Annotated in this window: 77 protein-coding genes and 1 tRNA gene (1 of these 78 cut by a window edge); 28 read left to right on the forward strand and 50 right to left on the reverse strand. The window is 68.5% G+C overall.

Going from position 1 to position 82,493, the window contains the following annotated elements:
* The 4 genes from AC1DK9_RS11935 to AC1DK9_RS11950 form a co-directional block, all read right to left on the reverse strand.
* Positions 1–760, reverse strand: the 5' portion of a protein-coding gene (locus AC1DK9_RS11935) for a serine/threonine-protein kinase (protein WP_476861274.1). Its footprint begins 164 nt before the window's first position; 760 of the gene's 924 nt are visible here — the first part of the coding sequence; it begins with the start codon at positions 758–760; the stop codon falls past the left edge of the window.
* Positions 757–1,059 (reverse strand): hypothetical protein, encoded by a 303-nt coding sequence (locus tag AC1DK9_RS11940; protein WP_476861275.1) that lies wholly within the window; start codon positions 1,057–1,059, stop codon positions 757–759. Before AC1DK9_RS11940 ends, AC1DK9_RS11935 begins: the two co-directional genes overlap by 4 nt.
* Before the next feature lie 108 nt (positions 1,060–1,167).
* Positions 1,168–1,671, reverse strand: coding sequence for a MarR family winged helix-turn-helix transcriptional regulator (locus AC1DK9_RS11945; RefSeq protein ID WP_476861276.1), 504 nt, complete (start codon positions 1,669–1,671; stop codon positions 1,168–1,170).
* Between the two features lie 138 nt (positions 1,672–1,809).
* Positions 1,810–1,882 (reverse strand) — tRNA-Lys (locus AC1DK9_RS11950).
* A 204-nt stretch (positions 1,883–2,086) separates the two neighbouring features.
* On the opposite strand from AC1DK9_RS11950, the gene AC1DK9_RS11955 reads away from it, so the two are divergent.
* The 3 genes from AC1DK9_RS11955 to AC1DK9_RS11965 all read left to right on the forward strand — a co-directional run bounded on the left by AC1DK9_RS11955 (position 2,087) and on the right by AC1DK9_RS11965 (position 4,766).
* On the forward strand, positions 2,087–2,758 hold the full coding sequence (locus AC1DK9_RS11955) for a hypothetical protein (protein WP_476861277.1): 672 nt from the start codon (positions 2,087–2,089) through the stop codon (positions 2,756–2,758).
* Between the two features lie 372 nt (positions 2,759–3,130).
* Entirely contained in the window at positions 3,131–3,748 is a 618-nt protein-coding gene (locus AC1DK9_RS11960; RefSeq protein ID WP_476916049.1) for a DUF47 domain-containing protein, read from the forward strand.
* A 1-nt stretch (position 3,749) separates the two neighbouring features.
* Positions 3,750–4,766 carry an inorganic phosphate transporter gene (locus tag AC1DK9_RS11965; protein WP_476916050.1) on the forward strand — a complete coding sequence of 339 codons (1,017 nt, stop codon included), beginning with the start codon at positions 3,750–3,752 and terminating at the stop codon, positions 4,764–4,766.
* Positions 4,767–4,845: 79 nt separating this feature from the next.
* Here AC1DK9_RS11965 and pstB read toward each other — a convergent pair whose 3' ends face one another.
* From pstB to pstS, 4 genes are all read right to left on the reverse strand, one after another.
* Positions 4,846–5,625: a phosphate ABC transporter ATP-binding protein PstB gene (pstB, locus tag AC1DK9_RS11970; RefSeq protein WP_056736498.1), complete on the reverse strand. Its 780-nt coding sequence runs from the start codon at positions 5,623–5,625 to the stop codon at positions 4,846–4,848.
* A gap of 46 nt (positions 5,626–5,671) precedes the next feature.
* Positions 5,672–6,781: a phosphate ABC transporter permease PstA gene (pstA, locus tag AC1DK9_RS11975; RefSeq protein WP_476916051.1), complete on the reverse strand. Its 1,110-nt coding sequence runs from the start codon at positions 6,779–6,781 to the stop codon at positions 5,672–5,674.
* Entirely contained in the window at positions 6,782–7,714 is a 933-nt protein-coding gene (gene pstC / locus AC1DK9_RS11980; RefSeq protein ID WP_476916052.1) for a phosphate ABC transporter permease subunit PstC, read from the reverse strand. It abuts the gene before it with no gap.
* Positions 7,715–7,860: 146 nt separating this feature from the next.
* Complete coding sequence (gene pstS / locus AC1DK9_RS11985) at positions 7,861–8,979, reverse strand: phosphate ABC transporter substrate-binding protein PstS (protein ID WP_476916053.1); 1,119 nt, start codon at positions 8,977–8,979, stop codon at positions 7,861–7,863.
* A 258-nt stretch (positions 8,980–9,237) separates the two neighbouring features.
* On the opposite strand from pstS, the gene AC1DK9_RS11990 reads away from it, so the two are divergent.
* The 6 genes from AC1DK9_RS11990 (at position 9,238) to AC1DK9_RS12015 (ending at position 16,622) form a co-directional block, all read left to right on the forward strand.
* Entirely contained in the window at positions 9,238–10,365 is a 1,128-nt protein-coding gene (locus tag AC1DK9_RS11990) for an FUSC family protein (RefSeq protein WP_476861284.1), read from the forward strand.
* A 92-nt stretch (positions 10,366–10,457) separates the two neighbouring features.
* The gene (radA, locus tag AC1DK9_RS11995) at positions 10,458–11,831 is read left to right on the forward strand and encodes a DNA repair protein RadA (protein WP_476916054.1); all 1,374 of its coding nucleotides are present in this window, start codon (positions 10,458–10,460) and stop codon (positions 11,829–11,831) included.
* Between the two features lie 96 nt (positions 11,832–11,927).
* The gene (locus AC1DK9_RS12000; protein ID WP_476916055.1) at positions 11,928–12,263 is read left to right on the forward strand and encodes an SHOCT domain-containing protein; all 336 of its coding nucleotides are present in this window, start codon (positions 11,928–11,930) and stop codon (positions 12,261–12,263) included.
* Positions 12,263–13,747: a multicopper oxidase family protein gene (locus tag AC1DK9_RS12005; RefSeq protein ID WP_476916056.1), complete on the forward strand. Its 1,485-nt coding sequence runs from the start codon at positions 12,263–12,265 to the stop codon at positions 13,745–13,747. The genes AC1DK9_RS12000 and AC1DK9_RS12005 overlap by 1 nt, the downstream gene beginning before the upstream one ends.
* 111 nt (positions 13,748–13,858) lie before the next feature.
* On the forward strand, positions 13,859–15,964 hold the full coding sequence (locus tag AC1DK9_RS12010; protein WP_476916057.1) for a copper-translocating P-type ATPase: 2,106 nt from the start codon (positions 13,859–13,861) through the stop codon (positions 15,962–15,964).
* 28 nt (positions 15,965–15,992) lie between these two features.
* The gene (locus AC1DK9_RS12015) at positions 15,993–16,622 is read left to right on the forward strand and encodes a class I SAM-dependent methyltransferase (RefSeq protein ID WP_476861288.1); all 630 of its coding nucleotides are present in this window, start codon (positions 15,993–15,995) and stop codon (positions 16,620–16,622) included.
* Between the two features lie 17 nt (positions 16,623–16,639).
* Here the strand turns inward: AC1DK9_RS12015 and AC1DK9_RS12020 are convergent, their stop codons facing one another.
* The 3 genes from AC1DK9_RS12020 to AC1DK9_RS12030 form a co-directional block, all read right to left on the reverse strand.
* Complete coding sequence (locus tag AC1DK9_RS12020; protein ID WP_476861289.1) at positions 16,640–17,356, reverse strand: EAL domain-containing protein; 717 nt, start codon at positions 17,354–17,356, stop codon at positions 16,640–16,642.
* A gap of 172 nt (positions 17,357–17,528) precedes the next feature.
* Complete coding sequence (locus AC1DK9_RS12025; RefSeq protein WP_476916058.1) at positions 17,529–18,719, reverse strand: fatty acid desaturase family protein; 1,191 nt, start codon at positions 18,717–18,719, stop codon at positions 17,529–17,531.
* Positions 18,720–18,733: 14 nt separating this feature from the next.
* A complete protein-coding gene (locus AC1DK9_RS12030; protein ID WP_476916059.1) occupies positions 18,734–19,831 on the reverse strand; it encodes a ferredoxin reductase in 1,098 nt (365 codons plus the stop codon).
* A gap of 99 nt (positions 19,832–19,930) precedes the next feature.
* Between AC1DK9_RS12030 and AC1DK9_RS12035 the strand changes: the two genes are divergently transcribed.
* Positions 19,931–21,133 (forward strand): PucR family transcriptional regulator, encoded by a 1,203-nt coding sequence (locus tag AC1DK9_RS12035; protein WP_476861292.1) that lies wholly within the window; start codon positions 19,931–19,933, stop codon positions 21,131–21,133.
* Here AC1DK9_RS12035 and AC1DK9_RS12040 read toward each other — a convergent pair.
* Positions 21,130–22,500, reverse strand: coding sequence for a protein kinase domain-containing protein (locus AC1DK9_RS12040; protein ID WP_476916060.1), 1,371 nt, complete (start codon positions 22,498–22,500; stop codon positions 21,130–21,132). The genes AC1DK9_RS12035 and AC1DK9_RS12040 overlap by 4 nt on opposite strands.
* Positions 22,501–22,714: 214 nt before the next feature.
* Positions 22,715–24,328, reverse strand: a complete 1,614-nt coding sequence (locus tag AC1DK9_RS12045) for a peptide chain release factor 3 (protein ID WP_476916061.1) — start codon at positions 24,326–24,328, stop codon at positions 22,715–22,717.
* 332 nt (positions 24,329–24,660) lie between these two features.
* Between AC1DK9_RS12045 and disA the strand changes: the two genes are divergently transcribed.
* The gene (disA, locus tag AC1DK9_RS12050) at positions 24,661–25,737 is read left to right on the forward strand and encodes a DNA integrity scanning diadenylate cyclase DisA (RefSeq protein ID WP_476861295.1); all 1,077 of its coding nucleotides are present in this window, start codon (positions 24,661–24,663) and stop codon (positions 25,735–25,737) included.
* An 83-nt stretch (positions 25,738–25,820) separates the two neighbouring features.
* Here the strand turns inward: disA and AC1DK9_RS12055 are convergent, their stop codons facing one another.
* Positions 25,821–26,507, reverse strand: coding sequence for a hypothetical protein (locus AC1DK9_RS12055; protein WP_476916062.1), 687 nt, complete (start codon positions 26,505–26,507; stop codon positions 25,821–25,823).
* A 264-nt stretch (positions 26,508–26,771) separates the two neighbouring features.
* Between AC1DK9_RS12055 and AC1DK9_RS12060 the strand changes: the two genes are divergently transcribed.
* Entirely contained in the window at positions 26,772–27,608 is an 837-nt protein-coding gene (locus AC1DK9_RS12060) for an HhH-GPD family protein (protein ID WP_476916105.1), read from the forward strand.
* Positions 27,609–27,615: 7 nt separating this feature from the next.
* On the opposite strand, the gene dhaM is transcribed toward AC1DK9_RS12060, so the two are convergent.
* The 5 genes from dhaM to AC1DK9_RS12085 form a co-directional block, all read right to left on the reverse strand.
* Positions 27,616–28,290, reverse strand: coding sequence for a dihydroxyacetone kinase phosphoryl donor subunit DhaM (gene dhaM / locus AC1DK9_RS12065; protein ID WP_476861298.1), 675 nt, complete (start codon positions 28,288–28,290; stop codon positions 27,616–27,618).
* Positions 28,287–28,913, reverse strand: a complete 627-nt coding sequence (gene dhaL, locus AC1DK9_RS12070) for a dihydroxyacetone kinase subunit DhaL (protein WP_476916106.1) — start codon at positions 28,911–28,913, stop codon at positions 28,287–28,289. Before dhaL ends, dhaM begins: the two co-directional genes overlap by 4 nt.
* A 2-nt stretch (positions 28,914–28,915) precedes the next feature.
* Entirely contained in the window at positions 28,916–29,917 is a 1,002-nt protein-coding gene (gene dhaK, locus AC1DK9_RS12075; protein WP_476916063.1) for a dihydroxyacetone kinase subunit DhaK, read from the reverse strand.
* 398 nt (positions 29,918–30,315) lie between these two features.
* Entirely contained in the window at positions 30,316–30,825 is a 510-nt protein-coding gene (locus AC1DK9_RS12080) for an amino-acid N-acetyltransferase (RefSeq protein WP_476916064.1), read from the reverse strand.
* A 137-nt stretch (positions 30,826–30,962) separates the two neighbouring features.
* Complete coding sequence (locus tag AC1DK9_RS12085) at positions 30,963–33,098, reverse strand: S9 family peptidase (RefSeq protein WP_476916065.1); 2,136 nt, start codon at positions 33,096–33,098, stop codon at positions 30,963–30,965.
* A 126-nt stretch (positions 33,099–33,224) separates the two neighbouring features.
* On the opposite strand from AC1DK9_RS12085, the gene AC1DK9_RS12090 reads away from it, so the two are divergent.
* Positions 33,225–33,668: a Rieske (2Fe-2S) protein gene (locus tag AC1DK9_RS12090; protein ID WP_476916066.1), complete on the forward strand. Its 444-nt coding sequence runs from the start codon at positions 33,225–33,227 to the stop codon at positions 33,666–33,668.
* 110 nt (positions 33,669–33,778) lie between these two features.
* On the opposite strand, the gene AC1DK9_RS12095 is transcribed toward AC1DK9_RS12090, so the two are convergent.
* The 4 genes from AC1DK9_RS12095 to lysS all read right to left on the reverse strand — a co-directional run bounded on the left by AC1DK9_RS12095 (position 33,779) and on the right by lysS (position 38,781).
* The gene (locus AC1DK9_RS12095; protein ID WP_476861304.1) at positions 33,779–36,271 is read right to left on the reverse strand and encodes an ATP-dependent Clp protease ATP-binding subunit; all 2,493 of its coding nucleotides are present in this window, start codon (positions 36,269–36,271) and stop codon (positions 33,779–33,781) included.
* 326 nt (positions 36,272–36,597) lie between these two features.
* Positions 36,598–36,924: a histone-like nucleoid-structuring protein Lsr2 gene (locus AC1DK9_RS12100; RefSeq protein WP_476916067.1), complete on the reverse strand. Its 327-nt coding sequence runs from the start codon at positions 36,922–36,924 to the stop codon at positions 36,598–36,600.
* Between the two features lie 136 nt (positions 36,925–37,060).
* Entirely contained in the window at positions 37,061–37,249 is a 189-nt protein-coding gene (locus AC1DK9_RS12105) for a hypothetical protein (RefSeq protein WP_476916068.1), read from the reverse strand.
* A 2-nt stretch (positions 37,250–37,251) separates the two neighbouring features.
* Positions 37,252–38,781 carry a lysine--tRNA ligase gene (gene lysS, locus AC1DK9_RS12110; RefSeq protein WP_476861307.1) on the reverse strand — a complete coding sequence of 510 codons (1,530 nt, stop codon included), beginning with the start codon at positions 38,779–38,781 and terminating at the stop codon, positions 37,252–37,254.
* A 77-nt stretch (positions 38,782–38,858) separates the two neighbouring features.
* On the opposite strand from lysS, the gene AC1DK9_RS12115 reads away from it, so the two are divergent.
* From AC1DK9_RS12115 to AC1DK9_RS12125, 3 genes are read left to right on the forward strand one after another with little or no spacing between them, the layout of a single operon-like run.
* On the forward strand, positions 38,859–39,845 hold the full coding sequence (locus AC1DK9_RS12115) for an alpha/beta fold hydrolase (protein ID WP_476861308.1): 987 nt from the start codon (positions 38,859–38,861) through the stop codon (positions 39,843–39,845).
* A gap of 45 nt (positions 39,846–39,890) precedes the next feature.
* On the forward strand, positions 39,891–40,517 hold the full coding sequence (locus AC1DK9_RS12120) for a thymidine kinase (protein ID WP_476861309.1): 627 nt from the start codon (positions 39,891–39,893) through the stop codon (positions 40,515–40,517).
* 47 nt (positions 40,518–40,564) lie between these two features.
* Positions 40,565–41,398, forward strand: a complete 834-nt coding sequence (locus tag AC1DK9_RS12125; RefSeq protein ID WP_476861310.1) for an alpha/beta fold hydrolase — start codon at positions 40,565–40,567, stop codon at positions 41,396–41,398.
* Positions 41,399–41,419: 21 nt separating this feature from the next.
* On the opposite strand, the gene AC1DK9_RS12130 is transcribed toward AC1DK9_RS12125, so the two are convergent.
* The 15 genes from AC1DK9_RS12130 to dacB all read right to left on the reverse strand — a co-directional run bounded on the left by AC1DK9_RS12130 (position 41,420) and on the right by dacB (position 56,818).
* On the reverse strand, positions 41,420–42,955 hold the full coding sequence (locus AC1DK9_RS12130) for an MDR family MFS transporter (protein ID WP_476916069.1): 1,536 nt from the start codon (positions 42,953–42,955) through the stop codon (positions 41,420–41,422).
* 169 nt (positions 42,956–43,124) lie between these two features.
* A complete protein-coding gene (panC, locus tag AC1DK9_RS12135; protein WP_476916070.1) occupies positions 43,125–44,012 on the reverse strand; it encodes a pantoate--beta-alanine ligase in 888 nt (295 codons plus the stop codon).
* Between the two features lies 1 nt (position 44,013).
* Positions 44,014–44,934, reverse strand: coding sequence for a Rossmann-like and DUF2520 domain-containing protein (locus AC1DK9_RS12140; protein WP_476916071.1), 921 nt, complete (start codon positions 44,932–44,934; stop codon positions 44,014–44,016).
* Complete coding sequence (locus AC1DK9_RS12145; RefSeq protein WP_476916072.1) at positions 44,927–46,465, reverse strand: PH domain-containing protein; 1,539 nt, start codon at positions 46,463–46,465, stop codon at positions 44,927–44,929. Before AC1DK9_RS12145 ends, AC1DK9_RS12140 begins: the two co-directional genes overlap by 8 nt.
* Before the next feature lie 10 nt (positions 46,466–46,475).
* Positions 46,476–46,988 (reverse strand): PH domain-containing protein, encoded by a 513-nt coding sequence (locus tag AC1DK9_RS12150; RefSeq protein WP_476861316.1) that lies wholly within the window; start codon positions 46,986–46,988, stop codon positions 46,476–46,478.
* Positions 46,969–47,493 (reverse strand): DUF3180 domain-containing protein, encoded by a 525-nt coding sequence (locus AC1DK9_RS12155; protein ID WP_476916073.1) that lies wholly within the window; start codon positions 47,491–47,493, stop codon positions 46,969–46,971. The genes AC1DK9_RS12150 and AC1DK9_RS12155 overlap by 20 nt, the downstream gene beginning before the upstream one ends.
* Positions 47,490–48,044 (reverse strand): 2-amino-4-hydroxy-6-hydroxymethyldihydropteridine diphosphokinase, encoded by a 555-nt coding sequence (folK, locus tag AC1DK9_RS12160; RefSeq protein ID WP_476916074.1) that lies wholly within the window; start codon positions 48,042–48,044, stop codon positions 47,490–47,492. The genes AC1DK9_RS12155 and folK overlap by 4 nt, the downstream gene beginning before the upstream one ends.
* Positions 48,041–48,400, reverse strand: coding sequence for a dihydroneopterin aldolase (gene folB, locus AC1DK9_RS12165; RefSeq protein WP_476916075.1), 360 nt, complete (start codon positions 48,398–48,400; stop codon positions 48,041–48,043). The genes folK and folB overlap by 4 nt, the downstream gene beginning before the upstream one ends.
* Positions 48,401–48,412: 12 nt before the next feature.
* Positions 48,413–49,360, reverse strand: a complete 948-nt coding sequence (gene folP / locus AC1DK9_RS12170; RefSeq protein WP_476916076.1) for a dihydropteroate synthase — start codon at positions 49,358–49,360, stop codon at positions 48,413–48,415.
* Between the two features lie 12 nt (positions 49,361–49,372).
* The gene (gene folE / locus AC1DK9_RS12175) at positions 49,373–50,029 is read right to left on the reverse strand and encodes a GTP cyclohydrolase I FolE (protein WP_476861321.1); all 657 of its coding nucleotides are present in this window, start codon (positions 50,027–50,029) and stop codon (positions 49,373–49,375) included.
* 9 nt (positions 50,030–50,038) lie between these two features.
* Positions 50,039–52,105 (reverse strand): ATP-dependent zinc metalloprotease FtsH, encoded by a 2,067-nt coding sequence (gene ftsH, locus AC1DK9_RS12180; protein ID WP_476916077.1) that lies wholly within the window; start codon positions 52,103–52,105, stop codon positions 50,039–50,041.
* A 200-nt stretch (positions 52,106–52,305) separates the two neighbouring features.
* Positions 52,306–52,857, reverse strand: a complete 552-nt coding sequence (hpt, locus tag AC1DK9_RS12185; protein ID WP_146336115.1) for a hypoxanthine phosphoribosyltransferase — start codon at positions 52,855–52,857, stop codon at positions 52,306–52,308.
* Positions 52,858–52,886: 29 nt separating this feature from the next.
* Positions 52,887–53,924, reverse strand: a complete 1,038-nt coding sequence (gene tilS / locus AC1DK9_RS12190) for a tRNA lysidine(34) synthetase TilS (RefSeq protein WP_476916078.1) — start codon at positions 53,922–53,924, stop codon at positions 52,887–52,889.
* 98 nt (positions 53,925–54,022) lie between these two features.
* Positions 54,023–55,153, reverse strand: a complete 1,131-nt coding sequence (locus AC1DK9_RS12195; RefSeq protein WP_476916079.1) for a zinc-dependent metalloprotease — start codon at positions 55,151–55,153, stop codon at positions 54,023–54,025.
* A gap of 150 nt (positions 55,154–55,303) precedes the next feature.
* Complete coding sequence (dacB, locus tag AC1DK9_RS12200) at positions 55,304–56,818, reverse strand: D-alanyl-D-alanine carboxypeptidase/D-alanyl-D-alanine endopeptidase (RefSeq protein WP_476916080.1); 1,515 nt, start codon at positions 56,816–56,818, stop codon at positions 55,304–55,306.
* A gap of 151 nt (positions 56,819–56,969) precedes the next feature.
* On the opposite strand from dacB, the gene AC1DK9_RS12205 reads away from it, so the two are divergent.
* The 3 genes from AC1DK9_RS12205 to AC1DK9_RS12215 all read left to right on the forward strand — a co-directional run bounded on the left by AC1DK9_RS12205 (position 56,970) and on the right by AC1DK9_RS12215 (position 59,722).
* Positions 56,970–57,461, forward strand: coding sequence for an inorganic diphosphatase (locus AC1DK9_RS12205; protein WP_056736593.1), 492 nt, complete (start codon positions 56,970–56,972; stop codon positions 57,459–57,461).
* A gap of 119 nt (positions 57,462–57,580) precedes the next feature.
* Positions 57,581–58,906, forward strand: coding sequence for a carboxylesterase family protein (locus AC1DK9_RS12210; protein WP_476916081.1), 1,326 nt, complete (start codon positions 57,581–57,583; stop codon positions 58,904–58,906).
* A gap of 3 nt (positions 58,907–58,909) precedes the next feature.
* On the forward strand, positions 58,910–59,722 hold the full coding sequence (locus AC1DK9_RS12215; RefSeq protein WP_476916082.1) for a DUF429 domain-containing protein: 813 nt from the start codon (positions 58,910–58,912) through the stop codon (positions 59,720–59,722).
* On the opposite strand, the gene AC1DK9_RS12220 is transcribed toward AC1DK9_RS12215, so the two are convergent.
* The gene (locus AC1DK9_RS12220) at positions 59,694–62,084 is read right to left on the reverse strand and encodes a phosphoketolase family protein (RefSeq protein ID WP_476916083.1); all 2,391 of its coding nucleotides are present in this window, start codon (positions 62,082–62,084) and stop codon (positions 59,694–59,696) included. The genes AC1DK9_RS12215 and AC1DK9_RS12220 overlap by 29 nt on opposite strands.
* A 211-nt stretch (positions 62,085–62,295) precedes the next feature.
* Between AC1DK9_RS12220 and AC1DK9_RS12225 the strand changes: the two genes are divergently transcribed.
* Entirely contained in the window at positions 62,296–62,895 is a 600-nt protein-coding gene (locus AC1DK9_RS12225) for a hypothetical protein (protein WP_476861591.1), read from the forward strand.
* Positions 62,896–62,968: 73 nt separating this feature from the next.
* On the opposite strand, the gene AC1DK9_RS12230 is transcribed toward AC1DK9_RS12225, so the two are convergent.
* Together AC1DK9_RS12230 and serS are read right to left on the reverse strand one after the other, a co-directional pair.
* Positions 62,969–63,817 (reverse strand): HAD family hydrolase, encoded by an 849-nt coding sequence (locus tag AC1DK9_RS12230; protein ID WP_476916084.1) that lies wholly within the window; start codon positions 63,815–63,817, stop codon positions 62,969–62,971.
* A gap of 93 nt (positions 63,818–63,910) precedes the next feature.
* A complete protein-coding gene (gene serS, locus AC1DK9_RS12235; protein WP_476916085.1) occupies positions 63,911–65,191 on the reverse strand; it encodes a serine--tRNA ligase in 1,281 nt (426 codons plus the stop codon).
* A gap of 78 nt (positions 65,192–65,269) precedes the next feature.
* Here serS and AC1DK9_RS12240 point away from each other — a divergent pair, with 78 nt between their 5' ends.
* Complete coding sequence (locus tag AC1DK9_RS12240; protein WP_476916086.1) at positions 65,270–66,388, forward strand: diacylglycerol/lipid kinase family protein; 1,119 nt, start codon at positions 65,270–65,272, stop codon at positions 66,386–66,388.
* A 10-nt stretch (positions 66,389–66,398) separates the two neighbouring features.
* Here the strand turns inward: AC1DK9_RS12240 and AC1DK9_RS12245 are convergent, their stop codons facing one another.
* The 3 genes from AC1DK9_RS12245 to AC1DK9_RS12255 form a co-directional block, all read right to left on the reverse strand.
* Positions 66,399–66,617, reverse strand: a complete 219-nt coding sequence (locus AC1DK9_RS12245) for a hypothetical protein (protein ID WP_175323934.1) — start codon at positions 66,615–66,617, stop codon at positions 66,399–66,401.
* Between the two features lie 92 nt (positions 66,618–66,709).
* A complete protein-coding gene (pheA, locus tag AC1DK9_RS12250) occupies positions 66,710–67,690 on the reverse strand; it encodes a prephenate dehydratase (protein ID WP_476916087.1) in 981 nt (326 codons plus the stop codon).
* Between the two features lie 15 nt (positions 67,691–67,705).
* Complete coding sequence (locus tag AC1DK9_RS12255; protein WP_476916088.1) at positions 67,706–68,032, reverse strand: rhodanese-like domain-containing protein; 327 nt, start codon at positions 68,030–68,032, stop codon at positions 67,706–67,708.
* 181 nt (positions 68,033–68,213) lie between these two features.
* Between AC1DK9_RS12255 and AC1DK9_RS12260 the strand changes: the two genes are divergently transcribed.
* The 4 genes from AC1DK9_RS12260 (at position 68,214) to AC1DK9_RS12275 (ending at position 73,404) form a co-directional block, all read left to right on the forward strand.
* Positions 68,214–69,695, forward strand: coding sequence for an amidase (locus AC1DK9_RS12260; protein ID WP_476916089.1), 1,482 nt, complete (start codon positions 68,214–68,216; stop codon positions 69,693–69,695).
* An 82-nt stretch (positions 69,696–69,777) separates the two neighbouring features.
* The gene (locus tag AC1DK9_RS12265; protein WP_476916090.1) at positions 69,778–70,890 is read left to right on the forward strand and encodes an alcohol dehydrogenase catalytic domain-containing protein; all 1,113 of its coding nucleotides are present in this window, start codon (positions 69,778–69,780) and stop codon (positions 70,888–70,890) included.
* Between the two features lie 178 nt (positions 70,891–71,068).
* Positions 71,069–72,538, forward strand: a complete 1,470-nt coding sequence (locus tag AC1DK9_RS12270) for a peptide MFS transporter (RefSeq protein ID WP_476861336.1) — start codon at positions 71,069–71,071, stop codon at positions 72,536–72,538.
* Positions 72,539–72,543: 5 nt separating this feature from the next.
* Positions 72,544–73,404 (forward strand): phosphotransferase, encoded by an 861-nt coding sequence (locus AC1DK9_RS12275; protein WP_476916091.1) that lies wholly within the window; start codon positions 72,544–72,546, stop codon positions 73,402–73,404.
* Here AC1DK9_RS12275 and AC1DK9_RS12280 read toward each other — a convergent pair.
* Positions 73,394–73,873 (reverse strand): DUF4190 domain-containing protein, encoded by a 480-nt coding sequence (locus AC1DK9_RS12280; RefSeq protein WP_476861338.1) that lies wholly within the window; start codon positions 73,871–73,873, stop codon positions 73,394–73,396. The genes AC1DK9_RS12275 and AC1DK9_RS12280 overlap by 11 nt on opposite strands.
* A 130-nt stretch (positions 73,874–74,003) precedes the next feature.
* Between AC1DK9_RS12280 and pgm the strand changes: the two genes are divergently transcribed.
* Positions 74,004–75,665 carry a phosphoglucomutase (alpha-D-glucose-1,6-bisphosphate-dependent) gene (gene pgm, locus AC1DK9_RS12285; RefSeq protein ID WP_476916092.1) on the forward strand — a complete coding sequence of 554 codons (1,662 nt, stop codon included), beginning with the start codon at positions 74,004–74,006 and terminating at the stop codon, positions 75,663–75,665.
* 87 nt (positions 75,666–75,752) lie between these two features.
* On the opposite strand, the gene AC1DK9_RS12290 is transcribed toward pgm, so the two are convergent.
* The 5 genes from AC1DK9_RS12290 to AC1DK9_RS12310 all read right to left on the reverse strand — a co-directional run bounded on the left by AC1DK9_RS12290 (position 75,753) and on the right by AC1DK9_RS12310 (position 80,462).
* On the reverse strand, positions 75,753–76,919 hold the full coding sequence (locus AC1DK9_RS12290) for a GGDEF domain-containing protein (RefSeq protein ID WP_476861340.1): 1,167 nt from the start codon (positions 76,917–76,919) through the stop codon (positions 75,753–75,755).
* A gap of 104 nt (positions 76,920–77,023) precedes the next feature.
* Positions 77,024–77,581 carry a 2'-5' RNA ligase family protein gene (locus tag AC1DK9_RS12295; RefSeq protein WP_476861341.1) on the reverse strand — a complete coding sequence of 186 codons (558 nt, stop codon included), beginning with the start codon at positions 77,579–77,581 and terminating at the stop codon, positions 77,024–77,026.
* A 47-nt stretch (positions 77,582–77,628) separates the two neighbouring features.
* Positions 77,629–78,234: a malonic semialdehyde reductase gene (locus tag AC1DK9_RS12300; RefSeq protein ID WP_476861342.1), complete on the reverse strand. Its 606-nt coding sequence runs from the start codon at positions 78,232–78,234 to the stop codon at positions 77,629–77,631.
* A gap of 124 nt (positions 78,235–78,358) precedes the next feature.
* On the reverse strand, positions 78,359–79,099 hold the full coding sequence (locus AC1DK9_RS12305; protein WP_476861343.1) for a phosphotransferase enzyme family protein: 741 nt from the start codon (positions 79,097–79,099) through the stop codon (positions 78,359–78,361).
* 10 nt (positions 79,100–79,109) lie between these two features.
* On the reverse strand, positions 79,110–80,462 hold the full coding sequence (locus AC1DK9_RS12310; protein WP_476916093.1) for an MFS transporter: 1,353 nt from the start codon (positions 80,460–80,462) through the stop codon (positions 79,110–79,112).
* A gap of 54 nt (positions 80,463–80,516) precedes the next feature.
* On the opposite strand from AC1DK9_RS12310, the gene AC1DK9_RS12315 reads away from it, so the two are divergent.
* Positions 80,517–80,894 carry a ClpX C4-type zinc finger protein gene (locus AC1DK9_RS12315; protein WP_476861345.1) on the forward strand — a complete coding sequence of 126 codons (378 nt, stop codon included), beginning with the start codon at positions 80,517–80,519 and terminating at the stop codon, positions 80,892–80,894.
* An 81-nt stretch (positions 80,895–80,975) separates the two neighbouring features.
* Positions 80,976–82,493 (forward strand): DUF222 domain-containing protein (locus AC1DK9_RS12320; RefSeq protein ID WP_476916094.1); only part of this gene is annotated, 1,518 nt, incomplete at its 3' end.

Genomic DNA, 82,493 nt, shown 5'->3' on the forward strand with positions numbered 1-82,493 from the left:
TGCGGGCCACGAGCGACTCGACCGGCGTCCCGGGATAGGCCTTCACCCCGGTCAGGCACTCGAGCAGCACCAGCCCCAGCGCATAGACGTCGGTGGCAGCAGTGACCGGCTGGCCGGCTGCCTGCTCCGGGCTCATGTAATGCACGGTGCCCGACGAATCCCCCGGTTCCGGGGCTGTCCCTGCCGGCGTGGCGATCCCGAAGTCGGCGATTCGTACCGAGCACCTCCGGAGCGCGCTGAGCAGGATGTTGGCGGGTTTGATGTCGCGGTGGACCAGCCCGCGGGAGTGCACGTGGGCCAGGCCGGAGAGCGCGTCGGCGGCCCAGCCGGCCACTTCCTCCGGCGCGGCAGCTCCGGCGCGGATCCGCTCGGCCAGGCTGCCGCCGTAGGCGAATTCTTCGACCAGGAAGGGCCGGCCCGCCCACTGGTCACCGTGCGGTACCGTGCCCGCGGCCATGAAGCTGACCACCGCGGGGTGGTCCAGGGAGGCCAGCACCCGCGCCTCCGCGTGGATCCGGTTGGCATCCTTCTCGGCGGGACCCTCGGCCACCTTGATGGCGACCGGACGGTCGTTGAGCAGGTCAGTGCCGCGGAATACGGTGGCGGTTGCCCCGCGGCCGAGGAGTTCGTGGACCAGGAAGCGTCCTCCCGGAGCGTCCGGGAGGCACAGGATCTTGGCGTTTAACCCCGCGGAGTTCGTTGCCGCCGGGCAGGGGACGGGCTGGCTCTCGGCCGCCGCAAGCACGGGTACGGCGCTCACGACAGCGCTGCCAGCGCGTTGGACGTATGGACGATGCCGTCAAGCTGGAAGCCACAGGAGCAGCGCCACACGGGCGGGAGCTCGGCGGCGCCGGTTCCGGCGTCGAACGAATAGGCGGACATGGTGGCCAGCGCCGGTGCAGTCCACTCCATCGGGGCTCCGCAGTGACTGGGCGCCTTGCTCGCCGTGGTCAGGGGCATGGCGGAGGCCGCGCTGCCCGGTTCAGTTGGGGAGTCCGGCGCACCCAGCGGGGCCGCACCGGCTCCCGGGGTTCCGGCGATCGTCAACAACTCAGTCACGACTCCTCCACGAAAACGATTATCTGACACAAGTAGTAAGCATACATATCACTAGTCCAACTAGCTAGTTGCTGGGCGCAGGTATTCGTAGCCGGCAGGCCGGACGGCTCAGTGGCGGTCGGTGTGTTCCTGGAGGGCCTCGGCCATGCGCCGAAGGAACGACACGATGACACGGCTTTCGTCGGCGCTGAGCTCTTCCGCCACGGCCAACATCCTGCGGTGCATCTCGCCGAGCGTCTCGCGCACTTCCGAATCAGTCGCGGCGGTCGGGACGATTACCAGGGAACGGCGGTCGGTGGGATGCGGCTCGCGCCGCACGTGGCCGCTGCCGACCAGCCGGTCAATCAACGAAGTAGTGGACGCCGTGGTGATGCCGAGCATGCGACTCAGGTCCTTGGGTCCCACCCGCTCGCCGGCGGCCTGGGCGCGCAACAGATAACGCAAGGCCAGCAGGTCGGTTTCCCCCATGCCCATGGAGTCGCGCGTCGAACGCCGGGTGGCAACCTCGGCGGCGCGGTAGCCGCGCAGGGCCTGCAGCACCGCGGTGGGCGGGTCAAGCCGCTCATCGGGGCCGTACCAGTACCCTGAGCCTGCTGAGCTGTCCGAGTTCATCCGATAATCCTAGCCGATCTAACTACTAGGCAGGCTTGCTTGTGACGCCCGGGCCGCCGCGTCCGGGAGAGGACGCAAAAAACCCCCGGCTTCCTGTCGCCAGGATGCCGGGGGTTTATCCACTCTTCGCTAAAAGAGTGGGCCCTGTGGGGATCGAACCCACGACCCACGGATTAAAAGTCCGATGCTCTACCAACTGAGCTAAAGGCCCCAGCCGACAGCCCCAACCCGCGGAAAAAATCCCCGGTTGACAGGCGCGTCGGCCCAGTCCATTTCTGGACGTTAACACTGTACCCCAGACCCGGGCGGCCTTTTCGCACCTGGCCCGACGCGCCGCCGTCGCCCGTCTTCCCGCCGCTGTCCCCACGGCAGGCGCATGCTCGATTCCCGGTATGCACAGGAGTAGCGTGGTGGCATGAGCGAGCAAGCAGGAGCCAGCAGCCCAGGACCGCACCGCGCAGCACCGCACCGCCACCACAAGCCGAAGCCCTTTGCGCCGATCGACTTCGAGCCGTTCGCCGGGGGCGCGGATCCGGCACGGGTTTCCGAGGCAGCCCACCTTGCGGCCCAGGCCCTGGTGCGCCGCGGCCGGGACAGCGACGATCCCAAGATCACCCGCCGGCTGGTCAAACTTGCCGACGAACAGGGCCTCGATGCCATCGCCGAAATGTGGGCGGAGAGCCCGGCCCGCTCCCTGCCGGGCGCACTCTGGCGGCTCTATGCACTCCGGGCAGCCACCATCCGCGACCCGGAGCGGATCTCGGTCTACTTCAAGGCAGGCAAGGACACCGCCCAGGTCTCCCACGTCGTCGCGGGCGCGGCCGAGCCGCCGGGCGCCGAGGAAATGAAGTCGATGGCGGATGCCATCCTCTCCGGCGCCTTCGACGGCGAGTTCGACGTCGCGCTGGAGCGTTCGGCGGCATTCTGCCGGGTGGTGGCACTGGGCCAGGCCACCCTCGCCGACGGCGCGGAGCACAGCAACGCGAACCATGCGAGCAAGCTGACGCGGAATTCGCACCTGCTCGTCAAGACCGCCGAGGACCTTGAACACGCCGCCAACGCCTGGCGGCTGGGCGAGCTGGACTGACACATCCGACGGCGGCGGGCAGCCGGAATCCGGCAGCCACGCCCCGTATTGCGGCACTACGAACACGCACGCCGGAGCCCCGCTGTCAATGTTGACTTGGTCCTCGCGAAGTAGAAAACTAAAGGCGGTGCCGAGCCGCGAAACCCCCGGGCTTCAACAATTAGCCGCCTAGAGCGGCCTACCGCCGAGAGGCGTATCCGGTTCGGCACCATTTTCATGCCCGCCGCCGGCCGGCCCGTCGCCTGCTCCGGCCAGCGTTCCCGGCGCCCTGAGTCCGGGCGGTAAAGTAATCCTCATGCGCGGGTCATCGTCACGTTCCAGGGCCGGCAGAAAACGCCCGTGTAAGCCTCGTCCGGAGACCGGTAACCCCACGTGAAGCTGCGCCTTTTCCCCCAGGAGCCCGCCGGGCTGGACCTGCTGTCCCAGATGGCCCGCCAGATAGCCGTGGCCACGGGAACCCTTTCGGAGATCCTTGGCGCCCCCGCCAGCGAACATTCGCGCCTGGTGGAGGACATGCATAACCACGAGGCGAAGTCTGCGGAACTGCATTTTGCCCTCCTGACCCATATGCGGACCAGCTTCCTGAACCCGCTCCCGCGCGAGGACATGTACGCGCTCTCCCGCTATCTCAACGAGGCGATGGAGAAGCTGGACGCCGCCGCGGACCTCGTCTTCCTCTACAAGCTGGAGCGGCTGCCCAAGCGCGCGGCGGACCAGCTGGAAATCATCAGCCGGCAGGCCGAACTCACCGTCGATGCCATGCGCGAGCTAAACAACCTCGATGACCTGGAGGACTACTGGATCGAAGTCCTCCGGCTCACCAAGCGCGCCGAGCGCACCCACCGGGTCTGGGTGGCGGACATGATCAAGGACATGAAATCGGCCCAGTACGCGCGCAACCGCGACATCGCGGACCAGCTCGTGGAAGTCACCAAGGACATGCGGCGGATCGCCACCCAGGTGGGCAGCATCATCGTCAAGGAATCCTGAGGTGTCCCTCGTATTCTTTGCCCTGGTGGTTCTCTTCGCCGGGGCGTTCGCCTTCCTCAACGGCTTCCGCGATGCCTCATCCTCGGTGGCCCTCGCCGTCCGGACCCGGGCACTGACGCCCACTGTCGCCGTGCTCCTGGCCGGGCTGTTCAACTTCGTCGGCGCCGGGCTCAGCGCGGCCATGGCGCTGGAGGTAAGCCGCACGTGGGTGGTTCTGCCGTCCGGCGGCAACGGCCTGACCATCCTCATCGCCGGCCTGCTGAGCGCCGTCCTCTGGGGTATCTACACCTGGTGGCGGGGCATCCCGGCGTCCTCGACCCACGCCCTCGTGGGAGGTTTGGCCGGGGCCGGCGTGGCCAGCGTCGCCGTAGGCGGGAACTCGGTCCTGGGCGTGGACCAGTCGCTGCTCATCCAGGTGGTGCTGCCCCTGCTGCTCTCCCCCGTCATCGCCTTCGCGGGCGCCTACCTGCTGGTCTGGCCCGCCACGTGGGCGGCCCGCTACACGCCGCCGAGCGTTGTGAATACCAGGTCCAGGCGGGCCCAGGCCATCGCCGCCGGGGCCGTTGCTTTCGGACATGGCCTGCAGGACGGCCAGCGCACCAGTGCCGTGCTGATCCTGGCGATGCTGGCTGCGGGACTGCCCGACGGCGGCACCACGCCCGTCTGGGTGGCACTCCTGACCGCGGCCATGCTGACGGCCGGAACGCTGGCGGGCGGCTGGCGGATCTCCTACACGATCGGCTACCGGATGATCCGGGTCGATCCGCTGCGCGGCTTCGTGGCGCAGCTCTACAGCAGCGCCATGCTGCTGGTGGGCGCGATCGGCCTGCACTGGCCGATCTCCACCACCCATACGGTCACCGCAGCCGTGTTGGGCGCGGGCACGAACCAGAAGTACACGGCGACCAACCGCCGGCTGGTGCTCCGGGTCCTCGCCTTCTGGACGCTCACCCCGCTGGTTACCGCCGCGGCGGCCTTCGTGCTGGAGCTGGCCCTGTCGCCCCTCGCGGGGCTCTGAGAAACCCGTCGACTGCTCCGTAGCCGCCCTTTTGAGGGGTCAAAACGGCGGCTACGGAGCAATCGATGGGCTGGAGGCTTTATCCGAAGCGGCCGGAGACGTAATCCTCGGTGGCCTTCACGGTCGGGTTGCTGAAGATGGTGTGCGTGTCACCGTACTCGATCAGCTTGCCGGGCTTGCCGGTACCGGCAATGTTGAAGAACGCCGTCTTGTCCGAAACGCGCGCCGCCTGCTGCATGTTGTGGGTCACGATCACCACGGTGTATTCGTCCTTGAGCTCGTTGATGAGGTCCTCAATGGCGAGCGTGGAGATCGGGTCCAGGGCCGAGCAGGGCTCGTCCATCAGGATCACCTGGGGCTCGACGGCGATGGCGCGGGCGATGCAGAGGCGCTGCTGCTGGCCGCCGGACAGACCGGAACCGGGCTTGGCCAGGCGGTCCTTGACCTCGTTCCAGAGGTTGGCGCCGCGCAGGGAGCGCTCGACGAGAGAGTCCGCCTCACCCTTGGAAATCTTCTTATTGTTCAGCTTCACGCCGGCCAGCACGTTGTCCCGGATGGACATGGTGGGGAACGGGTTGGGGCGCTGGAAGACCATGCCGATCTGCGAGCGAACGGTTACGGGGTCCACTCCGGGACCGTAGAGGTTGTCGCCGTCGAGCAGTACTTCGCCTTCCACCCGGGCGCCGGGGATGACTTCGTGCATCCGGTTAAGCGTGCGCAGGAAGGTGGACTTGCCGCAGCCGGAGGGGCCGATGAAGGCGGTGACGGACTTGGCGTCGATGTTGATGTTGACGTCCTCGACGGCCAGGAATTTGCCGTAGTAGACGTTCAGGTCTTTGACGTCGATGCGCTTAGACATGCTGTTCCTTCACTTGTGGTGGTAGGGGCCGGGAGCCTGCGGTGGCCTAGCGGCCGGCCTTCGGGGCGAAGATGCGGGCCACCAGGCGGGCGGCCAGGTTGAGCAGCATCACGAGGATGATGAGGACCAGGGCAGCGCCCCAGGCGCGCTGGTCCGACGGTCCCGGGTTGGACGGGGAGGTCGGGTTCAGGATCTGCGTATAAATGAAGGTTGGCAGCGAGGCCATCCAACCGCCGAACACGTTGTTATTGATGGACGTCGCGAAGCCGGCGGTGACCAGGATCGGCGCGGTCTCGCCGATCACGCGCGCGATCGCCAGGGTGACGCCGGAGGCGATGCCGGAGATCGCCGTCGGGATGACCACCTTCAGGATGGTCCGCCACTTGCGGACGCCGAGGGCGTAGGCGGCCTCACGGAGCTCGTTCGGGACGATCTTGAGCATTTCCTCGCTGGAGCGGACCACCACCGGGATCATCAGCACGGAGAGTGCGACGGCGGCAACGGCACCGGTTTTGGTGCCCGGGCCGACCACGACGAAGAAGAACGCCGCGGCGAACAGGCCGGCCACGATCGAGGGGATCCCGGTCATCACGTCGACGAAGAAGGTGATGGCGCGGGCCAGGGCGCGGTCTTGTCCGTATTCGACGAGGTAGATCGAGGTCAGCAGGCCGACCGGCACGGAGATGACGGTGGCGAGCAGGGTGATCTGCACGGTCCCGACCAGGGCGTGGTAGATGCCTCCCAGCACCGGGGCGCCTTCTTCGACGCTCTTGTTGTCGAAGGCGCCGGTGACGCCATTCATGGACGTGCTCAGGAAGCCGGGGTCCAGCAGGCCGGGCAGGCCCTTGACCAGGACGGTCCAGATCACCGAGATCAGCGGCAGCAGGGCCACCAGGAAGGCGCCGACCACCAGGCAGGTCACCAGCTTGTCCTTGGCCTTGCGTGAGCCTTCGACGGCGGCGCTCCAGCCGACGAGCCCGGCGGTGAAGAGCAGGGCGGAGACGACGCCCCAGCCGAAGGCGTTGAAGCCGATGAGCGCCAGCATCGCGGCACCGAGGACGAGGGCCAGGGCCAGCACGATGTACGGGGCGGCCTTGGGCAGCTGGCCCTTGGTCAGGGCGGAGCGTTTACGGACCGGGGTCAGGGTGGAGGTCATTTAATTGGCTCCCGAGAATTCTTTGTGCCGAGTGATGATCCACCTGGCAATCATGTTCACGCCGAGGGTGATGATGAACAGCACCAGGCCGGCGGCGATCAGGGTGCTGATCTTCAGGCCGCTGGCCTCGGGGAAGTTCAGCGCGATTTCGGCGGCGATGGTCTGGTTGCCGGACTGGATCAGGCTGGCCGTGAGGGCGCCGGAAGAGAGCACCAGGGCCACGGCCATGGTCTCGCCGAGCGCGCGGCCCAGGCCCAGCATGACGGCGCTGACGATTCCGGGGCGGCCGAACGGCAGCACGGCCATCCGGATCATTTCCCAGCGGGTGGCGCCGAGGGCGAGGGCGGCTTCCTCGTGCAGCTTGGGGGTCTGCAGGAAGATTTCGCGCGAGAGCGAGGTGATGATCGGCAGGACCATCACCGCGAGGACAATGCCTGCCGTCAGGATGGTCTTACCGGTGGCCGACGCCGGCCCCTGGAAGATCGGCAGCCAGCCGAGGTTCGCGGCCAGCCAGCTGTAGGCAGGCGAGATTTCCTTGGCCAGGAAGGCCGCGCCCCAGGCGCCGTAGACCACGGAGGGGATGGCGGCCAGCAGGTCCACCACGTAGCCGAGGCCGGAGGCCAGCCGGCGCGGGGCATAGTGCGAGATGAAGAGGGCGACGCCGATGGCGACCGGGGTGGCGATGACCAGCGCGATCACGGCGGCGATCAGGGTGCCGACGACGATCGGCCAGATGTAGGCGAAGAAGCCCTCGCCGCCCTGGATGTCGGCGGCCGGCGCGGTCAAGGCCGGGATGGCCTGGACGACGAGGAAGAGCGCAACGCCAAAGAGTACAGCGAGGATCAGGCAGCCGGCCGCCAGGGTGGCCCCTGAGAAGACTTTGTCCCCGGCCCGTCCTGCGCCTCGGGATTTGGTCAGGGAGGTGGAGATCATACCTGGCCCTTCGGTGTTGATGGTGCGGACGTACGGTCCTTGAGCGGAGCGTACTTATCGGGAACTGCGAAAGCTTCGGAAAACACTGCTAAGTTCCCCGTCCCGCCGGAGGGCGGGGCGGGGAACTTAGCGCTACAGATCAAACTTTACGACTTGACCTTGATGGTTTCGATGGCCTTGACGGCCTTCTCTGCCAGAGTGGAGGACAGCGGAGCCGACTTGGCGGACTCGGCAGCAGCCTTCTGGCCCTCTGCAGAGAGTACGTACTTCTCGAAGCCCTTGACCAGATCGACAGTTTCCTGCTTGTCGTAGGTGCTGCACACGATGTGGTAGGAAACGAGGACCAGCGGGTATGCGCCGGCTTCGGTGGTGGTGCGGTCCAGCTTGATGGCGAGGTCGTTGGCGCCGCGGCCCTCGACCGGCTTGCCCAGGTCCACGGCCTTGGAGGCAGCTTCAGCGGAGATCTTGACGAAGTCGGAACCGACCTTGATCTGGGCGGTGCCCAGCTTGCCGCTGACGGCCGAGTCATCGGCGTAGGTAACCGCACCGGCGGTGTCGGTGACCGTCTTGACGACGCCGGAGGTGCCCTTGGCGTTTTCGCCCTTCAGCGAAGCCGGCCACACACCGTCAGCCTTGTCCTTCCAGACGGCCGGGGCCGCGGCGGCGAGGTAGTCGGTGAAGTTCTTGGTGGTACCGGAATCGTCAGAGCGGTTGACCGGGGTGACCTTGAGGTCGGGAAGCTTGGCATCCGGGTTCAGCGCGGTGATGGCCGGGTCGTTCCACTTGGCGATTTCGCCGCGGAAGATCTTGGCCGCCGTGGGGGCGTCCAGCTTCAGGTCCGTTACGCCTGGCACGTTGAAGGCGATGGCGATCGGGGAAATGTAGACCGGAACCTCGATGGCACCGTCCGGGCCGCACGTGTCCTTGGCCTTGGCTGCCTCTTCGTCCTTGAGGTAGGCGTCCGAGCCGGCAAACTGGGCCGAGCCGTCGAGGATGGCCTTGCGGCCGGCGCCGGAACCGTCCGGGGAGTACTGCACGTTGGCGCCCTGGTTGGCGGAGGCGAAGTTGGTCTTCCACACATCCATGGCCGCACCCTGCGCGGAGGAACCGATGCCGGTCAGCGTGCCGGTGACCTTGGGGCCAGAAGCAGCCTGGGTGCCCGCAGCGGTGTTGGTTGCGTTGTCGGAACCGCAAGCGGTGAGCGCGAGAGCGCCGGCTGCGATAACAGCAATGGCCGCGTTGCGGCCGAAGCGTGATGCCTTCACTAGATGTACCCCTTCCAGGGTTATTCAGATGCGTGTCGGACCGGAGACGTCCGAGCAATAAAGACGGTGGATACGTTTTGTACCTTTACCGAAGTTAGGTGCCCCAAGTGAAGAGAATTGGGGTCCAAAGTGAACGCAGGGTTAACGACACCGGACTATTGGTCAACGTTTGACGGGTTGGCTTGCGTTGGCTGGGTCACAGCCGTAGGGGCTGCCTGCGGCGAACCTTGCAGCACGGGCAGCAAATAGACTGGTGGCATGGCCTCCGCTACTGGATTCACTGCAAGCGCACGATTCCTTCGCGGCCGGGTCCGCACCGGTTTCGTCCGGAGCCGTAATTCGCTCGTACCTGCGGTCCAGATGACGGCCTGCGCAGTGGGGGCCTACGCCTTCGCCGAGTACGTCCTGGGCCACACCGGGCCATTGTTTGCCGCCACCTCCTCCCTGATCGCCCTGGGCTTCTCCCGGGATCCGCGGCTTCGCCGGGTCGTAGAGGTAGGGCTGGGCTGCACCATCGGCATTGTGGTGGGCGACCTGTTGCTGCACTGGCTGGGCGCGGGAATCTGGCAGGCCGCCGTCGTGCTCCTTTTCTCGATTCTACTGGCCCGCTTCCTGGACAGCGGAACTATTTTCACCACCCAACTGGGCCTTCAGTCATTGCTGGTGGTGCTCTTGCCCGCCCCCGCGGGAGGACCGTTCACCCGCAGCATCGACGCGGTGGTGGGCGGCGTGTTTGCGCTGGCGGTGACCTTCCTGATCCCCAAGGATCCGCGGCGCGAACCCCGCAACGACGTCAAGAAGCTGCTGCATGAACTGGCCGAGGTGCTGCGCGAGTGCTCCTCGGCCCTGACCCACAGCGACTCCACCCAGGCCTGGCACGCCCTGATCCGCGGCCGCAACTGCCAGCCCCTGGTGGACGCGATGCGCCAGACCCTGCGTTCCTCCGGAGAGGTGGCCGCGCTGGCTCCCGCCTACCGCCGGTACCGGGACGAACTGGACCGGCTGGCGCAGTCGGTGGACTTCATCGACCTGGCGTTGCGTAACAGCCGCGTGTTCGCGCGCCGGCTGACCAGCGCGATCAACCACGCCGCGCTCTCGGACGAGGCCACCGAGAACATTGCCGAGGTCCTGCTGGAGACCGCGGCCGCGGTCGATGAGCTGGGCCTGGGCCTGGCGGAGGTGCACGACGGCGTCCGCCGCGCGCACCTGCGCACGGCCAGGGTGGAACTGAGCGAAACGGCCGGCCGGCTGCACCCGCGCCTGCTGGACGTACAGCGGCTTGAGGGCGAAACCGTGGTGATGCTCTTCCGCCCGCTCATGGTGGACCTCCTCGAGGCCGCCGGCATGGACGCGGACGAGGCCCGGGACATCCTGCCCGCCCTCTAGCCCCGGCGGATGGGCCCGGGGCCGGCCCGCGTCCGGGCCACGTCCGCCTGCGCCCGGGCCTGGATGTCGCTGCCCCCGGTTAGGGTGGAGCAATGGCAACAAAGACTTCCCGCGCCGTTAAGGCGCCGGGCTATAAGTGCGCGGAGTGCGGCTGGACCACGGCAAAGTGGGTAGGCCGGTGCGGCGAGTGCCAGGCCTGGGGCACGGTTGAGGAAACCGGTGCCGCCGTCGCGCGGACGACGGCGGCGACAACCGTCCTGGAGCCGGCCCGCCGGATTGCCGACGTGGACGCCACAACGGCAGCGTTTCTCCCCACCGGGGTGGACGAGCTGGACCGTGTGCTCGGCGGCGGGCTGGTTCCGGGGGCGGTGATCCTGCTGGCCGGCGAGCCCGGTGTGGGCAAGTCCACGCTGTTGCTGGATGTCGCGGCCAAGTTCGCCCGCACGGCCCAGGACGTCCTCTACGTCACCGGCGAGGAATCCGCCGCCCAGGTGAAGCTGCGCGCGGACCGGATCGACGCCGTCGCCGAGTCGCTGTACCTGTCCGCCGAAACGGACCTCGGCCAGGCGCTGGGCCAGGTGGAAAAACTTGAGCCGAGGCTGCTGGTGGTGGACTCTGTCCAGACGCTGAGCAGCGCCGACGTCGAAGGCAGCGCCGGCGGCGTCTCCCAGGTCCGCGAGGTCGCGGCGTCCCTGATCGCGGCGGCCAAGCGCCGCAACATGACCACCCTGCTGGTAGGCCACGTGACGAAGGACGGCTCCATCGCAGGTCCTCGGCTGCTCGAGCACCTCGTGGACGTGGTCTGCCAGTTCGAGGGCGAGCGGCACTCGCGGCTGCGGCTGCTGCGCGCCGTGAAGAACCGCTACGGCCCCACCGACGACGTGGGCTGCTTCGACCTTAATGAGGACGGCATCGTCGGCCTGGCCGATCCGAGCGGCTTGTTTGTTTCCCGCACCAAGGACCCCGTGTCCGGCACCTGCATCACGGTGACACTGGAAGGCCGCCGGCCGCTGCTGGCCGAGGTCCAGTCGCTGCTCGCCGAAAGCGCCAACGCGCAGCCGCGCCGGGCCACCAGCGGACTGGACAGCTCGCGGGTAGCCATGCTCCTGGCCGTGCTGCAGCAGCGCGCAGGCTGCCTGCTGCACAAGGACGACTCCTACGTGGCGACCGTGGGCGGGGTAAAGCTCAGCGAACCCGCCACGGACCTGGCCGTGGCCCTTGCCGTGGCTTCCGCGAAGGCCAAGAAGCCGCTGCCGCAGCGCCTGATCGCGTTCGGCGAGGTAGGCCTGGCCGGCGAGGTCCGTCCGGTGCCGGGGATCAACCAGCGCATCCAGGAGGCGCACAGGCTGGGCTTCACCCACGCCGTGGTGCCCGCCAGTCCCAACGGGCCGGGTCCGGTCCCGGCGGGCTTCTCGGTCCGGGAAGTCGGCCACCTCGCGGAGGCCCTGGGCCTGCTCATCAGCTGACCGCGCGCCTCAACGGTGGCGACTTAGGACCCTAGCGCTCCTGCCGCCGGGGGCGCACCATGGGAGCAGTGGCTTCCGTGGGCGAAGGGAATAGTCATGATGTGGGGTTACGGTCAGAACCTCGGATGGATGTGGCTTTGGGGCGTGCTGCTGCTCATCGGGATCGCTGTGCTCGTGTTGCTCGCGGTGCGGGTCTTTGCCGGCCCCGGCCGCGGACAGCAGCCCGGGCCAGGACACCCCGGCCCCTACGGCCAGCCCCCGGCCTACGGGCAGCCCGGGCCCTACGCCCAGCCGGGCGGCCCCGGCCGGAGCCCCGGATCTGCGGGCGGCAGGAGCCAGGCCCGGCTCATCCTCGACGAGCGCTTCGCGAAGGGCGAGCTGACCGCGGAGCAGTACCGCGAGCACGTGAAGGAACTCGGCGAGGGGACATAGTGCCGCCCATCAGCCGCCGCAGCGCATTGTTGCTGGGCGGACTCGGTCTTACCGGCACCGTTGCCGGCGGCGCCGGGCTGTGGTGGACCCTTAACTCCAGGCCGGCGCCGGTCACCGGCGAGTCGTTTCGGCAGCCGCCTGCGCTCAGCAGTTCGGGCGGCATCCTCGAGGCCAGCCTCGAGGCGGCGCCGGGACTGTTCCCGCTGGCCGGACGGCAGGCGGGGGCGCTGGGCTACAACGGCGGCATCCCCGGCCCTACCCTCCGGGTGCGCCCCGGGGACGTGCTGAGGGTCAAACTGGTGAACAAGCTGGCCGAACCCAGCAATCTGCACCTGCACGGACTCCACGTCTCGCCCCAGGGCAACGGCGACAACGTGTTCGTAACCGTGGACCCCGGCCGCAGCTTCGACTACGAACACCGAATCCCGGACGGGCACCCGCCCGGGCTGTACTGGTACCATCCGCACCACCACGGCCGGGTTGCCGACCAGATCTTCGCCGGGCTTTTCGGCGCCATCATCGTCGAGGACTCCGCCCCGCCCGCCGCTGGCCCCGAGCGCGTGCTGCTGGTCTCGGACACCAGCCTAGACGGCGCCGGGAACGTGTCCGAGGCCTCGCAACCTGACCGGATGGTCGGGCGCGAGGGGTCGCTCCTGCTGGTGAACGGGCAGGCCAACCCCCGGCTGGAGGCCCGGCCCGGGCAGCGGGAGCGGTGGCGGATCGTGAACTGCTGCGTAGCCCGATACCTGCGCCTAAGGCTGGACGGACAGAAGCTGCAGCTCGTCGGCATGGACTCGGGGCGGTTCCGTTCGCCGTCGGACGTGCAGGAAGTGCTGCTGGCGCCGGGGAACCGGGCGGAGCTGCTGGTCACGGCTGCGCTGGGGCAATCCGAACTGCGGGCCATACCCTATGACCGCGGGGCCATGTCCGGGATGATGGGCCGGCGCGGCATGGGCCCTGGCCAGCCGGCGGAGCAGGAGGGGCCCGCGGATCCAGCCGGCGCCACCCTGGCAACCCTGGCCGTGGCCGGCGACCCTGCCCCGCCCGCCCCGGTAATTGCCGCCGGGAACGCGCCGGCCGACCTGCGCTCGGCCGCCGTGGCTGCGCGGCGGCAACTGGCGCTCGCCACTTCCATGGGCGGGGGGATGGGCGCAGGAATGATGGGCTTCACCATCAACGGCCAAAGCTTCCAGGAGGGAAGGACCGACACCACCGTGGGTGCCGGGACAGTCGAGGAATGGGTCCTGGTCAACCGCAGTCCTATGGATCACCCGTTCCATCTGCACGTGTGGCCGATGCAGCTGATCGCCGAAAACGGCCGGGCCGTGGAGCCGGCGGCACTCCGTGATGTGGTCAACGTGCCGGCCGACGGCCAGTGCACGGTCCGGATCGCGTTCCGGGATTTCACCGGCCGTTCCGTCTACCACTGCCACATCCTGGATCACGAGGACCTCGGCATGATGGGCGTCATCGAGGTGCGCTGACCCTCGGGCCCGGGAGCACCATCGGGCCTTACGGTATTGCCAAACATACCCCCTGGGGGTATGTTTGAAGTCGAATTGAGGACCAGCCGAGGCTTCCCAGGAGGCAGGAACATGGAACACCAGCACCACGGCCAGACCGACCAGCTGCAGGCCGGCACCGGGCACGAGGGCCACGCCGGGCACGCCCAGCCACAGCTCGGCCGGGACGATGAGCATCTCGTGCACAGCCACGGCCAGCACGCGGGCCATAGCGTGGCAATGTTCAAGAACAGGTTCTGGATGACGCTCGCGCTGGCGGTTCCGGTGGTCCTGTTCAGCCCCATGTTCGCGCACCTGCTCGGCTACGTTCCCCCGGCGTTCCCCGGCTCGGCTTGGATCCCGCCGGTGCTGGGCACCGTGATCTTCTTCTATGGCGGCCAGCCCTTCCTCAAGGGCGGCCTGGATGAACTGAAGAGCCGCAAACCGGCGATGATGCTGCTGATCGCCATGGCCATCACAGTCGCCTTCGTCGCGTCCTGGGTCACAAGCCTCGGCATCGGCGGTTTTGACCTCGACTTCTGGTGGGAACTGGCACTGCTGGTGGCGATCATGCTGCTGGGACACTGGATCGAGATGCGCGCGCTTGGCTCCGCGCAGGGCGCGCTCGACGCCCTCGCCGCGCTGCTGCCGGATGAAGCGGAACGGATCACCGCAGCGGGCACGGAAACCGTCAAGGTCAGCGAACTCGTGGCCGGGGACACCGTCCTGGTCCGCTCGGGCGCCCGGATGCCGGCGGACGGCGTAGTCATCGACGGGCAGGCCGAGGTCGACGAGTCGATGATCACCGGTGAGTCGAAGACCGTGCTGCGTTCACCCGGGGACAAGGTCGTCGCCGGGACCGTGGCCACGGACAACACGGTCCGCGTCCAGGTCACCGCCGTCGGGGATGACACCGCCCTGGCCGGTATCCAGCGGCTGGTCGCCGAGGCGCAGGCCTCCTCCTCCAAAGCCCAGGCCCTCGCCGACCGGGCCGCAGCCTTCCTGTTCTACTTCGCCTCCGGTGCGGGCGTCATCACCTTCATCGCCTGGTCCCTGCTGGGCAGCATTCCCGACGCCGTCACCCGCACCGTCACCGTGCTGGTGATTGCCTGCCCGCACGCCCTGGGCCTGGCCATTCCGCTGGTCATCGCGATTTCCACCGAACAGGCCGCCCGGGCCGGAGTCCTGATCAAGAACCGGATGGCACTGGAACGGATGCGGACGGTCGACGTCGTCCTCTTCGACAAGACGGGGACCCTCACCAAGGGCGAACCCGCCCTCAAGGAGGTTGCAGCCGCAGAAGGTGTTGACCGGAACAGCCTGCTGGCGCTGGCCGCAGCCGTCGAAGCGGACAGCGAGCACCCGGTGGCGCGGGCCATCGTCCGGGCGGCTCGCGATCAGGGCCTGCAGATTCCCGCGGCTACCGGATTTTCGTCGATGACCGGCCGCGGCGTCCGCGCCACGGTTGACGGAAAGACCATCCGGGTCGGCGGCCCAGCCCTGCTCCGCGAACTCGCAGTGGAAGAACCGCCGGCAATCGCACAGGCCACCCGGGCCTGGATGGACCGCGGCGCGGCCGTGCTGCACGTGATTGACGGGCAAAAAATCCTGGGGGCCGTGAGTCTCGAGGACGAGGTGCGCACCGAGTCCCGGCAGGCCGTCAGCGCTCTTCAGGCCCGCGGTATCAAGGTCGCGATGATTACCGGCGACGCCCGCCAGGTCGCCCACGCCGTGGGCGCGGAGCTCAACATCGACGAGGTCTTCGCCGAGGTCCTGCCGGCCGACAAGGACAAGAAAGTCGCCGAACTGCAGTCCCGCGGCCTGAAGGTGGCGATGGTGGGCGACGGCGTCAACGACTCCCCCGCGCTGGCCCGGGCCGAAGTGGGCATTGCGATCGGCGCCGGTACCGACGTCGCAATGGAGTCCGCCGGCGTCGTCCTGGCCGGCAACGACCCCCGCGCCGTCCTGTCCATGGTGGATCTTTCGCGGGCCAGCTACCGGAAGATGTGGCAGAACCTCATTTGGGCCGCCGGCTACAACATCATCTCCGTGCCGCTGGCCGCCGGCGCCCTTGCCTTCGCCGGCGTCGTCCTCTCCCCCGCGGTGGGCGCGGTGCTGATGTCCGCCTCGACAATTGTGGTGGCACTGAATGCCCAACTGCTGCGGCGCCTGAAGCTCAACCCGGACCAGGTCCGCTAGAAAGGGTCCGCTGAACGGAAGAACCAGCATGGACGACGCCCAAACCCCGTCCTTCGGACGCTCCTACGCGCGCATGGGACCCCGGATGGATGCACGCGGGGCGGCCGAGCACCGACGGCGCCTCGTCGCAGCCGCCCACGGTGCGGTCGTCGAAATCGGGGCAGGCTACGGGGCCACCTTCCCGTTCTATCCTGCTGCGGTTGACGCCGTGCTGGCGCTGGAGCCGGATCCCACGCTCCGGTCGCTGGCCCGGGCTGCCGCGGGCACGGCACCGGTACCGGTCACGGTGCTCGACGGGGTCGCGGAGTCGCTCCCCGTGGCGGACGCTTCGGTGGACATCGTCGTCTCCAGCCTCGTGCTGTGCAGCGTGGCCGAGCCGTCCGCCGTCCTGGCCGAAGCACTCCGGGTCCTCAGGCCGGGAGGCCGGTTGTTGTTCTACGAGCACGTCCGCTCGGCGCACCGCGTGCTGGGGTTCGCCGAAGATCTGCTCACACCGCTCTGGAGCCGGCTGGCCGGCGGCTGCCATCCCAACCGGGACACCGCCGCGAACATCGAGCGCGCCGGCCTGGCCGTCGTCGCGCTGGAGAGGTTCGGCTTTTCGGTGCTGCCGGGAAATCCTCCCCTCGCCCACGTGCTCGGGGCCGCGGTGAAGGCGTGAGCGCGCGCTAAAGGGCGCTAGGAGGTGGTTGCGGCGCCCAGTACCGGCACGGAGCGGACCTGTGGAAGCTCCTCGAAGGCCGGTTTCCCGAACCAGTAGCCCTGGAACAGCCGGATGCCGGTCGTTTTCAGGGCCAGGAACTCCGCCTCGGTCTCGATGCCTTCGGCGAGTACGGTGATGCCGAGCTCCGCGGCGATGCCCACGATGCCGGCAACCACGGCCTGCCGGGCGGGGCTGGTATCGATGTCCCGGATGAGCAACATGTCAATCTTCATCAGGTCGGGCTGGAAATCGACCAGCAGCCCCAGCCCGGCGTGGCCGGCACCAAAGTCGTCGATGGCGGTGGTGAACCCGTGCTTGCGGTATTCGGTGATGATGTTCGTCAGGTGCGCGGCGTCGAGGACCTCCTCGTTCTCCGTGAACTCGAACATGATCGACGACGTCGGAAAGTTGCTTCGCGCCGCGGCCTGCAGCGTCGCGCGCAGGCAGGCGGCCGGCTCGTACACCGCGTTCGGCATGAAGTTGATCGAGAGCATCAAGTCCTCGCCGGCGGGAAACAGGCGCGCGGCAAGCTCGATGGCCTTGACCCGGCAGGCCTGGTCGAAGCGATACTTCTGCTCCGGCGAGACCTTCGAGAGGACCTGGTAGGCACCCTCGCCCGAGAGGCCCCTGACCAGGGCTTCGTAGCCCCAGACCCGGCCGGCCACGGCGTCGTAGATCGGCTGGAAAGCCATGCTGAAATCGAAGTCGAGCTTCGGGGAAGTAGTGCAGCCGTCACATGCCAATGCAGGGGTCCTCTCAGTGAATAGCTCCACTGTAGGGCACGGCAGCGCGCGAAAGCCGCCTTCCGCACACGCCGTGGCGCGCGCCGAAGGCGGCTTTCCGGGGCCGGGCTGGGCCGGAGGGCTAGGCCTTTTTGGGCGGCAGGGCCAGCTTGAAGATCTTTGCCCAGGTGGATCCGACCTGCTTCCACATCGGGCCGGTGTTGTAAGGCAGGTTGTAGCGCCGGCAGATGTCCCGTACCTTCGGCGCCACCTCGCCGTAGCGGTTGGACGGCAGGTCCGGGAAGAGGTGGTGCTCGATCTGGTGCGAGAGGTTGCCGGTCATCAGGTGCATGAACTTGGAGCCTGAGATGTTGGCCGAGCCGATCATCTGGCGCACGTACCAGTCGCCGCGGGTCTCGCCGTCGACCATTTCCTCGGTGAAGGTGTCCGTTCCGTCCGGGAAGTGTCCGCAGAAGATCACCGCGTGGGCCCAGACGTTGCGGACGGCGTTGGCGGTCAGCGTGCCGTAGAGCGCCTGCTTGCCGGAGCCGGTGAGCATGGCGACGGCGGGTGTGGCGGCGTAGTCCTTGGTGAACTGCTTGACCGCCTTGCGGCCGAGTGCCTTGAGGTCCTTGAGCAGGGCTTCCTTGGACTTCCTGCCCTCCCGGTAGTCCACGAGTTCAAGGTCGTACACCGCGATGCCCCACTCGAAGACCGGCGCCAGCAGCGCGTTGTAGAGCGGGTTGCCGAAGTTGAAGGGCTTCCATTCCTGCTGCGGGTCCATCCGCAGCAGGTTGTACCCGATGTCGTTGTCCTTGCCGACAACGTTGGTCCAGCGGTGGTGCAGGTCGTTGTGGGTGTGCTGCCAGGAGCGTGCGGGCGTGACGAAGTCCCACTCCCAGGTGGTGGAGTGAATGTCGGGGTCGCGCATCCAGTCCCACTGGCCGTGCAGGATGTTGTGTCCCAGTTCCATGTTTTCCAGGATCTTGGCCAGGCTCAGCAGCGTGGTGCCGGTTGCCCAGGCGGCCTTGTTCTTGCTGACCAGCAGCGCGGCGCGGCCGGAAATTTCCAGGGCACGCTGGATCTTGATCATCCGGCGGATGTAGGCGGCGTCGTCGGAGCCGCGCTTGGCAAGGATGTCGTCCTTGATGGCGTCGAGTTCGCGGCCCAGCTCTGCAACCTGTTCGTCGGACAGGTGCGCGGCGGCGGGCGGCCGGAGCAGCGGGCTGCCGGTCTCGGCGAGCGCTCCAGGCCGCTTCTTTACGGCGGGGGCGCTGACGATGGCCGTGGTGCCGTCTGCGGCGGTATCGGGCTTGTCTGCAAGTGTGGTCATCGGGTGGGTTCTCCTCAGAGGTCTAGGTTAACGGGTCCGGCGGCTGCCGAGACACACGTCTGGATTAGTTGGCCGGGCTCGCCATGGACTTCGCCCGTGCGCAGGTCGCGGACCTGGCCGGCCCGGAGCGGGATGAGGCAGCTGTGGCAGATGCCCATCCGGCAACCGCTGGGCATGAGTACGCCGGCGTCCTCGCCGACGTCGAGCAGGGGGGTGTCCCCGTCGGCATCGACTTCGCGGTCGGAGGCCTCGAAGGTCACCAATCCGCCGTCGTGCCCTTCGCCGCCGGCCAGGCTGGTGCTGAAGCGTTCGATCGTCAACGTTGCGGCCGGGACAGTGCCTTCCACCGCCGTCCCGGAGTGATCCGCGGCCGCGGCTTCGGCTTCCCAAAGCGCTTCGGCGTCGTCGAGGAAACCCGTGGGGCCGCAGGCGTAGGCCGCACGGTCTCGCCAGTCCGGGCAGAGCAGGTCAAGTTCGGCTGTGGCGCCGAAGTCCAGCCTGCCGCGTTCCCCGCTGAACCAGTGGGTGACCTTGAAATTGGGAAACTGGTCTGCGAGTTCGGCCAACTCCTCGCGGAAGATGGCGTCGGCCGGGGTCCGCGCCGTGTGGATGAGGACGACGTCGGCATCCGGACGGTGCGGGACGAGCGTGCGGATCATCGACATCACCGGGGTGATGCCGCTGCCCGCGGTGAGCATGAGGAGCGGGCGCGGATGCTCCGGCAGGATGAAGTCGCCCTGCGGCGGGGCGAGGAAAAGTACGTCGCCCGGCTTGGTGGTGCGGACCAGGGTTCCGGAGACGGCACCCATGTCCGTGACGGTGATGGCGGGGTCCTCGCCGGCGGGAGCGCTGAGCGAATAGGACCGCCAGTGGCGCACGCCGTTGAGTTCGACGCCGATGCGGGCCCACTGGCCTGCACGGTGTGCCTGCCAGCCTCGGCCGGGACGGAAGAAAATGGTGGCGGAATCGGCCGTTTCTGGAACCACCCGGGTAACCACGCCGCGCAACTGGCGGGCAGAAAACACGGGGTTGAAGAGCGACAGAATGTCTTCTGGAGCTAGTGGGGTGGTCAGTAGAGATGCGGCGCGCGCCAGCTTACGGAGCCGGATCATCTATCAAGCGTATGTCAGCCTGCGTCATAATTCTTCACCCAGGACATACGATCGACGTAAAGAAACTATCTCCACGCAACAAACTATTGGATACCCGTCATGGATGCTTCCCCCGCCGGCCACCCCGGCTACCCTGCCTACGACCCGCCATGGCTGGCGCTGCCAAAGGAAGTCAGCGACATGCTCCGGCCACAGGTGCCGGGCATTGTGGAGGCCATCATCGACGCCGTGCCCCAGCTGGTTCCCGCCTATGCCCGGCCGATCGAAGGCCGCTTCGGGCGGGGGCTGCGGCGGGGCGTCGCGACGGCGCTGGACCGTTTCCTGCAGCTTCCGGGTACCGCGCTGCCCGCGCTCTCCGAGGAGAGCCGGCTGCTGGTGGCGGGCCTGGGCAGCGGCGAGTTCCGGCAGGGCAGGAGCATGGATGCCCTGCTCAGCGCGTATCGGATGGGCGCCCGGGTGACGTTCCGCGAGATGTCGAAGGTCTCGGTGGAACACCACCTGGGCCAGAATGTGGTGGTTGACCTCGGCGAATCAATCCTGGCCTACATCGACGAGCTCTCCGCGGTCAGCGCGGAGGCTTATGCCTTTGAGCAGTCCGAACGCGCCGGGGCGGTGGACCGGCGCCGCACCGAGCTGCTGGACCTGCTGCTGCTGGGGCAGGCGGACGAGGCGGCGCTGCGCCAGACGGCGGCGATGGCGGACTGGTCGCTGCCCCAGCGCATGTCGGTCGTGACGCTGCCCTTGGACCGGGCCGGCGGGCTGCGGCTGCGGCTGGGCCCGGGAACCCTGGTGATCGAACGCGAGACCGACGCCGTGGTGCTGGTCCCGGCACGCAAGTCCAAGTCCGCCCGGATGGACCTGGAGAAGGCGCTGCGGGGCCGCGGGGCCGCCGTGGGCCCGGCCGGCGGCTGGGAGAAGGTTCCCGAATCCTTGCGCCTGGCAGTGCTGGCGGCATCTGTCCTGCCACACCGTGACGGCCCGGATGACCCGCCGATCTGGGCCGACGAGCATCTTGCGGCCGTAATCCTCGGTGCGGAGCCCTCCGCCATCGCCGAGCTGGCGCACCGACGCCTGGCGCCGCTTGAGGGGCTCCGGCCCGCACAGCGCGAACGGCTCGCCGAAACCCTGCTGTCCTGGCTCCGGCACTGGGGCCAGCGCGCCCCGGTGGCCGCCGAGCTGGGCATCCACCCGCAAACCGTGGGTTACCGGGCGGCCCAGTTGCGTGAGCTTTTCGGGGACGCGCTGGAGGACCCGGTGGCCCGGTTTGAACTGCAGCTCGCGCTGCACGCCGGCAGGCGCTAGCTGGCGATCGCTTCGCGGCCCTGCAAGCGCATCTCAAGGTCGTTCATCACAATCGCGGCCAGGTCCTCGAGCGTGCGGGTGTCCTCAGCGGTGAACTCCCGCGGTTCCCGGTCCAGGATGCAGAAGGTGCCCAGGTTGAAGCCGTCGGGGGTGCGCAGTGGAACCCCGGCATAGAACTGCAGCCCGAACTCGCCCGCAACCAGGGGGTTGGAAAGCGTGCGGGCGTCGTTGGCGGCATCCTCGACGATCCACGGGCCGTCCTGCAGGATTGCCGAGGCGCAAAGCCCCGGATCCCTGCCGATCTGGGTGACCTCGGTGCCGTGGTGGGCCTTGAACCAGATCCGGTCGTGGTCCACGACGCTGACGATCGCGACCGGCACCGAGAACACCCGGGCAGCGAGCGCCGCGATCCGGTCGAAGGTGCCGTCCTCGGGGGTGTCCAGGATCCGGTACCTCTCGACGGCGCGCATCCGGCCCTCTTCATCGTTCGCCGCGGTCGCGCGCTGTTGCCGGTGCCGCCCGGCACCGTTGATGACCTCCTGGCGGAGGGCAAGGGAGACCTCGCGGGCGTGCGGCCGGGCCTCCGGGTCCCGGGACAGCATGGAGGACAGCAGCGCCACCCACATCGGGGCGAGCTCCTCCGGGATCTGCGGATCGTGCAGCAGCCGTGCGACAGCGGACTGGATCGGTGCCCCCGGGTACGCCATCCTGCCGGTCAGCCCCTCGAGCAGCACGAGTCCAAGCGAGTAGATGTCGCTTGCCGGGCCCGCCGGTTCGCCGGCCGCCTGCTCTGGGCTCAGGTACGCCGGCGTCCCCGAGGTGCCGCCGTCGTCGTCCGCGCGGTTGTGCCCCAGGATGGCCGCGACGCCGAAGTCGGTCAGCTTGGCCCGCGGGCGGCGGTCGTCATTGCTGTAGTCGACCAGCAGGATGTTCCCCGGCTTGATGTCCCGGTGCACGATCCCGTGGTGGTGGATGTAGGAGAGCCCGTCCGCCAGGTCGTAGCCAATGTGAGCCATGTGCGCTGCGGAGAGCGGGCCCTGCAGGGAGCGGTGGCGCAGGTCCTGGCCGCGGACGAGTTCCATCACGAGGTAGGTGAGCCGGGAGTCCGGATTGCTCAGATCAGCACCGGCGTCGAACAGCGTCACCAATGCATGGTGGCTCATTCCCGCGAGGATCCGCACTTCCTGGCCTTGCCGGCGGGTGTGCTCGAGATCGTCCGCGTCATTGCGGAAGAGTTTGACCGCCACCTCGCGCTGCAGCAGTTCGTCGCGCGCCCGGTAGACAGTCGACTGGCTTCCCCTGCCAATGAGGGCTTCGATCCGGTACCGCCCACTGAGCAGGAGGCCGGGTTCCATCGTTGTTGTCAAAGAGTTTTCTTGTTCCCTCAATACGGGTCCGCACATGGAATCGGACAGAGCAGTCCCAAAAGCCGGCCAGATCGGCAGGCGCCCGCGAAATTAGCAAGGTTACTTATGATACCGCGGAACGCGGATTCAGGAAGACCTGCGGGAGGTCATTTTTCAGGCCCCGGTCGCCAGGAGGCGGGGCCCAGGCCCGGCCCAGGGCCGGTACCCAGGCCGGCTACTTCGCCGGATTGTGCGTGCCGATCGGCACCAGGGTCAGGTCCGGGTGGTTCTTCTCGATCCGGCGCAGGGCCCAGACGTCGTTGAACAGCGCCAGGTATTCGCCGTCGGAGCGCAGCAGCACCTCGGCGCCCGGCACGTTGGCCAGCGCCGGCATGGCGTCCGCCGTCGTGATCCGCGCGAGTGAATACGGCAGCCGCTCAAGCCGCATCGGCGCGCTGAAGTCATGCGCCATCCGGTCCTCGACCACCTCGAACTGCATCGGGCCGACGGCGGCCAGCACGGGTGCCTGGTCGCCGCGGATGTCCGAGCGAAGCACCTGGATGACACCCTCGTGCTCAAGCTGTTCGATGCCGCGGCGGAACTGCTTGAAGCGGCTGGGATCCTTGGAACGGGCCACCTGGAAGTGCTCGGGGGCGAACAGCGGGATGGCCGGGAACTCCACGGGACGTTCCAGGAACAGGCTGTCCCCCACCCGCAGCGAGGAGGCGTTCACCAGGCCCACGACGTCTCCGGGGAAGGCCTCGTCGATAACCTCGCGTTCGCGGCCGAAGACCTGCTGGGCGTACTTCGTGGCGAAGGACTTCCCGGTCCGGCCCTGCGTGACCACCATGCCGCGCTCAAAGACGCCCGAGCACACACGGATGAAGGCGACATGGTCGCGGTGGGCCTTGTTCATGCCGGCCTGGACCTTGAAAACGAAGCCGGCAAACGGGGCGTCGACGGGGCGGGCGGCGCCGTCGACGTCGGGCCGCGGCGCGGCGGGCGGGGCGAAGTCCACGAGGGCGTCGAGGATCTCCTTGACGCCGAAGTTGAGCGCGGCGGAGCTGAAGAGGATAGGCGTGGCCTTTCCGGCGTGGAAAGCCTCGACGTCGAACGCCAGGTTCGATTCGATCACCAGGCCGGCCTCGTCCACGGCGTTGGACCAGTCGTCGCCCTGGCTGGTCGCTGCCTCCTCCGGGCTGAAGTACTCGGTCAGGGCGATGTTGGCGCCGGCGTTGTTGCGCTTGAACTGCGCGAAGCGGTCGTTGCGCAGGTCCCAGACGCCGCGGAAGTCACCGGAGATGCCCACGGCCCAGGTCAGCGGCATGGGCTGCAGTCCGGTCCGCTCGGTGATCTCGTCCATAAGGGCCAGGGCGTCGAGGCCGGGCCGGTCCCATTTGTTGATCACGGTGATGATGGGCAGGTTCCGCTGCTTGCAGACCTCGAAGAGCTTCATGGTCTGGGTTTCCAGGCCCTTGGCGGCGTCCACGAGCATCACGGCGCAGTCGACGGCGGCGAGCACGCGGTAGGTGTCCTCGGAGAAGTCCGCGTGGCCGGGTGTATCCAGCAGGTTGATGACGGTGTCGCGGTAGGCGAACTGGAGCGCCGCCGAGCTGATCGAGATGCCGCGGTCCTTTTCCATCTGCATCCAGTCGGAGACCGTTTCCTTGCGGTTGGCCTTGCCGCTGGACGCGCCGGCGGTGCCGATCACCTTGGCGTGCAGGGCGAGGGCTTCGGTAAGCGTGGACTTGCCGGCGTCCGGGTGCGAGATGACTGCGAAGGTCCGGCGCCGGGCCGCCTGCTTGTGAATCTCCTGGACTCGGGCGGGGCTGTGGACTTCTTGGGACACGGTGCTACTTTCGCTGCGGCTGTGGATGGGTCACGGCGCGGAGAGCCCGCGGTACACCCTAGGCACCAAGTTTATCGCAGGCGGCGGCAGGCCCGGGCGGACGGCCGAAAATGCGGGTTGCACTTGCGGGCGCATCGGCCGCCTCCGCGGGACCCTGCGCGGGGCGGAAATGGGGCACTTTGAGGCTTGATGGTGCGGAAACCGGTCGCCGTTGCCCCTATGATGGTGCATACGGGAAACCGGGCACTTTTGTTMTTGCCGGACAGTGATGGAAAATCGACAAAATCCGGCGTACTTGCGGGCAGCGGCCTGCACCTTTGAAGGGAAAACCTATGGCGCGGAGTCCCGAAGATGCACTTAAGGCGACTTTGGCCAGGGTGGCACCGGGAACGGCCCTGCGTGACGGTTTGGAGCGCATCCTCCGCGGCCGTACCGGCGCCCTGATCGTGCTGGGCATTGACCGGACCATTGAATCCATCTGTTCGGGTGGCTTCGAGATCGGGATCGACTTCTCCCCCACCCGCTTGCGGGAACTGGCCAAGATGGACGGCGCCATTGTCTGTGACAAGGATGCCAGCAACATCTTGCGGGCCGGCGTCCAACTGGTGCCCGATTCGAGCATCGAGACCCAGGAGACAGGAACCCGGCACCGCACCGCGGAGCGGGTTGCCATCCAGACCGGGGTTCCGGTGATCTCCGTGAGCCAGTCGATGCAGATCATCGCGCTCTACGTGAACGGCCTGCGGCACGTGCTGGAGGGCTCCGAGAAGGTGCTGGCCCGCGCCAACCAGGCTCTCGCCACGCTGGAGCGGTACCGCTCCCGGCTGGACCAGGTGACCAGTTCGCTGTCGGCCCTCGAGATCGAGGCCATGGTGACCGTCCGCGATGTGGCCGTGACCCTGCAGCGCCAGGAGATGGTGCGTCGCATCTCCGAGGAGATCTCCCAGTACGTGCTGGAACTCGGCGAGGACGGCCGCCTGCTCTCCCTGCAGCTGGACGAGCTGACAGTGGGCCGCGGTCCGGGCAGCGACGTGATCATCCGGGACTACTCCGGCCCGAAGGCCTCCGCCGCGGACATCGAGAACGCCGTCAAGGCCCTCGTGAACCTGGGGCCGACTGAGCTTATCGATCTGGGCAGGATTGCCGGGATCGTCGGCTTCGCGGGCGGTGAGGCGAACCTCGACGCCGTCGTGCAGCCCCGCGGGTACCGCCTGCTCTCCGGCCTCAAGGCGGTGCCGAAGGCCGTGGCAGACCGCCTGGTGGACCACTTTGGCGGCCTGCAGTTCCTCATGGCGGCGACCATTGACGACCTCATGACAGTTGACGGCATCGGCGACCAGCGCGCCCGGACGGTCCGCGAAGGCCTGAGCCGGATGGCCGAGGCCAGCCTGCTGGACCGGTTCCTCTAGCCCGGTTCCTCTGGCCCCGTCGACTGCTCCGTAACGGCCCTTTTGGCCCGCCTAAACGGCGATTTCGGAGCAATCGAAGATGACTAGCCGAGCTGGAAGACGGCTTTGGGGCTGGTCTTGTTCCCGAGCCGGGCAGTGAAGACGTAGTAGGCGCCGCCGCCGCCGGGCTGGGCGTCCACCACTTTGCAGTCCTCGGTGGACCGGTTGCGGTTCCAGGGGAAGTTGGCGATTTCACTCCGGCCCGGGCGGATCGTTTTGACCAGGTCGCTGCTTTCGGCCTGGCAGTCGCTGGAGGAGAAGATCCGGTCCGAGCCACTGGTGATCAGGTACTCCATCTGCGAGGTCCCGAGGTTGACCTCGCACGGCACCTTGTTGCCATTGGTGACCTTGAGGGTCAGCAGGGGGTTCTCGCCCGGCGCGTAGGCGGCCTTGTCCGTGGCCGCGGTGACTTTCAGCAGCGCCTCGTCGCAGCCGGCGCCCGATGTTGGCGTGGCCGACCCCTGTGGGCTGGCGGTGGCTTTGCCCTGACCGTCCGGCTGGGGCGAGTCGCTGGCGGTGGCCGCAGGCGTTTCGCCGTTGAAGGCGCTGGAGATCGCCGCGAAACCGCCGACGGCGAGGGCAAGCACCAGCAAGAGCGCGGCGCCCACGAAGAGCCGGCGCCGGCGGTAGACCGGGCTGAGGGGTTTCCGGGCCGGCCTGCCGCTGGTCTTTGCCTTGGCGGAAGCCTTCGGTCCCGAACCGCGCGTTCCTGAGTTGCCTTGCCTGACCATGCTTCTAGGCTAGGTAACGCCGCGGGTTATGCCTGCCCACCACGCCGCTGGCCGCAGTATGGTCCCCGTCTCTATTACGATGATTCGATCAAAGCTTTAGCCGATTCCCCCGCCCCTGCCGGCCCGGCCGCCTCCGTCACCGCGGACCCGACCGCGCCTGTGCCCCCCGTTCCCCTCGCCGAGCTGCATGACGCGCTTGCCTCCTGGTTCGCTGAAACCGCCCGCGACCTCCCGTGGCGGGCGGCGGACTGTTCTGCCTGGGGCGTGCTGGTCAGCGAAATCATGCTCCAGCAAACCCCTGTTGTCCGCGTTCTGCCGGTGTGGGAAGAATGGCTGCGGCGCTGGCCCGCGCCGGCCGACTTGGCCCGGGAGCCTGCCGGGGAAGCGGTCCGGTCCTGGGGGCGGCTGGGGTATCCGCGGCGCGCCCTCCGGCTGCACGCGGCCGCCGTCGCCATTGTCGAAAACCACGAGGGCGCGGTTCCCGGCAGCCCCGCGGAGCTGCTGGAGCTGCCCGGCGTGGGAAGCTACACCGCGGCCGCTGTCGCCGCATTCGCGTTCGGCCGCAGGGAGACGGTGGTGGACACGAACATCCGCCGGGTCCACGCACGCCTGTTTACCGGGACCGCGTTGCCGGCGCCGGCCCTGACGGCCGCCGAGATGCGGCTGGCCGCGCAACTGCTGCCCGACGACGGCGCCGCGTCGGTGCGCTGGAACGCGGCGGTGATGGAACTGGGGGCGCTGGTCTGCACGGCCCGGAGTCCGAGGTGCGGTGAATGCCCGGTCCGCGGCGCCTGCGCCTGGCTTGCCGCCGGGGAGCCGCCGCCCAGCTACACGCCCAAGGGGCAGGCCTGGCATGGGACAGACCGGCAGCTGCGCGGGGCCGTGATGGCGGTCCTGCGCCTGGCCGAGTCGCCGGTGGCCCGCGAGCTGCTGGAGCGCGCCCCCGCGGACCTGGGCTTCGACGCGGACGGAATCGCCGTCCCGCTGGCCGCGCTGCACCGGCTCAACCCCGCGCCGGAGCAGCTGGAGCGTGCGCTTTCCGGGCTGCTCAGCGACGGCTTGGCAGAACTGCACCCCGGCGGCCTGCGGCTGCCGGGCTGAGCACTTCCTAGGGCTCCCCGAAGCCGGCCTTGATCAGCCCGCCCAGGTAGTCCACCGCCCTGGCCGCGTCCGCGCCGCTGGCTTCGATATGCAGCACGGTTCCTTTGCTGGCGCCAAGCATCATCAGTTCCGTCATGGACGCGCCGTCGACCCCGTTAATGGTGACGTCGGCCTCCATCCCGGCCAGGCCTCCCGCGATCTTCGCCGCCGGCCGCGCGTGCATGCCGGCCTGGTTGACCAGTTCAAAGTCGCCCTGGGCATCCGGCGGCTGCTGGTGCGGATGTTCGGGTCCGTGCGGGTGGGCCGGAGGCCGGTAGACAGCTTCGGCGGCTTCCTTGACGGTTTCCGCGTCGGCCCCCGTCTGCGCGGATACGGCCGCCGCGACCAGGCCCTCGATCAGCGGGGCGTCGGCGAGGTGGATGGATTCCGGGTCAGCGGCGAACTCCACCGCCGATTCCGCGGTCATGACGGCTGAACCCAGGTCGGTGAGCACCACGATGCCGCTTCCCCCGGCTGCCTGTTCCAGCGCGGCCATCACCTTCTCCAGGCTGGTCCCGATCCGGCCGTCGTCGGTGCCGCCCGCGGCCACGATCATGACGTCAGGGGCCATCTGGGCGGCGAGCTCGACGGCGCCGTCGGCAATCTTTTCGCTGTGCGAGACGACGACGAGCCGGACCGTCATTCGGCGGCCCCGACGGCGGCGCGCAGGATCAGGGCACTGGAGACGGCACCGGGGTCGCGGTGGCCGATGCTGCGCTCCCCCAGGTAGCTGGCGCGGCCCTTGCGGGCCAGCATCGGGTCGGTGGAGACTGCCCCGGCCTCGGCCGCCTCGGCTGCCGCGGCCAGGACCTTGCGGACGTCGCCCTCGCCGGCGGCGGCCGCGGAGGCGTCCACGGCAGGAGTCCAGGCATCCACCATCGTCTTGTCCCCGGATTCGGCCTTGCCGCGGGCAACGATGCCGTCGCGGGCCGCCTGCAGCGCCGCGGCCAGCGTGGCGGCGTCGATGTCGGCAGCGTCCCCGAGCGCCGTGGCGGCGCGCAGGAAGGCGGTTCCGTACAGCGGCCCTGCTGCGCCGCCCACTTTCGACATGAGCGTCATGGCGGTCAGCTTCAGGGCCGCCCCCGCAGTTTCCGGGGGCGATTCGGCGAGTTTGTCCATTACGGCTTTGAAGCCCCGGTCCATGTTCTCGCCGTGGTCGGAGTCTCCGATCGGCCGGTCCAGTTCGATGAGCTCAACCCTGTGCTCGGCCATTGCCTCGGCGGACAGGGTCAGCCACCGCAGGGCCCAGTCGACGTCCAGCCCCACGTTCAGACGCCCCACCGCAGGGCCGCCGTGTGGATTGGCGCGTCCCAGAGGCCGATCATTTCATCGTCCAGGCGCAGCACGGTGATCGAGCAGCCCTGCATCTCGAGCGAGGTGATGTAGTTGCCTACCAGCGAGCGCTCCACGGTGACTCCCTGGTCCGCGAGCCTTTGCGCGGCCCGGCGGTAGACGATGTACAGCTCACTTTGCGGTGTGCCGCCCATGCCGTTGACGAACAATAGGACCTTGTCCCCTGAGGCGAGGCCGAGGTCGCTGACGACCGGGTCCAGCAGCCGGTCGGTGATGCCGTCGGCAGGTTCCATCGGGATCTTGTGCCGGCCGGGTTCGCCGTGGATGCCGATGCCGATTTCAATCTCGTTGTCTTCAAGCTCAAAGCTGGGTACCCCGGCGTGCGGGACGGTGCACGCGGTCAGGGCCACCCCCATGCTCCGCACGTTCTGGTTCACGCGGTCACCGATGGCGGCGACTGCGTCGAGGCTGTCGCCGCGTTCGGCCGCGGCGCCGGCGATCTTCTCCACCAGGACGGTTCCGCCCACGCCGCGGCGCCCTGCCGTGTAGAGCGAGTCCTGCACGGCGACGTCGTCGTTGACCAGCACCGTGCGGACTTCCACGCCCTCGGCCTGGGCCAGTTCGGCGGCCGTCTCGAAGTTCAGCACGTCGCCGGTGTAGTTCTTCACGATGTGCACGACGCCGGCTCCGGAGTTCACCGCGAGCGTGGCCGGCAGGATCTGGTCCGGGGTGGGCGAGGTGAACACGGCCCCCGGTACCGCCGCGTCGAGCATCCCCATCCCGACGTAGCCGCCGTGCAGGGGCTCGTGGCCGCTGCCGCCGCCGGAGACGAGCCCGACCTTGCCGGACACCGGGGCGTCCTTGCGGACAATGTATTTGGGGTCCGGGTGGACGGTCACAAGGTCGGCATGTGCAAGCCCGAACCCTTCCACTGACTCGTCGACCACTGCCCTGGGATCATTGATGAGTTTCTTCATGGCTGTGCTCCCTGGATGGTTGTCCTGGCTGCTTGCTTAGACCCTACTACCGGGGCCCTGCCAGCGGTAGGCTCCGGCTTCAACCACTGCCGGGGGCTTAGGGCCCGGGTGCGGCCTCCGGCGCGAAGCTGGGCCAAGCGTCGGGACCGAGCGCGGCCCGGGACTGCGGGCGGCGCGCGGCGGCAGTGTCGGCGCCATCGCAGTAGCCCCCGGCGGATGAGTCCGGCTGCACCGGCACGGCATCGACCGTCATTTGGAATGCGGAGAAATCTGGAAAAATCACGCGATTCTGCAATTTCTGCCTCCGGAAGCTGGCGGCCCTCCCCATTGGGCCGGGATCAGTTTATCCACCAAGTTGATTTGGCGGAAGACCCCGTTTCAGGCAGCCGCGGGAGCGTTCAGAGCGTCCGGATCATCCGGGTGTTGCCCAGGGTATTGGGCTTGACCCGGGCCAGATCGAGGAATTCGGCGACGCCTTCGTCGTGCGAGCGCAGGAGCTCCGAGTAGACCACCGGATCCACGGCCGTCTGGTCGGCCATCACGTCGAAGCCGTGCTTCTTGAAGAACTCCACCTCGAAGGTCAGGCAGAAAACGCGTGAGATGCCCAGCGCCTTCGCGTCCTCCAGCAGGCGCTCCACCAGCAGGTGTCCCACGCCCTTGCCGCGCCACGCGTCCGAGGTGGCCAGGGTGCGCACCTCAGCCAGATCCTCCCACATCACGTGCAGCGCGCCGCAGCCGATCACCTCGCCGTCGGGTGCTTCGGCGATCCGGAACTCCTGGAGGCTCTCGTAGTACGCGACTGTTTCCTTGGCCATCAGGATCCGCTGCTCGGCCAGGGGTGCCACCAAGGTCTTGATGGCGGCAACGTCGCCGGTGCGGGCAGGGCGGATGCGGATCGTCTCAGTCACAGCCCAATCCTACGGCGCGGACCCTTAGCCGCCCGCGCCGGTTACCCGCACCCCCGCACCGCTCAGCCCGCACCCCTAGGCCGGCCCCCGGGCCGCACCGCCGGACCGGCCATCTGGCCGGCCCGGAGGCGGGAGGCTCAGAGACCGAGCGCGTCCGGCACCGGAATGTCCTTGTCCAGCAGGTTCCGGGCCAGGAAGTGCTCTACGACGCCGTACCAGACCTTGGCGTGCTGCGGCTGCAGGATCCAGTGGTTCTCGTCCGGGAAGTAGAGGAAACGGTGCTCGGTTTCGCCGTGCTCACCAGCCGGCAGCTGCGACTTGGAGAGCAGTTCGTACCAGAGCCGCAGCCCCTCGCCGATCGGCACCCGGTAGTCCTTGTCGCCGTGGATGACCAACATCGGCGTGCGGATGTTGCCCACGTGCAGGTGCGGCGAGTTCTCCGCAGCCATCTCGGCTGTCATTTCCTTCAGCCAGTACTGCGCGGAGTCCGTCGTAGGGCCGAACTGGTCCAGTGCCCAGAGGCTGGCGTGCGTGACGATCGCCTTGAACCGGTCCGTGTGGCCGGCCACCCAGTTGGCCATGTAGCCGCCGAAGGATCCGCCCATCGCCGCGGTGCGTGTCTCATCGATGTCGGGACGCTGTTCGACGGCGTCGGTGATTGCCATCAGGTCCAGGAAGGGGGCCTTGCCCCATTCGCCCCAGCCGCGCTGGATGTGGTCCTGACCGTAGCCCGTGGACAGGGCCGGGTCCGGGAGCAGCACAGCGTAGCCGCGGGCAACAAGCAGCCACGGGTTCCAGCGCCAGGTCCAGGCGTTCCAGGAGCCCAGCGGGCCGCCGTGGATCCAGAGCAGCAGCGGGGCCGGGTTCCCCGCGGAGGCGTCGTCGGGCAGGGCCAGGTAGCCGGGCACCCGGTCGCCGCCTGCCGAGGTCGCCTCCACCCGCTCGAGCCTGCCCCGGTAGGCGGGACGCTCGGCCGGGGCCGGCAGCCGGGTCACCTCGCCGCTGCCGAGGTCGATCCGCACGGCTTCCGCCGGGAATTCGTAGGAGCTGCGCAGCGCGTAGGCGCTCCGGCCGTCCGGGGAGACGACGACGTCGGTGTACGCGGCCGCATCGGCCGTCAGCCGCACGGGGGCGGCGTCCCCGCCGGCCGCGCCGGGGACCGGGATCCGGAAGACCGGGGCGGCACCGTCTTCGTCCGCCGTCACGAGCACGGCCGATCCGTCCGGGAGCCACGCCGCGGGGTGCGGCCAGCGGTCCCAGCCCTGAGCGAGCGGTGTCAGCCGCGCGTCGCCGTCGGCCGGGACTTCCCGGCCAGCTGAGACGTCGAGGAGGTGCAGCCCGATCCTGGGCGCCTGCTCCGGCGTCGTATCGGTCTCGCTGAGAACCACCAGGGTCCGGCCGTCGGGGCTGACCGGGCCGGGGAAGTAGCTCATACCCTCGGTGTCCAGCAGGACCCGGCGCGTGCCGGCGGCAACGTCGACGGCCACCAGCACGGTTCGGGAGTCGGCGTTGGCGAGCGGCTTGGTGAAGCTGCTGTAGATGGTTTTCCCGTCCGGGCTGACAACGGTGTCCGCCTCGCGGAGGCCGTTCCCGGCGTCGGGAGTCAGATTGCGTAGCTTGACCGGCGGGACGGCGTCGACGGTCACCGGTTTGCCGGGTTGCGGCTCCGCGCCAGGCTCGACGGCGAACAGCCGCGGCTGCGCGGGGCCCAGGTCAGCGTCCCAGTAGCGCACCGGGTAGCCGCTGTGCAGGATTGCGGCCACCTTGTTGTCCTTGCGGTCCTTGCGGCGTTCCTCGTCGTTGTCCTCGTCGGTGGAACCGGCGAGCACCGATGCCGTAACGAAGAGGGCATCGGCGTCCTTCGCCGCGAGCAGGCCTCCGACGCCGCCAGCGCGGGAGAGCGCGACGCGGGCCTCGCCGCCGTCGGCCGGAAGCACCCAGAGCGCGTTGACCGGCTCTGCGTCCGGGCTCTCTGGGTCCGGGCGAGCGGAGGTGAAGTACAGGCTGCCGTCGGCCGCGAACACGGCTCCGGCCTCGCCCTTGGCGCTGCGCGTAATCCGCCGGGCGTGCTTCTTGCCTTCGGGGTCCAACTCCCACAGCGCGGTGCGGTATTCGGTGCCCTTGTCGTTGAGCGTGGCCACGGTAGTGACGAGCCTTCCGCCATCGGGGCTCAGCGCCAGGCCGCTCACCCGCGGAATGGCGAGGTAATGGTCTAGGTCGTGGAACGGTGTCTCGGGATGTTCGGCCGGGGTCTGCGTATCGGTAGAAGCCATGCCCCCGATTCAACACCCCTTGTGCCCCGGATCACACCCCGTTCACTCAGAGTGAAACACTGCTTTCAGATTCCGGCGCCGGAAAATCCGCAGCGGGCTCTCAGGGACTATTGGCATGATGGGTGCATGAACCCTGAAAAGTCATTGCCTCGACGCTCCCTGCTGCTCGGCGCCGGCGCCCTGGGCGGTGGCGCCCTGGGCCTCTCGGCCTGCGCCGCTTCGCCTACCGCCGCCCCGGCAACGACGGCGGCCGGCCCCTCCGTTCCGGCCGSCACCGCGGTCCGAGTGGGCAAGCTCAGCGATGTGAAGGTGGGCGCAACGGCTACCGGCAATATCAACGGCAAGACGGTGGTGATCTTCCGGCAGGACGACAAGACCGTCCTGGCGTACGACGCGGCCTGCACTCACGCCGGCTGCCCGGTGGCTCCTGCCGGGGAAGATTTCGAATGCCCGTGCCACGGCTCCTCGTTCAAGGGATCCGACGGCAGCGTCATTCAGGGGCCGGCCCAGGCGCCGCTGGCCAAGCTGAAGGCTGCTATCGACGGCGAATGGATCACCGTCACCGCCTGAGAACCCGGGCTGCGATGGCTGCAAAAGCCCCGCTGGCAGCAAAAAGGCCCCGGCCGCCTCCCTGAAGGAAGCGGCCGGGGCCTTTTGCTTGGAGTGTGACCGCCTGGAGCCTAGACGCTCGGGGCGATTTCCGGAATGCGCGGCTTGGCGTTGCCGGCGAAGGTGAACTTCGCGTCGTCGCCTTCGCCTTCCACGTCCACCACCACGATGTCGCCGGAGTGCAGCTCGCCGAAGAGGATCTTCTCGGAGAGCTGGTCCTCGATCTCGCGCTGGATGGTGCGGCGCAGCGGCCGGGCACCCATCGCGGGATCGTAACCACGGGTGGCCAGCAGCACCTTGGCCGCGGGCGTGAGCTCGATGCCCATGTCCTTGTCCTTGAGGCGCTTCTCCAGGCGGGTGACGAACAGGTCCACGATCTCGATGATCTCGTCCTGGGTCAGCTGCGGGAACACCACCACGTCGTCAACACGGTTCAGGAACTCGGGGCGGAAGTGCTGCTTGAGCTCCTCCGTGACCCGGGCGCGCATCCGGTTGTAGCCGGTCTGCGTGTCCGTGCCGGACTGGAAGCCGGTGGCGACGCTCTTGGAGATGTCCCGGGTGCCGAGGTTCGTGGTCATGATGATCACGGTGTTCTTGAAGTCCACCACGCGGCCCTGGGAGTCGGTCAGGCGGCCGTCTTCCAGGATCTGCAGCAGCGAGTTGAAGAGATCGGCGTGCGCCTTTTCCACTTCGTCGAACAGCACCACGGAGAACGGACGGCGACGGACCTTCTCGGTCAGCTGGCCACCCTCCTCGTAGCCCACGTAGCCCGGAGGGGCACCGAAGAGCCTGGAGACGGTGTGCTTCTCCGAGTACTCGGACATGTCCAGCGTGATGAGCGCGTCTTCCTCGCCGAAGAGGAACTCCGCAAGGGCCTTGGCCAACTCGGTCTTGCCGACGCCGGTGGGGCCGGCGAAGATGAACGAGCCGCCGGGACGCTTCGGGTCCTTCAGGCCTGCACGGGTGCGGCGGATCGCCTGGGACAGGGCCTTGATGGCCTCGTCCTGGCCGACCACACGCTTGTGCAGTTCGTCTTCCATCTTCAGCAGGCGCGAGGACTCTTCCTCTGTCAGCTTGAAGACCGGGATGCCGGTGGAGTTCGCCAGCACCTCGGCGATGAGATCCTCATCCACCTCGGAGATGTCGTCCATGCCGCCGGTCTTCCACTGGCGTTCCTTCTCGGCGCGCTCCGCAATGAGCTTCTGCTCCTTGTCGCGCAGCGAGGCGGCGCCTTCGAAGTCCTGCGCGTCGATCGCGGATTCCTTCTCCAGCTTCATGGCCGCGATCTTCTCGTCCATGACCTTGAGCTCCGGCGGAGCGGTCATCCGGCGGATGCGCAGCCGGGCGCCGGCTTCGTCGATCAGGTCGATCGCCTTGTCCGGCAGGAAGCGGTCCGAGATGTAGCGCTCGGAGAGGCTGGCCGCCGATGCGAGGGCGCCGTCGGTGATGGTGACGCGGTGGTGCGCTTCGTAGCGGTCACGCAGGCCCTTGAGGATCTCGATCGCGTCGGCGACGGAGGGCTCCTTGACCTGGATCGGCTGGAAGCGGCGCTCCAGCGCGGCATCCTTCTCGATGTGCTTGCGGTACTCGTCCAGCGTGGTGGCACCGATGGTCTGGAGCTCGCCGCGGGCCAGCATCGGCTTCAGGATCGAGGCCGCATCGATGGCACCTTCGGCGGCTCCGGCACCCACCAGGGTGTGGATCTCGTCGATGAACAGGATGATGTCGCCGCGGGTGCGGATCTCCTTGAGCACCTTCTTCAGGCGCTCTTCGAAGTCACCGCGGTAGCGGGAGCCGGCCACGAGGGACCCAAGGTCCAGGGTGTACAGCTGCTTGTCCTTGATGGTCTCCGGCACGTCGCCGCGGACGATCGCCTGGGCCAGGCCCTCGACGACGGCGGTCTTGCCGACGCCGGGCTCGCCGATCAGCACCGGGTTGTTCTTGGTGCGGCGGGAAAGGACCTGCATGACGCGTTCCATTTCCTGCTCGCGGCCGATCACGGGATCGAGCTTGTTCTCCCGCGCAGCCTGGGTCAGGTTGCGCCCGAACTGGTCCAGGACCACCGAGCCGGCGGGGGTGCCTTCGGCCTGGCCGGAGCCAACGCCCGCACCCGTGGATTCTTTGCCCTGGTAGCCGGAGAGCAGCTGGATGACCTGCTGGCGGACGCGGTTCAGGTCCGCTCCGAGCTTGACCAGCACCTGGGCTGCCACACCTTCACCCTCGCGGATGAGGCCGAGCAGGATGTGCTCGGTGCCAATGTAGTTGTGGCCCAGCTGCAGGGCTTCGCGCAGCGAGAGCTCCAGCACCTTCTTGGCGCGCGGGGTGAAGGGGATGTGACCGGAGGGGGCTTGCTGGCCCTGGCCGATGATCTCCTGCACCTGCTCGCGGACGCCGTCGAGCGAGATGCTCAAGGACTCGAGGGCTTTGGCGGCAACACCTTCACCCTCATGGATCAGACCCAAGAGGATGTGTTCGGTGCCGATGTAATTGTGGTTCAGCATGCGTGCCTCTTCTTGGGCAAGCACAACTACGCGACGGGCACGGTCCGTAAATCGCTCAAACATTTCGCCACACTCCTAGCTACGACGTACTTTGATGCTACGTGCCGGACTTCCAGATTTGTGGCTTGTTCGCCACGGGGGAAACCGGGCCGGTTGCGGAGACCGGGACGGCGTGCGCAGCTGGGGCGAACCTTCCCTCCCGGTTACCTCCTCCGAAGCCTCCGGGACACGCCGCATCCACGGCGCGGCGGGGGCATTTCCGGGCCGCCGCCGGGAGTAACCGGGGAGGAACGCACATGCCCCCCTCACGACAAAGCCCCCGCCGAATGGCAGGGGCTTCGCCTGGTGCAAATGCGCCGGCACTGAACGGGCCGGAAGCGGGCTCAAACCTAGGAATTCGCCTTTTGGTAGGCTTCCTGGATTTCGGCCTGGATACGGCCGCGGCTGTTTACCGCATAGCCGTTGTCCCGGGCCCACTGTCGAATCTGCGCCGAGTCCTGATTGCGGCCGCTCGAAGCCTTTGCCCGGGTAGCCCGGCCGCTCGACGTCTTGCGTGCGTGGGCCGCATACCGCTCGACGGCCGAGCGGAGTTCTGATGCATTGCCCGATGACAGGTCAATTTCATAACTGACGCCATCAAGGCCAAACCGGACAGTTTCGTCCGCGGATCCCCCATCCAGATCATCAACAAGGATGATTTTAACTTTCTGTGCCATAAAGACTCTCTTTTCAAAAGGTGGAGTATTCAGAAAAGCAGGATGTATCTGATAAAAGTATCCATCCTTTTATGGCGGCGAGTCAAAGCAGAAAAGCCCCTCCAAAGAGAATTCGCAGGAAGGAATAGCCGGGCTATTAGCGCTGTTCGGGAGAATGCCCGGTCTCGGGAGCAGGAGTTTGCTCCGGGCCGCGGGCTGCTGCCTCCGCCTGGGCGCGGGCTTCCGCCTGGCGCTCGGACTTGTCGGCGTTGAAGATCGCCTTCATGGCAAACCAGAAGATGAGCCCGACCACCACGGACGGGAGCAGCACGGCAATGTATTCCATGATCAGTGGCCTTCGGGCTTCAGCAGCGGGAAGAGGATGGTCTCGCGGATGCCGGCTCCGGTGAAGAGCATGACCAGCCGGTCGATGCCCAGTCCGATGCCGCCCATCGGCGGAGCCCCGTATTCGAGGGCGCGGAGGAAGTCCTCGTCCAGCTGCATGGCCTCGACGTCGCCCGCGGCGGAACGGCGTGACTGCTCGGTAAGGCGTTCGCGCTGGATGACCGGGTCGATCAGCTCGGAGAACGCGGTGCCGCGTTCCATGCCGCCGATGATCAGGTCCCACGCCTCGATCAGCCGGTCGTCTTCGCGGTGGTGGCGGGCCAGCGGCTGTGCGGACGGCGGGTAGTCGTAAACGAAGGTGGGGTTGAGCAGGGTCGGTTCCACCAGCTCGCCGAAGAGCTCCACCACGAGCTTCTCGGCGTCCCAGGCCGCGTCGACCTTCACCTCGTGCTTGGCGGCGATGGCCAGCAGTTCGGCGACGGGGGTCTCCGGCGTGATGTCCTGGCCCACGAAGTCGGACAGGCCCGGGTACACGGCCATCCAGGCCCAGTCGCCGTCGAGGTTGATCTCGCCGGCTTCGGTCTGCAGCACGCGGCCCACCCCGGCGGCGTCGGCGGCGTCCAGGATGATTTCCTTGATCCGGTCCGCCATGACGAACTGGTCCGCCCACGCCTCGTAGCTCTCCAGCGTGGTGAATTCGGGGCTGTGAGTGGAGTCCACGCCCTCGTTGCGGAAGACCCGGCCCATGTCGTAGACCCGGTCGATGCCGCCGACCACGGTGCGCTTGAGGTAGAGCTCGGTGGCGATCCGGAGGGTCATCTTCTGGTCGAACGCGTTCATGTGCGTCTCGAACGGACGGGCCGTGGCGCCGCCGTGCACCAGCTGCAGCATCGGCGTCTCCACCTCGACGTAGCCCTGGCGGTGCAGGGTCTCACGGATGGATCGCGTGATGGCGGCGCGGGTGTAGACCATTTCACGGGCCTCGTCGCGGACGATCAGGTCCACGTAACGCTGGCGGACGCGGGTTTCCTCGTTCAGCTCGGCGTGCAGCACGGGCAGCGGCCGCAGCGCCTTGGAGGCCATGGACCAGGACTCGGCCATGACGGAGAGCTCGCCGCGGCGCGAGGAGATGACCTCGCCCTTGATGAAGACGTGGTCGCCAAGGTCCACGAGGGACTTCCAGTCCGCGAGCGCTTCCTCGCCGATGTTGGCCAGGCTGAGCATGACCTGCAGCCGGACGGCCTTGCCATCGAGGCCACCCTCCTGGAGGGTCGCGAAGCAGAGCTTTCCGGTGTTGCGGATGAAGACAATGCGGCCGGTCACGCCGACGACGTCGCCGGTGGTCTCGTCGGCCACGAGGTGTGCGTATTTTTCGCGGACCTCCGTCAGCGAGTGCGTCCGTTCGACTCCCACCGGGTACGCCTCGATGCCACGTTCGATCAGCTTGGCGCGCTTTTCCATGCGGACCAGCGTCTGTTCGCTGGCATCGGAGTGCTCGGGCGTGTTCGGGGCGGGGGTGTTTTGGGAAGTCACAATCCCTAAGTTTACCGGGCATCCGGCCCCGGCCGGTGCGGAGGGCGCGGGAAGCGACCGGGAATAGACTCACAACCATGGAGACGTGGACGATTCGGACCGACGACGGCGGCGGGCACCTTGAGGTGCACACCTTCCGTCCCAGCACCGAAGCGGCCCCGCAAGCGCGGCTAGTGCAGCTTCCGGAGCGGCAGGATCCGGCGCCAGCGGACCCGATGTCGGAAGGCGCGCCGGAGGGTGCGCCGTCGGCCGGGACCGGCGTCGTGCTGGTCCATGGGACGTTGGTCACGGACGCCCTGTACCGTCCGTTCGCCCGGAGCCTGAGCCGGCTGTTGGGCCGGCCGGTGCACTGTTACAACCGCCGCGGGCGGGCCGGGTCCTCGCCCCAGCCCGCGGATTACTCGGCGGCGACCGAGGTGGCCGATCTCGCCGCAGTGCTGCGGCAGACCGGCTCGACGGACGTGTTCGCGCACAGTTACGGCGGCTTCGTGGCGTTGCAGGCCGCGCGCAGCGTGCCGATCCGACGGCTGGTGACCTATGACGCGGCCGTGTCCCTCGCCGGGAACCTGACCAGCCGTTGGCGCCCGGAACTGGAGCGATCCGTGGCAGCCGGGGAACTGGACAATGCGTGGGCCCACCTGGTCCAGGGGCTGGAAACCGCCGGTCCCGTGTCGAAACTGCCGCTCGGTGCCCTGCGCATGCTCAGCATCCTCTCTGCCCGGACCAGCCTGGGCGCGGAGATGCGGGAACTGCTGCCCACGGCCGTGAAGGAGATGCGCGCCGTGCTCGCTGCCGACGCGGAGCTCGATGATTTTGCCGGCATCACCACGCCCACACTGATGCTCACCGGCGGCTGGAGCCCCGGCTACTTCGCCGAAACCGGGCGGCAGCTCGCGGCCTCGGTGCCGGCCATCGAGTTTGCCGCCGTGCCGGGCCAGCTGCACGAGGGACCGATCCGTCCCGGGAACCGCCGGCTGGCGCTGATTGCGGCCAGGTTCCTGCTCGACGGCGATGGCGTTCCGGCGCGGCTACGGATCCGGCGGCGGCTGCGGCCGGCCCGCTGACTTCTGGCACTAGACTCGGTGGCGACCTAAGTCGAAAGGACCCCCTTGGCCAAGCTCTACTTCCGTTACGGCGCGATGAACTCCGGCAAGTCGACGGGCCTGCTGCAGGCTGCGTTCAACTATGAGGAGCGCGGCCAGAGAGTGGTGCTCGCCAAGCCGGACATCGACACCAAGGGCGACGCCGACGTCGTGTCCCGGCTGGGGATGACCCGCTCGGTGGACTTCCTGATCCCGGCCGGGGCATCCGCCCGGGAGCTGTTCTCGGCGCACGCCCACGGCGACGACCCGGCCGCGCTGCTGCAGCATGTGGACACTCCCCCGGTGGCCTGCCTGCTGGTGGATGAAGCCCAGTTCCTCGAGCCGGAGCAGGTGGACGACCTGTTTCGCATCGCCGTGCTGGACAACGTTCCGGTTCTTGCCTACGGCATCCGCACCGATTTCCGGACCCGCGCCTTCCCGGGCTCGCTTCGGCTCCTGGAAATCGCGCACACCCTGGAAGAACTCAAGACCATCTGCCGGTGCGGCCGCAAGGCCATCTTCAACACCCGCCGGATCGGCGACGAGGTGGTGTTCGACGGCGACCAGGTCGCCATCGACGGGCAGGACGCCTGGTACGAATCGCTCTGCGGCTCCTGCTACCTCGAAATCTCCGGCGGCCGGCTCGGCAGCTGACGGGTTCCGCGCTGTGCGGTTCCGGGCGCCTCGGCTAGGCTCGGAGCATGACCCGCGAGAACATCAAAACCCCCGACGGCGGAACCCTCGAGCTTTTCAGCACGGGCGCGGAGCTGACCGAGGCGGGTTCCGGCGTCGTCGTCGTGCCGGCATCCATGGTGACGGCGGCCGACTACACGCGTTTCGCGCAGAAGCTCAGCGCCGCCCTGGGCCGGCCGGTCCACACCTTTAACCGCCGCGGCCGCGGCTCGTCCTCCCCGCAGCCGGAGGACTACACGCTGGACGTGGACATCCGCGACCTGGACGCCGTGATGAAGCACACCGCCAGCACCGACGTCTTCGGGCACAGCTTCGGCGGCGCGGTGGCGCTGCACGCCGCACGCACCCTGCCGGTGGAACGCCTGGCCGTCTACGACCCAGCTGTGTCGGTGAACCACAGCGTCACCGCGGACTGGATTCCCGAATACGAACGCCTGACCGCATCGGGCGACGACGACCGCGCCCTTGCGGTGCTGGTCCGCGGCTTGGAGACCGGCAGTGCCCTGTCCCGGATGCCGCTGTCCATGCTCACCCTGGCGAACAAGCTCACCGCCGGCACGCCGGTCGGCAAGCAGCTGCGCGAGCTGATGCAGACAGGCGTACGCGAGATCAAGGCGATCATCGCCGCCGACATGCCGGCCGAGCCGTTCCTGGAACTCCCGCTCGAGACGCTAATCGTTGTGGGCGAAAAGAGCCCGGCGTACTTCGGCGTGGCCTGCGGGCAGATCCATGACGTGCTCTCCGGCTCCAGCTACACCATCCTGCCCGGGATGGGTCACGACGGCGTCAACAAGGCACCGGACAAGCTCATCGCCGAACTCAGCGAGTTCTTCGCAGGCTAGGGCAGGCCAGGGGCCGCGTCCCTAGTGGGCTGCCGGGCCGGCTGTCCCCTCGGTCTTGCGCATCAGCACCGAGAGCACGACGGCGGCGAGCGCGATGGCGGCCGCCGTCAGGAACGCCGCGTGCATCCCGGCGACGATGCCGGACCCGGCCGAGACAACCGCGTAGATCGACACCAGCAGTGCCGTGCCGGCCGCGCCCGCGACCTGTTGAAGGGTGCTCATGATGGCCGAGCCGTGCGAGTACAGGTGCGGGGGCAAGGGGTTCAGCCCGGTGGTGAAGGCGGGCGTGAACAGCAGCGCCAGGCCCAGGCTCAGTGTCACATGCAGGGCGATGATCCAGCCCACCGGCGTCTGGGCGTCCAGCCGGGAGAACTGCCAGAGCGAGAGCACCATCAGCACCGATCCCGTGACGGTCAGCGGCAGCGGGCCGAACTTGTCGAAAAGCCGGCCGATGACCGGGCCCAGCAGGCCCATCGCGAGGCCGCCCGGCAGCAGGGCGAGGCCGGTTTCCAACGACTTCAGCCCGCGGACTTCCTGCAGGTACAACGGGAGCAGGATCACGGCCCCGAACAGGGCAATCATCGCGACCACGAGCAACAGCACGGACACGGAGAACATCCGGAAGTTGAAGGCCCGCAGGTCCAACAGCGGCGCGTCGGACTTCTGCAGCCAGAGCTGGCGCAGGACGAAGGCCAGCAGCGCCACGACGCCGACGGCGAGCGCGGCCACCGCCGGGGTTCCCGGGCCCGCCGTTCCGCCGCCGATCTGGCTCAGGCCGTACACGACGCCGCCGAAAGCCGGGACGGTCAGGACGACGGAAAGCGCGTCGAGCCGGGGCTTCTCGTTTTCGCCGATGTTCCGCAGGAATTTGGCGCCGATGCCGAACGCGAGCAGGGCGATCGGCAGGACGAACACGAACATGAACCGCCAGGAGAAGTGCTGCAGGATCAGCCCGGAAACCGTCGGTCCCATGGCCGGTGCCACCGAGATCGCGATGCTCACGTTGCCCATCACGGCGCCGCGGCGTGAGACGGGGACCAGGGTCAGGATGGTGGTCATCAGCAGCGGGAGCATGATCGCGGTGCCGCCGGCCTGGACGATCCTGGCCAGGAGCAGGACTTCGAAACCGGGTGCCAGGGCTGCCAGCAGGGTGCCCGCGGAAAACAGCCCGATCGCCAGCATGAAGACGGCGCGGGTGGAGAGCCGCTGCAGGATGAAGCCCGTGGTGGGGATGACCACCGCCATGGTCAGCATGAAGCCGGTGGACAACCACTGCACCGTGGGGGCATCGACCCGCAGGTCAACCATGAGCCGCTGCAGCGCAACGTTCATGATGGTTTCGTTGAGGATCACCACGAAGGTTGCCACCAAAAGGGTGGCGATGATCGTGACGGACTGCCGGGACAGCTTCTCCGGACCGGCCGCCGGGGACTCCGCGTGCGGCGGGGCCGCCACGCCAGCGCCGTCGGACCCGCCAGCGCCGGTGCGCAGTGGCTGCGCTGGGTTTTCCCTGAGGTCGGGGCTTTGCCTGAGATTGGAAGGGGCGTCTGCTGGCATGGTGATCCCCTTGGGAGTCGGCGTGGGTTGGGGCGAACTACGTCGCCGCTGACTGAAGTGCAAACCATCGAGACCGGGGACTAATTCCCGCCGTGGGAAGACAACGCGGGGTCAGATCCGGCCGATGTTGGGCCGCCGGACGGGCGCTAGGTGACCCCGCGTTGCAGGGCTAGGAGTCCAGCGGCACGTTGTCGATCAGCCGGACCGGGCCCACCTTGGCCGCAATGAGAACCAGGCCCTCGCCGCGGAACGGGGTCTCGCGGCAGTTCTCCGCGAGCGGCTCCAGGGTGCGCGGGTCCACGACGTCGAAGTAGTCCAGCGCCACGAGGGGCTGGGATTCCACCAGAGCCCGGGCGGAGTCCAGGTCGAGGGGTTCGTGGGCGTTGGCGCGTTCCTCGACCAGCCGCAGCGCCCGGGACAGCACCAGGGCGGCCTCGCGTTCCTCGGCTGAGAGGAAACGGTTCCGGCTGGAGAGCGCCAGGCCGTCCGCGGACCGCACGATCGGCACCGGGACGATGTCCACCGGAAAGTTCAAGTCCGCCACCATCCGCTGGACCAGGGCCAGCTGCTGGGCGTCCTTCTGGCCGAAGTAGGCCCGGTAGCTGCTCTGCCCCACGGCGGGGAGGCCGTAGTGCAGCAGCTTCGCCACCACGGTCAGGGCGCCGTCGAAGTGCCCGGGTCGGGAGGCGCCCTCCCACTTGTCCGCCAGCACGCCTGCGGTGATCCGCACGAGGGGTTCGCCGCCGGGATAGACCTCCTCGACCGCCGGCGCGAAGGCGATGTCCACGCCTTCGGCCTCAAGCAAGGCCAGATCCGCCTCCAGCGTCCGCGGGTAGCGTTCCAGATCCACGGCCTCGCCGAACTGCAGCGGGTTGACGAAGATGCTGGCCACCACCACGTCGTTTTCCGCGACGGCGGTGCGCGCCAGCTGGGCATGCCCCTCGTGCAGGGCGCCCATCGTCGGCACGAGGCCCTGCGAGGTGCCGCGCTTTTCGGTGACCAGGCGTGCGCTCTCGGCGCGCAGCTGCGCAGCCGTAGTCACCAGCTGGATTGCCATCTCAGGGTCCTTCCTCAGGAATCGGGCCGTCGGCGTCTGGGTTATCGAGCGCCTGCCGGATGCCGTCGATTTGCTCCGGCTTCAACAGCCCTCGGCTGCCCGCGCGGCGGGCCGTTGCCCGGGCCATGGCCAGGTACGCCTCCAGAATATCGCCGCCGGAGCCGCCATCGAGTTCGCGCAGGGCCGCCGAGTGCGCTGCGACAGTGCCCACATCCCCACGCGCCACCGGGCCGGTCAGCGCCGCCTCGCCGGAGGCAAGGGCGTTTTCCAGGCTGGCCCGCAGCAGGGGTCCCAGCATGCGTTCGGGGGCATCGACGCCGACTTCGCGCAGCAGTTCGGACGCCTGGGCCACAAGGGTGACCAGGTGGTTCGAGCCGTGCGCCAGTGCCGCGTGGTACACAGTGCGGTCAGCCTCGGCAATCGCAACGGGCTCGGCGCCCATTTCCACCACGAGGGCCTGGGCGATTGGCAGCATGGCCGGATCGGCCGTCACCCCGAAGCTGCAGTCCAGCAGCCGGGTCAGGTCCAGGCTCATGCCGGTGAAGGTCATGGCGGGGTGCAGCGCCAGCGGGATGGCTCCCGCGGCGCGGACCGGGCTCAGGATGCCGACGCCGAAGCGTCCCGAGGTGTGGGCCACAAGTTGGCCGGGCTGCCAGGCGCCGAGTTTCGCGAGGCCCTCCACGAGCGGGCCGAGGGCGTCGTCCGGGACGGCGAGCAGCACCAGTTCGGCCCGTTCCACGATGTCCTGTACGTCGAGGATGGGGACGCCGGGCAGCAGGGTTTCCGCACGTTCACGGCTCGCGTCGGAGACGGCCGAGACCCCAACGACGGCGTGCTCGGCGGCGCGCAGGGCGGCACCCAGGACGGCGCCGACCTTGCCGGCTCCGATGATTCCGACGCCCAGGCGTCCTGGCTTAGCCATGCTGCGGCCCTTCCTTTGGTGTGGGTACGAGGTGGCCGGCCTGAGCGAGCCAGTGTTCGCTGGTCTGTTGTTTCCGCGCGGTCCGGGCACGGGCGGCCTGCGCGTCCAGCAGGGCTCTGCCCTCGTCCAGTCCCGCCTGCACCAGCCGCGGTGCGACCGGCCCGGCGGTGGTGTGCAGGACCAGGTCCGCCACCCGGAAGCGCCGGGCCAGCGGGCCCTGCTGCAGTGCGATCGACTGGGTGCGTTGGTGCGGGACGAGCACGAGATGGCGCCACCACCGGCCGGAGCGGATCAGCAGGGCCGTGTCCGTCGCGGTGAAGCCGTTGCGCCGCCAGCCCAGCGGTGCGAGGAGCCGGGCCCGCCGCGGCGTGGTGACGAAGCCGCCGTCGTCGCCATCGGACTGGCCGGGGCCGCCGGAGGACGCCAGCCCGTTCAGCCCCGCGGTGAAGACGCGCACCGGATCCGGGGTGCCGGGGTCCGGCAGGACCAGCGCGAGCATGGTGAACATCTCGGCCAGCGTTCCGACCGGCAGCAGGGTGGTCCGGGAGGAGTGCTCGCCGTTGCTGCCGGATGTGCCGTAGCCGGCGACGTTGACCTGCATCCGGTACCAGCCGAGGAACCGCCAGAGCGGCGGCTGGCTGACGCGGACGGCCTGGATCCGGCCCGGCGGCAGGGTCTGGGCCTGGGTGTCCAGCAGGCCGTAGCGGAGCCGGATGCCGTCCGGGGAAATGGCGGCAGTGAAGTTGTAGCCCTTGTTGAAGGAGTTCCAGTACGCAGCGGCCAGGCCGAGGCCGGCCGGGATCAGGTAGAAGTAGAAGCTGCGGTTCTCGGTGAAGGCGGAGAGCAGCACCGACGCCACGGCACCGAGGACGATCACGACGCTTTGCTCGCTCAGCACCAGCGACCCCAGCAGGCGCGGCGGCGGCACGGTGAGCACGGCGTGTTCCGGCGCCTCTTCGGCGATTCCCGCCTGCTGCCCCGCTATTCCCGCCGGCGACGCCGACGACGCCGACGACGCCGCGTCGGCGGCACCTGACGCGCGGGCGGCCCCCGATGCGCGCGCAAGGATGGTCGCGCGGAGCTGGCGGGCCTCGTCCACGCGCAGGTAGGCCAGGTGCACCGCCGACTGGCCGGCGTCGGCTACCTCGAACCTCAGCTCGGCGAGTCCGAAAATCCGCGCCAGCAGGGGCTGCACGACGTCGATTGCCTGCACCCGGTCCAGCCTCGCCTGGCGCTGTTGCTTGAACAGGAATCCGGTGTTGACCCGCACGTACCCGTCGGCCACCTGGTAGCGGGTGAAGTACCAGCTCAGCACGAAACCGGTCACGGTCAGCAGCAAGACGGTGCCGCCACCGACCAGCAGCCACGGCGCCCGTCCGGCGAACCGCTCGTCAAAGACCGGCCCGCCCTGGAGCAGGCGTTCAAAGGCATCCCTTCCGAAGAAGAAGAACGTCGCGGCCACCGCCACCCAGCCGCGCACGAACGGCGACGCCGGATGCACGCGCTGCCAGCTGTCCTGTGTGGTCCTCACGGCGCGGCCGTCACAGTCCGGCCAAACGGGCCTCGCCGCGGGCGGACAGCTGTTCGCGCAGCCGCGCCCCCTCCGCCGCGGGCAGGCCTGGGATCTCCGCGCTGGTGCCGGCGGAAGCGGTGTGAAGTTTAAGGGTGCACAGGCCGAGGCCGCGCTCCACCGGGCCGGCCCCGATGTCCACGTACTGCATCCGCCCGTACGGCACCACAAGCACGCGCTGGAAGAAGATGCCGCGGCGGATCAGCAGGTCATCCTCGCGTTCGGCGTAGCCGATGGACCGCACCTGGCGCGGGATCAGCACGAACCGCCAGAGGGCCAGCAGGAAGGCCGCGGCGGGCAGGGCAACGGCGAGCCAGAGCGGCGGCCAGTCCCACGCCCCGTTCAGCACCAGCACCAGCGGTACGGACAGCACCGCGACGGCAACGAGGTTGGCCAGCGCCCAGCCCACCAGGCGCACCGTCACGTACCGCGGGGACACCCGTCGCCAGGCCAGGCCGGGCGGGTCAATCGCCTCGGTATGCATATTCGCCCTCAGCCTTGGGTTTGCCGCGCTTGCCCTGCAGGCCGGGGGTGCCCTCGGCGTCGCCGTCCTCGGGGGGAATCCGGCAGAAGCGCTCCACCACCAGTCCCACCACCACCATGACGAGGCCCCCGCCGGCCATGGCCAGCGTCTCCCAGGTGATGGACTGCCCACTACGCACCGACCAAAGCCGCAGCTGGTCCAGGAAGATTCCGGCGTGCCAGCCCAGCAGCACGGTGCCCGTGTAGGCGCACGCCTGGGCGAGGACCAGCGTCCACGCGGCCAGGATCGGGTTGAGCATTTTCTTCTTCTTGCCGTTGCGCCAGCGCAGCACCCGGATGCCAAGGATCAGGGTCAGGACCACGATCACGCCCATCGTGAGCAGCCCGGTGAGCGGCAGAACCGGGGTGTCGAGGCTGTAGCGCCCTGAAATCAGGGAGCCAAGCCAGCCCAGCACGGCGAGGGCGACCGCGATCAGGAGAAGCAGCAGCGGGCTGACCGGCTTCACGGCGCCTCCACCGGCGCGGCCCCGGCCGCGCTGTTGAAGTCTTCGAACCCGTCGAACGGCGCGAGGTCCGGGAAGTCGGCGGCCTTGGCGGCCAGTTCGCCGACCCGTTCGCCGTTGAGCTCCGCCGTGGGGTCGATCAGGGACCAAGGGTAGAGCACGAAGGCGCGCTCCGCGGCGCGTGGGTGCGGAAGGGTCAGTTCCGGGTCGGAGCTCACCACCTCGCCGTAGGTGATGATGTCCACGTCCAGGGTGCGCGGACCCCAGTGGACGTCACGGACCCGCAGATGCTTCCGTTCCACCGCGTGGCAGTGCCGCAGCAGTTCCTCCGGGGACAGCGAGGTCTCCACGGCAACGACCATGTTCAGGAAGTCAGGCTGGCCCGGCGGGCCGCCCACGGCCTTGGTCTGCACGATCGGCGAGATCGCCAGCAGCCGCACCTCCGGCGGGTCGACGAGGTCGGCGACGGCGGCCGAGAGCGTGTCGTTGCGCTCCCCCAGATTGCTGCCGAGCGCGATCACGGCGCGGGTGTAGGGCACCGCCTGGGGGCTCATGGCCGGTCCCGGTGGACGCTGACGGACACATCGCCGAAGTCGACCTCGATCGGCGCCTTCGGCTTGTGCACGGTGATATCGACGGCGGCCACCGCGAAGCGGCGCAGCACGTCATCGGCAATCCGCACGGCCAGGGCCTCGATCAGGTTCAGCGGCTCACCGGTGATCCAGCCGCGGATGCATTCCGCCACCTCGCCGTAGTGCGCGGTGTCCCGTACGTCGTCGCTGGCGGCAGCCGGGCCGAAGTCGAGATGCAGCACGGCATCGACGACGAACGGCTGGCCGTCCCGGCGTTCAAAATCGAAGACTCCGTGATGCCCGACGGCGGTGACGCCGCTCAGCGTGATCCGGTCCATGGGGCAGCCGTCTCAGCCGTTGCCGGGCACGGCCGGCGCCGCTTCGGCGCGCGGGGCCGGGGCGATCCGGGCGGCGACCTTGACGGCGTCGAGGCTTGAACCGACGTCGTGCACCCGGACAGCCCAGGCACCGCGGAAGGCGCTGATGGCGGTGACGGCGGCGGTGGCTGCGTCGCGTTCCTGCGGCGGGGAGGCCTTGCCGGCGACGGTGAGCAGGCTGCCGAGGAAGCGTTTCCGGGAGGCAGCAACCAGGACCTTGTGGCCCATGGCCTGCAGCACGTCGATGTTCTGCAGCAGTTCCCAGTTCTGCGATTCATTCTTGGCGAAGCCCAGGCCGGGATCCACGATGATCTGCTCCGGCGCGGCGCCGGCGGCGTACAGCTTGTCCCGCACGCCGGCGAGCTCTGCGGCGACGTCCCGGGCCACGTTGCCGTAGTCGGTCAGCGAGTCCATGGTTTTCGCGTCGCCGCGGCGGTGGGTGAGGACGTAGGGCGCCTTGCTCCGCGCCACCAGCTCGACCATCTCCGGTTCAATCGTGAGGCCGGAGACGTCGTTGATGATCGTGGCTCCGGCGGCCAGCGCGGCCTCGGCGGTGGCGGCGTGCGTGGTGTCGATGCTGACCAGGGCGCCGGCCTTGACCAGCGCCTCGATCACGGGAAGTACCCGCCGCTTCTCCTCCTCAACGCTCACTTCCGCGGCGCCGGGGCGGGTGGATTCCCCGCCGACGTCGATGATGTCGGCGCCGGCGTAGTACATCCGCAGTCCGGCGGCGACGGCTGTGTCCGCCGTCGCGTGCAGGCCGCCGTCGCTGAACGAATCCGGCGTGACGTTCAGGATCCCCATTACAAGCGTGCGGTCCGTCGGCAGGTCCTTGAAGCTCGCGGCCGGGCGCGGCTTGCGCAGCACGGGCAGCGGCGAGGTGGCAGGTCCTGTTCCAGGGGCTGCGGCTAGGGAGTCCATAGTGAGTTCTTGTTACCTTCCAAGGATGAGGCTCATGGCTTCGGCGCGGGTGGCCGGGTCATGCAGTTGCCCGCGGACCGCGCTGGTCACGGTCTTGGCGCCGGGCTTGCGGATGCCGCGCATCGACATGCACAGGTGTTCGCATTCGACCACGACGATCGCGCCGCGCGGCTTGAGGTGGGTGACGAGGGCTTCGACGATCTGGGTGGTCAGCCGTTCCTGAACCTGCGGGCGGCGGGCGAACATGTCCACCAGCCGGGCCAGCTTGCTCAGCCCGGTGACCTTGCCGTCGTGCGAGGGGATGTAGCCGACGTGCGCGACGCCGTGGAACGGAACCAGGTGGTGTTCGCAGGTCGAGTAGAACGGGATGTCCTTGACCAGGACCAGTTCCTCGTGGTCCAGGTCAAAGGTGGTGGCGAGGATTTCCGCCGGGTCGTGGTGCAGGCCGGCGAACATCTCCGCGTAGGCCTTGGCCACCCGCTTGGGGGTGTCCAGCAGTCCGCTGCGGTCCGGGTCCTCGCCGATGGCGAGCAGGATCTCGCGCACCGCCGCCTGGATCCGCGGGCGGTCCACCTTGGAAACGGGCTGGCCCGCGGCTTCCGCCGGCTCCCCTTCGGAGAGGGAACCGGCGGAGGCGGAAACGTCGTCGTCGTCGAAGTAGGAAGTCACAGAAGAAGCCTAGCCGGGATGGACGTCAGGCCCGAGATCCGTGACGCCGTCCTGGAACGACTCCTGTCCGGGTACGCCCTGGGCGTGCGGCGGGCGGGTGTCGAGCGGCTCCTCGAGCCGGGCTTCCTTGGCTTCTTCCTGGGCTTCGCGTTCGGCCTTCTCACGGCGGGACTCCACCGGACCGACGGCCTGGATCGGCCGGCTCTCCTTGGAGAGCCAGATTTCGCGGAAATCGCGCTTGCGGATGTCAGCGAAGACCTGGGCGATCTCGGCCTGGTTCAGGGTTTCGCGTTCCAGCAGTTCCAGTGCGAGCTGGTCCAGCACGTCGCGGTTCTCGGTCAGGATCGCGTAGGCCTCGTCGTGCGCACCCTCGATCAGGCGGCGCACTTCCTCGTCCACGACGTAGGCGATCTGGTCCGAGTAGTTGCGCTCGTGGCCGGCGTCGCGGCCCAGGAACGGCTCGCCGCCGCCCTGGCCAAGGCGCACGGCACCCACGCGTTCGCTCATGCCGAACTCGGTGACCATCTTGCGTGCGATCCCGGTGGCCTTTTCGATGTCGTTCGAGGCGCCGGTGGAGGGGTCGTGGAAGACGAGTTCCTCGGCCACGCGGCCGCCCATGGCGTACGCCATCTGGTCCAGCAGTTCGTTGCGGGTCACGGAGTACTTGTCGTTCTCCGGAACCACCATGGTGTAACCGAGGGCGCGGCCGCGCGGCAGGATGGTGATCTTGGTGACCGGGGCCGAGTTGCGCAGTGCCGCCGCGACCAGGGCGTGGCCGCCCTCATGGTAGGCGGTGACCTTGCGCTCGTGTTCCTTCATGACGCGGCTGCGCTTCTGCGGACCGGCCATCACCCGGTCGATTGCCTCGTCGAGGGCCCGGTCATCGATCAGGTTGGCGTTGGAGCGCGCCGTCAGGAGGGCGGCTTCGTTGAGTACGTTCGCGAGGTCGGCGCCGGTGTAGCCGGGGGTCTTCTTCGCGACGGCCTTGAGGTCGACGCCGGGAGCCATCGGCTTGCCCTTCGCGTGCACCTTCAGGATCTGGTCGCGGCCGATCAGGTCCGGTGCCTCGACCGAAATCTGGCGGTCGAAGCGGCCCGGGCGCAGCAGGGCCGGGTCGAGCACGTCGGGCCGGTTCGTGGCCGCGATCAGGATGACATTGGTCTTGACGTCGAAGCCGTCCATCTCCACCAGGAGCTGGTTGAGGGTCTGCTCGCGTTCGTCGTTGCCGCCGCCAATGCCCGCGCCGCGGTGACGGCCGACGGCGTCGATCTCATCCACGAAGATGATGGCGGGCGAGTTGGCCTTGGCCTGCTCGAACAGGTCGCGGACGCGGGAGGCGCCCACGCCGACGAACATTTCCACGAAGTCCGAACCGGAGATGGAGAAGAACGGCACGCCGGCCTCGCCGGCGACGGCGCGGGCCAGCAGCGTCTTGCCGGTGCCGGGAGGGCCGTAGAGCAGCACGCCCTTAGGGATCTTGGCGCCCACGGCCTGGAACTTGGCCGGTTCCTGGAGGAATTCCTTGATTTCCTGGAGTTCCTCGACGGCCTCGTCGGCGCCGGCGACGTCGCCGAAGGTCACCTGGGGCATGTCCTTGTTAACCATCTTGGCCTTGGACTTGCCGAACTGCATGACCTTGGAGCCGCCGCCCTGCATCCGGGAGAGCAGGAACCAGAAGAGGACACCCAGCAGCAGCACCGGGACCAGCAGGGAGAACAGGCCGGAGAACCAGTTGCTTTCCACCGGCTGGTCGGTGAAACCGCTCGGTGGCTTGGCCGCGGTCACGGCCTTGACGACGTCCGCAGCACGGGCGTTGACGAAGTAGAACTGGACGTTCTTGCCCTTGTCCTGGCCGTCAATCTGGATGTCGTTTTTCAGCACCAGGTCCACGCGGTTCTCGGCGTCGAAAATCTTGGCCTGCTCGACCTTGTCGCTGGCGGCCAAAAGCGCCAAGCCCCGGTCCGTGTCGATCCGGACGGAGCCGCCCGGGGCCAGGGTGGCAAAGGCCAGCAGGAGCATGCCGATAACAACGACAATCCAGATGCCCGGGCCCTTGAAGAAACTCTTAGCTTTCATCTGATCGGGGGCTCGCCCCGTCCCTCCTGGTAGTGCTGCACGGCGACCGATCTGCGCGCGTGTGGTGCTGCGTCAGGTTCTAGCTATACACCGTCGCAGTAAGTCACGCACGGTCATGGCTAAAAGTTCCCTGTCGGCGTAGCGGAGGGCTTTGCGGGTGCAGGCCAGGCTCAGCGTCGAGCCGGAGGGAGTGTGCCGGTCTACTCGTAGACGTGCGGTGCGAGGGTGCCCACGAAGTCGAGGTTGCGGTACTTTTCGGCGTAGTCCAGGCCGTAGCCGACGACGAATTCGTTGGGGATGTCGTAGCCGACGTACTTGACGTCGATCTGGACCTTCGCGGCGGTGGGCTTGCGGAACGCGGTGCAGATTTCCACCGAGGCCGGGCCGCGGGACTCCAGGTTGGTCTTGAGCCAGGAGAGCGTGAGGCCGGAGTCGATGATGTCCTCGACGATCAGGACGTCCTTGCCCATCAGGTCGGTGTCGAGGTCCTTGAGGATGCGGACCACGCCGGAGGACTGGGTGCCCGAGCCGTAGGAGGAGACGGCCATCCAGTCCATCGAGACGTGGCTGTGCAGCGCACGGGCCAGGTCCGCCATGACCATGACCGCACCCTTGAGCACACCGACGATCAGCAGATCGCGTCCTTCGTAGTCCTTGTCGATCTGGGCAGCGAGTTCAGTGATCCTGGTCTGGATCTGCTCCTTGGAGTAGAGAACGTGCTTGAGGTCTGCCTGGACGTCGTTTGAATCCACCAATGGCTCCTGTGTAGATGCGGGTGCGACTATTCTTGGGGCGGTTTTTGAGGCCGGAATACAAGCTTCCCACAGCGGGCGCCCTCACGGGGAACGCCGGCGGGGCCGGACTGTTCGGCTGCGAGCAGTTCCGCGAGCGAAAGCCGGTACACGCTCACGCCGCCTGGCAGCTCCACCGGTCCGGCGGATCCCTGCCGGCGCAGCAGCTCTTCGGCGGCCAGCAGCCGCTGGTAGCTGGGCTGTTGACCGCCGACGGCGGCGGCGGCCTTCGCGATCACCCGGAACCTGAGCGCGGGTGCCAGTTCGCGAAGCTCGGCCTCGGGCAGGCTGAGGTCTGTCCCCGAACGGCTCTGCAGCCGGAGATAAGTGTCGTTGGCCACATCCTCGAGGTAATCGGCGTCGAGCTGCAGGATCGACGCCGTCCTGGCCAGCGACTCCGCGACGCCGGGCCCGAGCTTTTCTTCCAGCATCGGCAGCACCTCCACCCGGGTGCGGGAGCGGGCGAAGGCGGGGTCCTCGTTGCTCGGGTCGTGCCACGGGTCCAGTCCCTCGACCGCGCAGATTTCCAGGGTTTCGGCCCGGCGCAGGCCCAGGAACGGGCGGAGCAGGCGGCCCCGCACCGGCCGCATCCCGGCGAGCGAGCGGGTTCCGGAGCCGCGGGCCAGTCCCAGCAGGACCTGTTCGGCCTGGTCATCCAGGGTGTGGCCCAGCAGGACGGCCGCGGCGCCGGTATCGTCGGCGGCGGCCTCGAGGGCTGCGTGCCGGGCGTCCCGCGCGGCGGCCTCCGGGCCCATCCCGGTGGCGGCAACGTCAACGGTCCGGAGCTGGACGGGGTCCAGCCCCAGCTCCTCCAGCGTCCTTACGGTCGCCGCCGCCACGGCCGCGGAGCCGGGCTGCAACTGGTGGTCGACGACGACGGCGCCGACGGAGATCGGGTGCCCGTCAACGTGCCCGCGGCGGCCAAAGTAGGCCGCGACGGCCGCAAGAGCCAGCGAGTCCGGGCCGCCGCTGCAGGCCACCAGCACCCGCCCGGGGTAGCCGGCGTCGGCGAGGGAGTTCTGCAGCATTTTCCGCGCCTTGCCGACGACGGGCGCCAGCCGGCCCGGCCGACGTCGTCCGCCGGAAGCCGCCGGAAGGGACGGTGGGGTGGATGGTGCCACGTGGTCTAGAGCCCCATCCGTTCGAGCCAGAGCTTGGAGTCGTGGATTTCGGGTTCGGTGGGAAGGCGGTCGGCGGACTCCCAGACCTTGTTGAAGCCTTCCATGCCGGCGGCGTCGACCACTTCGCGGACAAATTTCGCACCGTCGGTGTATTGCCGCATCTTCGCGTCGAGGCCGAGCAGGCTGCGAATGAACTTCTCGATGGTGCCGCGGTCCTTGCCGCGGGCGTTGAAGCGCTGCCGGATGGTTTTGACCGAGGGCACGATGCTGGCGTCCACCGCATCCATCACCACGTTGGCGTGGCCTTCCAGCAGGCTCATGACGGCGGTGAGGTGTGAGATCGCGGCCCGTTCCGCGGGGTCCTGCAGCAGATCCAGGATTGCTCCGCGGCCGGGAGCGGCCCCGTTGCCGGACCGGTCCTTGAGGGCCCTCGCGGCCGCCGCGGCCCGTTCCATGATCGAGTCGACGTTGCCCAGCAGGTGCTGGCTGAGGTCTTCGATTTGTTCCAGCATGTGGTGCCGCAGCCAGGGCGCGGCGGCGAACTGCACGCGGTGGGTCTGTTCGTGCAGGCACACCCAGAGCCGGAAGTCCTCGGGAGCGACATTGAGCTCACGTTCCACCGCGACGATGTTGGGCGCCACCAGCAGCAGCCGGCCGGCGGCGGGGGCGGTGGAGTTCTCGGCGAGCGCGGAAAAGGGGTCGTACTGGCCCAGGACCTTGCTGGAGAGGAAGGCCAGGATCGCGCCCAGTTGGCTGCCGGTGATTGCGCCGCCGACGCTCGCGGCGCCCGGGGTCACGGTTCCGCGGCGGCCTTCGAGCATCTTTTCGATGGCGGGCTGGAGCATCACGGCGAAGCTCTGCGTGTTGGCTTTGGCCCATGAGGCGCGGTCCACCACCAGCACGGACGAGTCCCGGAGGTCCCGGGCGGCCTCGAGTCCGGTGATGTCATGCACGCGCGGCACCGAGATGTCCGCCATCAGGCGCAGGTTCTCGACGGCGGCGCCGATCTCCTTGGACCCCAGCGACGGCCCGGCCGGGGTGAGGCGTGCGGCCGTGGACGCGGCGAGGTCCCAGTTGATCAGGGCCTGGGCCTGGGATTTCGTGTCCGGTGATGTCTCGCGCGAAGAGGACTCCATAGCCCCCATCAGATCACAGCGTGCCCGGGGTGCGCCTTAAATTCGTCGGGCGGCGAACGGGCAGCCGGCGCCGGCCGGTTCGACGGTTCCCTGCAGGATCGACGTTTCGAACCGTCGTGTGCGCAGGGAACCGTCGAATCGGCGGAGGGCTTAGCGGCATCCGCAGGCGGCCAGGACCGAGGCGGTCCGGTCCAGCGCCACCTTGTTCCCGGCAGCCCCCGGGGTGAGGCCGTTGCCGATGAAGGAGAAGACCAGCAACCGTCCGTCCGCGTCCACGACGTAGCCGCTGAGGGCGATCACGGTGTTCAGCGTTCCGGTCTTGGCGCGGACCAGGCCAGCACCCCGGGAGGTGCTGGTGTCCATGTACCGGCTGCCGAGCGTTCCGGTCAGCCCGGCCACGGGGAAACCGGCCAGGGCGGAGCGGAGGCGGGTGTCCGTGCCGGTGGTAATGGCGCGGACCACGGCGGAGATCTGCCGCGCGGAGACCTTGTTCTCGAGGGTGAGCCCGGCCAGGTCGGCCATCCGGAGGGTGGCCAGCGGTATTCCCAGTTCCTTGAGCTGCTGCAGCACGGCGGCGCGGGCGCCGTCGTTGCTGGCCGGTTTGCCGCTGGCCACGGCCACCATGCGGCCGATCACCTCGGTGAGGTAGTTATCCGAGGTGCGCAGCATCAGGTCCACCTGCTGGCTGACGGTGGCGGACTGCACTTCTGCCAGGACTTTCCCCGCCAGGCTGCCGGGGGACGCGGAGGGCTTGGGCCCGGCCGCCAGCCTGGCGACGCCGGCCCGCACCCTAAGTCCCGCACCGGCACCCGCCGCCGAGAGCCGGGCCGCGAACGCCTCGGCAGCGCTCATCGCGGCATCCCGGGGGCGGGGTCCGGCGGTGACGGCCGGGTCGAAGCGGGCGGAGTTCAGGGCCAGCGGGAACAGCGGCGCCACCTCGCCGGCGGCCACGTCGTCCGGGCTCCACGCCGGGTTCAGCGACGGGCCGCTGAACAGGGAATCATCCAGCAGCACGGTAACCGGGCCGGAGACGCCCGCCTTCCGCAGTGCGTCGGCGGTGGACTGCGCGAGGGTGGCGAGCCCGGCGTGGCCCAGGACGGCATCGGCCGCGGACTTACCCGCGCCCAACAGCACGTCTCCGCCGCCGGTCAGCACCACCGTGCCGGGCGTGCTGCCGGCCACGACCTTGGTGCTGAAGCGCCGGTCCGGGCCAAGGGTCCGCAGCGCGGCGGCCGCGGTCAGGAGCTTGATGTTCGAGGCGGGGGCGCGGACCTCATCGGCGGATCGGTCGAACAGCACCTTGCCGGTGCGGGCGTCCTGGACGAGTCCGCTGAAGGACCCCGCGCCGTCGGCCTTGAGCGTGGCACCGAGCAGGCCGGCCAGCCTGGCGGCATCCGGCAGCGGCGCCGCGTCACTGAGCGGTGTCATGCCGCCCGCGGTTCCCGCACCGCCGTCGGGGGCGCTGAGGCTCGCGGGCATTTGCTGCCACGGGCCGGCCGCGGCGGGCTCGGGAACGGGCGCCGGTCCGCGGAATCCGGGGCTGACCGCCATGCCAGCCGGGACGGCGAGCGCCAGGATTACCAGGGTCAGGAGCAGCATCGGGAAGATCCGCCCGATCCTTCCGGGCGCCGGAGCCGTGCCCTCATGGCTCGTTCTGCGTTTCATGCTGCTGCTGGTCCTTTAGTCCCGAAATGTCCCCACTAGTTCCTGAAACCAGGGCCTGTCGCTATATCCTCAATAATAGTCGGCGGCACCGGCGCTGTTTTTTGGACGCCCTGTGTGCCGCGCACCCCCTGAATCCGTCGAGGAGCATTCCATGAAGCATGACGTGACCATCGAGATCCCCAAGGGATCGCGCGTCAAGTACGAAGTCGACCACGAGACCGGCCGCGTCCGCCTGGACCGCGTCCTGTTCACCTCCATGCAGTACCCCACGCACTACGGCTTCTTCGAGAACACCCTGGGCGAGGACGGCGACCCGCTGGACGCCCTGGTGCTCCTGCAGGACTTCGACCTCTACCCGGGCGTAATCGTCGAGGCCCGCCCGATCGGCGTGTTCAACATGACCGACGACGGCGGCGGGGACGCCAAGGTCCTCTGCGTGCCGGCCGACGCCCGTTTCGACCACATCAACGAGATCAGTGACGTCAACGAGTTCCTGATCAAGGAAATCGAGCACTTCTTCACCCGCTACAAGGACCTGGAGCCCGGCAAGTGGGTCAAGGCCGAGGGTTGGGGCGACCGCGCCGCGGCCGAAGCCGAACTCGAAGCGTCGATCAAGCGCTTCGTCCCGGGCGCCGGACACTAGTCCCCCGCCCGCGCCCCTGGGGCGTGAACTTGAGGCCCCGAATCTCCGGATTTTGGGGCCTCACGTGTATGTCCGCGCTTTGCCAGTCGCGGCTCAGGAAAGTGTGAAATCGTTGGTTCATGCCTGCGGATCCCAGCTTTAGCCCGCCCTGCGGCCCGGTCACCGGGTGGCGGGACGGCGACGTCGTGCGTGCCACCGGCATCCCCTACGCCACCGCGGCGCGTTTCCAGCCTCCGGCGCCCGCGCCCGACTGGCGCGAGACTTTCACGGCCACCACCCTCTCCCCGGCCTGCCCGCAGGCTCCGGTCCCGTTCCTGGACGACATCCTCGGCACCCGCTACGGGGAACTGCCGGGCAGCGAGGACTGCCAGCGGCTCTCCGTCACCATGCCGGCGGAGCTGCGCGACGGCGAAGGCGTGCCGGTAATGGTGTGGCTGCACGGCGGCTCCTACACCTCCGGTTCCGGCGACCTGGCGATCTTCGATCCCCGCGCCCTCGTCGCCGAAAACCGCGTGATTGTGGTCTCCGTGACGTACCGCCTGGGCCTGTTTGGCTACCTGGCAACCGGAACCGGCCGGCCAGCGAACCTTGGGCTGCTGGATCAGCTCGAGGCGTTCCGCTGGGTGCAGCGCAACATCGCTGCTTTCGGCGGTGATCCGGGAAACGTCACGGCGTTCGGGCAGTCTGCCGGCGGGGACGCCGTCGCCCACCTGATGGCGACGCCGGAGGCACCCACGCTCTTCCGGCGGGCCATCATCCAGAGCGCGCCGCTGGGCATCACCCGCGGCCGGGACAAGATGAGCCGCGCCATGGGCGTCGCCGCGGAAGCCGTCACCGAGGACACCCCGGCGATGGACGTCGTGGAGATCGAGGGCCACGTTTCCCAGGTGGCCCGGAAGTTCGGGCTGATCGCGGCGATGCCGTTCGGCACCCAGTACGGGCACGCTCCGCTGCCGCCGGAGTCCGGCATTGAGGCCGCCTGGAACGCCACGGCAGCCGGGATCGAGGTCCTGATCGGGCACACCTCCGAGGAAGCCAGGATGTTCCTGCCGCGCAACCCCGCGGTCAGCCGGGTGTCCGGGATCCCGGTGCTCGGGACCGCCGTCGTCAAGGCCATCAACTGGGCCGTGACGGAGGCGGTGTACGGCCGGGCGGCCAGGCGGTTTGCCCGGCGCCATGCCCGGGCGGGCGGCACTGCCTACCGCTATCTGCTGTCCTGGGCCGCTCCGGGAAACCGCTACGGGGCCGCGCACACCGTGGATTTGCCGCTGCTGTTCGGCGACGAGCAGACCTGGGCCGGGGCGGGGCTGCTGGAGGGGGCCAGCTGGGAGGACATCAACGTCACCGGCAAGGAATTACGCGCCCTGTGGGCCCGGTTCGCATCCGGCGACGGGCTGGACGACGACGGCGTGATCCCTGGCGGCCTTCGCTACCGCAAGGTCTGAACCATGTTGACCCTCGGCGTCGACCTTGCAGCGGCGACGAAGAAGACCGCGGCCGCCGTCATCGAATGGAAGAACGGCGCCGCCCGCCTGGCGCACCTGGACCTGGACGTCGACGACGACGAGGTGGTGCGGCTCTTCGGCGCGGCCGACATGGCCGGGATCGACTGCCCCGTGGGCTGGCCGGATGCCTTCCTGCCCTTCATTGCAGCGCACCTGGCAGGCGAGCCGCACCCGGTGCTGGACTATGACGGTATTGAAGGCCGCAGGTTGCTGGCCTACCGCGACACGGACCGCTTCGTCACCGCCAGGACCGGCCTGATCCCGCTCAGCGTCTCCGCCGACCGGCTTGCCCACCCGGCCATGCGCTGCGCCGTCATCCAGGCCAAGATCGCCGGTGGCCACGGGGCGCAGGCGCGGGACGGCAGCGGCCGGCTGGCCGAGGTCTACCCCGCGGCGTCCCTGAAATCCTGGGGCCTGCTCGCCCGCGGCTACAAGGGCCGCGGCGGCACGGAAACGCAGCGGCTGGGCGAGCTCCTCGACGGGCTCCGGCAGGCAGCACCCTGGCTGGATCTGGCCGGCCACGAGGACCGCCTGGCCGGCTCGGATGACATGTTCGACGCCTTGGTCGCCTCCCTCACGGCACGGGCCGTGGCCATCGGCGCCACGATCCGTCCCGACGCCGCGCACGCGAAAGCTGCCCTGACCGAGGGTTGGATCCACCTGCCGATCGGGGGGCTGGCCGCGCTCAACGGCACGGCCCCCAGGCACGGAGAGTGGCACGGAGAGGCTACCGGCCGCCCAGGGTCCAGCCGCTGATCTCCTTCGCGTCCTCGCCGTGCTCCCGGGTGTGGTTGTGCGCCCGGATACGACGGTCCTGCAGGGTCTGGCGCAGCAGCGAGTGCCGCTCCGCCAGGCCCGGAACCCGGTCGATTGCGTCGATAGCCAGCTGGTACCGGTCGATCCCGTTGAGCATGGCCATGTCGAACGGCGTCGTCGTGGTGCCTTCCTCCTTGTAGCCGCGCACGTGCAGGCCCTCCTGGTTGGTACGGCGGTAGGCCAGCCGGTGGATCAGCGACGGATAGCCGTGGTAGGCGAAGATGATCGGCTTGTCCGCCGTGAAGATGCCGTCAAAGTCCCGGGATGAGAGCCCGTGCGGGTGTTCGGCCGCGTCCTGGAGCCGCATCAGGTCCACCACGTTCACCACCCGGATTTTCAGCCCGGGCGCCCCCTCCTTGAGCAGTTCGGCTGCCGCCACGGTCTCCACCGTCGGAACGTCGCCCGCGCAGGCCAGCACGACGTCGGGCTCCTCGCCGGGGACCTCGGACCCGGCGAACTCCCAGATCCCCAGGCCGCGCTGGCAGTGGTGCGAGGCCTCGGCCGGGCCCAGCCAGGTGGGTGAGGGCTGCTTGCCGCTGACGACGATGTTGACGTAGTCCCGTGAGCCAAGGCAGTGCTCCATGACCGAGAGCAGGGTGTTGGCGTCCGGCGGCAGGTAGACCCGGATGACCTCGGACTTCTTGTTCACCGCGTGGTCGATGAAGCCGGGATCCTGGTGCGAGAACCCGTTGTGGTCCTGCTGCCAGACGTGCGAGGAGAGGACGTAGTTCAGCGAGGCGACGGGCTGGCGCCACGGGAGCTCCCGGTGCACCTTGAGCCACTTGGCGTGCTGGTTGAACATCGAATCGACAATGTGGATGAACGCCTCGTAGCAGCTGAACACGCCGTGCCGGCCGGTCAGCAGGTAGCCCTCCAGCCAGCCCTGGCAGAGGTGTTCGCTGAGGACCTCCATCACGCGCCCGGCCCGGGCCAGATGCTCGTCGACCTGCTCGATCCGGTACTGCCAGACCTTGTCCGTCACTTCGTAGACGTCCTGGAGCCGGTTGGACGCCGTCTCGTCCGGGCCGAACAGCCGGAAGGTCTCCGGGTTCAGCGCTATCACGTCCCGCAGCCAGCCGCCGAGGGTGATCATGGCGCTGACCCGTTCCCGGCCCGGCTGGGCAACATCCACCGCATGGTCGGCGTAGCCGGGCAGTTTCAGGTCCCGCAGCAGGACGCCGCCGTTGGCGTGCGGGGTGGCGCTCATCCGCAGATCGCCGTCGGGGGCATTGGCGGCGACGTCGGTCCGCAGCCGGCCGTCCTCGTCGAACAGCTCCGCCGGGCGGTAGGACTCCAGCCAGCGGCCCAGCTGCGCCAGGTGCTCGGGGTTGGTGCGGACTTCGGCGAGGGGAACCTGGTGGCTGCGCCAGGTGCCTTCCACCTGCAGGCCGTCGACGGTTTTCGGGCCGGTCCATCCCTTCGGCGAACGGAGCACGATCATCGGCCACGCGGCGGCGGGAGCGTCGTCGCCGCTGCCGCCGGCGGTGGTTGTTGCGTCCCTGCGGGCTGCCTGAATGGCGCGGATCTCGGCCAGGCAGTCGTCCAGCACCGCCGCGAAATCCCGGTGCGCCGCGGCGGTGTCCTCCGGATCGGCGACGGTCACGAAGTGCGGCGTGTGACCGTAGCCGCGCAGCAGTTGCTCCAGCTGGGCCTCCGGCATGCGCGCGAGAATCGTGGGGTTGGCGATCTTGTAGCCGTTCAGGTGCAGGATGGGCAGCACGGCCCCGTCCTGCACCGGGTCCAGGAAGTTGTGTGAGTGCCAGCTGGCGGCCAGCGGCCCGGTCTCGGCCTCGCCGTCGCCGATCACGACGGCGGTGATCAGCTCGGGGTTGTCGAACACCGTGCCGTAGGCGTGCGCCAACGAGTACCCGAGTTCGCCGCCCTCATTGATGGAGCCCGGGGTTTCCGGGGCGGCGTGGCTGGGGATGCCGCCGGGGTAGGAGAACTGCCGGAACAGCTCGGCCAGGCCGTCCTCGTCCGGGCCGACGTTGCTGTAGATCTCGGAGTATGTCCCTTCCAGCCAGGCGTTCGCCACCACGGCCGGTCCGCCGTGGCCGGGGCCGGCGACGAAGAGCATCTCCTGGGCGTCGCGGCGGATGACGCGGTTCAGGTGCGAATAGATGAAGTTCAGGCCCGGGGTGGTGCCCCAGTGCCCAAGCAGGCGGGACTTGGTGTCCCCGGCGCTGAGCGGTTCGCGCAGCAGCGGGTTGGACCGCAGATAGATCTGGCCGACAGAGAGATAGTTGGCGGCCCGCCACCACCGGTCCACGAGTTCAAGTTCGTCCGCGGGCCCCGCCGGCACGGTCCGCTGCCCTGTCCCCTGTTCCAACCCATCAGCCACTGATGCACTCCGCCCGGTCCGTGCCGCCGTCGGCAGCGTGTCCCCCCATCGCAACATCTCCCGGGGTCAGAGACAAGCCCGCCGGGGTGTTGTGCCGGCTGCGGCGGGCCGGTAACGGGGACCGCAACGGGTACTTGCCTCCCCTTAGCCACGCGGTAGTGTGGCATCCAGAATGTTCACGCTGACCATCAACCAAACCGACAGCCGGCGCGACGGCGACCGTGTGCCGCAGCTCCTCAAGGACCTGCGGCACATTCCGGCGCGCCTCGATTTCGACCGGTCGGTGGAGGACGAGGTCCAAGGCATCCTGGACTGCCCCCGCCAGGCCGTCGAGGCGGCGCTGATCGCCCTGCGGACCGGCGCCTGGTATGTCGGGATCGGCGTCGGCCCGGTCAACGAACCGCTGCCGAACCAGATCAAGGACGCCTCAGGGCACGGCCTGGTCTACGCCCGACGCGCCGTGGACCGGCTCAGGAACGGCAAGGAACGCATCCCGGTAGCGGTGGAAGGCCCCCTGGCGGACCTTGCCGCCGAAGCCGAGGCCGTGCTGCGGCTGCTAGGCCACATCGTGCACGACCGCAGCGCCGCCGAGTGGCGGGTGCTGGACCTGCTTACCCCCGGTGTGCGCGGGCAGCAGAAAGCCGTGGCCGAGGAACTGGGCATCACCACCCAGGCCGTCAGCAAGGCGGTGGCCCGGGCGCAGTGGAACGAGGAGCACGCGGCCCGGCCCGCCGCCGCCCGGCTGCTGGGCCTGATCCTCGAAGTCCGCTAGGCCGGATCCCGCGCCGGCGTTCCGCCCTCAGGTTCCGGGCCGGAGGTTCCGCGCCGCGGTGGAGCCGGCGTCCTTAGAGCAGGATGCTGCGCAGCACGTGGGCGGCGCCGTCGTCGTACACCGAGTGGGTGACCTCGTCGGCGGCGGCAATCACCTCGGCCGGGGCCTGGCCCATCGCCACGCCGCGGCGTGCCCAGGTGAGCATCTCGATGTCGTTCCGGCCGTCGCCGACGGCGACCGTTCGGTGCGTCTCGATGCTCAGCCGTCCGCGCAGTTGTTCCAAGGCGCTGGCCTTGGTGACGCCGGCAGCGGCAATGTCCAGCCACGCCGTCCACCCGACGGAGTAGGTGACACCCGCGAGGCCAACGTGGCGGATCGCTGCGTTGAATTCCTCGGGCGTGTTCTCGGAGCTGAACACCACGACGCGCACGGCGGTGGCCTCCAGCATGGTCTGGAAGTCGACGCCGATTGCTTCTACGCCGAAGCTGGCGTCCTGGAAGCGTTCGGTGGAGAGGAAGTTGCCGTTCTCGTCCTCAAGCGCGTACTTGGCCGAGGGCAGCCGCTTGCGCAGCGCCCGGAGCGCCGGGCCGGGGTCGAAGGTGGCTTTGTGCAGCACTTCGTAGCCGTCGGCGAGGCCGGAATCCACGCGCAGCGTGACGCCGCCGTTGGAGCAGACAGCGTAGCCGCTTTCAATGCCGATGTGCTCGATGATGGGCAGGGTTGCGTTGAGCGAGCGGCCCGTCGCGATCATCACCTCGTGCCCGGCGGCCACGACAGCCTGGGCCGCTTCCCGCACGGGGACGGACATGTGCCCGTCGTGGTCGACGAGTGTTCCATCGACGTCGAGGGCGATCATCATTTTGTCGTTTGCATCTCGCTGGTCATCGTTGCCAGCGACTGAGGCTTCAGTCAATGTAGTCATCCAATAAGTAGAGCAGACACCCCCGACAGCTGCTAGGACGCGCGCCACAGCAGGGCATGAAGCGTTCGTGAACAGTTGCCGACGGCGGGTGGCCTAGAGGACGGGGAGCACCGTCATCCCGCCGAGGTACTTCTGCAGCGCCGCGGGGACGTTGACCGAGCCGTCAGGGTTCTGGTGGTGTTCGAGGATGGCGACGATCCAGCGGGTCGTGGCGAGGGTGCCGTTGAGGGTGGCCACCGCGCGGGTTCCCTTGGGTGCGCCGTCCTCGTTCAGCACGCGTTCGCGGATGTTGAGCCGGCGTGCCTGGAAGGTGGTGCAGTTGGAGGTGGAGGTCAGCTCGCGGTAGGCGCCCTGCGTGGGGACCCAGGCTTCGCAGTCGAACTTGCGGGCCGCCGAGGTGCCAAGGTCGCCCGCGGCGGTGTCGATCACGCGGTAGGGCAGCTCGCACTTGGCCAGCATTTCCTCTTCCCAGGCCAGCAGGCGGGCGTGCTCGGCTGCCGCCTCCTCGACCGTGGTGTAGATGAACATCTCCACCTTGTTGAACTGGTGGACGCGGATGATGCCGCGGGTGTCCTTGCCGTGCGATCCGGCCTCGCGCCGGTAGCAGGAGCTCTGTCCCGCGTAGCGGATCGGGCCGCCGCTGAGGTCCAGGATTTCGTCTGCGTGGTAGCCGGCGAGGGCCACCTCGGAGGTGCCAACCAGGTAGAGGTCGTCCTCGGCGAGGCGGTAGATCTCGGCGTCGTGCTTGACGTCGAATCCGGTGCCCTGCATGGTCTCGGGCCGGACCAGCGTCGGGGTGATCATGGGGACGAAGCCGGCGTCGATGGCCTGCTCCATGGCCATCTGCAAGAGGGCCATCTCGAGCCGGGCGCCGACGCCGCGCAGGAAGTAGAAGCGTGAACCGGAGACCTTGGCTCCGCGTTCCATGTCGATCGCGCCAATCAGCTCCCCGATTTCGAGGTGGTCCTTGGGCTCGAAGTCGGGGAATTCGCGGGGCGTCCCGACGGTCTTCACCACAACGTAGTCGTCCTCGCCGCCGGCCGGGACGCCGTCTTCGACCAGGTTGGGGATGCCGCGCAGGAGCTCCTCCTGGGCGGACTGGGCGACGTCGGCTTCGGCTGAGGCTTCCTTGACCGAGGCCGCGAGTACCTTGACCTCGGCGAGCAGGGCCTGCTTTTCCTCGCCCTTGGCCTGCGCCACCTTCTTGCCGAAGGCGTTCTGCTCGGCCCGCAGGTTTTCGAAACGGATCAGTGCCGCGCGCCGGGCCGCGTCCGCGGCGATGACCGCGTCCACCACGGATTCGTCGGCACCGCGGGCGCGCTGGCTGGCACGGAACTTGTCCGGATTTTCGCTGAGGTCTTTTACGTCGATCACCAGATAAGAGTATCGAATCCGGGGGCCGCCCTCCGGCAGTGCTGCCGCGGCGAACTCGCGGGATAGTGTTGGAGCAACATGCGCGACTGGCTGCTCTACCTCGTCCTCGCTGGAGCCCTGGCATTTGCCGTCTCCAGTTGGTGGGGTGTGCGCCGGTTGAAGGCCAAGCACACCCGCAGTGCCGTATGGGAAGAGACGCACAACCCCGGCCTGGTCAAGCAGCGGGTGGCCGTCGTAATCAACCCGATCAAGTCCAGGTCCGCGGAAGCCAGGGTTTTGGTGGAGAGCGCCTGCCTCGCGGCCGGCTGGGAGGCCCCGCGCTTCTTCGAGACCACCCCCGAGGACCCCGGGTTCTCGCAGGCACGTGCCGCCGTCGAATACGGAGCCGACGTCGTCCTGGTGGGCGGCGGCGACGGCACCGTCCGGGTGGTGGCCGACGTCCTCGCGCACACGGATATCGCCATGGGGCTCCTGCCGCTGGGCACCGGCAACCTGCTGGCCCGCAACGTCCACCTGGACATCGGGGACCTGCACGGCTGCGTGGAGATTGCACTGTTCGGACACCAACGCTTCATTGACACCGCCCGCATAACGGTGGAGAACGCCTTGACCGGGCAGTCCGCAGATCATGCTTTTTTGGTGATTGCCGGCATGGGCATGGACGCCGAGGTGGTCGGCGACACGAACGACGGGCTCAAGAAGGCAGTGGGCTGGCTGGCCTACACGGAGGCGGGTGTGCGGCACCTGCCGGGCCGCCGCAAGCGTGTCTCCATCGCCTTGGACGACCAGCCGGAGCAGTCGCGGAAGATCCGGAGCGTGCTCTTCGCCAACTGCGGGCTGATTCCGGGCGGAATCGACTTCATCCCCCAGGCCATGATCGACGACGGCATGCTTGACGTGGTGGTGATGAGCCCGCGCAGCGCGATCGGCTGGCTGGCGATGTACTGGAAGATTGTGCTCAAGCACAAAAGAAACTTGCCGGTGATGACGTATTACCGCTCCGGCAAGGTGGTGATCAAGTGCGCCGAACCCATGCCCACCCAGGTGGACGGCGATCCGTCCGGCGAGGCTACGGCCGTTACGGTCCGGATCGCCCCCCGCTCGCTGCTGGTCCGAGTAAGGGAAGACGTAGCCAGGGACGAGCTGGCCAGCGGCGCCGGCAAGTCCGGGAACAGCCAGCCCCGGCACCTGCCCTGACGCGACCGGCTTAGCTGGCTTCTTTCTTCGCGTCGGCTTCCTTCTTGGCGTCCGCGGCTGCCTTGGCGGCGCGCGCCTCCGACTGCTCGCGGATCATCGCCTGCTCCTCCTCGAAGCGCAAGCGGTCAGCACGGTCAGCGTCGTCGCCGTCCCAGTCCTGGTTCTCGGCCGTCGGTTTGGGATTGACAATCATTCCCTGGCCGTCATTTTCTGTGCTGGTTCCTGCCATGACCCGCTCCTTCCGGTAGGGGACTACCCCAATAGATCAGGCAAGCATACGCATAGTTTCCAAGGGGTGGAAGTGCCGCATGTGGCAATTGCCTACGCTGTGGGCGAAGCCTGCGGGTTATATTCCTGAACCACAGATGCACCGGTGAGTATGTCTTCGACCCAAGCATGGGCGGCGCGGAATGCCTGGTCCGAGGTGTGCGGCGCCACCTCTGCGCGCTGGCCGTCCGCCCGCCCGTAGGAGCCGAGGAACCGAGTAGCCGGGCTGATCCGATGCAGTCCCGCGAGGGCGTCGGCCACCCGCGCGTCCCCCACGTGGCCGTCCGCGTCGATGCTGAAGAAGTAGTGGCCCAGGTACTGCCCGGTCGGCCGGGATTCGATCCGGCTCAGGTTTACGCCTCGGGTGGCGAACTGGTCCAGGATTTCCATCAATGCGCCCGGCCGGTCTTCCGGAAGCGGGACCACCACGGTGGTCTTGTCGGCTCCGGTCCGTTCCGGCAGCGTGCCGGGACGCCCCACCAGGACGAACCGCGTCACCGCGCCCGGGTTGTCGCCGATGTTCTCCGCCAGCACAGCCAGCCCGGGCTGCTCGGCCGCCACAATGGGCGCACAGATGGCGGCGTCGTAGCGGGGATCGGCTTCCAGAAGGCCCAGGGCCGCCGCGGCAGTCGAGGAGCCGGGGATGTATTCCACATTTGGAATATGACTGTCAACCCACAGCCTGCACTGGGCCCAGGCGTGCCCGTGGGTGGAGATCCGGCGGATGTCCTCGATCCGGACGCCAGGCCTGGCCACCAGCACAAAGCTGATCGGCACGAGGGCCTCGCGCAGGATCCGCAGCTCCTGGCCTGTAGCGATCGCGTCCAGGGTAGCCGTGACGCCGCCCTCCACGGAGTTCTCAATAGGCACCATCGCCGCGTCGGCCGAGCCGTTGCGGACCTTGTCCAGCGCCGCGTTGACGTTCGAGGACGGGATTCGGATGGCCTCAGCGGCGCCGGGCACCTGCATCAACGCCGCCTCGGTGAAGGTCCCCTCGGGGCCGAGGAAGGTATAGGTGACGGGTGACGCTGGCATTGGTTCTTCCTTCGTTTACAGAATGACGGGCTTGAGGCCGTTGTCGGACACCAGCGGCAGCCCGTTCTCGAGCCACTGGTCCATTCCGCCGGCCACATTCATCGCCGAGTAGCCGTGGCCGACAAGCCACTGCGCCGCCCGGAAAGAACGTCCGCCGGTTCGGCAGATGACGTACAAATCCTCGTCCGGGTCCAGCTCATCGAGCCGGGCGGGGAGCTGGTCGAGGGGAATGTGCACGGCGTGCTCGGCGTGGCCGGCCGCCCACTCGTAGTCCTCGCGTACGTCCAGGATCCGCGCCGCTTCGGGGATGTCGGAAACGGTCACGGTGTCGATGTCGCTCATGGTCGTCCTCTCCGCTGAAACCAAGGTCTGCCCCCAGCGTATCGCCAGCTGTCGGGGCCCGGTCCAAACAGGTGGCAGGTTACGCTTCTGGAGAGCGCAAAGGAGACCCATGGCAGCGAAGACCGGACATGTCCCACCGGGGAAGCAGGCTCCACGCCGGAACAGCGCAGGCCGTTGACCCTTGGCTGAGATCCATGAGCTGTCCGCCCTGGCACTCCGCGACGCCCTGCGCGACGGCGAGCTCTCCGCGCGCCAGGCCGCGGCGCACTTCCTTGACCGCATCGCGGCGGAGAACCCGCACCTGGGCGCCTTCATCACCGTCACTGCCGAGCAGGCACTGAGGGGTGCCGACGCCGCGGACAGCCGCCACGCCCGAACCTCCGCCCATGCCAACGCGGACGACGCCCGGGCGGAGCTGCCGCTGCTGCACGGCATGCCGACCGCGTTCAAGGACCTGACCGACGTCGGCGGCGTCGTCACCACGCACGGCAGCGCCGCCTTCGAACACAAAGCCGCTGTGGCGGACGGCGCCTTGGCGGCCGCGCTAAAAGGCGCCGGGGTCATTTCGCTGGGCAAGACGCAGGTCCCGGAATTCGGACTGACGGCCTACAGCGAGAACAGGATTGCCGCGCCCTCACGCAACCCGTACGCGCTGAGCCGGAGCTCCGGCGGCTCCTCGGGCGGCAGCGCAGCCGTCGTGGCCGCCGGACTGCTTCCCTTCGCTCCGGGATCCGACGGCGGCGGCTCTATCCGCATCCCGGCCGCCGCCTGCGGCCTGGTGGGCCTGAAACCGGGCCGCGGGCTGGTCCCGGCCGGGGAAAGCACCGGCGACCCCGCCGGTCTGGTGGTTGCCGGTCCCCTGGCACGCTCCGCTGCGGACGCCGCCCTGATGCTCGACGCACTGGTTCCGCCGCAACCGCCCCGGCAGCCGGCAGGAGAACAGGCCGGAAGACAGCCCGGGCAGCCGGGCAGCTACCTTCAACTGGCCGGACAGGAGCCGCCCCCACTGCGGATCGGGGTCAGCCTGGACAGCCCGTGGCAGTCGGTCTTTCCCTTCACCCCGGACCGCGAAGCCCTCGATGCGCTGGAGACGGGCATCAAGCTGCTGGAGGCTGCCGGACACCAGAGCTGCGAAGCCGCCATCCGCTATGACAACCGCTACGCGAGCGCCTTTACGACGGCCTGGACCGCTGGCGTCGGGAGCGCCCGCATCGCGCCGCAACGCGAGGCCCTGCTGGCTCCGCTGACGCGCACCTTCCGGCGTCGGGCCCAGCAGCGCAGCGCCTCGAAGCTCAACGAAGCCCTGGGGTTCCTGCGCCAGTTCCAGCGCGACACGATTGCCCAGTTCTCCGCCTGGGACCTGGTGCTGAGTCCCACACTGGCGCAGACGCCGCGGCCGGTGGGCTGGTTCACCGGCGCTGCGCACGGCGACGGCTACTGGCCCGCCGAGTGGGCTGGGGACGCCGACGACGACTACCGCAAACAGTGCGAGTTTGCCCCGTGGTCCTCGCTGGTCAACGTCTGCGGGCTCCCCGCCATCAGCATTCCGGTGCACTGGACCGGCGGGGCGCCCGGCGCTGGCCTGCCGATGGGCATCCAGCTGGTCGGGCCGATGGGATCCGAGGCGCTGCTGCTGCAGGTGGCCGCTCAGCTGGGCTTCTAGGCTGCCGGCCGCGGGGATTACCCGGGCCGCATCCGCGTGCGGTTTACTGGTGCCAACACGCATAACCAGACGAGAGGGATCGATGAAGATCACCGGTGCAGTCCTTGAGGAAATCGGCCGTCCGCGACCCTTCGCCGAGTCCAAGCCGATCACCATCGCTGAGCTGGAGCTTGGCTCGCCCGGACCGACGGAAATCCTCGTCCGGCTTGAAGCTGCCGGGATCTGCCACTCGGACCTCAGTGTCGTCGACGGCAACCGGGTCCGCCCCGTGCCCATGCTGCTGGGGCACGAAGCCGCCGGCCGCGTGGTCGAGGTCGGGACGGACGTCAGCGACCTGCAGCCCGGGCAGCGGGTGGTCATGTCCTTCCTGCCGCGCTGCGAAGAGTGCGCCAACTGCGCCGCGGACGGACGGCTCCCCTGCACCGCGGGCTCCAAGAGCAACGGCGAGGGCACCCTGCTGCACGGCTCGATGCATTTGAGCCGTGCCGGCGAACCGGTCTTCCACCACCTCGGCGTCTCCGGATTCGCCAGCCACGCCGTGGTGGACCGGGCCTCTGCCGTACCGGTCGGCGACGACATCCCGGCGGACATCGCCGCGGTCCTGGGCTGCGCCGTGCTTACCGGGGGCGGCGCGGTGCTGAACGCCGCGAAGCCCCGGCCCGAGGACAGCATCATGATCGTGGGACTCGGCGGCGTCGGGATGGCCGCGCTGATCACCGCGGTCTCACAGGGTATTTCGCGGATCGTCGCCGTCGACACCCTGGACGAGAAGCTCGAGCACGCCCGCCGGCTCGGCGCCCACGAGACGTACACGCCGCAGGAGCTGGCCGAGCAAGGGGTCAAGGCCAAGTTCGTCGTCGAATGCGCAGGCAGCGCCAGGGCGTTCGAGACCGCCTTCGCCGCCACCGACGTCGGGGGTATCACGGTCACCGCCGGGCTGCCCTCCCCCGAGGCCCGGGCACAGCTTTCCCCGCTGACCATCACGGCGGAAGCCCGCACGATCGTTGGCAGCTACCTCGGCTCGGCGGTGYCGTCCCGGGACATCCCCAAATACGCGCAGCTGTGGCGGGATGGGAAGCTTCCAGTGGAGGAGCTCATTTCTTCACGGATCGCGCTGGCGGACATCAACCAGGCCATGGATCAGCTCGCCGACGGCAAGGCGGTCCGCCAGGTCATCATGTTCGACGCCGACTAGGCCTGCTGCGCAGGCAGCCCCCCCGTTGCTCGCTCACTTATGGCTGCTAACCCGGCCCTGAAGCAGCCATAAGTGAGCGAGCAACGTGGGAAAGCGGGGCGCGAAACACCTTCCGATTGACTTGCCCCGGCCCGGCGCGGATGTGACAATCGCCCGCCGCGGTGTCAGCATTAAGTAAATGAGCACAACTCATTTAGATAGTCCCCCCGCTACAACGCCGGGCGATACCTCGTTTTTTGGCCACCCAAAGATGCTGGCCAGCCTCTTCTCCGTAGAAATGTGGGAGCGCTTCTCCTTCTACGGAATGCAGGGGATTCTCCTCTACTACATGTACTTCACGGCTGCCGAGGGTGGCCTTGAAATCAACAAGGCCCTCGCCGCCAGCCTGGTCGGCGCCTACGGCGGCGGTGTCTACCTCTCGACCATCCTGGGCGCGTGGCTCGCGGACCGGATCTTCGGCTCCGAGCGTGTGCTCTTCGGCTCCGCCATCATGATCATGGCCGGGCACATCGCCCTGGCCCTGGTCCCCGGCATTCCGGGCCTGATTGCCGGCCTCGTGCTGGTGGGCGTGGGATCCGGCGGCCTGAAGGCCAACGCCACCGCCCTCGTCGGAAGCCTGTACCGCGAAAAGGACGAACGCCGCGACGCCGGCTTCTCCATCTTCTACATGGGCATCAACGCCGGCGCCCTGATCGGCCCGCTGGTCACCGGCTGGCTGCAGGAGAGCCAGGGCTTCCACTGGGGCTTCGGCGCCGCCGCCGTCGGCATGGCCGTGGGCCTGGTGATCTACGCCTTGGGCCGCAACAAGCTCCCCGAAGAGGCGCAGCGGGTGCCGAACGCCCTGCCCGCAGCGGAACGCACCAAGTACGGCCTGATCTTCGCCGTCATTGCCGCGATCATCGCGGTGCTGCTGGCGACCGGCATCGTCAACGCGGACAACCTCGCTATGTCCATGGCGTACGCCGCGATCGGCGCATCGGCGGTCTACTTTGTGCTGATCTTCAGCAGCAAAAAGGTCAACGCCACCGAGCGCAGCCGGGTCGCAGCCTTCATCCCGCTGTACATCGCCTCCGCCGCGTTCTGGGCGCTCTTCCAGCAGCAGTTCACCTTCATCGCCGTGTACTCGGAGGAGAAGCTGGACCGCAACCTGTTCGGCTGGGAAATGCCGGCCGCCTGGGTCCAGTCCATCAACCCGGTCTTCATCATCATCTTCGCCGGCGTCATGGCCGCCCTGTGGACCCGGCTGGGTCGCAGGCAGCCCGGCTCGGCGCTGAAATTCTCGATCGGCCTGTTCGTGATGGGGCTCGCCTTCCTCGCATTCATCCCGCTTGCCGGCGAGGGCAAGACCCCGCTGCTGGCGCTGGTGGGAATCCTGCTGCTCTTTACGCTCGCGGAACTGTTCCTCTCCCCCATCGGGCTGTCCGTGACCACCAAGCTGGCACCCAAGGCCTTCCACACGCAGATGGTTGCTTTGTTCTTCCTCTCCGTCTCGCTGGGGACCACACTGGCCGGCATGCTCTCCGGGCTCTACAACCCGAACGACGAACTGCCGTACTTCATCGGCGTCGGCGGCACGGCAATGCTCCTGGCAGTCGGCCTGGCCGCCGCCTCGCCTGCCATCAAGAAGCTCATGGGCGGCGTACGCTGAGCTGAATGAGCACCCGATATCGCCCGCCGGTTGAGGCGCGCGTCTACGTCCCCGCCCCCGGCGAGGCGTCCGACGTCGAACTCATGCCGGCGGGCGATGTCACTGAAGGCGTAGTGCGGGTTGGCGGGACCATCCGCCGCCCGCACCAGCCGCAGAGCCTTGCCGTCGCTGCCTACCTGGACTGGCTTGAGGACGCCAACTTTGAGGGCTCGCCGCGGTTTTTGGGCCGGGACGCCGAGGGCCGGGACGTCCTTAGCTACGTTGCCGGAAGGTGCGCCGGCGCACTGCCGGAAGCCTGGGTGCAGTCCGAGGAACTGCTGGCCTCCGTGGCCCGGCTGGTCCGCCGCCTGCATAACGCGTCGGCGGGCTACGACCCGCAGCTCCATCCGTTCCCGCCGCGCTATATTCCGCCCGGCACCGTGAACCAGGACGCCGCCGAACTCGTCTGCCATCTGGACGTCACGCCGCAGAACGTGGTGGTCCGGGACGGGGTGGCAGTCGGGCTCGTGGACTTCGACCTCGCCGGACCCAGCACTGCCCTCCGGGATTCCTACAACACCGCCCTGCACTGGGTCCCGCTCCGCGCCCCCGCGGACATGTGGCCCGGCTGGGAGGGAGTCGACCCCTTCCGGCGGCTACGCATCTTCGCCGATGCCTACGGCTGGAGCCAGGAGGAACGACGCCGGGTACCCGAGCTGGGCATCGAGGCGGCGGCGCTGAGCCACGAGCGGATGCGGCACAGCGCGGCGACCCTTGGCGGCGGCTGGGCCCGGATGTGGGACGAGGGCGTCGGCGAACTCATCCTTCGCCGCCGCGGCTGGCTTGAGGCCAACGCACGGCAAATCGTGGACGCGCTTACCGGCTGACGAAGTCCGCGTTGGAGAGGGCGACGCCCAGGGTGATGACCACCAGCAAGGTAATCGCGATCGCGGCATAGCCCAGGACAAGGCCGGCGATCGCCAGGCCCCTGCCTCCCGGCTCGCGCTGCAGCGCCAGATGCCCGAGGATGACGGCGGCCAGTTGCGGGAGCAGGAAAAAGCCGAACCCCAGGAAAGCTGCGACGCCGCAACACAGGCTCGCGATGCTCAGGCCCTTCGGCGCGGGAGCCACTCCGTAGTAATACGGCTGGCCGTAGGCGTCGGCATAGGGAGCGGCCGGCTGGCCGTAGGCGTCGGGCTGGGCGTAGGCGTCGTGGCTGCCGGCCGGCTGGCCGAGGTGCGGCGCCGTCGTCGGCCGCGGCGGAATATGGCCGTCTCCCCCGTATGGCGGACGATACGGCGGCGGCTGGTAGCCCCGGCGCGTCTCGTCGTACCCGGACGTGGGCTGCTCGGTCATGGAATTCCCCTCTGCGTGTCTAGGTCAAGATTAGCGCCGCGCCGTTAGCCCCGCCTGACGTGCGGCGTCACAGCTGTCCTATTCAGGCGAAACCATGTCCCCGGCTCCCCGCGTCTGGCATGCTGGAGCCATGGCTAGCCGCGCGGGCACAGTTGCCCAACCCCAAGACCTTGTTGACCTCACTGCGCTTCTGGATGCGTACTACGACGTTTCGCCGGATCTCGGCGACCCCGGGCAGCGGGTCGCATTCGGCACCTCCGGGCACCGGGGCTCCAGCCTCAAGGCCTCATTCAACGAACCGCACATCCTCGCCATCACCCAGGCGATCGTCGAATACCGTGCCGGCCAGGGCATCACCGGTCCGCTCTACCTCGCCAAGGACACCCATGCGCTGAGTGAGCCGGCCCAGAACTCAGCCCTCGAGGTCCTTGCTGCGAACGGCGTGAACGTGCTAATTGACGCCCGCCACGGTTACACGCCCACCCCGGCGTTGAGCCACGCCATTCTCACCCACAACAACAACTCCCCCGCCGGCGCGCCGCAGGCAGACGGCATCGTGGTGACACCCAGCCACAACCCGCCCGGCGACGGCGGCTTCAAGTACAACCCGCCCCACGGCGGGCCGGCCGACACCGACGCCACAGGCTGGATCGCGAACCGCGCCAACGAACTGCTGAAGAACGGGCTGCGCGGGGTCAAGCGGATCCCGATCGCGGACGCCATGGCCGCCGGCACCACCGGGAAGTTCGACTTCCTGTCCAGCTACGTTGATGATCTGCCTTCCGTGCTGGACCTCAACGCCATCCGCGAGGCGGGGGTACGCATCGGTGCGGACCCCATGGGCGGTGCCTCAGTGGACTACTGGGGCGAAATTGCCGAACGCCACCACCTGAACCTCACCGTGGTGAACCCGACTGTCGACCCGCAGTGGGCCTTCATGACGCTGGACTGGGACGAGAAGATCCGGATGGACTGCTCCTCGCCGTCGGCGATGGCGTCACTGATCAACCGGATGTCCGTGGGGGCGGACGGATCCGCCGCGTTCGACGTCGCCACCGGCAACGACGCCGACGCCGACCGGCACGGCATCGTGACACCGGACGGCGGGCTGATGAACCCGAACCATTACCTCGCCGTCGCGATCGACTACCTGTACCGGCACCGCAGCGGCTGGAATCCCCAATCGGTGATCGGCAAGACCCTGGTGTCCTCCTCCATCATTGACCGGGTTGCCGAAAGCCTCGGCCGCAAGCTGGTGGAAGTGCCGGTGGGCTTCAAGTGGTTCGTCCCCGGGCTGCTCTCCGGCGAGGGCGCCTTCGGCGGGGAAGAGTCCGCGGGCGCGTCCTTCAACAAAAAGGACGGCAGTGTCTGGACCACGGACAAGGACGGCATCCTGCTGGCCCTGCTGGCCTCCGAAATCACGGCAGTCACCGGCAAGTCGCCGTCGCAGCTGTACAAGGGGCTCACGGACAAGTTCGGCGACCCCGTCTACGCGCGGATCGACGCCGCCGCGACGCGCGAGCAGAAGGCCGCCCTCGGCAAGCTGTCGCCGTCGGACGTTACCGCGACCGAGCTGGCCGGCGAAACCATCACCGCCAAGCTCACCGAGGCGCCCGGCAACGGCGCGGCGATCGGCGGGTTGAAGGTGGTCACCGAGAACGCCTGGTTCGCGGCGCGGCCCTCAGGCACCGAGGACGTCTACAAGATATACGCCGAGTCCTTCAAGGGCGCGGAGCACCTGAAGCAGGTGCAGGCGGAAGCCAAAGCCCTGGTGGACGGGGTAATTTCCTAGCCAGCCGCGTGTCCGGCGCCAGCGGCCAGAACGGCCGGCGGCGCCGGCGGTCCCGGGCCGGCGGCGGGCCGGGTCCGGGGCCGCGGCTTAGGCCGATTGCTCCTCAAGGAGGCTGGCGGCCAATACCGACCGGTCCCGGCCCAGCGTCTTGGCGCGGTACAGGGCCGCGTCAGCCGAGGCGATCAGTGCCTCCAGGTCCGCCCGGCCGGGACCGGTCGAGGCAATCCCGTAGCTCACGGTGGGAAGCCGTGCCTCCACGTTCGGCTGCGCTTCCTGCAAGCGGCGGCTGATGGTGGCCGTCATCTCGCTGGCGCGCTCCGGGCTGACCCCGGGGAGCAGCAGGACGAACTCCTCACCGCCGTAGCGCCCAACCAGGTCGGTGGAGCGGACCGAGGCCGTGCATGCGGCGGCAAAGGCCTGCAGGGCCACGTCTCCTGCGGCATGCCCGTACTTGTCGTTGACGGCCTTGAAGTGGTCCAGGTCCGCCAGCACCAGCGCGGCCGTGGTCCGGGCGTTTCCCAGGCGGCGCAGTTCGTTCTCCGCAAGGTCCATGAAGGCCGTGCGGTTGAGGAGGCCGGTGAGCCCGTCGACAGTCGCGCGTGCACGGAGGTCCCGGGTCAATTGCTCGTTGCTCAACTCGGCCATGGTGAAGGAAGCGAGCACCAGGACCATCGAGGTGAGGAGCGTCGTCACCACCGAGCCGAAGTAGGCGACAAACACCGGGCCCTCCGGGCCATCGATGAGGAACGCCGTCAGGCGTCCGAGGTAGTAGAGGGCTAAGAGACCTGAGCCGTAGGCCAGGGGGCGGTGCACCCGGGAGTAGCCGACCTCCAACAGGAAGAGCTCCCGGCAGGACAGCCCGAGCATCAGCCCCATCATTCCCAGCATTACCGGGCCGCCGGACCAGTTGTTCGTCGCCGGGTGGTCGAGCACCGAAACGATGCCTGTTACCAGGGGTCCTGCGGTCAGCGCCCAAAGCTTGGGGTTATTGGTCCGCAGCGACCGGGCGCCGGCCCACATGGCTCCGGCGCCGCCGACCAGCAAGATATTGCCCAGCGGGTTCGCCCACGCCTGGTGGGGCGTGCCGTCCAGCAGGTAGGAGGCGGAGCCCGTGAGGAAAAGCAGCAGGGCCGAGCACCACCAGGCGCTGAACGGGGAACGGGTCCGCCTGAAGGTGATGAAGTAGAACAGGCACAGCAGCGTCAGGGTTACAACTGCTAAGGCAACGCGCAGGGTAGAGGTGTCAAGCATCATCCTGTGGTTCCCCCGGCACGCACCTAGTGACCCCATCAGTCATGGGCGTCTGCTCTCGATTTGACCCCAGTATGGCACCTCGATGGAAAAATAAAGAGCTTCAGTCACAATGTGGCTTGCCAAAGTGCCAGCACCCGACGCGTGGCATGTCCGCCGTCGGGAGCCATGTCTACCAGGGCAATCCGGTCCAGGACCAGTTGACCGCCTGCGCGGGGCGCTTTTTCGCCCCGGTGCGAGACGTGCGGACGGAAGCCTGCCATGGTGTAGCCGGGGGTGGCGATGCGGCCGTTCAGTGTCTCCACCGCCCTCACCAGGGCTTCGTGGAGCGTTTGGAGCGGGGCGCTCGGTTCAATCAGGCTGACCGGGACGGAGCCGCCGCGGCCGAAGCCTGCCTCCCCGCCGACGGTCACGGTCCTACCCAGCGCGGCCCGCGCCGGGGCCTCCATGAGTGCGGCCACACGGGCGGCCAGCGCATCCCCGACGACGGCGGGCGGCTGATCGGCGACGTCGACGTCGGGTGGCTGCTCGGCGCCGTCATCGGCGGGCGCCTGATCGGCGACGTCGAACTTCACCAGGGTGATGTGCAGCGGCCAGGCGTCGCGCGGAAATTCCATCCCCTCGGTGACGGGCTCAAGGAAAGCGACCACGATCAGGTTCCGCATGGTCCCAGTCTGCCACTGGCCGCCGACACGGGCTGCGCCTCCGGCCCTTAGACGGTGCGGACCACGTCTTCGTAGGCGAACTTTGGCTTCGGGGCGCCCCAGGCATCCTCGGCGGCCTGGCCGATGTTGACCACCATGAAGCTCTTCTGGCTGCCGTCCGGGAAGAAAGCAGCGTCGATCTTGCCGAAGTCGGCGCCGGTCATCGGGCCGGCGGCGAGTCCCAGCGACCGCACGGCGAGGATGAAGTAGCCGGCCTGCAGGTGGGCGTTGTTGTTGCCGGTGGCAGCGGCGAGGTCCGGGGCGGCGTCGTACATGGCCTTGGGGGCGTTGTAGCCGGGCAGGAAGTTGTCCCACTGCTCGTGCCAGGCGGTGTCGACGCTGAGGATCGCGACCAGCGGCGCGGACGCCGTCTTGGCCCGGTTGCCGGCGGACAAAGCGTCCACCAGCGCGGCGCGGGCCTCGTCCGAACGGACATAGGTCACGCGCAGGGGCTGGGAGTTGAACGCCGTGGGACCGAATTTCGTCAGCTCGTAGATGGCGCGGGCCTGCTCGTCCGTGACTTCACCGGTGAAGGCATTGGCCGTGCGCGCCTGGGCAAAGATGGCGTCCACTGCTGCGGCGTCGATTACTGCTTCTTCATGGGCGATCGTCATCGGGTCCCTTTCGCTGGGCTCGGCCCCGTCCGGGGCATTTTGGCTGTCAGTAGCTTCAACTACTGCCCGGGACGGCAGCTTCCCTGGGTGCGGAGTGACGTCGCGCACAGCGGGAAGCCGGCAATCATTCCAATTCCGCCAACCGCAGCATCCGGAGGCTGTCGCGGCGGTACATGGCGGCATGGTCGTTGAGTTCGGCGCGTCCGGTCGCGGCCGCCCGGCCGTCCGAGTAGTCCGCGAGTTCAACGAGCCTGGCGCTCAGGGTTTCCAGCACGTCCCGGCGCGGAAATGGGAAACCATACGCCGCGATCAGTTCGTCCAGGCGGGCCAGCCGCTCCGGCCCTTCCGGCGCGCCGTTGCCACCGCCCTCAATGAACGGCACCAACTGGTAGGCCAGATAGGCGAAATCCCAGATGCGCGGCCCGGGCGACGCCGCGTCAAAGTCAAAGATTCCCGCGAAGCGCTGGTCTTGGAACACCATGTTGTACGGCGCAAAGTCGTTGTGGCAGACCACCTCGACCGGTTCGTGGGTTGGCAATTGCCAGCTCAGCTGCTTCCGGGCCAACTCAACGGTGGCGTCATGGATCTGCCGGAGCAGGCCGGCCGCGTCCCGCAGGATCGAGGGATGCCAAATCCACTCCGGAAGCGGATATTCCACCACATCCCCCGGCAGGAAGGACAGGACTTCGCGGCCCTTCTCATCCATGCCGTCCGCCGATGGAACGCGCGTGATTCCGCTGGCGCGGAGCGCATCGAGCAAGGCGTGGACAGCAGGGGTCCAGGGTCCGGTGTTCCTCCGGACGGTGTCCCCTACCCGCACCACGACGCTGGAATTGCCGCCAGCCAGGGCCTCTTCGTTCACCATCCAACCAAATCTAGACTGTCTGTGTTGGCGCCGGGGGCACGTCGACTCCTTGCGCCGTCGTCGAAGGCTGAGCCGGGCGGTGGACGTCAAGGTCCTCGGGGAACGTCTTCCAGCTCCCGAGCGGAGAAGCGACGACGGGCAGCGCGGCGGTTGCCGCAATGAAGGCCGCAGCCCAAAGGGCGGCGGCCTCCCCGGCCAAAAGTGCGAGGGCGCCTCCGGCGAGGCTCGCCACCGGCATCACGCCCAGTGTGACGAGACGGTAGCTGGACATCGCTCTGCCCATCAACCCCGCCGGGACGAGCCGGGGCAGGATGCCGGCACCCGCTAATCCGGTGAGGACAACGAAGTAGGACCAGCCGAAGCCGGAGAGTCCCACCCAGAAGACGGGCTGGAGGCCCAAGACGGGCGCCGCGGGAACCAGGGCCATAAAACCGGCCCCCGCTAGGCTGGCCAGCACCTTCGTCTTGCCGATTCCGATCCGGTGGGTCACGCCAGTGGCCATCAGGGAGGCAACCAACCCGCCGGCAGCGGAAACGGCTCCCAAGGCGACGACTTGGTCAACCGGCACCCGGAGGGTATTCAGCACAAAGACGACCTTCGCCCCGGCCGCCCAAAGACCGGCCGCGTTGACCAAGGCCACCGAGCCCATCAACGGCCGAACCAGCGGATGCTTCAATGTGAACGACAGCCCATGGCCAGCCTCAGCCCAAAACCCCGATGAGGTCTGGGACCGCACCGGCCGCAACTCGGGAAGCGCCCACGTTGCTGCTGCCGAGAAGAGGTAGGCCAAACCGGAGACAACCAGGACGGCAGGTGCAGCGATCACTTTGATGAGCAGGCCAACCACCCCGGGAGAAGCGACGGCCAGGCCGCTCTGGACAGCCTGCACACGGGCATACCCTGCTGCCAGCCGGTTGCCGGGCAGCAGCGAGGGCATCAATGCCGAATGTGCTGCGGTAAAGAAGACATCAGCCGCACTGACGACGGCGGCGACGACGAAGAGGTGCCAAAGACCCAGCGAACCTGTTGCGTATCCCAGCGGCACGGTAAGGATAGCTGCTGCCCGGAGAATATTGGCGCCGATCAGAACCGGTTTCCTGGGCCAGCGGTCCACCAGGACACCCGCAGGGACGCCGAGGACCAGGAACGCCGCCATGCCCAGTGCATTGAGGATGCCGGCGTCGAAGGCACCCGCGCCCAGGAACGCCACCGCCACGACCGGCAGGAGGGACCTGGCAACGTCGTCGCCAATCCCCTCCCCAATCGCCGCGATGAAGAGCCAACGGAACGGTCCGCCCATGAGGTGCTCCCCTTCGGCGGCACTGCGGCTATTCTTGGAGGCAACTGGAGTACGTAAGGTCACACCTGACAGTGTCAGGTGTGACCTGACGCTGTCAATAGCAACTGGGAAAGGGGCATGATGAACGACGGCGGTGCAGACCGGCGCTATTGCTCGTTCTGCGGACATACTGGAGCGCCCGACCGAAGGCTTGTGGCCGGGCCGGGGATCTCAATCTGCGAACTGTGCGTCGGCGCGGCCCGCGAGCTTCTGGACGTCGCCGGGGACGCTTCCAAGAGTCCGGCCGCCTCTCTGGGTCCCGCTTGGGCGCAGCTGGCCGATGATGAAATCCTGCAGCACTTGCCTGAGATCTCGCGGGTCGGATCCGAACTCGAGGAGCAGTTGCGACGTTGGGTCGGTGCCGCCAGGGAGCGAAACATCAGCTGGTCCCGGATCGGCACCGCACTGGGCATCACCCGGCAGACGGCCTGGGAGAGGTTCAAAACCGAGGCCTGAGCCGGGGGCCCGAGCTGTGGCGCACAGCTGCCGGCATCGGGAGCTCCTAATAATGTCGGTGGTCTCTGATGGACTTAGCTCATGGGAATCGGTGCAGCTCTCATCGCTCGCCCGGCCGGTCGGCCTGGCGGTGATGGCCGCGGGGCTGCGTTGCTGGGCAGCGTCCTGGGTCAGTTGCGGGAGCTGTGCGCGACGGCGGTCGGGGATGCGGCGCTGCTGGGGTTCGGTGAAGCGGCGGAGTTCGCCAGCCGGGTAGAGGAGATTTCCCGGGCGGTGGAGTACCTGCAGGTGGTAGCCGCGGAGGCCGTGGACCGGACACGCAAGGAAGTTGCAGCGGATGCGCTCCCGGCCGCCGGCGACGGGTACCGCAAGACCGGGGACTTCCTCCGCGCCCGGCTCCAGATCAGCGCCGCCGAAGCCCACCGCCGGCTCTGCCTCGCCGGGACCGTGCTGCCGCGCACCGGGATCACCGGGCAGGTCCTTCCGCCCCTGCGCGAGGAACTCGCCGCAGCCGTGGCCGCCGGTTCGGTGCCCTCCCGGTCGGCCACTATCGTCAGCCAGGCACTGGAGCGGGTCCGGCCGGTGTGCGACCCGGACACGGCCGTCCGGATGGAACACGCCCTGACCGCTACCGCGGCGGAGCACGACCCGGATTTCCTGGCCCGGATCGCCCGCCGCTGGATGGACGCGATCGACCAGGACGGCGCCGAACCCTCCGAGGAGCTCCTGCGCCAGCTCCAGGGCGCGTTCGTCCGCAGGCCCCGCCACGGCCTGCAGCATCTGGAAATCTTCGCCACCACCGAACAGTTCGAACACCTCCTGACCGTGATGAACACCGCCACCAACCCCCGCACCGTCGCGGGGGTTGGTGGCGGGGCGGCGGACACGGACCAGAGTGAGGCGTGCGCCGACGGCGGCGGGCCGGCCGACGCCCGGGCAATTGGCCAGAGGGAAGCCCGGCCCGATGTGTGCGCCGCAGTCGAGGCCCACGCCGCGGCCGACGTCACAGCGGGCGCAGCGCCGGGCGAAGGCGGCACTGGCGGCATCGACCTGGACCGGCGGTCGAGGCCGCAGAAACTTCTGGACGGCCTCGTCGGCGCCTGCAAAGTCGCCCTCGCCTCCGGCGGGTTGCCCGCCGCGGGTGGCCTTCGGCCCCAGGTCATGGTGACCATCGACTACCGCGACCTCCTCGACCGCCCTCCAGCGCACCACCCGCACAGCGACAAACTGGTTCGACAGGTCCGCCGGCACCAGTACCGCCAACGCCGACATCAGCGCCGCCGGCACCAACCCGCCAGACGGGACCGGGCACACCAACAGCCCCAGCGGCACCGGGTGCTTCGACCGCCCCGGCCGCACCGGGGGCACCGGGGCTGGACCGCTCGGCTTCGCCGGCACCGGCACGATGGCATTCACCGGACCCGTCACCGCCGCGACCATCCGCAAAATAGCCTGCGACGCCGACATCATCCCCGTCCTCCTCGGCACCCAAGGCAGGATCCTCGACATCGGCCGCACCAGCAGGCTCTTCCCACCCCACCTCCGCAAAGCCATCACCGCCCGCGACCAAGGCTGCACCTTCCCCGGCTGCACCATCCC

Source organism: Arthrobacter sp. 01T414, assembly GCF_056398965.1.

Excerpts from the sequence above, each read along its gene's own strand:
- AC1DK9_RS11945 (WP_476861276.1), bottom strand. The coding sequence starts at position 1,671 with ATGAACTCGGACAGCTCAGCAGGCTCAGGGTACTGGTACGGCCCCGAT.
- AC1DK9_RS11955 (WP_476861277.1), top strand. The coding sequence starts at position 2,087 with ATGAGCGAGCAAGCAGGAGCCAGCAGCCCAGGACCGCACCGCGCAGCA.
- pstB (WP_056736498.1), bottom strand. The coding sequence starts at position 5,625 with ATGTCTAAGCGCATCGACGTCAAAGACCTGAACGTCTACTACGGCAAA.
- pstA (WP_476916051.1), bottom strand. The coding sequence starts at position 6,781 with ATGACCTCCACCCTGACCCCGGTCCGTAAACGCTCCGCCCTGACCAAG.
- pstC (WP_476916052.1), bottom strand. The coding sequence starts at position 7,714 with ATGATCTCCACCTCCCTGACCAAATCCCGAGGCGCAGGACGGGCCGGG.
- AC1DK9_RS11990 (WP_476861284.1), top strand. The coding sequence starts at position 9,238 with ATGGCCTCCGCTACTGGATTCACTGCAAGCGCACGATTCCTTCGCGGC.
- radA (WP_476916054.1), top strand. The coding sequence starts at position 10,458 with ATGGCAACAAAGACTTCCCGCGCCGTTAAGGCGCCGGGCTATAAGTGC.
- AC1DK9_RS12000 (WP_476916055.1), top strand. The coding sequence starts at position 11,928 with ATGATGTGGGGTTACGGTCAGAACCTCGGATGGATGTGGCTTTGGGGC.
- AC1DK9_RS12010 (WP_476916057.1), top strand. The coding sequence starts at position 13,859 with ATGGAACACCAGCACCACGGCCAGACCGACCAGCTGCAGGCCGGCACC.
- AC1DK9_RS12015 (WP_476861288.1), top strand. The coding sequence starts at position 15,993 with ATGGACGACGCCCAAACCCCGTCCTTCGGACGCTCCTACGCGCGCATG.
- AC1DK9_RS12020 (WP_476861289.1), bottom strand. The coding sequence starts at position 17,356 with ATGGCTTTCCAGCCGATCTACGACGCCGTGGCCGGCCGGGTCTGGGGC.
- AC1DK9_RS12025 (WP_476916058.1), bottom strand. The coding sequence starts at position 18,719 with ATGACCACACTTGCAGACAAGCCCGATACCGCCGCAGACGGCACCACG.
- AC1DK9_RS12030 (WP_476916059.1), bottom strand. The coding sequence starts at position 19,831 with ATGATCCGGCTCCGTAAGCTGGCGCGCGCCGCATCTCTACTGACCACC.
- AC1DK9_RS12035 (WP_476861292.1), top strand. The coding sequence starts at position 19,931 with ATGGATGCTTCCCCCGCCGGCCACCCCGGCTACCCTGCCTACGACCCG.
- disA (WP_476861295.1), top strand. The coding sequence starts at position 24,661 with ATGGCGCGGAGTCCCGAAGATGCACTTAAGGCGACTTTGGCCAGGGTG.
- AC1DK9_RS12055 (WP_476916062.1), bottom strand. The coding sequence starts at position 26,507 with ATGGTCAGGCAAGGCAACTCAGGAACGCGCGGTTCGGGACCGAAGGCT.
- dhaM (WP_476861298.1), bottom strand. The coding sequence starts at position 28,290 with ATGACGGTCCGGCTCGTCGTCGTCTCGCACAGCGAAAAGATTGCCGAC.
- dhaK (WP_476916063.1), bottom strand. The coding sequence starts at position 29,917 with ATGAAGAAACTCATCAATGATCCCAGGGCAGTGGTCGACGAGTCAGTG.
- AC1DK9_RS12085 (WP_476916065.1), bottom strand. The coding sequence starts at position 33,098 with ATGGCTTCTACCGATACGCAGACCCCGGCCGAACATCCCGAGACACCG.
- AC1DK9_RS12095 (WP_476861304.1), bottom strand. The coding sequence starts at position 36,271 with ATGTTTGAGCGATTTACGGACCGTGCCCGTCGCGTAGTTGTGCTTGCC.
- AC1DK9_RS12100 (WP_476916067.1), bottom strand. The coding sequence starts at position 36,924 with ATGGCACAGAAAGTTAAAATCATCCTTGTTGATGATCTGGATGGGGGA.
- AC1DK9_RS12105 (WP_476916068.1), bottom strand. The coding sequence starts at position 37,249 with ATGGAATACATTGCCGTGCTGCTCCCGTCCGTGGTGGTCGGGCTCATC.
- AC1DK9_RS12115 (WP_476861308.1), top strand. The coding sequence starts at position 38,859 with ATGGAGACGTGGACGATTCGGACCGACGACGGCGGCGGGCACCTTGAG.
- AC1DK9_RS12125 (WP_476861310.1), top strand. The coding sequence starts at position 40,565 with ATGACCCGCGAGAACATCAAAACCCCCGACGGCGGAACCCTCGAGCTT.
- AC1DK9_RS12130 (WP_476916069.1), bottom strand. The coding sequence starts at position 42,955 with ATGCCAGCAGACGCCCCTTCCAATCTCAGGCAAAGCCCCGACCTCAGG.
- panC (WP_476916070.1), bottom strand. The coding sequence starts at position 44,012 with ATGGCAATCCAGCTGGTGACTACGGCTGCGCAGCTGCGCGCCGAGAGC.
- AC1DK9_RS12140 (WP_476916071.1), bottom strand. The coding sequence starts at position 44,934 with ATGGCTAAGCCAGGACGCCTGGGCGTCGGAATCATCGGAGCCGGCAAG.
- AC1DK9_RS12150 (WP_476861316.1), bottom strand. The coding sequence starts at position 46,988 with ATGCATACCGAGGCGATTGACCCGCCCGGCCTGGCCTGGCGACGGGTG.
- folK (WP_476916074.1), bottom strand. The coding sequence starts at position 48,044 with ATGAGCCCCCAGGCGGTGCCCTACACCCGCGCCGTGATCGCGCTCGGC.
- folB (WP_476916075.1), bottom strand. The coding sequence starts at position 48,400 with ATGGACCGGATCACGCTGAGCGGCGTCACCGCCGTCGGGCATCACGGA.
- folP (WP_476916076.1), bottom strand. The coding sequence starts at position 49,360 with ATGGACTCCCTAGCCGCAGCCCCTGGAACAGGACCTGCCACCTCGCCG.
- ftsH (WP_476916077.1), bottom strand. The coding sequence starts at position 52,105 with ATGAAAGCTAAGAGTTTCTTCAAGGGCCCGGGCATCTGGATTGTCGTT.
- tilS (WP_476916078.1), bottom strand. The coding sequence starts at position 53,924 with ATGCTGCAGAACTCCCTCGCCGACGCCGGCTACCCCGGGCGGGTGCTG.
- AC1DK9_RS12195 (WP_476916079.1), bottom strand. The coding sequence starts at position 55,153 with ATGGAGTCCTCTTCGCGCGAGACATCACCGGACACGAAATCCCAGGCC.
- dacB (WP_476916080.1), bottom strand. The coding sequence starts at position 56,818 with ATGAAACGCAGAACGAGCCATGAGGGCACGGCTCCGGCGCCCGGAAGG.
- AC1DK9_RS12205 (WP_056736593.1), top strand. The coding sequence starts at position 56,970 with ATGAAGCATGACGTGACCATCGAGATCCCCAAGGGATCGCGCGTCAAG.
- AC1DK9_RS12210 (WP_476916081.1), top strand. The coding sequence starts at position 57,581 with ATGCCTGCGGATCCCAGCTTTAGCCCGCCCTGCGGCCCGGTCACCGGG.
- AC1DK9_RS12215 (WP_476916082.1), top strand. The coding sequence starts at position 58,910 with ATGTTGACCCTCGGCGTCGACCTTGCAGCGGCGACGAAGAAGACCGCG.
- AC1DK9_RS12225 (WP_476861591.1), top strand. The coding sequence starts at position 62,296 with ATGTTCACGCTGACCATCAACCAAACCGACAGCCGGCGCGACGGCGAC.
- AC1DK9_RS12230 (WP_476916084.1), bottom strand. The coding sequence starts at position 63,817 with ATGACTACATTGACTGAAGCCTCAGTCGCTGGCAACGATGACCAGCGA.
- AC1DK9_RS12240 (WP_476916086.1), top strand. The coding sequence starts at position 65,270 with ATGCGCGACTGGCTGCTCTACCTCGTCCTCGCTGGAGCCCTGGCATTT.
- AC1DK9_RS12245 (WP_175323934.1), bottom strand. The coding sequence starts at position 66,617 with ATGGCAGGAACCAGCACAGAAAATGACGGCCAGGGAATGATTGTCAAT.
- pheA (WP_476916087.1), bottom strand. The coding sequence starts at position 67,690 with ATGCCAGCGTCACCCGTCACCTATACCTTCCTCGGCCCCGAGGGGACC.
- AC1DK9_RS12255 (WP_476916088.1), bottom strand. The coding sequence starts at position 68,032 with ATGAGCGACATCGACACCGTGACCGTTTCCGACATCCCCGAAGCGGCG.
- AC1DK9_RS12270 (WP_476861336.1), top strand. The coding sequence starts at position 71,069 with ATGAGCACAACTCATTTAGATAGTCCCCCCGCTACAACGCCGGGCGAT.
- AC1DK9_RS12275 (WP_476916091.1), top strand. The coding sequence starts at position 72,544 with ATGAGCACCCGATATCGCCCGCCGGTTGAGGCGCGCGTCTACGTCCCC.
- AC1DK9_RS12280 (WP_476861338.1), bottom strand. The coding sequence starts at position 73,873 with ATGACCGAGCAGCCCACGTCCGGGTACGACGAGACGCGCCGGGGCTAC.
- pgm (WP_476916092.1), top strand. The coding sequence starts at position 74,004 with ATGGCTAGCCGCGCGGGCACAGTTGCCCAACCCCAAGACCTTGTTGAC.
- AC1DK9_RS12290 (WP_476861340.1), bottom strand. The coding sequence starts at position 76,919 with ATGATGCTTGACACCTCTACCCTGCGCGTTGCCTTAGCAGTTGTAACC.
- AC1DK9_RS12295 (WP_476861341.1), bottom strand. The coding sequence starts at position 77,581 with ATGCGGAACCTGATCGTGGTCGCTTTCCTTGAGCCCGTCACCGAGGGG.
- AC1DK9_RS12300 (WP_476861342.1), bottom strand. The coding sequence starts at position 78,234 with ATGACGATCGCCCATGAAGAAGCAGTAATCGACGCCGCAGCAGTGGAC.
- AC1DK9_RS12305 (WP_476861343.1), bottom strand. The coding sequence starts at position 79,099 with ATGGTGAACGAAGAGGCCCTGGCTGGCGGCAATTCCAGCGTCGTGGTG.
- AC1DK9_RS12315 (WP_476861345.1), top strand. The coding sequence starts at position 80,517 with ATGATGAACGACGGCGGTGCAGACCGGCGCTATTGCTCGTTCTGCGGA.